Annotated in this window: 104 protein-coding genes (2 of these 104 running past the window's edge); 82 read left to right on the plus strand and 22 right to left on the minus strand. The window is 64.2% G+C overall.

What is annotated here, in order from left to right; all coding sequences use genetic code 11:
* The 5 genes from murB to CAG41_RS05945 all read left to right on the plus strand — a co-directional run.
* Positions 1 to 723, plus strand: partial view of a UDP-N-acetylmuramate dehydrogenase gene (gene murB / locus CAG41_RS05925; RefSeq protein WP_085578133.1) — the 3' portion only. The gene continues 297 nt to the left of window position 1, outside the view; only the last 723 of its 1,020 coding nucleotides appear in the window; the start codon falls outside the window, past its left edge; it ends in the stop codon at positions 721 to 723.
* Positions 724 to 969: 246 nt separating this feature from the next.
* Positions 970 to 1,440 carry a (2Fe-2S)-binding protein gene (locus CAG41_RS05930; protein WP_085578132.1) on the plus strand — a complete coding sequence of 157 codons (471 nt, stop codon included), beginning with the start codon at positions 970 to 972 and terminating at the stop codon, positions 1,438 to 1,440.
* The gene (locus tag CAG41_RS05935) at positions 1,437 to 3,758 is read left to right on the plus strand and encodes a xanthine dehydrogenase family protein molybdopterin-binding subunit (protein WP_085706781.1); all 2,322 of its coding nucleotides are present in this window, start codon (positions 1,437 to 1,439) and stop codon (positions 3,756 to 3,758) included. The genes CAG41_RS05930 and CAG41_RS05935 overlap by 4 nt, the downstream gene beginning before the upstream one ends.
* Entirely contained in the window at positions 3,758 to 4,738 is a 981-nt protein-coding gene (locus tag CAG41_RS05940; RefSeq protein ID WP_085706782.1) for an XdhC family protein, read from the plus strand. Before CAG41_RS05935 ends, CAG41_RS05940 begins: the two co-directional genes overlap by 1 nt.
* Positions 4,735 to 5,334 (plus strand): nucleotidyltransferase family protein, encoded by a 600-nt coding sequence (locus CAG41_RS05945; protein ID WP_085578129.1) that lies wholly within the window; start codon positions 4,735 to 4,737, stop codon positions 5,332 to 5,334. The genes CAG41_RS05940 and CAG41_RS05945 overlap by 4 nt, the downstream gene beginning before the upstream one ends.
* Before the next feature lie 97 nt (positions 5,335 to 5,431).
* Here CAG41_RS05945 and rne read toward each other — a convergent pair whose 3' ends face one another.
* Positions 5,432 to 8,668 (minus strand): ribonuclease E, encoded by a 3,237-nt coding sequence (gene rne / locus CAG41_RS05950; protein ID WP_085706783.1) that lies wholly within the window; start codon positions 8,666 to 8,668, stop codon positions 5,432 to 5,434.
* 698 nt (positions 8,669 to 9,366) lie between these two features.
* Here rne and rluC point away from each other — a divergent pair.
* The 3 genes from rluC to CAG41_RS05970 are packed head-to-tail and all read left to right on the plus strand — an operon-like array spanning position 9,367 to position 11,989.
* Positions 9,367 to 10,326, plus strand: a complete 960-nt coding sequence (gene rluC / locus CAG41_RS05960) for a 23S rRNA pseudouridine(955/2504/2580) synthase RluC (protein WP_085629685.1) — start codon at positions 9,367 to 9,369, stop codon at positions 10,324 to 10,326.
* Positions 10,313 to 10,975 carry an HAD-IA family hydrolase gene (locus CAG41_RS05965; RefSeq protein ID WP_085578126.1) on the plus strand — a complete coding sequence of 221 codons (663 nt, stop codon included), beginning with the start codon at positions 10,313 to 10,315 and terminating at the stop codon, positions 10,973 to 10,975. Before rluC ends, CAG41_RS05965 begins: the two co-directional genes overlap by 14 nt.
* Positions 10,976 to 10,999: 24 nt before the next feature.
* Positions 11,000 to 11,989: a S49 family peptidase gene (locus CAG41_RS05970; RefSeq protein WP_085706784.1), complete on the plus strand. Its 990-nt coding sequence runs from the start codon at positions 11,000 to 11,002 to the stop codon at positions 11,987 to 11,989.
* A gap of 47 nt (positions 11,990 to 12,036) precedes the next feature.
* On the opposite strand, the gene CAG41_RS05975 is transcribed toward CAG41_RS05970, so the two are convergent.
* Entirely contained in the window at positions 12,037 to 12,615 is a 579-nt protein-coding gene (locus CAG41_RS05975) for a nucleoside triphosphate pyrophosphatase (RefSeq protein WP_085629687.1), read from the minus strand.
* Between the two features lie 106 nt (positions 12,616 to 12,721).
* On the opposite strand from CAG41_RS05975, the gene CAG41_RS05980 reads away from it, so the two are divergent.
* The 23 genes from CAG41_RS05980 to araH all read left to right on the plus strand — a co-directional run bounded on the left by CAG41_RS05980 (position 12,722) and on the right by araH (position 32,982).
* Complete coding sequence (locus tag CAG41_RS05980) at positions 12,722 to 13,249, plus strand: YceD family protein (RefSeq protein WP_085578123.1); 528 nt, start codon at positions 12,722 to 12,724, stop codon at positions 13,247 to 13,249.
* Between the two features lie 13 nt (positions 13,250 to 13,262).
* Positions 13,263 to 13,445 carry a 50S ribosomal protein L32 gene (gene rpmF / locus CAG41_RS05985; protein ID WP_009406838.1) on the plus strand — a complete coding sequence of 61 codons (183 nt, stop codon included), beginning with the start codon at positions 13,263 to 13,265 and terminating at the stop codon, positions 13,443 to 13,445.
* 4 nt (positions 13,446 to 13,449) lie between these two features.
* Positions 13,450 to 14,460 (plus strand): phosphate acyltransferase PlsX, encoded by a 1,011-nt coding sequence (gene plsX, locus CAG41_RS05990; RefSeq protein WP_085636725.1) that lies wholly within the window; start codon positions 13,450 to 13,452, stop codon positions 14,458 to 14,460.
* 124 nt (positions 14,461 to 14,584) lie between these two features.
* Positions 14,585 to 15,523, plus strand: a complete 939-nt coding sequence (fabD, locus tag CAG41_RS05995; RefSeq protein ID WP_085578121.1) for an ACP S-malonyltransferase — start codon at positions 14,585 to 14,587, stop codon at positions 15,521 to 15,523.
* 16 nt (positions 15,524 to 15,539) lie between these two features.
* Complete coding sequence (gene fabG, locus CAG41_RS06000) at positions 15,540 to 16,280, plus strand: 3-oxoacyl-ACP reductase FabG (RefSeq protein ID WP_085578120.1); 741 nt, start codon at positions 15,540 to 15,542, stop codon at positions 16,278 to 16,280.
* A gap of 197 nt (positions 16,281 to 16,477) precedes the next feature.
* Complete coding sequence (gene acpP, locus CAG41_RS06005) at positions 16,478 to 16,714, plus strand: acyl carrier protein (protein WP_085578119.1); 237 nt, start codon at positions 16,478 to 16,480, stop codon at positions 16,712 to 16,714.
* A gap of 107 nt (positions 16,715 to 16,821) precedes the next feature.
* Positions 16,822 to 18,066 carry a beta-ketoacyl-ACP synthase II gene (gene fabF, locus CAG41_RS06010; RefSeq protein ID WP_085578118.1) on the plus strand — a complete coding sequence of 415 codons (1,245 nt, stop codon included), beginning with the start codon at positions 16,822 to 16,824 and terminating at the stop codon, positions 18,064 to 18,066.
* Positions 18,066 to 18,881, plus strand: a complete 816-nt coding sequence (gene pabC, locus CAG41_RS06015; RefSeq protein WP_085656042.1) for an aminodeoxychorismate lyase — start codon at positions 18,066 to 18,068, stop codon at positions 18,879 to 18,881. Before fabF ends, pabC begins: the two co-directional genes overlap by 1 nt.
* Before the next feature lie 3 nt (positions 18,882 to 18,884).
* Complete coding sequence (gene mltG / locus CAG41_RS06020) at positions 18,885 to 20,069, plus strand: endolytic transglycosylase MltG (RefSeq protein ID WP_085578116.1); 1,185 nt, start codon at positions 18,885 to 18,887, stop codon at positions 20,067 to 20,069.
* A gap of 19 nt (positions 20,070 to 20,088) precedes the next feature.
* Entirely contained in the window at positions 20,089 to 20,721 is a 633-nt protein-coding gene (gene tmk / locus CAG41_RS06025; protein ID WP_085578115.1) for a dTMP kinase, read from the plus strand.
* Complete coding sequence (locus CAG41_RS06030; protein WP_085578114.1) at positions 20,714 to 21,697, plus strand: DNA polymerase III subunit delta'; 984 nt, start codon at positions 20,714 to 20,716, stop codon at positions 21,695 to 21,697. The genes tmk and CAG41_RS06030 overlap by 8 nt, the downstream gene beginning before the upstream one ends.
* A 68-nt stretch (positions 21,698 to 21,765) precedes the next feature.
* Positions 21,766 to 22,122 carry a PilZ domain-containing protein gene (locus tag CAG41_RS06035; protein WP_085578113.1) on the plus strand — a complete coding sequence of 119 codons (357 nt, stop codon included), beginning with the start codon at positions 21,766 to 21,768 and terminating at the stop codon, positions 22,120 to 22,122.
* 14 nt (positions 22,123 to 22,136) lie between these two features.
* On the plus strand, positions 22,137 to 22,922 hold the full coding sequence (locus tag CAG41_RS06040) for a TatD family hydrolase (protein WP_085656043.1): 786 nt from the start codon (positions 22,137 to 22,139) through the stop codon (positions 22,920 to 22,922).
* 341 nt (positions 22,923 to 23,263) lie between these two features.
* Positions 23,264 to 23,902 carry a TetR/AcrR family transcriptional regulator gene (locus CAG41_RS06045; RefSeq protein WP_085578111.1) on the plus strand — a complete coding sequence of 213 codons (639 nt, stop codon included), beginning with the start codon at positions 23,264 to 23,266 and terminating at the stop codon, positions 23,900 to 23,902.
* A 138-nt stretch (positions 23,903 to 24,040) separates the two neighbouring features.
* The gene (locus tag CAG41_RS06050; RefSeq protein ID WP_085578110.1) at positions 24,041 to 25,009 is read left to right on the plus strand and encodes a GTP 3',8-cyclase MoaA; all 969 of its coding nucleotides are present in this window, start codon (positions 24,041 to 24,043) and stop codon (positions 25,007 to 25,009) included.
* 108 nt (positions 25,010 to 25,117) lie between these two features.
* Positions 25,118 to 25,723 (plus strand): DUF4823 domain-containing protein, encoded by a 606-nt coding sequence (locus CAG41_RS06055; RefSeq protein ID WP_085578109.1) that lies wholly within the window; start codon positions 25,118 to 25,120, stop codon positions 25,721 to 25,723.
* 15 nt (positions 25,724 to 25,738) lie between these two features.
* Positions 25,739 to 26,299, plus strand: coding sequence for a DUF1285 domain-containing protein (locus CAG41_RS06060; protein WP_085706785.1), 561 nt, complete (start codon positions 25,739 to 25,741; stop codon positions 26,297 to 26,299).
* A gap of 134 nt (positions 26,300 to 26,433) precedes the next feature.
* Complete coding sequence (locus tag CAG41_RS06065; RefSeq protein ID WP_085578107.1) at positions 26,434 to 27,150, plus strand: FadR/GntR family transcriptional regulator; 717 nt, start codon at positions 26,434 to 26,436, stop codon at positions 27,148 to 27,150.
* Between the two features lie 115 nt (positions 27,151 to 27,265).
* Entirely contained in the window at positions 27,266 to 28,153 is an 888-nt protein-coding gene (locus CAG41_RS06070) for an SMP-30/gluconolactonase/LRE family protein (protein ID WP_085578106.1), read from the plus strand.
* A gap of 270 nt (positions 28,154 to 28,423) precedes the next feature.
* A complete protein-coding gene (locus CAG41_RS06075) occupies positions 28,424 to 29,242 on the plus strand; it encodes an SDR family oxidoreductase (protein WP_085636735.1) in 819 nt (272 codons plus the stop codon).
* A gap of 171 nt (positions 29,243 to 29,413) precedes the next feature.
* On the plus strand, positions 29,414 to 30,418 hold the full coding sequence (locus CAG41_RS06080) for a substrate-binding domain-containing protein (RefSeq protein ID WP_085578104.1): 1,005 nt from the start codon (positions 29,414 to 29,416) through the stop codon (positions 30,416 to 30,418).
* A 32-nt stretch (positions 30,419 to 30,450) separates the two neighbouring features.
* Entirely contained in the window at positions 30,451 to 32,001 is a 1,551-nt protein-coding gene (gene araG, locus CAG41_RS06085; protein ID WP_085629701.1) for an L-arabinose ABC transporter ATP-binding protein AraG, read from the plus strand.
* Between the two features lie 12 nt (positions 32,002 to 32,013).
* Positions 32,014 to 32,982: an L-arabinose ABC transporter permease AraH gene (gene araH / locus CAG41_RS06090; RefSeq protein ID WP_085578286.1), complete on the plus strand. Its 969-nt coding sequence runs from the start codon at positions 32,014 to 32,016 to the stop codon at positions 32,980 to 32,982.
* 208 nt (positions 32,983 to 33,190) lie between these two features.
* Here araH and CAG41_RS06095 read toward each other — a convergent pair whose 3' ends face one another.
* From CAG41_RS06095 to CAG41_RS06110, 4 genes are all read right to left on the minus strand, one after another.
* Positions 33,191 to 33,571 carry a Rho termination factor N-terminal domain-containing protein gene (locus CAG41_RS06095; protein WP_085656046.1) on the minus strand — a complete coding sequence of 127 codons (381 nt, stop codon included), beginning with the start codon at positions 33,569 to 33,571 and terminating at the stop codon, positions 33,191 to 33,193.
* A 12-nt stretch (positions 33,572 to 33,583) separates the two neighbouring features.
* Positions 33,584 to 33,916 carry a hypothetical protein gene (locus tag CAG41_RS06100; protein WP_085578101.1) on the minus strand — a complete coding sequence of 111 codons (333 nt, stop codon included), beginning with the start codon at positions 33,914 to 33,916 and terminating at the stop codon, positions 33,584 to 33,586.
* Between the two features lie 82 nt (positions 33,917 to 33,998).
* Positions 33,999 to 35,195 (minus strand): MFS transporter, encoded by a 1,197-nt coding sequence (locus CAG41_RS06105; protein ID WP_085706786.1) that lies wholly within the window; start codon positions 35,193 to 35,195, stop codon positions 33,999 to 34,001.
* A gap of 110 nt (positions 35,196 to 35,305) precedes the next feature.
* The gene (locus tag CAG41_RS06110; protein ID WP_085706787.1) at positions 35,306 to 35,959 is read right to left on the minus strand and encodes an HD domain-containing protein; all 654 of its coding nucleotides are present in this window, start codon (positions 35,957 to 35,959) and stop codon (positions 35,306 to 35,308) included.
* 168 nt (positions 35,960 to 36,127) lie between these two features.
* Between CAG41_RS06110 and CAG41_RS06115 the strand changes: the two genes are divergently transcribed.
* The 11 genes from CAG41_RS06115 (at position 36,128) to CAG41_RS06165 (ending at position 45,170) form a co-directional block, all read left to right on the plus strand.
* Positions 36,128 to 36,607, plus strand: a complete 480-nt coding sequence (locus tag CAG41_RS06115; protein ID WP_041475599.1) for a GNAT family N-acetyltransferase — start codon at positions 36,128 to 36,130, stop codon at positions 36,605 to 36,607.
* A 197-nt stretch (positions 36,608 to 36,804) separates the two neighbouring features.
* Positions 36,805 to 37,428 carry a hypothetical protein gene (locus CAG41_RS06120; RefSeq protein WP_256582523.1) on the plus strand — a complete coding sequence of 208 codons (624 nt, stop codon included), beginning with the start codon at positions 36,805 to 36,807 and terminating at the stop codon, positions 37,426 to 37,428.
* Positions 37,425 to 37,919 (plus strand): PAAR domain-containing protein, encoded by a 495-nt coding sequence (locus CAG41_RS06125; RefSeq protein ID WP_085629709.1) that lies wholly within the window; start codon positions 37,425 to 37,427, stop codon positions 37,917 to 37,919. Before CAG41_RS06120 ends, CAG41_RS06125 begins: the two co-directional genes overlap by 4 nt.
* 6 nt (positions 37,920 to 37,925) lie before the next feature.
* Entirely contained in the window at positions 37,926 to 38,666 is a 741-nt protein-coding gene (locus CAG41_RS06130; RefSeq protein WP_085693982.1) for an alpha/beta fold hydrolase, read from the plus strand.
* On the plus strand, positions 38,659 to 39,156 hold the full coding sequence (locus CAG41_RS28185) for a hypothetical protein (protein WP_139832987.1): 498 nt from the start codon (positions 38,659 to 38,661) through the stop codon (positions 39,154 to 39,156). Before CAG41_RS06130 ends, CAG41_RS28185 begins: the two co-directional genes overlap by 8 nt.
* A gap of 11 nt (positions 39,157 to 39,167) precedes the next feature.
* Positions 39,168 to 39,689 (plus strand): hypothetical protein, encoded by a 522-nt coding sequence (locus CAG41_RS06140; RefSeq protein WP_085636737.1) that lies wholly within the window; start codon positions 39,168 to 39,170, stop codon positions 39,687 to 39,689.
* Positions 39,690 to 40,057: 368 nt separating this feature from the next.
* The gene (locus CAG41_RS06145) at positions 40,058 to 41,047 is read left to right on the plus strand and encodes a 2-dehydro-3-deoxygalactonokinase (RefSeq protein ID WP_085636740.1); all 990 of its coding nucleotides are present in this window, start codon (positions 40,058 to 40,060) and stop codon (positions 41,045 to 41,047) included.
* 20 nt (positions 41,048 to 41,067) lie between these two features.
* Entirely contained in the window at positions 41,068 to 41,688 is a 621-nt protein-coding gene (locus CAG41_RS06150; protein WP_085636742.1) for a 2-dehydro-3-deoxy-6-phosphogalactonate aldolase, read from the plus strand.
* A gap of 32 nt (positions 41,689 to 41,720) precedes the next feature.
* The gene (dgoD, locus tag CAG41_RS06155; RefSeq protein ID WP_085578092.1) at positions 41,721 to 42,869 is read left to right on the plus strand and encodes a galactonate dehydratase; all 1,149 of its coding nucleotides are present in this window, start codon (positions 41,721 to 41,723) and stop codon (positions 42,867 to 42,869) included.
* A 125-nt stretch (positions 42,870 to 42,994) separates the two neighbouring features.
* Positions 42,995 to 44,305, plus strand: a complete 1,311-nt coding sequence (locus CAG41_RS06160; protein WP_085578091.1) for an MFS transporter — start codon at positions 42,995 to 42,997, stop codon at positions 44,303 to 44,305.
* 61 nt (positions 44,306 to 44,366) lie between these two features.
* Entirely contained in the window at positions 44,367 to 45,170 is an 804-nt protein-coding gene (locus CAG41_RS06165; RefSeq protein WP_085578090.1) for an IclR family transcriptional regulator, read from the plus strand.
* A 3-nt stretch (positions 45,171 to 45,173) separates the two neighbouring features.
* On the opposite strand, the gene CAG41_RS06170 is transcribed toward CAG41_RS06165, so the two are convergent.
* The gene (locus tag CAG41_RS06170) at positions 45,174 to 46,226 is read right to left on the minus strand and encodes an NAD(P)-dependent alcohol dehydrogenase (protein WP_085578089.1); all 1,053 of its coding nucleotides are present in this window, start codon (positions 46,224 to 46,226) and stop codon (positions 45,174 to 45,176) included.
* Between the two features lie 191 nt (positions 46,227 to 46,417).
* On the opposite strand from CAG41_RS06170, the gene CAG41_RS06175 reads away from it, so the two are divergent.
* Entirely contained in the window at positions 46,418 to 47,308 is an 891-nt protein-coding gene (locus CAG41_RS06175) for an AraC family transcriptional regulator (RefSeq protein ID WP_085578283.1), read from the plus strand.
* 232 nt (positions 47,309 to 47,540) lie between these two features.
* On the opposite strand, the gene CAG41_RS06180 is transcribed toward CAG41_RS06175, so the two are convergent.
* Entirely contained in the window at positions 47,541 to 49,205 is a 1,665-nt protein-coding gene (locus CAG41_RS06180) for an electron transfer flavoprotein-ubiquinone oxidoreductase (protein ID WP_085578088.1), read from the minus strand.
* 537 nt (positions 49,206 to 49,742) lie between these two features.
* Between CAG41_RS06180 and CAG41_RS06185 the strand changes: the two genes are divergently transcribed.
* From CAG41_RS06185 to CAG41_RS06230, 10 genes are all read left to right on the plus strand, one after another.
* Positions 49,743 to 50,492, plus strand: a complete 750-nt coding sequence (locus CAG41_RS06185) for an electron transfer flavoprotein subunit beta/FixA family protein (RefSeq protein WP_085578087.1) — start codon at positions 49,743 to 49,745, stop codon at positions 50,490 to 50,492.
* Positions 50,493 to 51,422: an electron transfer flavoprotein subunit alpha/FixB family protein gene (locus tag CAG41_RS06190; protein WP_085629723.1), complete on the plus strand. Its 930-nt coding sequence runs from the start codon at positions 50,493 to 50,495 to the stop codon at positions 51,420 to 51,422.
* A gap of 81 nt (positions 51,423 to 51,503) precedes the next feature.
* Positions 51,504 to 52,337 (plus strand): ABC transporter substrate-binding protein, encoded by an 834-nt coding sequence (locus tag CAG41_RS06195; RefSeq protein ID WP_085629725.1) that lies wholly within the window; start codon positions 51,504 to 51,506, stop codon positions 52,335 to 52,337.
* Positions 52,338 to 52,346: 9 nt separating this feature from the next.
* The gene (locus tag CAG41_RS06200) at positions 52,347 to 52,703 is read left to right on the plus strand and encodes a DUF4398 domain-containing protein (RefSeq protein WP_085578084.1); all 357 of its coding nucleotides are present in this window, start codon (positions 52,347 to 52,349) and stop codon (positions 52,701 to 52,703) included.
* Positions 52,700 to 53,512 (plus strand): OmpA family protein, encoded by an 813-nt coding sequence (locus CAG41_RS06205; RefSeq protein ID WP_085578083.1) that lies wholly within the window; start codon positions 52,700 to 52,702, stop codon positions 53,510 to 53,512. The genes CAG41_RS06200 and CAG41_RS06205 overlap by 4 nt, the downstream gene beginning before the upstream one ends.
* Before the next feature lie 202 nt (positions 53,513 to 53,714).
* Entirely contained in the window at positions 53,715 to 55,154 is a 1,440-nt protein-coding gene (locus tag CAG41_RS06210; RefSeq protein ID WP_085578082.1) for a PLP-dependent aminotransferase family protein, read from the plus strand.
* 74 nt (positions 55,155 to 55,228) lie between these two features.
* The gene (locus CAG41_RS06215; RefSeq protein WP_085578081.1) at positions 55,229 to 55,708 is read left to right on the plus strand and encodes a translation initiation factor 2; all 480 of its coding nucleotides are present in this window, start codon (positions 55,229 to 55,231) and stop codon (positions 55,706 to 55,708) included.
* 166 nt (positions 55,709 to 55,874) lie between these two features.
* Positions 55,875 to 56,129, plus strand: a complete 255-nt coding sequence (locus CAG41_RS06220; protein ID WP_085578080.1) for a YkgJ family cysteine cluster protein — start codon at positions 55,875 to 55,877, stop codon at positions 56,127 to 56,129.
* Between the two features lie 41 nt (positions 56,130 to 56,170).
* Positions 56,171 to 56,776, plus strand: coding sequence for an START domain-containing protein (locus tag CAG41_RS06225; RefSeq protein WP_085578079.1), 606 nt, complete (start codon positions 56,171 to 56,173; stop codon positions 56,774 to 56,776).
* 314 nt (positions 56,777 to 57,090) lie between these two features.
* Positions 57,091 to 59,190: an LTA synthase family protein gene (locus CAG41_RS06230; RefSeq protein ID WP_085578078.1), complete on the plus strand. Its 2,100-nt coding sequence runs from the start codon at positions 57,091 to 57,093 to the stop codon at positions 59,188 to 59,190.
* Between the two features lie 73 nt (positions 59,191 to 59,263).
* Here CAG41_RS06230 and CAG41_RS06235 read toward each other — a convergent pair whose 3' ends face one another.
* Positions 59,264 to 59,416: a DUF3309 family protein gene (locus CAG41_RS06235; RefSeq protein ID WP_003226960.1), complete on the minus strand. Its 153-nt coding sequence runs from the start codon at positions 59,414 to 59,416 to the stop codon at positions 59,264 to 59,266.
* Positions 59,417 to 59,689: 273 nt separating this feature from the next.
* On the opposite strand from CAG41_RS06235, the gene CAG41_RS06240 reads away from it, so the two are divergent.
* From CAG41_RS06240 to csrA, 3 genes are all read left to right on the plus strand, one after another.
* On the plus strand, positions 59,690 to 60,505 hold the full coding sequence (locus CAG41_RS06240; RefSeq protein ID WP_085629727.1) for an SDR family oxidoreductase: 816 nt from the start codon (positions 59,690 to 59,692) through the stop codon (positions 60,503 to 60,505).
* A gap of 64 nt (positions 60,506 to 60,569) precedes the next feature.
* Positions 60,570 to 60,902: a YnfA family protein gene (locus tag CAG41_RS06245; protein ID WP_085629729.1), complete on the plus strand. Its 333-nt coding sequence runs from the start codon at positions 60,570 to 60,572 to the stop codon at positions 60,900 to 60,902.
* A 150-nt stretch (positions 60,903 to 61,052) separates the two neighbouring features.
* Positions 61,053 to 61,238: a carbon storage regulator CsrA gene (gene csrA / locus CAG41_RS06250; RefSeq protein ID WP_085578075.1), complete on the plus strand. Its 186-nt coding sequence runs from the start codon at positions 61,053 to 61,055 to the stop codon at positions 61,236 to 61,238.
* Between the two features lie 3 nt (positions 61,239 to 61,241).
* Here the strand turns inward: csrA and CAG41_RS06255 are convergent, their stop codons facing one another.
* The 4 genes from CAG41_RS06255 to CAG41_RS06270 all read right to left on the minus strand — a co-directional run bounded on the left by CAG41_RS06255 (position 61,242) and on the right by CAG41_RS06270 (position 66,460).
* Positions 61,242 to 61,469, minus strand: coding sequence for a YheU family protein (locus CAG41_RS06255; RefSeq protein ID WP_085578074.1), 228 nt, complete (start codon positions 61,467 to 61,469; stop codon positions 61,242 to 61,244).
* 157 nt (positions 61,470 to 61,626) lie between these two features.
* Positions 61,627 to 62,817 (minus strand): osmoprotectant NAGGN system M42 family peptidase, encoded by a 1,191-nt coding sequence (locus CAG41_RS06260; RefSeq protein ID WP_085629733.1) that lies wholly within the window; start codon positions 62,815 to 62,817, stop codon positions 61,627 to 61,629.
* A 121-nt stretch (positions 62,818 to 62,938) separates the two neighbouring features.
* On the minus strand, positions 62,939 to 64,684 hold the full coding sequence (ngg, locus tag CAG41_RS06265; RefSeq protein ID WP_085629735.1) for an N-acetylglutaminylglutamine synthetase: 1,746 nt from the start codon (positions 64,682 to 64,684) through the stop codon (positions 62,939 to 62,941).
* A gap of 3 nt (positions 64,685 to 64,687) precedes the next feature.
* The gene (locus tag CAG41_RS06270; RefSeq protein WP_085656057.1) at positions 64,688 to 66,460 is read right to left on the minus strand and encodes an N-acetylglutaminylglutamine amidotransferase; all 1,773 of its coding nucleotides are present in this window, start codon (positions 66,458 to 66,460) and stop codon (positions 64,688 to 64,690) included.
* Positions 66,461 to 66,755: 295 nt separating this feature from the next.
* On the opposite strand from CAG41_RS06270, the gene CAG41_RS06275 reads away from it, so the two are divergent.
* Positions 66,756 to 71,528 (plus strand): NEL-type E3 ubiquitin ligase domain-containing protein, encoded by a 4,773-nt coding sequence (locus CAG41_RS06275; protein ID WP_085706788.1) that lies wholly within the window; start codon positions 66,756 to 66,758, stop codon positions 71,526 to 71,528.
* A gap of 18 nt (positions 71,529 to 71,546) precedes the next feature.
* Here CAG41_RS06275 and mnmC read toward each other — a convergent pair whose 3' ends face one another.
* Complete coding sequence (gene mnmC, locus CAG41_RS06280) at positions 71,547 to 73,526, minus strand: bifunctional tRNA (5-methylaminomethyl-2-thiouridine)(34)-methyltransferase MnmD/FAD-dependent 5-carboxymethylaminomethyl-2-thiouridine(34) oxidoreductase MnmC (RefSeq protein WP_085578069.1); 1,980 nt, start codon at positions 73,524 to 73,526, stop codon at positions 71,547 to 71,549.
* A gap of 172 nt (positions 73,527 to 73,698) precedes the next feature.
* Here mnmC and pap point away from each other — a divergent pair, with 172 nt between their 5' ends.
* A complete protein-coding gene (gene pap / locus CAG41_RS06285; RefSeq protein WP_085629743.1) occupies positions 73,699 to 75,213 on the plus strand; it encodes a polyphosphate:AMP phosphotransferase in 1,515 nt (504 codons plus the stop codon).
* A 103-nt stretch (positions 75,214 to 75,316) separates the two neighbouring features.
* A complete protein-coding gene (locus CAG41_RS06290; protein WP_085706789.1) occupies positions 75,317 to 76,501 on the plus strand; it encodes a thiolase family protein in 1,185 nt (394 codons plus the stop codon).
* A gap of 61 nt (positions 76,502 to 76,562) precedes the next feature.
* Here CAG41_RS06290 and CAG41_RS06295 read toward each other — a convergent pair whose 3' ends face one another.
* On the minus strand, positions 76,563 to 76,757 hold the full coding sequence (locus CAG41_RS06295; protein ID WP_085578066.1) for a DUF6316 family protein: 195 nt from the start codon (positions 76,755 to 76,757) through the stop codon (positions 76,563 to 76,565).
* Between the two features lie 207 nt (positions 76,758 to 76,964).
* Here CAG41_RS06295 and CAG41_RS06300 point away from each other — a divergent pair, with 207 nt between their 5' ends.
* On the plus strand, positions 76,965 to 77,924 hold the full coding sequence (locus CAG41_RS06300) for a DMT family transporter (RefSeq protein ID WP_085693990.1): 960 nt from the start codon (positions 76,965 to 76,967) through the stop codon (positions 77,922 to 77,924).
* A gap of 186 nt (positions 77,925 to 78,110) precedes the next feature.
* Here the strand turns inward: CAG41_RS06300 and CAG41_RS06305 are convergent, their stop codons facing one another.
* A complete protein-coding gene (locus tag CAG41_RS06305) occupies positions 78,111 to 79,505 on the minus strand; it encodes a class II fumarate hydratase (protein ID WP_085578064.1) in 1,395 nt (464 codons plus the stop codon).
* Between the two features lie 193 nt (positions 79,506 to 79,698).
* Here CAG41_RS06305 and CAG41_RS06310 point away from each other — a divergent pair, with 193 nt between their 5' ends.
* The 5 genes from CAG41_RS06310 (at position 79,699) to CAG41_RS06330 (ending at position 84,025) form a co-directional block, all read left to right on the plus strand.
* The gene (locus CAG41_RS06310; RefSeq protein WP_085578063.1) at positions 79,699 to 80,220 is read left to right on the plus strand and encodes a DUF2059 domain-containing protein; all 522 of its coding nucleotides are present in this window, start codon (positions 79,699 to 79,701) and stop codon (positions 80,218 to 80,220) included.
* A 12-nt stretch (positions 80,221 to 80,232) separates the two neighbouring features.
* Complete coding sequence (locus tag CAG41_RS06315; protein WP_085578062.1) at positions 80,233 to 80,532, plus strand: BolA family transcriptional regulator; 300 nt, start codon at positions 80,233 to 80,235, stop codon at positions 80,530 to 80,532.
* A 102-nt stretch (positions 80,533 to 80,634) separates the two neighbouring features.
* Positions 80,635 to 81,576, plus strand: coding sequence for a rhodanese-related sulfurtransferase (locus tag CAG41_RS06320; RefSeq protein WP_085629751.1), 942 nt, complete (start codon positions 80,635 to 80,637; stop codon positions 81,574 to 81,576).
* Positions 81,577 to 81,612: 36 nt separating this feature from the next.
* Entirely contained in the window at positions 81,613 to 82,215 is a 603-nt protein-coding gene (locus CAG41_RS06325; protein WP_170930268.1) for a DsbA family protein, read from the plus strand.
* Positions 82,208 to 84,025, plus strand: a complete 1,818-nt coding sequence (locus CAG41_RS06330; protein ID WP_085706790.1) for an ABC transporter ATP-binding protein — start codon at positions 82,208 to 82,210, stop codon at positions 84,023 to 84,025. The genes CAG41_RS06325 and CAG41_RS06330 overlap by 8 nt, the downstream gene beginning before the upstream one ends.
* A 1-nt stretch (position 84,026) precedes the next feature.
* Here CAG41_RS06330 and CAG41_RS06335 read toward each other — a convergent pair whose 3' ends face one another.
* Positions 84,027 to 88,184: a deaminase domain-containing protein gene (locus CAG41_RS06335; protein ID WP_085706802.1), complete on the minus strand. Its 4,158-nt coding sequence runs from the start codon at positions 88,182 to 88,184 to the stop codon at positions 84,027 to 84,029.
* Positions 88,185 to 88,401: 217 nt separating this feature from the next.
* On the opposite strand from CAG41_RS06335, the gene CAG41_RS06340 reads away from it, so the two are divergent.
* On the plus strand, positions 88,402 to 90,861 hold the full coding sequence (locus CAG41_RS06340) for an EAL domain-containing protein (protein ID WP_085578058.1): 2,460 nt from the start codon (positions 88,402 to 88,404) through the stop codon (positions 90,859 to 90,861).
* 79 nt (positions 90,862 to 90,940) lie between these two features.
* Positions 90,941 to 91,702 (plus strand): TenA family transcriptional regulator, encoded by a 762-nt coding sequence (locus CAG41_RS06345; RefSeq protein ID WP_371856086.1) that lies wholly within the window; start codon positions 90,941 to 90,943, stop codon positions 91,700 to 91,702.
* 107 nt (positions 91,703 to 91,809) lie between these two features.
* On the opposite strand, the gene CAG41_RS06350 is transcribed toward CAG41_RS06345, so the two are convergent.
* The 5 genes from CAG41_RS06350 to CAG41_RS06370 form a co-directional block, all read right to left on the minus strand.
* Positions 91,810 to 92,736, minus strand: a complete 927-nt coding sequence (locus tag CAG41_RS06350; protein WP_085578056.1) for a GGDEF domain-containing protein — start codon at positions 92,734 to 92,736, stop codon at positions 91,810 to 91,812.
* Between the two features lie 359 nt (positions 92,737 to 93,095).
* Positions 93,096 to 93,836: a YciK family oxidoreductase gene (locus tag CAG41_RS06355; RefSeq protein WP_085578055.1), complete on the minus strand. Its 741-nt coding sequence runs from the start codon at positions 93,834 to 93,836 to the stop codon at positions 93,096 to 93,098.
* A gap of 138 nt (positions 93,837 to 93,974) precedes the next feature.
* The gene (gene mupP, locus CAG41_RS06360; RefSeq protein ID WP_085578054.1) at positions 93,975 to 94,646 is read right to left on the minus strand and encodes an N-acetylmuramic acid 6-phosphate phosphatase MupP; all 672 of its coding nucleotides are present in this window, start codon (positions 94,644 to 94,646) and stop codon (positions 93,975 to 93,977) included.
* Positions 94,647 to 94,650: 4 nt separating this feature from the next.
* Positions 94,651 to 95,349 (minus strand): bifunctional 2-polyprenyl-6-hydroxyphenol methylase/3-demethylubiquinol 3-O-methyltransferase UbiG, encoded by a 699-nt coding sequence (gene ubiG / locus CAG41_RS06365; protein WP_085578053.1) that lies wholly within the window; start codon positions 95,347 to 95,349, stop codon positions 94,651 to 94,653.
* A 57-nt stretch (positions 95,350 to 95,406) separates the two neighbouring features.
* On the minus strand, positions 95,407 to 96,741 hold the full coding sequence (locus CAG41_RS06370; protein ID WP_085578052.1) for a TRZ/ATZ family hydrolase: 1,335 nt from the start codon (positions 96,739 to 96,741) through the stop codon (positions 95,407 to 95,409).
* 108 nt (positions 96,742 to 96,849) lie between these two features.
* Between CAG41_RS06370 and mtnA the strand changes: the two genes are divergently transcribed.
* The 15 genes from mtnA to CAG41_RS06445 form a co-directional block, all read left to right on the plus strand.
* Positions 96,850 to 97,926: an S-methyl-5-thioribose-1-phosphate isomerase gene (gene mtnA, locus CAG41_RS06375; protein WP_085578051.1), complete on the plus strand. Its 1,077-nt coding sequence runs from the start codon at positions 96,850 to 96,852 to the stop codon at positions 97,924 to 97,926.
* Positions 97,927 to 98,352: 426 nt separating this feature from the next.
* Positions 98,353 to 101,016, plus strand: a complete 2,664-nt coding sequence (gene gyrA, locus CAG41_RS06380; protein ID WP_085578050.1) for a DNA gyrase subunit A — start codon at positions 98,353 to 98,355, stop codon at positions 101,014 to 101,016.
* A 64-nt stretch (positions 101,017 to 101,080) separates the two neighbouring features.
* Entirely contained in the window at positions 101,081 to 102,166 is a 1,086-nt protein-coding gene (serC, locus tag CAG41_RS06385) for a 3-phosphoserine/phosphohydroxythreonine transaminase (RefSeq protein WP_085578279.1), read from the plus strand.
* Positions 102,166 to 103,260 (plus strand): prephenate dehydratase, encoded by a 1,095-nt coding sequence (pheA, locus tag CAG41_RS06390; protein WP_085578049.1) that lies wholly within the window; start codon positions 102,166 to 102,168, stop codon positions 103,258 to 103,260. The genes serC and pheA overlap by 1 nt, the downstream gene beginning before the upstream one ends.
* 14 nt (positions 103,261 to 103,274) lie before the next feature.
* On the plus strand, positions 103,275 to 104,387 hold the full coding sequence (gene hisC, locus CAG41_RS06395) for a histidinol-phosphate transaminase (protein ID WP_085629759.1): 1,113 nt from the start codon (positions 103,275 to 103,277) through the stop codon (positions 104,385 to 104,387).
* Between the two features lie 28 nt (positions 104,388 to 104,415).
* Positions 104,416 to 106,623 carry a bifunctional prephenate dehydrogenase/3-phosphoshikimate 1-carboxyvinyltransferase gene (locus CAG41_RS06400; protein WP_256576782.1) on the plus strand — a complete coding sequence of 736 codons (2,208 nt, stop codon included), beginning with the start codon at positions 104,416 to 104,418 and terminating at the stop codon, positions 106,621 to 106,623.
* On the plus strand, positions 106,620 to 107,309 hold the full coding sequence (cmk, locus tag CAG41_RS06405; protein WP_085578046.1) for a (d)CMP kinase: 690 nt from the start codon (positions 106,620 to 106,622) through the stop codon (positions 107,307 to 107,309). The genes CAG41_RS06400 and cmk overlap by 4 nt, the downstream gene beginning before the upstream one ends.
* Before the next feature lie 118 nt (positions 107,310 to 107,427).
* On the plus strand, positions 107,428 to 109,113 hold the full coding sequence (gene rpsA, locus CAG41_RS06410; RefSeq protein WP_085578045.1) for a 30S ribosomal protein S1: 1,686 nt from the start codon (positions 107,428 to 107,430) through the stop codon (positions 109,111 to 109,113).
* Between the two features lie 215 nt (positions 109,114 to 109,328).
* Positions 109,329 to 109,607 carry a hypothetical protein gene (locus CAG41_RS06415; RefSeq protein WP_085706791.1) on the plus strand — a complete coding sequence of 93 codons (279 nt, stop codon included), beginning with the start codon at positions 109,329 to 109,331 and terminating at the stop codon, positions 109,605 to 109,607.
* Positions 109,608 to 109,746: 139 nt separating this feature from the next.
* Positions 109,747 to 110,040, plus strand: a complete 294-nt coding sequence (gene ihfB / locus CAG41_RS06420; RefSeq protein WP_077047287.1) for an integration host factor subunit beta — start codon at positions 109,747 to 109,749, stop codon at positions 110,038 to 110,040.
* Positions 110,041 to 110,068: 28 nt separating this feature from the next.
* A complete protein-coding gene (locus tag CAG41_RS06425; RefSeq protein ID WP_085578043.1) occupies positions 110,069 to 110,308 on the plus strand; it encodes a LapA family protein in 240 nt (79 codons plus the stop codon).
* 236 nt (positions 110,309 to 110,544) lie between these two features.
* Complete coding sequence (gene rfbB / locus CAG41_RS06430; RefSeq protein ID WP_085629763.1) at positions 110,545 to 111,621, plus strand: dTDP-glucose 4,6-dehydratase; 1,077 nt, start codon at positions 110,545 to 110,547, stop codon at positions 111,619 to 111,621.
* Positions 111,618 to 112,511: a dTDP-4-dehydrorhamnose reductase gene (gene rfbD / locus CAG41_RS06435; RefSeq protein ID WP_085693996.1), complete on the plus strand. Its 894-nt coding sequence runs from the start codon at positions 111,618 to 111,620 to the stop codon at positions 112,509 to 112,511. The genes rfbB and rfbD overlap by 4 nt, the downstream gene beginning before the upstream one ends.
* A complete protein-coding gene (gene rfbA, locus CAG41_RS06440; RefSeq protein WP_085578040.1) occupies positions 112,508 to 113,398 on the plus strand; it encodes a glucose-1-phosphate thymidylyltransferase RfbA in 891 nt (296 codons plus the stop codon). Before rfbD ends, rfbA begins: the two co-directional genes overlap by 4 nt.
* Before the next feature lie 187 nt (positions 113,399 to 113,585).
* A protein-coding gene (locus CAG41_RS06445; protein ID WP_085578039.1) for a mannose-1-phosphate guanylyltransferase/mannose-6-phosphate isomerase crosses the window boundary here: on the plus strand, positions 113,586 to 113,751 show its beginning. It continues 1,277 nt past the right edge of the window; the window shows 166 of its 1,443 coding nt (coding positions 1–166); it begins with the start codon at positions 113,586 to 113,588; the stop codon falls past the right edge of the window.

Genomic DNA, 113,751 nt, shown 5'->3' on the forward strand with positions numbered 1-113,751 from the left:
GTGCAGCACACGCTGGCGCTGGGCCTGTCGGGCCTTGAGAACCTCAGCCTGATCCCCGGCACCGTCGGGGCGGCGCCGATGCAGAACATCGGCGCCTATGGCGTCGAGATCAAGGACGTGTTCGCCGGCCTGACGGCGCTGGATCGCCAGACCGGAGCGTTGCGCGATTTCACGCTGGCGGAGTGCGGGTTCGCCTACCGCGACAGCGTGTTCAAGCAGCACCCTGGTCGCTGGCTGATCCTGCGGGTGCGCTTCAACCTGAACCGGGCGGCCCATCTGCATCTGGAATACGGGCCGGTGCGTCAGCGCCTGACCGAACAGGGCATCGAGCAGCCGACCCCCAGCGACGTGAGCCGCGCCATCTGCAGCATCCGCAGCGAGAAACTGCCGGATCCGGCGGTGCTCGGCAATGCCGGCAGTTTCTTCAAGAACCCGCTGGTGCCGGCGCACACGGCGGCGCAGATCAAGGCGCAGCACCCGGACCTGGTGGCTTATCCGCAGGCGGACGGTCAGGTGAAGCTGGCCGCCGGTTGGCTGATCGAGCGGGCCGGGTGGAAGGGGTTCCGCGAGGGCGACGCGGGGGTGCACAAGCTCCAGGCCCTGGTGCTGGTCAACTACGGCGCGGCCACCGGGCTGCAACTGTTCGACCTGGCGCAACGCATCCAGAAAGACATTGCGGAACGTTTCAATGTCGAGCTGGAAATGGAGCCCAACCGGTATTGAGGCTACGCTTCCAAGGCCCGGCCCAAAGCCCTGCACCGGACACCGGTGCAGGGCTTTTTTGTTAATGCTGGGTTAACTTAGCGAGCTAACGATACGAGTCATTTGCTTCACCAAAGGCCCGGTGCAGACGTACGCCGTCGGCACAAGAGAGCCGCATTAGCCTGAGTCGATCTGCACGAACCACCGCCGTGCCTGCGGCGGCAGATTGCTCGACCCCATAACCTCCATGAATATGCGGGCGTGCCCATGATTACCCTGAAACTCAACGGTCAAGACCATCAACTCGATGTCGGCGAAGACATGCCGCTGCTGTGGGCGATCCGTGACGTCGCCGGCTACAACGGCACCAAGTTCGGCTGCGGCATGGGCCTGTGCGGTGCATGCACCATCCATATCGACGGTTCGCCGGCCCGCAGTTGCATCACGCCGATCGGTTCGGTGGCCGGGCAGGACGTGACCACCCTCGACAACCTGCATGCCGACCCGGTGGGCCGGATCGTCCAGCAGGCCTGGCTCGACACCGCCGTGGCCCAGTGCGGTTACTGCCAGGGCGGGCAGATCATGTCCGCCACCGCGTTGCTCAAGGTAAACCCGAACCCTAGCGACGAGCAGATCGAAGAGGCGATGGTCGGCAACATTTGCCGTTGCGGCACCTACAACCGGATCAAGACCGCCATCCGCCAGGCGTCCACCCACCTGAAGGAGGCCAAGGCATGAGCCGTCTACCCAACGATTTCGCCCTGAGCAACCTCAGCCGCCGGGGCTTTCTCAAAGGCGTCGGCGCGACCGGCGCCCTGGTGCTGGCGGCGAGCTGGGGCTGGCAGGACGCTTTGGCCGAGGACAAGCCCAAGCAGTTCGGCGCCGACGGCATGCCCAACGGCTGGGTGGACGACCCGAAGGTCTACGTCAGCATCGCCGCCGACGGCACGGTGACGGTGGTGTGCAACCGTTCGGAAATGGGCCAGGGCGTGCGCACCAGCCTGTCCCTGGTGGTCGCCGACGAACTGGAAGCCGACTGGGCCCATGTGAAAGTGCAGCAGGCGCCCGGTGACGAGGTGCGTTTCGGCAACCAGGACACCGACGGTTCGCGCAGCATGCGCCACTGGTACGAGCCGATGCGCCGTTGCGGCGCCGCCGCCCGCACCATGCTCGAACAGGCGGCCGCCGCCCAGTGGAAGGTGCCTGTGAGCGAATGCCATGCGCAACTGCACAAGGTCATTCACAAACCGTCCGGGCGCGAGCTGGGCTATGGCGAACTCGCTGCCGCCGCCAGTGCGTTGGCGGTGCCGGCCCGTGACGGCCTGCGACTCAAGCAGCCGTCGGAGTTCCGCTACATCGGCAAGGAAGGCACCAAGGCCATCGACGGCGCCGACATCGTCAACGGACGTGCCGTGTACGGGGCCGACGTGCATTTCGACGGCATGCTGTTCGCCGTCATCGCCCGGCCGGCAGTGTATGGCGGCACGGTCCGCTCGGTGGACGACAGCGCCGCACTGAAAGTGCCGGGGGTGCTCAAGGTCATCCGGATCGACGGCCGTCCGCTGCCTTCGGAGTTCCAGCCGCTGGGCGGCGTGGCGGTGGTGGCCAGCAACACGTGGGCGGCGCTCAAGGGCCGCGAAGCCCTGAAGATCGAGTGGGACGACGGGCCCAACGCCAGCTACGACTCGGTGGCCTACCGCAAGACGCTGGAAGCCGCTTCGCTGAAGCCGGGCAAAGTGGTGCGCAACACCGGCGACGTCGACAAGGCCATCGCCGCAGCCGCCGGCACCCTGGACGCCTCCTATTACCTGCCGCACCTGGCGCAGGCGCCGATGGAGCCGATGGTCGCCGTCGCCCGCTACGAGGACGGCACCTGCGAAGCCTGGGCGCCAAGCCAGGCGCCCCAGGTCACCCGCGAGCGGATCGCCGAGCGTCTGGGCCTGCCGTTCGACAACGTCACCTTCAACGTCACCCTGCTGGGCGGCGGCTTCGGCCGCAAGTCCAAGCCGGACTTCGTGATCGAAGCCGCGATCCTGGCCAAGGAATTCCCCGGCAAGGCGGTGCGGGTGCAGTGGACGCGGGAAGACGACATCCACCATTCGTATTTCCACACCGTCTCCGCCGAGTACCTCAAGGCCGGCGTGGGCAAGGACGGCCTGCCGTCCGCCTGGCTGCATCGCACGGTGGCGCCGAGCATCAGCGCGCTGTTCGCGCCGGGCATGAACCACGAGGCGGCGTTCGAGCTGGGCATGGGCTTCACCAACATGGCGTACGCGATCCCCAACGTTCGCCTGGAGAACCCCGAAGCCGCCGTGCACACCCGGGTGGGCTGGTACCGCTCGGTGTCCAACATTCCCCATGGCTTCGCGATCCAGAGCTTCGTCGATGAGCTGGCGCACAGGGCCGGTGAGGATCCGCTCAAGTACCAGATCCGGCTGCTCGGCCCGGATCGGCAGATCGACCCGCGCACCCTGAGCGAAGAGTGGAACTACGGCGAATCCCCGGAGCGCTATCCGATCGACACCGGGCGCATGCGCACCGTGCTGGAGACAGCAGCCAAGGCCGCCGGCTGGGGCCGCAAGCTGCCGAAAGGGCGCGGGCTGGGGTTGGCGGTGCATTACAGCTTCGTCACCTACGTGGCGGCGGTGATCGAAGTCGAGGTCAAGGACGACGGCACGCTGATCGTGCACAAGGCCGACATCGCCGTGGACTGCGGGCCGCAGATCAACCCCGAGCGCATCCGTTCGCAGTTCGAGGGCGCCTGTGTGATGGGGCTGGGCAATGCCGTGTGGGGCGAAATCAGCTTCAAGGACGGCAAGGTGCAGCAGGACAACTTCCATATGTATGAAGTGGCGCGCATGTCCCTGGCGCCGAAGGAGGTCGCGGTGCACCTGGTCACGCCGCCGGGCGACGTGCCGCTGGGCGGCGTCGGCGAACCGGGCGTGCCGCCGATTGCGCCGGCGCTGTGCAACGCGATCTTCGCTGCCACCGGCCAGCGGATCCGCAGCCTGCCGGTGCGCTACCAGTTGCAGGGCTGGCAAAAGGCGCAGGCGTGATGGACAGCGTCGATCTCAACGTCCTGCGCAGCGTGCTCCAGTGGCGCCGCGCCGGGCAGCGGGTGGTGCTGTTCAGCGTGGTGCAGACCTGGGGCACCGCGCCCCGGGCGCCTGGCGCGATGCTGGCGCTGCGTGAGGATGGCGTGGTGATCGGTTCGGTGTCCGGCGGTTGTGTCGAGGACGATCTGATCGCCCGTCTGCACGACGGCCGGATCCCTGCCGACGGGCCGCCGGTGCAGTTGATCACCTATGGCGTGACCCAGGAGGAGGCGGCGCGCTTCGGCCTGCCTTGCGGCGGTACCTTGCGCCTGACCGAGGAGCGGGTCGGTGATCCGGCCTGGGTCGCCGAGCTGATCGCCCGTTGCGATGACCACGAAATCGTCGCCCGGACGCTGAATGTCGAGACGGGTGAGGTGACGTTGCAGGCGGCCGGCAAGCAGGATTCGCTGACCTTCGACGGCCGGATCCTGCGCGCCATCTACGGCCCGCGCTGGCGGCTGTTGTTGATCGGCGCCGGGCAACTGTCGCGTTATGTGGCCGAGATGGCACGGCTGCTGGATTTCGAGGTGCTGATCTGCGATCCACGCACGGAGTTCGTGCAGGATTGGGAAGCGCTGCACGGGCGGTTCGTCCCCGGCATGCCGGACGACGCCGTGCTGAGCATCCAGGCCGACGAACGCACGGCGATTGTGGCGCTGACCCACGACCCGCGCCTCGATGATATGGCGTTGCTCACGGCGCTCGACTCCAGGGCGTTTTACGTCGGCGCCCTCGGCTCGCGGGTCAACAGCCGCAAGCGGCGCGACAACCTGGCTGAGCTAGGCTTGTCGGAACAGGCCATCGCCCGCTTGCACGGGCCGATCGGCCTGCCCATCGGCAGCCATTCCCCGGCGGAGATCGCCTTGTCGTTGCTGGCGGAAATCGTGGCGTTGAAAAACGGTGCCGGGCAGAAACAGAAAGAGGCAATGGAGAGCGTATGAGTCGATCCATCGGCGTGATTGTGCTCGCGGCAGGCGAGGGCAGACGGTTTCGCGAAGTGGCGGGGGCCGACAAGGACAAGCTGCTGGCCGATTGCACCGGGCGTGACGGCGCGGTGCGCTCGGTGATCGAACAGGTGCTGGTGAATCTGCCGGCTGAACTCGACAGGCGCGTGCTGGTGACCACCGAAGCGCGCCCGCAGGCCATGCGCATGGCGCAGGCGTATGGTTGTGACATCGTCTCGATCGAGTCCACCGGAATGGGCGACAGTATTGCGGCGGGGGTTGCGGCATGTCCTGATCTGGACGGCTGGCTGATTGTGCTGGGCGACATGCCGTTCATCCTGCCGTCCAGCATTGAGCAGGTGGTGGCTGCCGTCGCTGACGATGGCGTCAGTGTGCCGGTGTTCAACGGCGAGTTCGGGCATCCGGTCGGATTTGGCCACGCGTTCGGGCCGAAGTTGCAGGCGCTGTCCGGCGATCGGGGCGCCAGGCGGCTGTTTGAGCAAGGGCGGATGGTGGTGGAGGTGGCGGTGGATGATCCCGGGGTGTTATGGGACATCGATGTGCCGCAGGCGCTGCTTTTCACGCCATCCTGACGTGCCCCTGTAGGAGCGAGCAGGGGATTCACAGTTCGCGAAGGCAAAAAAAGCCCCGCCTGGATCACCAGGCGGGGCTTTTTAACGGCTGTCGGAATCAGACGAGCGGTTTGCTCTCGTGTTCTTTTTCCTCGGACCGTTCGTGCTGCTCGACCGCTTCCTGTACGGAGCGCGGCGCTTCGTCGATCACGGACTCAACCGGCGCAGTGGCTTCTTCGGCGACCGGGGCAGGGGCTGCCTCGACCACGGCTTCAGCGACCGGCTCCACGACGGCAACGGTTGCGGCAGCGGCGGCTGCAGCAGCGGCTTCCGCTTCACGCTTGCGGCGACGCACTTCACGTGGGTCGTTCGGTGCGCGGCCGCTCGGGCTCAGGGCGCTGGCCGGAGCCGCTTCTGCCGCTGGTGCAGCTTCGGCGACGGCTGGCGCTTCTTCGACGGCTGGAGCCGGCTCGACAGCCGCTTCCTCTACCTTGGCTTCTTCAACCGGCGCTGCCTCAACGGCAGGCGCAGGCGTTTCGGCGACGGCAGGTTCGGCAGCAGGCTCGGCGGCCCAGTTGAATGCGGTCTGCTCTTCGCGGACTTCACGCACGGTTTCGGTCACGGTTTCAGCGACGGTTTCGACAACCGACTCTTCGACAACGACCGGTGCCTCGGCGACGGCTGGTTCGGCGACCGCTTCAGCCTGAGGCTGTTCTTCGCGGGCCGGAGCCACTTCGACTTCCGGTGCGGCAATCGCTTCCACCGGCGAGGTCGCTTCGACGACCGGCGCTTCCGCTGGTGCAGCGTCCTGGACGGCGGCGGTGGCGCGTTCGGCCTGTTCGTTGGCCTCGGCTTCGGCCGGTGCGCTGATCACGGTGCCGGCGACGGCAGCGGTGACCGCCAGGCCGGCGGCCAGGTCGGCAGCGGCTGGCGTCGGTACGTTTTCGCCGGATTCGGACTCGTCCGAACCTTCGATCACGTTGCCGTTGGCATCACGCTGACGCTCGCGACGGTTGCTGCGACGGCGCTGGCCACGGGAACGGCGGCGTGGGCGGTCGCCTTCGGCGCTTTCCGAACCGTCTTCCGGCAGTTGCTCTTCGCCGACGACCGGTTGTGCGTTCAGTTCCTCTTCCGCCACGGCGGCAGCGGCCTGCTCGGCACGCGGTTGACGCTCTTCACGCGGAGGACGCGGCGCACGCTCTTCGCGTGGCTGACGCGCCGGACGCTCTTCAGCGGCGGCGGCCGGTGCGGCATCCAGAGGCTCGCGCAGTTCGCGCACGCGCTCTTCACGCTCGCCGCGTGGCTTGCGGTCTTCGCGCGGTGCGCGTGGCGCACGTTCTTCACGCGGGGCACGCGGTGCGCGCTCTTCGCGGGCAGCCGGCGCATCGTCACGGGCTTCGCGAGGCTCACGCAGTTCACGTGGCTCACGGGCTTCGCGTGGCTGACGCTCTTCACGAGGCTCGCGCGGTGCACGTTCTTCACGCGGCGCACGCTCTTCGCGCGGCTTGCGGTCTTCGTCGCGGCGACCGTTACGGTTGCGGCTCTGTTGCCGGCCGTTGCGGCGTTCTTCGTTGCGGGCCGGGCGTTCGGTGGCCGGTTTTTCGACCGCGACCGGAGCGGCAGGCTCTTCCTTGCTGGCGAACAGGCTGACCAGGGATTTCACCAGGCCCTTGAACAGGCTTGGCTCAGGCGCAGCGACAGGGGCCGGGGCCACAGGGGCCGGGGCGACGGCTTCGGTCGGAACCGGAGCGTTGGCGCGGGCCGGAGCGGTCTTGACGGCCGCTTCCTGACGTACCAGGGTGCGGGTCGCGGCGGTCGGCTGGGCTTCTTCGGCTTCGGCGGCGGCAGCGGCGATCTCGTAGCTGGACTGGTTGTTCGCCGCTTCCGGGTTGTCGTCGCGCAGGCGCTGAACTTCGAAATGCGGGGTTTCGAGGTGGTCGTTCGGCAGGATGACGATGCGGGCGCGGGTGCGCAGTTCGATCTTGGTGATCGAGTTGCGTTTTTCGTTGAGCAGGAACGCGGCCACCGGGATCGGCACCTGGGCGCGGACTTCGGCGGTGCGGTCTTTCAGGGCTTCTTCTTCGATCAGGCGCAGGATCGCCAGGGACAGCGACTCGACGTCACGGATGATGCCGGTGCCGCTGCAGCGCGGGCAGACGATGCCGCTGCTTTCGCCCAGGGACGGACGCAGGCGCTGACGGGACATCTCCAGCAGGCCGAAGCGCGAGATGCGGCCGATCTGCACGCGGGCGCGGTCGGCTTCCAGGCATTCGCGGACTTTCTCTTCCACGGCGCGCTGGTTCTTGGCCGGGGTCATGTCGATGAAGTCGATGACGATCAGGCCGCCGATGTCGCGCAGGCGCAACTGACGGGCGATCTCTTCGGCGGCTTCAAGGTTGGTCTGCAGGGCGGTCTCTTCGATGTCGCTGCCTTTGGTGGCGCGCGCCGAGTTGATGTCGATGGACACCAGGGCTTCGGTCGGGTCGATGACGATGGAGCCGCCGGACGGCAGTTCGACGACGCGCTGGAAGGCGGTCTCGATCTGGCTTTCGATCTGGAAACGGTTGAACAGCGGCACGCTGTCTTCGTACAGCTTGATCTTGCTGGCGTACTGCGGCATCACCTGGCGGATGAAGGTCAGGGCTTCGTCCTGGGCTTCGACGCTGTCGATCAGCACTTCGCCGATGTCCTGGCGCAGGTAGTCGCGGATGGCGCGGATGATGACGTTGCTTTCCTGGTAGATCAGGAACGGCGCGGAACGGTCAAGCGAGGCTTCCTTGATGGCGGTCCACAGCTGCAGCAGGTAGTCGAGGTCCCACTGCATCTCTTCGCTGCTGCGGCCAAGGCCTGCGGTGCGCACGATCAGACCCATGTCGGCCGGAGCCACCAGGCCGTTCAGCGCTTCGCGCAGTTCGTTGCGCTCTTCGCCTTCGATGCGGCGGGAGATGCCGCCGGCACGCGGGTTGTTCGGCATCAGGACGAGGTAACGGCCGGCCAGGCTGATGAAGGTGGTCAGGGCGGCGCCCTTGTTGCCACGCTCTTCTTTCTCGACCTGGACGATGACTTCCTGGCCTTCGCTCAGGACGTCCTTGATGTTGACGCGGCCTTCGGGAGCTTTCTTGAAGTATTCGCGGGAGATTTCTTTAAGGGGCAGGAAGCCGTGGCGCTCGGAGCCGAAATCGACGAAGGCGGCCTCGAGGCTAGGTTCGATGCGAGTGATGCGGCCCTTGTAGATGTTGGCCTTCTTCTGCTCGCGGGCACCGGACTCGATGTCCAGGTCGTAGAGGCGCTGGCCGTCTACCAGGGCAACACGCAACTCTTCGGGTTGAGTTGCGTTAATCAGCATTCTTTTCATGTAGTACCGTCGGTTTCCGGGCTGCCGGAAACGGCGTTCGGCACACACGACTTCTCACGGTCGGTGTCAGGTGCGTCGGGAGTGGCTGGCCATTCCCGTGTCCAGCGATGTCCGGCCTGTGGCGCGGGTATCGCGACGTACGCGTCCTGCTTGCTGTGGCTACTTAAGCACTCAGTCAGGAGGAGGAATCAACCGGCGGCTGCGGACGGGATGAAGCGTCTTGATAAAGCCTGTCGCTACGCAGTCCAGCGGTTGTGCATCTCCACCCTACACGTATCCCTGATAATTCGGGTGCTGCCGCGCGCAGAATCCGCAGCGGGTTGGCATTTACCGTGAGCTCCGGTTTGGGGAGGTCACGCATCATGGCTTTTCAGGCGATGTTTCCGACGCCTTCGCTCGGGGTCATCCGCAGACGACTGCACTTTGTGAACTGGCCGTGAATATGGCGCGCCTGGCGAGTGGAAACTCTGCCTGGCGGCGTGAATCAGGCCTCATGTCACCTGCGCTCGTTGCATCTGCAAACTCCACCGTTACGTAGCGAAAGCCCCGTAGGACGGCCTTGCGTCCTGGTGAATTGCGTTGGTCAGGGCCGGTCTTTGACCGTGGTTCCGCTGTCCAGGCCGCTTTTGGCGGCGTTCGCGACTATAGCAGCAATGATTAAGTGCTTCAATTCCATAAAAATTGTTATCATCCGCGCCATGACGACTACGACCCCTCCGACTTCCGGCGTTCAAATGCTTGAGGTCTCGCCGGAATATGCCGGCCAACGAATCGACAATTTCCTTCTCGCCCGCCTCAAGGGTGTGCCCAAGACATTGATTTACCGCATTTTGCGCAAGGGCGAAGTGCGCGTGAACAAGGGCCGGATCAAGCCTGAGTACAAGCTGCAGGCCGGCGATGTCGTGCGCGTGCCGCCGGTTCGCGTGCCTGAGCGCGACGAGCCGGTGCCGGTCGCCCAGGGCCTGCTGCAGCGCCTGGAAGAGTCGATCGTCTACGAAGACAAGGCCCTGATCGTGATCAACAAGCCTGCCGGCATTGCGGTCCACGGCGGCAGCGGGCTGAACTTCGGCGTGATCGAGGCCTTTCGTCAGTTGCGTCCGGATGCCAAGGAGCTGGAGCTGGTGCACCGCCTCGACCGCGACACCTCCGGCCTGCTGATGATCGCCAAGAAGCGCAGCATGCTGCGCCACTTGCACGAGCAATTGCGCGGCGACGGCGTCGACAAACGGTACATGGCGCTGGTACGCGGCCATTGGGCCACATCGATCAAGCAGGTGCGGGCGCCGTTGCTCAAGAGCAACCTGCGTTCCGGTGAGCGCATGGTCGAGGTCAACGACGAGGGCAAGGAAGCGTTGACCGTGTTCAAGGTGCTGCGTCGCTTCGGCGAGTTCGCGACCATGGTCGAGGCCAAGCCGGTGACCGGGCGTACCCACCAGATCCGCGTGCACACCCTGCATGCCGGGCATTGCATCGCCGGTGACAGCAAGTACGGCGATGACGATTTCACCAAGGAAATCCGCGAGCTGGGCGGCAAGCGTCTGTTTCTGCATGCGTACATGCTGACGGTGCCGCTGCCCGACGGCGGTGAACTGAAATTGCAGGCCCCGGTGGACGACATGTGGGCCAAGACCGTGGAGCGACTCAGTGCGGCACCCTGACTACGAGCTGCTGATCTTCGATTGGGACGGCACGCTGGCCGATTCCATCGGTCGGATCGTCGAGGCGATGCACGTCGCCTCCGAGCGTTCCGGCTTTGAATTGCGCGATGATTCTGCCGTCAAGGGCATCATCGGGCTGGGGTTGCCCGAGGCGATCCGCACGCTGTACCCGGAGATCGGCGATGATGAACTGATCGCCTTCCGCGGGCACTACGCCGATCACTACATCGCTGCCGAAGCCGTGCCTTCGCCGCTGTTCGAGGGCGTGGCGGAATCGCTGGAATCGTTCCGCGCCGACGGCTACCGCCTGGCGGTGGCGACCGGCAAGGCCCGGCGCGGTCTGGATCGGGTGCTGAGGGCGCACGGCTGGGAAGATTATTTCGATATCACCCGCGCCGCCGACGAGACCGCGAGCAAGCCGCACCCGCTGATGCTTGAGCAGATCCTCGCCCATTGCGGCGTGGAGCCTGCGCAGGCGCTGATGGTCGGGGACTCTTCCTTCGACCTGCAGATGGCGCGCAACGCCGGCATGGGGTCGGTGGCGGTCAGTTACGGCGCTCAGCCGATCGAGGCGTTGCAGGTGTTCGAGCCGCGCCTGGCGATCGATCGCTTTTCCCAATTGCATGCCTGGCTGGGGCAGCAGGCCTAATACGTTTTCGCTGGGGTGGATGGCATGACCGACGAATGGAAAGCACCGGCCAAGGCAAGTGCCGACGACGGTGACGCAAAGAGCTGGAAGCTGCTGGAGAAGACCCTCCTGGCCAGCGTGCAGGAACAACGCCGCTCGCGGCGCTGGGGGATCTTCTTCAAGCTGCTGACGTTCGTGTACTTGTTCGTTGCGTTGATCCTGTTCACGCCGCTGATGGACATTGAAAAGAACGCCACCCGCGGCTCGAACTACACGGCGTTGATCGACATCAACGGCATGATCGCCGACAAGGAGCCGGCCAGCGCCGACAACATCGTCGGCAGCCTGAGGGCGGCGTTCGAGGACAAGACGGTCAAGGGCGTGATCCTGCGGATCAACAGTCCTGGCGGCAGTCCGGTGCAGTCCGGGTACGTGTACGACGAGATCAAGCGCCTGCGCGGCCTCAATCCGGACACCAAGCTGTATGCGGTGATTTCCGATCTCGGGGCGTCCGGTGCCTACTACATCGCCAGTGCGGCGGACCAGATCTATGCCGACAAGGCCAGTCTGGTGGGCTCCATCGGCGTGACGGCGGCGGGTTACGGCTTCGTCGGCACCATGGAGAAGCTGGGGGTCGAGCGTCGCACCTACACTTCTGGTGAGCACAAGTCATTCCTGGATCCGTTCCAGCCGCAGAAGCCTGAAGAGACCGCGTTCTGGCAAGGAGTGCTGGACACGACGCATCAGCAGTTCATCAACAGCGTCAAGAAGGGGCGTGGCGACCGGCTCAAGGACAAGGAGCACCCTGAGCTCTTTTCCGGCCTGGTCTGGTCCGGCGAGCAGGCCTTGCCGCTGGGGTTGATCGACGGGCTGGGCAACGCCAGTTCGGTGGCCCGTGACGTGATCGGCGAAAAGGAGTTGGTGGACTTCACGGTGCAGGAATCGCCGTTCGACCGTTTCTCCAAGAAGCTCGGCGCCAGCGTGGCCGAGCAGTTGGCGATGTGGATGGGCTTTCACGGTCCGTCGCTGCGCTGAGCGCTCGCTGACAACGGAAACCGGCCTTGAGGGCCGGTTTTTTGTGGTCAAGGGATTTGCACGCCCTCGGCCAGCAGCATGTCGGTCAGGCGGATCAGCGGCAGGCCGACCAGGCTGGTGGCGTCCGGGCCTTCGGTGCGCTGGAACAGGCTCACGCCCAGGCCTTCGGCCTTGAAGCTGCCGGCGCAGTCGTACGGCTGCTCGGCGCGCAGGTAGCGTTCGATGCGGGCTTCGTCCAGGGTGCGCATGTGCACGGTGAAAGGGATGCAGTCGATCTGGCAGTGGCCTGTGCGGCTGTTGAGCAGGGCCAGGCCGGTGAGGAAGGTGACGCCGGCGCCGCTGGCGGCCAGCAGTTGTTCGCGGGCCTTTTCGAAGGTGTGCGGCTTGCCGATGATGCGCTCGCCGAGCACGGCGACTTGGTCGGAACCGATGATCAGGTGGTCGGGGTGGCTGCCGGCAAGGGCGCGGGCCTTCTGTTCGGCGAGGCGTTTGACCAGCTCGGTGGCGGACTCGCCCGGGCGGTGGCTTTCGTCGATGTCCGGCGAGCGGCAGGTGAACGGCAGGCGCAGGCGGCTGAGCAATTCCCGGCGGTACGTCGAGCTTGAAGCGAGTAATAAAGGCAGCATTCGCGTCTCCTGAGGCAGGGGCGGGATTCTAGCGGAGGCAGGCAACTGACGGACAGGGCGGAATTTCCTTTGACATGGGCGGGGGCATCCCTATAATGCTGCGCCTATGTTGAATGACCCGATTCCACCTCACGTTGACCCGCGCAAATTGGCTGATCGTGGCGCCACCCTTCAAGGTGAGCTGCTGCTGGCCGATTTGGAGAGACTCTGCGACCCGCTTTCCGACGATGTCGGTACGGTGCAGGCCAAATTCGTTTTTGAACGAGATGAACGTAATGCCGTGGTGATCCACAGCGTTATCGACACTGAAGTCAAAATGGTTTGCCAGCGTTGTCTTGAGCTGGTCACCCTGCCGATCCACAGCGAATGCAGTTACGCGGTGGTGAAGGAGGGTGCGAATACCCAGTCGTTACCGAAAGGTTATGACGTGCTGGAACTGGGCGAAGATCCTTTGGATCTGCAGTCACTGATCGAGGAAGAGCTTCTGCTCGCCTTGCCCATTGTGCCTGCTCATCATCCGGAAGAATGCCAGCAGCCGGCGGGCGCAGATGAGCCCGAGCCGAGCGAGGACGAGGTAACGCGGTCCAACCCGTTCAGTGTATTGGCGCAGTTAAAGCGTGACCCAAACGTTTAGGAGTTAATCAATTATGGCTGTTCAGCAGAACAAAAAATCCCGCTCTGCCCGTGACATGCGCCGTTCGCACGACGCTCTCGAGGCGAACGCTCTGTCCGTGGAAAAAACCACCGGTGAAGTACACCTGCGTCACCACGTATCGCCAGAAGGCGTATACCGTGGCCGTAAAGTGATCGACAAGGGCGCCGACGAGTAATCACTTGTCCGCTCAAGTCATCGCGATTGACGCAATGGGCGGGGACTTCGGTCCCCGCAGCATTGTTCAGGCCAGCCTCGCTTGCCTCTCCGCCACACCCTCGCTGCACCTGACCCTCGTCGGTCAACCCTCCCTGCTTGAAGAACTGCTCAGCGGCCAGTCGGCTGCGGATCGCTCGCGCCTGACGATCATGCCGGCGTCCGAAGTCGTCACCATGGACGAAAAACCCGCCCAGGCCCTGCGCGGCAAACCGGACTCGTCGATGCGCGTCGCCCTTGAGCTGCTGCGCGACGGCAAGGCCCAGGCCTGCGTCAGCGCCGGCAACACCGGCGCGCTGATGGCGCTCTCCCGCTTCGTGCTCAAGACCTTGCCCGGCATTGACCGTCCGGCGATGGTCGCGGCCATCCCGACCCAGACAGGCTATTGCCAGCTGCTCGACCTGGGCGCCAACGTCGACTGCAGCGCCGAGCATCTGCTGCAGTTCGCGGTGATGGGCTCGGTGGCGGCGCAGACCCTGGGCATCGCCCGTCCGCGGGTGGCGTTGCTGAACATCGGCACTGAAGACATCAAGGGCAACCAGCAGGTCAAGCTGGCGGCCACGCTGCTGCAGGCGGCCCGGGGCATCCATTACATCGGGTTCGTCGAGGGGGACGGGCTGTACCGGGGCGAGGCGGATGTTGTGGTGTGCGACGGCTTCGTCGGCAACATCCTGCTCAAGTCCAGCGAAGGCCTGGCGGCGATGATCGCGGCGCGGATCGAGGCGCTGTTCAGGAAAAACCTGGCGTCCCGTGCGGTCGGCGCGCTGGCGTTGCCGTTGATGAAGCGTTTGCAGGCCGATCTGGCGCCGGCACGGCACAACGGCGCGAGTTTCCTCGGGTTGCAGGGCATTGTGGTGAAAAGTCACGGTTCGGCAGGGGTGCAGGGCTTTCAGAGCGCCATTCAGCGTGCCCTGATCGAAATTCAGGAGAACCTGCCCGAGCGTCTTCACGGTCGTCTGGGTGATTTGTTGTCTTAGGCGTTTTCGTCGGACAATGCTTAAATGTGACCGCCCGGTTCAAAGGGCCATCCAACTGTCAGTTTCTTGCGTCCCCCGGCGGGGCGCCAATTCTTCGACGACAAGATCATTAGGGGCTTGTTACATGTCTGCTTCCCTCGCATTCGTCTTTCCAGGACAGGGTTCGCAGTCCCTCGGCATGCTGGCCGAGCTGGGCGCGGAACATCCGTTGATCCTCGAAACCTTCAAAGAGGCCTCCGACGCCTTGGGCTACGACCTCTGGGCATTGACCCAGCAGGGCCCGGAAGAGCTGCTCAACCAGACCGACAAAACCCAACCCGCCATCCTGACCGCCTCCATCGCCCTGTGGCGCCTGTGGCTGGCTGAAGGCGGCGCGCGTCCGGCGTTCGTCGCCGGCCACAGCCTGGGCGAGTACAGCGCGCTGGTCGCTGCCGGCAGCCTGAGCCTGGCCGATGCGGTCAAGCTCGTCGAGCGCCGCGGCCAACTGATGCAGGAAGCGGTTCCGGCCGGCCAGGGCGGCATGGCCGCCATCCTCGGCCTGGAAGACGCCGACGTGCGGGCTGCCTGCGCCGAAGCGGCACAGGGCGAAGTGGTCAGCGCAGTCAACTTCAACTCGCCGGGCCAGGTGGTGATCGCCGGCGCCAAGGCAGCCGTCGACCGCGCCATCGAGCTCTGCAAGGCCAAGGGCGCCAAGCGTGCCATGCCGCTGCCGGTCAGCGTGCCGTCGCACTGCGAGCTGATGCGTCCGGCCGCCGAGCGCTTCGCCGAAGCCGTCGCCGCCATCGATTGGCAGGCGCCGCAGATCCCGGTGGTGCAGAACGTCAGCGCGCAGGTGCCGGCGGATCTGGACACCCTCAAGCGCGATCTGCTGGAGCAGTTGTACAAGCCGGTGCGTTGGGTCGAGTCCGTGCAGACCCTGGCCGCTCATGGCGCCACCAGCCTGGTCGAATGCGGTCCGGGCAAAGTCCTGGCCGGTCTGAACAAGCGCTGCGCCGAAGGCGTATCGACCTCCAACCTCAACACCCCAGACGCTTTCGCTGCCGCCCGCGCAGCGCTGGCCTGAATCAGGAGAAGCTTGCATGAGTCTGCAAGGTAAAGTTGCACTGGTCACCGGCGCCAGCCGTGGCATCGGCCAGGCCATCGCCCTGGAACTGGGTCGTCAAGGCGCCATCGTCGTCGGCACCGCGACCTCCGCCTCGGGCGCCGAGCGCATCGCCGCCACCCTGAAGGAACACGGCATCCAGGGCACCGGCCTGGAACTCAACGTCACCAGCGACGAATCGGTCAGCGCGGTGCTGGCAAGCATCCAGGAGCAGTTCGGTGCGCCGGCGATCCTGGTCAACAATGCCGGCATCACCCGTGACAACCTGATGATGCGCATGAAAGACGACGAATGGTACGACGTGATCGATACCAACCTGAACAGTCTGTATCGCCTGTCCAAGGGCGTTCTGCGCGGCATGACCAAGGCGCGTTGGGGGCGGATCATCAGTATCGGCTCGGTGGTGGGTGCCATGGGCAACGCCGGGCAAGTAAACTATGCGGCCGCCAAGGCCGGTCTGGAAGGTTTCAGCCGTGCGATGGCTCGTGAAGTCGGTTCGCGTTCGATTACGGTCAACTCGGTGACCCCAGGGTTCATCGATACCGATATGACCCGCGAGCTGCCGGAAGCGCAGCGTGAAGCCTTGCAGACGCAAATTCCGCTGGGTCGTCTGGGGCAGGCTCAAGAGATCGCATCCGTGGTCGCTTTCCTTGCCTCCGACGGCGCGGCATACGTGACCGGGGCTACAATCCCGGTGAACGGCGGGATGTACATGTAAGACAAATGTGACGGATTGCTTCAAAAAAATGTCATACGAGCTGTCTAAAATCCGTTATAAAGCTGCAATCTATTTTATAGGCAGGGGGCCGCAGGGTTCGAGGAGTGAAGCTTTCAGTTGAAAAGCTGAAAAGCCTTTCTATACACTTACCCACTGGCCAGCTGCCTGAATTTGTCCATTAGGAGTGAAAACAAGGTATGAGCACCATCGAAGAGCGCGTCAAGAAAATCGTTGCCGAGCAACTGGGTGTTAAAGAAGAAGAAGTGAAGAACGAATCTTCCTTCGTTGACGACCTGGGTGCCGACTCCCTTGACACCGTTGAGCTGGTGATGGCTCTGGAAGAGGAATTCGAGACCGAAATCCCTGACGAAGAAGCCGAGAAGATCACTACCGTACAAGCTGCAATCGATTACGTTAACGCTCATCAGGCGTAATAGTTTGTAATCGTTGTTCGCTGTCATGGAAAAACCGCACTGCCATCATGGCGTGCGGTTTTTTCTTTAGGTCTGATGCAAATCGTCATTTGAAAAAGGAGAGTGCTGTGTCGCGTAGACGCGTCGTAGTCACCGGTATGGGTATGTTGTCGCCACTGGGCACGGACGTGCCGAGCAGTTGGCAGGGCATTCTGGCTGGCCGCAGTGGCATTGGTCTGATCGAACACACCGACCTTTCTGCCTATTCCACCCGTTTCGGCGGCTCGGTAAAGGGCTTCAATGTCGAGGAATACCTGTCGGTCAAGGAAGCGCGCAAGCTCGACCTGTTCATTCAGTACGGTCTCGCGGCGGGCTTTCAGGCCGTGCGCAACGCCGGCCTGGAAGTCACCGACGCCAACCGCGAACGCATCGGCGTGGCCATGGGTTCGGGCATCGGCGGACTGACCAACATCGAAGAGACCAGCCGCACGTTGCATGAGACCGGCCCACGCCGGATTTCCCCGTTCTTCGTGCCGGGCTCGATCATCAACATGATTTCCGGTTTCCTGTCGATCCACCTGGGTGCACAGGGCCCCAACTACGCCATCGCGACGGCCTGCACCACCGGCACGCACTGCATCGGCATGGCCGCCCGCAACATCATGTACGGCGAAGCCGACGTGATGATCGCCGGCGGTGCCGAAATGGCCGCCTGCGGCTTGGGCATGGGCGGATTCGGTGCCTCCCGTGCGCTGTCGACCCGCAATGACGAGCCGACCCGCGCCAGCCGTCCATGGGACAAGGGCCGTGACGGTTTCGTGCTGTCCGACGGCGCCGGCGCCCTGGTGCTTGAGGAGCTGGAGCACGCCAAGGCCCGCGGCGCGACCATCTACGCCGAGCTGATCGGCTTCGGCACCAGCGGCGACGCCTACCACATGACGTCGCCGCCCGCCGACGGCGCCGGTGCCGCGCGCTGCATCACCAATGCGCTGCGCGACGCGAAGATCAACGCCGACCAGGTGCAGTACATCAACGCCCACGGCACCTCGACCCCGGCCGGCGACCTCGCCGAAGCCCAGGCGATCAAGACCGTGTTCGGCGACCATGCCTACCGGCTGGCGGTCAGTTCGACCAAGTCCATGACCGGCCACCTGCTGGGTGCGGCGGGCGCGGTCGAGGCGATCTTCAGCGTGCTGGCGATCAACAGCCAGGTGGCGCCGCCGACGATCAACCTGGATGAGCCGGACGATGGCTGCGACCTCGATTTCGTGCCGCACACCGCGCGCAACATGGACATCGACGTCGTGCTGTCCAACTCCTTCGGGTTCGGCGGCACCAACGGCACGTTGGCGTTCCGTCGGTTCGCCGGCTGATGGACTGCTGGGTCGACGGTCAACCGGCTGACGCACTGTCGCTGAAAGATCGCGGCCTGGCCTACGGCGACGGTCTTTTCGAGACCATCGCCGTGCGGGGCGGGCAACCGTTGCTGCTGGACCGGCATCTGGCGCGTCTGGCCGAAGGCTGTTCGCGCCTGGCCATCGCGGCCGATCCCGAGCGGATCCGCGATGAGCTGTCGAGCTATGCGCTTGCGATGGGGGAGGGTGTGCTCAAGCTCATCCTCACCCGGGGCGACGGCCAGCGCGGTTACGCGCCCGACACGACGGCGCCGGGGCGGCGCATTCTGCAGGCCAGCCCTGCGCCGTCCTATCCCGCCGCCCACGGTGAGCAGGGCATCCGCCTGTTTCCGTGCAGCACGCGCCTTTCCCACCAGCCGCTCCTCGCCGGGCTCAAGCACCTCAACCGACTCGAACAGGTCATCGCCCGCAGCGAATGGCAGGACAGCGAGCACGCCGAAGGCTTGATGCTCGACCAGGCCGGCCGGGTGATCGAGGGTGTGTTCAGCAACCTGTTCCTGGTGCGCGACGGCGTCCTGGTCACGGCGGACCTGAAGCGCTGCGGGGTGGCCGGCGTGATGCGCGCCGAGCTGCTGTCACAGGCCCGTGCCCTCGGAATTGCCACCCAAATCACCGACATCGGCCTCGAACAGCTGCAATGGGCCGATGAAGTGTTTGTCTGCAACAGCGTCTATGGCGTCTGGCCGGTACGTGCCTGCGCTGCACTGAGCTGGCCGGTTGGTCCGCTCACCCGTAAACTGCAAACCATTGCCCGCGCGCTACTGGATGCCTGATTCGTGAGACGTAAACTTTTGCTGCTGCTGGAGACCGGACTGGTTCTGGCAGGGCTGCTGATGGGCGCCAGCGCCTGGAAGATCCATTCGGCGCTGGAACAGCCGCTGAACATCACGCAGGAAGAACTGCTGAATGTTCCCAAGGGGTCGACCCCCACCCGCACGTTCCTCGGGCTCGAAGCGGACGGCGTCATCAAGGACGCTTTCTGGCTGCGGGTCTATTGGCGATTCAACCTGGCCGGAACCCCGATTCACAGCGGTGAATACCGCATGCAGCCGGGCATGACCGTCAACGGGCTGATCGAGTTGTGGAAGCGGGGCGATGTGGTTCAGTACAGCCTGACCCTGGTCGAAGGCTGGAACTTCCATCAGGTGCGCGCCGCCTTGGCCAAGGACGAGAAGCTCGAACAGACCCTCAACGGCCTCAGCGACAGCCAGGTGATGGAGAAGATCGGCCATCGCGGCTTGTTCCCGGAAGGCCGTTTCTTCCCGGACACCTACCGTTTCGTGCGTGGCATGAGCGACACCGAACTGCTCAAGAAGGCCTTCGACCGCCTGGACGAAGTGTTGGCCAAGGAGTGGGAGAACCGCTCGGCCGATGCACCTTACACCGAGCCTTACCAGGCGCTGATCATGGCTTCGCTGGTGGAGAAGGAAACCGGCGTGCCTCAGGAGCGCGGCCAGATCGCGGGCGTGTTCGTGCGGCGCATGGCGCTCGGGATGCAGCTGCAGACCGACCCGACCGTGATCTACGGGCTGGGCGACCGCTACACCGGCAAACTGACCCGGGCCCATCTCAAGGAAGCCACGCCGTACAACACCTATGTGATTCCAGGATTGCCGCCGACGCCGATCGCCATGGTCGGACGCGAGGCGATCCATGCCGCCCTCAACCCGGTGGAAGGCAACAGCCTGTATTTTGTCGCCCGGGGCGACGGCAGCCATGTGTTCTCCGACGATCTGGAGGCGCACAACAACGCGGTGCGCGAGTTTCAGCTCAAGCGCCGTGCCGATTACCGCTCCAGCCCTGCGCCGGCCGGCCAGGCACCGACGCAGGAGACCGCACCGGCAGGCGATGACGTGATCCCCGCCGCCGCGCCCGATGCTGCGCCGGAATCGTTGCCGCCGGTTCCGCCGCAGGAGCCGGCGCCGGCCCCTGAGGCGACCGCTCCGCAAACGACGCAATGAATTTGATGAAGGACTGTCCGTGACTGGCTTGTTTATCACCCTGGAAGGCCCGGAAGGCGCCGGCAAAAGCACCAACCGCGAATACCTCGCCGAGCGGCTGCGCGCCGCCGGCATCGAAGTGGTGCTGACCCGCGAGCCCGGCGGTACGCCGCTGGCCGAACGCATCCGCGAGGTGCTGTTGGCCCCGGCCGACGAAGTCATGAACTCCGACGCCGAACTGCTGCTGGTGTTCGCCGCCCGTGCCCAGCACCTGGCCGAAGTGATCCGTCCGGCGCTGGCCCGGGGAGCGGTGGTGCTGTGCGACCGCTTCACCGATTCGACCTATGCGTACCAGGGCGGCGGCCGTGGTTTGTCGCTGGAGCGCATCGCCGCGCTGGAAAGCTTTGTCCAGGGCGATCTGCGTCCGGACTTCACGTTGGTTTTCGATTTGCCGGTGGACGTCGGTCTGGCCCGGGCCGCTGCCCGTGGCCGGTTGGATCGGTTCGAGCTGGAAGGTCAGGCGTTTTTCGAAGCGGTGCGCGGCGCGTTCCTCAAGCGGGCCGAGGCTGACCCAAAGCGCTATGTGCTGATCGATGCCGCGCAGCCCTTGGCGCAGGTTCAGCAATCCCTCGACGCCTTGCTGCCGCGTCTCCTGGAGCGCAGCCGTGGCTGAAGCCTACCCCTGGCAGGACAGCCTTTGGCAGCAACTGGCCGGACGCAGCCAGCACGCCCACGCCTACTTGCTGCACGGGCCTGCCGGCATCGGCAAGCGGGCGTTGGCCGAACGGCTGATGGCCAGCCTGTTGTGCCAGCGCCCGACACCGGACGCCTGCGGCGAATGCAAATCCTGCCTGCTGCTCAAGGCCGGCAGCCATCCGGACAACTACATCCTGGAGCCGGAGGAGGCCGACAAGGCGATCAAGGTCGACCAGGTGCGCGATCTGGTGAGCTTTGTGGTGCAGACCGCGCAACTGGGCGGGCGCAAGGTGGTGCTGATCGAGCCGGTGGAGTCGATGAACATCAACGCCGCCAACGCCTTGCTCAAGAGCCTTGAAGAGCCTTCCGGCGATACCGTACTGCTGTTGGTCAGCCATCAGCCGAGCCGCCTGCTGCCGACGATCAAGAGCCGCTGCGTGCAGCAGGCCTGTCCGCTGCCGGGCGAGGCGATGAGCCTGAATTGGCTGGCCGGCGCCTTGCCGGAATGTTCCGAAGACGAGCGTGTCGAACTGTTGACCCTGGCCGCCGGTTCGCCGCTGGCAGCGGTCACCCTGCACAATCAGGGCGTGCGCGAGCAGCGGGCGCAGGTGGTCGACGGGGTGAAGAAGCTGCTCAAGCAACAGCAATCGCCGATGCAGCTGGCCGAGGAATGGAAGAATATTCCGATGCTGCGCCTGTTCGACTGGTTTTGCGATTGGTCGAACCTGATCCTGCGCTATCAGTTGACCCAGGATGAAACCGGCCTGGGTCTGAGCGACATGCAGAAGGTCGTGCAGTACCTGGCGCAGAAAAGCGCCCAGGGCAAAGTGCTCGACATTCAGGACTGGATCCTGGCCCAGCGCCAGAAGGTGCTGAGCAAGGCCAACCTCAATCCGGCGCTGTTGCTGGAGTCGCTGCTGGTGCAGTGGGCGGGCTTGCCTGCCCAGCGCTGACGCTTGCGAGAGCGCCGCAAAAGCGGCGGTGTGTGCCTAGACTCTGAAGATCAGCAGTGGAGGTCAACATGAATGAACCTGTCAGCCCCGGGCCGCGCAACGGCATCCTTTCCCTGACCATCAAGGACAAGTCGGTGCTGTATGCCGCCTACATGCCGTTCATCAAGAACGGCGGCCTGTTCATCCCGACCAACAAAAGCTATCGGTTGGGCGATGAGGTGTTCATGCTGCTGCACCTGATGGACGAGGCGGAAAAGATACCGGTCGCCGGCAAAGTGGCCTGGATCACCCCCAAAGGGGCGCAAGGCAACCGCGCGGCGGGCGTCGGCGTGCAGTTCAACGATGGCGACAACACCGCCCGCAGTCGCATCGAAACCCATCTGGCCGGAGCCCTGAAGTCCGACCGTCCCACTCATACGATGTAAGTTGCAGTCCTTTTATGCTTGTAGATTCCCATTGCCACCTCGATCGCCTTGACCTCGCCGCCCACGACGGCTCCCTGGATGCCGCACTGGACGCCGCCCGGCAGCGGGGTGTCGGGCACTTCCTGTGCATCGGCATCAGTGCCGACAACGCCGCCGACGTGAAAGCGCTGGCCGAACGCTACGACGACGTCGACTGTTCGGTGGGCGTGCATCCGTTGGACGTCCAGCCGGGCGCGGCGCCGGCGCTGGATTGGCTGTTGCGTGAAGTCGATCACCCCAAGGTGGTGGCCATCGGCGAGACCGGGCTGGACTACCACTACGAACCGGAAGCCGCCGAACTGCAGCAGGAATCCTTCCGCCTGCACCTGCAGGCCGCGAAGCAGACCGGCAAGCCGGTGATCATCCATACCCGCGGAGCGCGCGAGGACACCCTGGCGCTGCTGCGCGAGGCGGCGCTGCCCCAGGCCGGCGTGCTGCATTGCTTCACCGAGGATTGGGACATGGCCAAGGCCGCCCTGGACATGGGCTACTACATTTCCCTGTCGGGCATCGTCACGTTCCGCAACGCCGATGCGCTGCGCGATGTGGCCAGCCGGGTGCCGGCGGACCGCCTGCTGGTGGAGACCGACTCGCCGTATCTCGCGCCGATCCCGTACCGGGGCAAGCCGAACCTGCCGCAGTACGTGCGGGAAGTGGCAGAGTTCCTGGCGATGCTGCGGGGCGAGGACTACGAGCGTTTCGCCGCCCAGACCACCGCGAACTTCAGGCGGCTGTTCCCGCTGGCTCACGTAAGCGCCTGAATCGCGGGCAAAAAAAACCCGGGTTCTGGGGGGTGAATCCGGGTTAAGACCATTAGGAGTAAAACAAAGGCACGCGGTCCTTTGGTACCTTTACCGGCGCGGCACTTGGGGGAGATGCCGCCCGACAGTTCAAGTATTGATCAGTCTGGCGTTCAGTCCAGTGGGTCGGCCGGGGTTTTTAAACAAATTTGGAATACGATCGCTTCGGTTGAGTTCTCATTCCCGGGCAAACGTTCGTGAAACGAACGGGAAACACAGATATGGTCGGATGATCCGTGCATTTTTGCGCAAGTTAGGCATAATACGCGGCTTCGTATTTTGACCCCTACAGACCTTTTCTTATGCACAAAGAACCTCGTAAGGTCCGTGAGTTTCGTCGCCGCGAGCAAGAAATTCTCGATACCGCGCTCAAGCTGTTCCTCGAACAAGGTGAAGACAGTGTCACCGTCGAGATGATTGCTGATGCCGTGGGGATCGGCAAAGGCACGATCTACAAGCACTTCAAGTCCAAGGCGGAGATCTACCTGCGCCTGATGCTCGATTACGAGCGGGACCTGAACGCGCTGTTGCATTCGGCCGATGTCGACAAGGACAAGGAAGCCCTGTCCCGTGCCTACTTTGAATTCCGCATGCGCGATCCGCAGCGTTACCGCCTGTTCGACCGGCTGGAAGAAAAAGTGGTCAAGGGCAATCAGGTGCCGGAAATGGTCGAGGAGCTGCACAAGATCCGCGCCTCGAACTTCGAACGTCTGACCCTGCTCATCAAAGGCCGCATCAGCGAAGGCAAGCTGGAGGACGTGCCGCCGTACTTCCACTATTGCGCGTCCTGGGCGCTGGTGCACGGTGCCGTGGCGCTGTATCACTCGCCGTTCTGGAGCAACGTGCTGGAGGACCAGGAAGGTTTCTTCCAGTTCCTGATGGACATCGGCGTGCGCATGGGCAACAAGCGCAAGCGTGACCCTGAAGCGCCGACCAACTGAAGCCATTCAGTTGCCTTATCGCGCCATGTTTTCGCTGCATGGCGCAGTACCACAGGAATATACTCAGGCATAGGGGTTGCTAAAACTTGATTTGTGAGTCAAGTTTTAGCCGCCCGATTTACTGTTGCCGGAGTGATCATGATCGTTGACCGTCAAGGCAGGCGTTTTCGCAATCTGCGGATCAGCCTGACCTCTGCCTGCAATTACGCCTGTACCTACTGCGTGCCGAACGGCAAGCGGCTGGTGGCTGCGCAGGATGAGCTGTCGGCCGAGGCCATGGCGCGCGGCGTGGCCTATCTGATCGAGGCGGCGGGCATCGAGCGTCTGCGCATCACCGGTGGCGAGCCGCTGGTCAGCCCCAAGCTCGAATCCTTCATGGGCGCCGTCGGCCAGATGGGGCTGGAGGACATCAGCCTCACCACCAACGGTCAGTTGCTGGCGAAAAAACTGCCGTTGCTGGTCGACGCCGGCCTGCGACGGATCAACGTTTCCCTCGATACCCTGGACGCCGGCGCGTTCCGCAGCATCGCCCGTGGCGGCGACCTGGCCACGGTGCTCGACGGCATGGAGCAGGCTGCGGCGGCAGGCCTGAAGATCAAGGTCAACATGGTGCCGTTGCGCGGGCAGAACCTCGATCAGGTGATGCCGCTGCTCGACTACTGCCTGGCGCGGGGTTACGAGCTGCGCTTCATCGAGCTGATGCGCATGGGCCACCTGGCCAACGACACCAATGCCTTCCTGCAGCAGTTCGTCAGCCTGCAGCAGTTGCTCAGCCTGATCGGCGAGCATTACGAGTTCGCCCAGGCCGATGCGCCCATCGATGCCACCGCCGTGCGCTACGGGATTCCCGGCGTCGGTCATTTCGGCGTGATCGCCAATGAAAGCGTGCCGTTCTGCCGGACGTGCTCGCGGTTGCGCCTGTCTTCCACCGGTTGGCTGCATGGCTGCCTGTCGTCGAGCAACCGCCACTATGTCGGCGACCTGCTCGACAAGCCTCGCCATCAGGCGTTGCCGGCGTTGCAACGGTTGCTGGTCAAGGCGCTGGGGGACAAGCAGGAGGTGGCGTTCTCCGGCGGCGCGACGGTGATGAAGATCATCGGTGGCTGAGCCGGCCTCTTTGCGAGCTGTGAGACGCACCGGATGACCGAGCTGGCGCAAAAGCTGCATCCTACGGCCATTCGCCGGTTTTCCGTCACCGGCTTCTGGAGGATGAGGATGCGTAGCCTGGTTTTGCTGCTGGCCGTTCTGGCACTTGGTGGCTGTATGACTGTCAGCGATATGGCGGAGGGCACCCGCTATCAGATGAGCGACGCGGGCCTGCTGGATCACAGTGACAGCCGGCGCGTGAACAACCTGCGCATTCAGCCGGACTCGTTCATCTACATCGCCCAAGGGGCGTTCGCGCCGCCGGGCGGTTCTTACCCGCGCCCGAACGTGGTCGCCGAGGAAGCCTTCAAGGGCTTCGTCGAGTATTTCCCGATGGTGCGCCGCGCCCGTGCGCCGGAAGGCCTGGATCAGGCGATGGGCGAGGCCCGTGAGGCCGGCGCCCACTACCTGCTGTACACCCGTTTCGCCAAGGCCGACAACCGCATCGGCAACTCCGATGAATGGCTCGACGAGGAGGCGGTCGATCGCCTGGGCATCGACAGCGGCGTGATTCAGATCATGTTGATCGAGACCAGCACCCAGTATCTGATCGATACTGCACGGATCAAGAGCCGTGGCGGGTTGCTGACGTTCCACGACAACAAGCCGGAAGACCTGATCGGCCCGCCGCTTGCCCAATATGCGCGCAGCCTGCTGGGCGTGGCCGACCAATAACCAGAGGAATGCGCCATGAGCGGACCGCAAAAGGCCAATGACTTGCTGGGGCAAATCCCCAAGACCCAAGGCTTGCCCCCGGTGGACTTGTGGAATCCGGATTTCTGCGGCGATATCGACATGCGCATCGCCCGGGACGGCACCTGGTTCTACCTGGGCACGCCGATCGGGCGCAAGCCGATGGTCAAACTGTTCTCCACCATCATCCGCCGCGACGGCGATGACTATTTCCTGATCACCCCGGTCGAGAAGGTCGGGATCAAGGTCGACGATGCGCCGTTCGTGGCGATTGCCGTCGAGGCGCAAGGCGAGGGCGAGGCGCAGGTCCTGCGTTTCACCACCAACGTCGACGAGACCGCCGAGGCCGGCGCGGAGCACCCGATCCGTGTGCAGACCGATCCGCTCACGCAAGAGCCCGCGCCGTATGTGCATGTGCGCAGCAACCTGGAAGCGCTGATTCACCGCAACGTGTTCTACCAACTGGTGGAGCTGGCGGTCAGCCGCGAAATCGACGGCCAGCGCTGGCTCGGCGTGTGGAGCGGGGGCGAGTTCTTCCCCATCGGCCTGGAACCCTGATGTTCATGCATCATCTGCAGGAGCCAGTAGGCTGGCTCCTGCAGGTTTTTTGCGTGGGATCGAATAATCCGATTTGACTCCCAATCGTATGATGATTAGCGTGGGCACCCATCGCAAATGGCGTTGAGGTGTCCATGTCCAGCAGCTTTCATGCGTCAACGGTCGATTGGCTCGGCGGATGGATCGCGGCCGGCCATGTGCAGCCGGGGCAGGCCATCAAGGTCGAGGCCGATCTGGGCGAGCAGCTCGGCGTCAGCCGCACCGTCATCCGCGAAGCCATCAAGACCCTAGTCGCCAAAGGCATGCTTGAGGTCGGGCCGAAAGTCGGCACCCGGGTGTTGCCGGTGCGGCGCTGGAACCTGTTCGATCCGCAGGTGGTGGGCTGGCTGTCGCGCAACGGGCTGCCGGAGAATTTCGTCGACGACCTTCTGGACCTGCGCCGCACCATCGAGCCGATGGCGGTGCGCTGGGCCTGCGAGCGGGCCACGGCCGAACAGCTGCACGCCGTGCAACTGGCCTACAACGCGCTGGAACGGGCGGTGGACGGCGGCCTCGATTACAACCGCGCCGACCAGGCCTTTCACGAATGCATCCTCGCCGCGAGCCACAACCAGTTCATCGAACAGATGGTGCCGGCCCTCGGCGCGTTGCTGGCGGTGTCCTTCGAGGTGTCCGCCGCCGACCCCAATGAGCTGCGCCGCACGTTGCCGATCCACAAAGACATGGCCGACGCCATCGCCGCCCGTGACGCCGCGCGGGGCGTCTGGGCCTGCATGACGTTGATCGACGACGCGGATCTGGCGATCAAGCGTCATTACCCGCAGGTGATGGCCGACAGACAACAGGGCTGACCGCAGCGCAGCCCTTGTGGAAGCGAGCCCGCTTGCGACGGCGGATTCTCGGCCGACACAGAAGCGACTGACACACCGCCATCCCCAGCCAACACAGACGATCGAAGGAGGTTGCATGACGTGGACCGCAGTGACCCAGCACCGGGCGCACCTGGGCGAAGGCCCGTTCTGGGATGCGCCGACCCAGGCGCTGTACTGGGTGGACATCGCCGGCCGCCAGGCCTTGCGGCTGATCGGCCACAACGTGCAGATCTGGCAGATGCCGGAGCACGTGTCGGCGTTCATTCCCTGCGCCAGCGGCGATGCGCTGGTGACCCTGAGCAGCGGCGTGTACCGCCTGGATCTCGACTCGCCGGGCCTTGAGCCCAGGCTGACGCTGTTCTGCGTCGCCGACCCGCAGCCCGGCAACCGGCCCAACGAGGCCCGCTGCGATGCCTTGGGCCGGCTGTGGCTGGGCACCATGCAGAACAACATCGGCGAACAGGGCGAGGACTTGCCCATCGTGCGGCGCTCCGGCGGGCTGTTCCGCATCGATCCGGACAGGCGCGTCACGCCTCTGCTGCGCGGCCTGGGGATCCCCAATACGCTGCTGTGGCGCGACGGCGGCACCACGCTGCTGTTCGGCGACAGCCTCGACGGCACGCTTTACCGCTACTTCGTCCATACCGACGGCAACCTCGACACCGCCTACATCTGGTACGGCCCCGGCCAGCACCAGGGCAAGCACGGCGGGCCGGACGGCTCGGCGATGGACGTCGACGGCTACGTGTGGAACGCCCGCTGGGACGGCGGTTGCCTGCTGCGCCTGACCCCGGACGGCCAAGTGGACCGCCGGATCGAACTGCCGGTCAGCCGGCCGACCAGTTGCGTGTTCGGCGGCGAAGACATGAAAACCCTGTACATCACCAGTGCCAAGAGCCCGCGCAACCACCCGCTGGACGGCGCGGTGCTGTCGATGGGGGTGGATATCGCCGGCGTGGCTTGCACCCGCTTTGCTGGGTGATTCCCACAATATGGGATGCAAAATTATATATTGAGATTATTTGGCGGTCGGGTTTATAGTCGGCCCCAGCAGTGACACGCACTCACACTCAAAAAGAACAAAACAGGTGAAGTGATGCAGCCAATCTCCCTCGCACTCCCCAGTGGAGCCGGCGCTTCGGGCCGTTTCGGTGCCGTCGCGTCCATGCGCCTGTTTGTTCCAGAAGCCTTCCGTACCGGACATCGTCAGATGTCCGGTTTTTTTTGCGCTTTGAAACAGGAGTCCTGATCCATGGCTGAACCCCTTTCCCTGCCGCCGGTGCCTGAACCGCCGAAAGGCGAGCGCCTGAAGAACAAGGTCGTGCTGCTCACCGGTGCCGCCCAGGGCATCGGCGAGGCGATCGTCGCCGCGTTCGCTTCGCAGCAGGCCCGGCTGGTGATCAGCGATATCCAGGCCGAGAAAGTCGAGAAGGTCGCCGCCCATTGGCGCGGGCAGGGCGCCGACGTTCAGGCGGTCAGGGCTGACGTGTCCTCCCAGCAGGACCTGCACGCCATGGCCGAACTGGCCGTGGGCCTGCACGGGCGCATCGACGTATTGGTCAACTGCGCCGGCGTCAACGTGTTCCGCGACCCGCTGCAGATGACCGAAGAGGACTGGAAACGCTGCTTCGCCATCGACCTGGACGGCGCCTGGTACGGCTGCAAGGCTGTGCTGCCGCAGATGATCGAGCAGGGCGTCGGCAGCATCATCAACATCGCCTCGACCCATTCGACGAACATCATTCCCGGCTGCTTTCCGTACCCCGTGGCCAAGCACGGCCTGCTTGGACTGACCCGCGCCCTGGGCATCGAGTACGCGCCCAAGGGCATCCGGGTCAACGCCATCGCGCCGGGCTACATCGAAACCCAGCTCAACGTCGACTACTGGAACGGCTTCGACGACCCCCATGCCGAACGCCAGCGCGCCTTCGACCTGCACCCGCCGCGCCGCATCGGCCAGCCCATCGAGGTGGCGATGACGGCGGTGTTCCTGGCCAGCGACGAAGCGCCGTTCATCAACGCCTCGTGCATCACCATCGATGGCGGCCGTTCGGTGCTGTACCACGACTGACGCAATGGCGTTTGGGGCGGATCAGTCCGTCTGAAATTCAATCATCATACGATATGACTATTGTCGGTACGGAGGGAGGGCGGCTTCGCCGCTTGGCAGGCGCAAGCGCCCTCGCCGCCAAGACTTAACGCTTTCGAACAACGCTCAAGAAAAACAACAAGGAGTCTGCTCATGAAACGTCGTTACGGAATCCGCAATTTGTGCAGTGCCGCGCTGGCGACCGCTGCGTTCAGCCTCAGCGGCTCGCTGCTGGCCGCCGACCCGGTGAAGATCGGCTTTCTGGTCAAGCAGGCGGAAGAGCCCTGGTTCCAGACCGAATGGGCCTTCGCCGAAAAGGCCGCCAAGGACAAAGGCTTCGAGCTCATCAAGATCGCTGTGCCGGACGGCGAGAAAACCCTCTCGGCCATCGACAGCCTGGCCGCCAACGGCGCCCAAGGCTTTGTGATCTGCCCGCCGGATGTGTCCCTGGGCCCGGCGATCATGGCCAAGGCCAAGCTCAACGACCTGAAGGTGATCGCCGTGGACGACCGCTTCGTCGACGCCAGCGGCAAGTTCATGGAGGACGTGCCGTACCTGGGCATGGCCGCGTTCGAGGTGGGCCAGAAGCAGGGCGCCGCCATGGCCGCCGAAGCCAAGAAGCGCAACTGGGACTGGAAAGACACCTACGCGGTGATCAACACCTACAACGAGCTCGACACCGGCAAGAAGCGCACCGACGGTTCGGTCAAGGCGCTGGAGGATGCCGGCATGCCGAAGGCCAACATTCTGTTCTCGGCGCTCAAGACCCTCGACGTGCCGGGCAGCATGGACGCCACCAACTCGGCCCTGGTGAAGCTGCCGGGCGCGGCGAAGAACCTGATCATCGGCGGCATGAACGACAACACCGTGCTGGGCGGCGTGCGCGCCACCGAAGCGGCCGGGTTCGCGGCCGGCAATGTGATCGGCATCGGCATCAACGGCACCGACGCCATCGGTGAGCTGAAAAAGCCCGCCAGCGGCTTCCACGGTTCCATGCTGCCCAGCCCGCACATCGAGGGCTACAACACCGCGAGCATGATGTACGAGTGGGTCACCACCGGCAAAGAGCCGCCCAAGTACACCGCGATGGACGACGTCACCCTGATCACCCGCGACAACTTCAAGCAAGAGCTGGAAAAGATCGGCCTGTGGAACTGAAGACTGTCCGGACGGTGTGAAGAGGTGGCTTTATGCACGCGCAAGAACAGACACACGAACACGAACCGCCTTCTACCGGCGGCAGCCTGCGCTTCAACGGGATCGGCAAGACCTTTCCCGGCGTGAAGGCGCTGGACGGCATCAGCTTCGTCGCCCGGCCGGGGCAGGTGCACGCCCTGATGGGCGAGAACGGTGCCGGCAAATCGACGTTGCTGAAGATCCTCGGCGGCGCCTACCTGCCCAGCAGCGGCGAACTGCAGATCGGCGAGCGGACGATGGCGTTCCGCTCCACCGCCGACAGCATCGCCAGCGGCGTGGCGGTGATCCACCAGGAGCTGCATCTGGTGCCGGAGATGACCGTGGCCGAGAACCTGTTTCTCGGTCACCTGCCGGCGCGCTTCGGCCTGGTGGACCGCGGCGCGTTGCGCCGTCAGGCCTTGGCCTGCCTCAAGGGCCTGGCCGATGAGATCGACCCGCAGACCAAGGTCGGACGCCTGTCCCTGGGCCAGCGGCAATTGGTGGAGATCGCCAAGGCGCTGTCCCGGGGCGCCCACGTGATTGCCTTCGACGAACCGACCAGCAGCCTCTCGGCCCGGGAAATCGAGCGTCTGATGGCGATCATCGGCCGCCTGCGCGACGAAGGCAAAGTGGTGCTGTACGTCTCCCACCGCATGGAGGAGGTGTTCCGCCTCTGCGACGCAGTGACGGTGTTCAAGGACGGCCGCTACGTGTGCACGTTCGAGGACATGAGCCAACTGACCCATGACCGCCTGGTGACCTGCATGGTCGGGCGCGACATCCAGGACATCTACGACTACCGTAGCCGGCCCCGGGGTGCGGTGGCGCTCAAGGTCGACGGCCTGCTCGGGCCGGGCCTGCGCGAACCGGTCAGCTTCGAGGCGCACAAGGGCGAAGTCCTCGGCCTGTTCGGGCTGGTCGGCGCGGGGCGCACGGAGCTGCTGCGCCTGCTCAGCGGCCTGTCGCGCAACAGTGCCGGACGCCTGCTGCTGCGCGGCCATGAACTGAAGCTGCGCTCGCCCCGCGACGCCATCGCCGCCGGGATCCTGCTGTGCCCGGAGGACCGCAAGAAGGAAGGCATCATCCCGCTGGCCAGCGTCGCCGAGAACATCAACATCAGCGCCCGCGGCGCCCACTCCGGCCTCGGCTGCCTGCTGCGCGGGGTCTGGGAGCGGGGCAACGCCGACCAGCAGATCAAGGCGCTGAAGGTAAAGACGCCCCACGCCGGGCAGCCGATCAAGTTCCTCTCCGGCGGCAACCAGCAGAAGGCGATCCTCGGCCGCTGGCTGTCGATGCCGATGAAGGTGCTGCTGCTCGACGAGCCCACCCGCGGCATTGACATCGGCGCCAAGGCCGAGATCTACCAAATCATCCACGACCTGGCCGCCGGCGGCATTTCGGTGATTGTGGTGTCCAGCGACCTGATGGAAGTGATGGGCATTTCCGACCGCATCCTGGTGCTGTGCGAAGGCGCCGTGCGCGGCGAGGTCAGCCGCGACCAGGCCAACGAATCCAACCTGCTGCAACTGGCTCTGCCGCGCCAACGCGCCGGCGCGGCGAACTGAGAGGTGAACATGATGACGACTCAAAACGAAACCTTGCCGACGCCGCGCAAGCCTATGGACCTGCGGCGCTTTCTCGACGACTGGGTGATGCTGCTGGCGGCCGTCGGCATTTTCGTCGCCTGCACGCTGCTGATCGACAACTTCCTGTCGCCGCTGAACATGCGCGGGCTGGGGCTGGCGATCTCCACCACCGGGATCGCCGCCTGCACCATGCTGTATTGCCTGGCGTCGGGGCACTTCGACCTGTCGGTGGGCTCGGTGATCGCCTGTGCCGGCGTGGTGGCGGCGGTGGTGATGCGCGACACCGACAGCGTGCTGCTCGGCGTCGGCGCGGCGCTGGCGATGGGGCTGATCGTCGGGCTGATCAACGGGATCGTGATCGCCAAGCTGCGGGTCAATGCGCTGATCACCACGCTGGCGACCATGCAGATCGTCCGGGGCCTGGCCTACATCTTCGCCAACGGCAAAGCGGTGGGCGTGTCCCGGGAATCGTTCTTCGTGTTCGGCAACGGGCAGATGTTCGGCGTGCCGGTGCCCATCGTGATCACCGTGCTGTGCTTCCTGTTCTTCGGCTGGCTGCTCAACTGCACCACCTACGGACGCAACACCATGGCCATCGGCGGCAACCAGGAAGCGGCGCTGCTGGCGGGGGTGAACGTCGACCGCACCAAGATCATCATCTTCGCCGTGCACGGGGTGATCGGCGCGCTGGCCGGGGTCATCCTCGCCTCGCGCATGACCTCCGGCCAGCCGATGATCGGCCAGGGTTTCGAGCTGACGGTGATTTCCGCCTGCGTGCTGGGCGGGGTCTCGCTGAGCGGCGGGATCGGCATGATCCGACACGTGATCGCCGGGGTGCTGATCCTGGCGATCATCGAGAACGCGATGAACCTGAAGAACATCGACACGTTCTACCAGTACGTGATCCGCGGCTCGATCCTGCTGCTGGCGGTGGTCATCGACCGGCTCAAGCAGCGCTGACCGGCAGCGCCTGAACCGACGCCATCGCCAGCAGGCTGGCTCCCACCTCGTTTTGCGGTGAACGCAAACCCTGCATTCAGCCGAGAACCCTGTGGGAGCGGGCTTGCCCGCGATGGCATCAGCCCAGGCACCGCGCAGTCGCAAAGGGTGGGAGCCAGCCTGCTGGCGATGGCGTAGGCCCAGGCACCTCAAGGTCCGCAGAAGAAACTCATCCCGCCTTGCGCAAGGCCTCGATCAGTTCCTGCTTGCGCATCGTGGAGCGGCCCGGAATGGCCTTTGCCCGCGCTTCTTTCCTCAGGCTCTCGACCGTTTGGGTGTTGCGCGAAGCCCGGCTGTCGCGCGGGTGGCCTTCACGGCTGGCGGCCGCCCGCCGCGCTGATTCCTCACGGTCCCTGGCCTTGGCCTGCGCCGGTTTCTTGCGGCCCGAGCCGCCGGCCTTCTCGCCGCCGCCGGACTGCTTGTTCACCGTCGCCCAGGCGCGGGCTTCGGCTTCGTCCTTCGGCACGCCTTTGTGTTCGTAGCTCTCTTCGATGTGCTGCGCCTTGCGCTTTTGCTCGGCGGTGTATTTGGCTTTGCTTCCACGGGGCATGGGGTGTTCCTCCTACGGGTTGCCGCTGCCGGAGCCCGGCAGGGCGTCGGGCGTCTTGCCGCTGCCAGGGGCGGGGTCGGCAGGCGGGACGGGATTGCCGGGTGTGCCACCCTGGCGCCCCGGATCGTTGCCCTGGGTGCGGGGGTCGATGCCGGTGGCCGGCGGCAGGGCGTTTTCCACGCCCGAACCATCGGTGTTCATGCCGGGGGCACTTTGGATGGCGGGCGCCTTGGGCCGCTCGACCGGATCGGTGGGGCCGGTGCCGGCGGCGGTGACCGTGGCGGCGAAGGCCGCCGGGCAGAGCGCGGCGGTGAGCAATAGGGCAGTCAGCCTTGACGCAATCATGGCGAGTCTCCAGTGATGGATGTCCTTACCTGTCGTTGGTCTGCTGCTGCCGCGCCGAGGTGCCCGGCCGATGACGAACGGTCTAGGCCGTTTGTGCCCAGCGCGCCCGTGACCGTCGCCACAGCAGGCGGGCGACGGTGATCAGCCAGTTCAGCGCCGCCACCGCCAGAACCGTCAGCAGCAGGGCCGGCATGCCCCGCTCGACGATAATCTTGCCCGCCAGCAGCGGAAAGCCGAACACGCCGATGAAGTACGCCAGGCTGAACAGCAGCAACGCCTGCGGCATGGTGCCCGGCGGCGCTTCGTTGGCCGCCAGGCCGTTGATCACCGAATAGGTGAGGCCGTAGCCGACGCCCAGCATCAGCGCCGCCAGCAGGTAAGCGGCGCCGCTGTGCACACCGAAGGCGAACAGCACGATCGAGCCCAGCATCAGCCCCGACAACAGGCACGACGCCCGCAGCGGATCGCGCTTGACCACCCACCCCGCGATCAGCAAGCGGCTGCTGATGGCCGCGCTCATGAAGCCGATGAAGAACAGCGAGTAATCCAGCGAGCGGCCGGCGGCGTAGCTGGTCTGGAAGCTCGACAGGCCGCCGAACACCGCGCCGCCCAGCCCGACCATGATGATCGGCAGCACCGCCCGGGAACCCAGCACCTGTGCCGTCGCGCGCCAGGAAATGCGCGCGGCCGATGTCGCCTGGCTGCCGTTGAGCCGTGCGCCGAGGCGCCAGAACAGCCCTGCGCCGATCAGGCTCGCCGCCGCCGCGAGGACGAACGCCGACGTCACCGGCCAATCCAGCGCGGTGGCCGCACGGCCGAGCAGCGGGCCGCTGCCGATCCCGGTCATCATGCTGCCGGACAGCAGGGCGAAATACTTCGCCCGTTGCGTCGGGCTCACCAGGCTGGCGACGATGATCGGCCCCAGCGTGTAGAACACCCCCCAGCCCAGCCCCAGCAGCAGGCCGAAAAACAGCAGCAGCGAACCGAACCCCGGCGTCAGCGCAAACCCCAGGCTCGCCGCCGCCAGCAGCAGGCCGAACAGCGCAATGGAGCGCGCCGCGCCCAGCCAGTCGGACAGGTGCCCGGACACCAGAACCGCCGCAAAGGTGCTGAGCATCGCCGCACTGATCACGCTTCCGGCGTCGTGTTCGTTGCCGCCGCGGGAGCCGATCAGCAGCGACAGCAGAAACGTCGCGCCGTAGGACAGCGACAGCAGATAGCTGGCCAGGCAAAACAGGCCGAACAGCCTGTCCGGAACCTTGGGTGTTGCGTGAGGCATGACGCGTTTCCTTCAGCCGACAGAAATGAGCGTCCCCTATCTACCATGCCGGGCGGGCGGGTTAGGTCAAAGGTTGGTGGAGTCAGGATCGGCGCCGGGCGGAGTAACCGTCAGGCGATGCCGATCTCTTCCTTGAACTGCTCCATGAATTGCTTCAGGCGCTGATGGCGCAGTTGCGCGTGGCGCTGGCCGGCCACGGTGCGGAAACCGGCGGCCAGGTGCAGCAGCTTGGTCTGGAAGTGGTCGAGGCAGAAGCGGCGGTCGTCGTACTCCCGGTCTTTGGCTTCGGGGTCGAGCGGATCGTACAGCGCGCTGCCCATGCGCCCGGCGGTGTAGAACGTGCGGGCGACGCCGAGCATGCCCAGCGAATCGAGCCGGTCGGCGTCCTGCAGGATCCTGGCCTCCAGCGTCAGCGGCTCGATGCCGGCGGAAAAGCTGTGGGCCTCGATGGCGTGACGCACGGCGTCGATCTCGGCTTGGGGCCACTCCAGCGTCGTCAAGACCGTTGCGGCCTTCGCCGCCGCCAGGCGCGATGCCTGCGAACGCAGCGGCGAATTCTTCTCTACCGCCACGCAGTCGTGCAGCAGCACCGCCGCCAGCAGCACCGGCAGATCCCCGCCTTCCTCTGCCTGCAGGGCCCGCACGTTGTGCCATACCCGCTGCAGGTGCGACAGGTCGTGGGCGCCGTCTTCCGAGGGTTCCAGGGCGTGGGGCAGCAGTTGGGCGGCGAGCGGGGCCAATGGGGAAAAGGCGAGGTTGTTCATGGGCGTTGTGTCCGGCATGCGAAGATCCTGTGGGAGCCAGCCTGCTGGCGATGGCGTCAGTCCAGGCGGCGCCTGGCTGGCCGGATAGGGTAGTGCGTGCATCGCCATGTGACGAGCGCTGCGCGCCGCCGTAGTATGGCGCTTTTCCATTTCCGACAAGGCCCGTCCATGACGATCGAGATCCGCCCGGCGACCCCCAGCGATGCACCGCAAATCCTCGCGTTCATCACGGAACTCGCCGATTTCGAAAAGGCCCGCCACGAAGTCATCGCCAGCGTCGCCGACATCGAGCGCAGCCTGTTCAGCGAAGGCGCCACCGCCCACGGCCTGATCTGCCTGCGCGACGGCCTGCCCATCGGGTTCGCGGTGTTCTTCTTCAGCTATTCGACCTGGCTCGGCAGCAACTGCCTGTACCTCGAAGACCTCTACATCACCCCGGAGCAGCGCGGCGGCGGCGCCGGCAAGACCCTGCTGCGCCACCTCGCCAAGATCGCCTGCGCCAACGACTGCGGCCGCTTCGAGTGGAGCGTGCTGGACTGGAACACCCCGGCCATCGAATTCTACAAATCCCTCGGCGCCCAGCCGCAGGAAGAGTGGGTGCGCTACCGCATGGACGGCAAGGTGTTGCGGGAGTTTGCCGAGGGCTGAAAAAAGTGGGCGGTTCAGGGTTCGCCTGATTGTCCGCACGCTTCCCGTCCGGCATCCTGTGCGCCTTTTTTTGCGCGCTCACGGACGACACCTGCAATGCCTTCGGCACTCTTTCTCCACGCCCGTGGAGCCTTCGCTGCGTCAATGAGTGACCGGCGATGAGCGGACTACGGGCGTTCATGCGTCTGTAGGGCCTGGTGAAAAACCTCGGCTCTACCGACAACCCCCATCGGCAGGCGGTGGACATTCTCTGCACCGTCAACCGCACGGGCGGCAACGCCATCCGCGCCTTCGTGTCGCGCCTCGACGCCGAACTGATGGCGCGCAGCGCGGGGCTGGAGGGCTACCGCGTGATACCGCTGCGCACCTTCGACCCGAATGCGTTCATCGGCGCCCATTGCGGCTGGCTGATCCTTCACGTGTGCTGCGGCTTCACCGCCCCGGCCGGGCAAGCGATGCTGCATGAAGGCACGCTGTCGCCGATGGGCTGGTATGTCTACCTCGAAGCCGGGCGCTGGACGGCCGGGCACTACCTGGAGCTCGGCCCGCAAATGGCCGGACTGCTGCAAGACACTTACCGGTCGCACGGTTTGCGCCACTACAACGATTGGCTCAACGAACTCGACGACGCCACGCCAGCGGAGTTGGCCTGGCAGGCCGACCAAGCCTGGCAGCGCGCGCAGACCGTCATCGCCCACGACGGCCGAGGGCATCGCCACGGCTTGTTCGACCCCACCGACAACCGCTGGCGCTTCGCCGCGACCGACATTGATATCCATCAGCCTCACCCGGAACCCTTGAAGCAAGGAGCTTTGAATTGAGTGGAAAACCCGCCGCCCGCGTCTCAGACCCGACCGCGTGCCCTTTGCCTGGTCATGGCAACAACCCGATCGTCTCCGGCTCCCCTAACGTGTTCTTCGACGGCCTCCCGGCCGCGCGCATGACCGACAAATCCGCTTGCGGCAGCCCGATCACCGGCGGCGTCTCCGCCACCGTATTCATCAACGGCCTGAACGCCGCGACGCTCGACAGCACCGGAGGCCACGGCAATGTCGTGGTGGGCGGTTCCGGGACGGTGATCATCGGGCAGAGCGGGGGAGGGGCGGCGTTCAGTGGGTTGTTGCCGATGCCGGTGCATTTCAATGACCGGATGCAGGTGGTCAATGAAATCACCGGCGAACCAATGCCAAATCACCCTTATGCGATTCAGCGTGGTGATGGGAGCGTAGAGCACGGCGTAACGAATGAGGCGGGCTTCACCCATATGGTGAGTTCGCATCTGCGTGAAACCATCAAGTTGTTTGTGGAGTAGTAAACTATGGCAGCTGAAAATCCTGCGCTTAAAGGGTGTCAAAGGCTGGTCGTGGCCCATGACTTGACTTGCAAAACTGATGGGACTGTAAAGCAGGCGACGGTTGCTCCCAAGAAAATTGTCCTCTTTTTCGTGGGCGGTGCTGGAGATAAAGAAAGCTATTATGGTACAGGGCCGAATAATAACGTTGCCGATGTGCAAAAAATATTTGTGAAGAATATGGATGCTGAGGGGCTTTGCGCAGATAACTATGATGCGCATCATATTGGCTATAACTATTTTTTTAATGATGAAGACCTGAAAAGTAATGTGCTAGATAAGATTGCTGATATGACGACTCCCGTATACATAGTTGGGCATAGCCTTGGGGGCTGGAATGGTGCACATTTGTCCGCTGTTTTGACGGATAGGGGGTATCGAGTTTCGTTTTTAGCCACACTTGATCCAGTAGGTGAAGGAAAGATTGTGTGGGGGATATCCAATATCTATCGTCAGGAGCCGAAGCCGAAGGCCGAGTACTGGGTAAATGTCAGGGCCGACGCGAAAAACTGGAACTTTTCTGATCTGGTGGCTGATTTCGGGGAGCAATGGGATATGAAAAGCGGGCCCAATATGAACGGAAGGGTAGATGTAAATCACGCCGATGCTGGGTATATATATACAAGGGCACTGCCGAGTGGGAAATCGGCTAGAGATGTTTTGATGCAGTCTGTTGTCAAACATTTTAAAGGAAGACAGTGTGCGTAATTTTATATTGTTTGTTGCTCTGTTGCTTAGCTCGTCCTGTGCCATGAATCATGGGAAGCCTATTGCTAACCTAAAATATCTCGGGGTGGATCGCTATCTGGATAGGAATATATATCAGGTAAGATTCGCTTCTGATGTTGATGTTGTTGATTTATTCAAATCGAAAATAAGTCAGGCTTTAATCTGTTCGTTTGGAGATGATTTGGACTTTTCGGTTTCTCATGCCATGGATAGTTATGGGGAAGGATCTATAGAGTCGATAGTTTCAAGTAAAAGTCCGGAGTTTAGGGCTGATGTATTGTTTTTCGAGAGGAAGGATGCTACCAGCGAGAAAGTCCTAGATAGTGAAGGGTTGAAATCACGTTTGCTGGGGAGAGAGTTTCTTGTTTGTAAGGTAAGGATAAACTCCTACTCCTATAAGGTGTACTTGTCAGAGGAAATGAGATTGCCGGTGGCCGACCTTCTGAGAGAGGTCGAGAAGTTCAAATAGGTAATCCTGATGTGAAGATCAAATTTTCAATACTTTTCTTGATGCTTTGTGCATCTTGTGTAAAAAAAATCAAGCTCCCTGAGCCGCGCATAGAGTTTATTTCCGTGGCGGAGATTAAAGGCAGTCCTTTTCTTGATCTTCACTTCAGTTCGAAGACCGACCTGTTGATGTTCTTTAAGTCAAATACCGGCGAGGATCAATTGGGAGAAGCGCTGATCTGCTCTTTGGATCAGAATGTTCCCTTTGAGAGGAGGCAGGATTTGCCGCGTTACCTTGAGGGTGAAATGGTTGAGGTCGGTGGCACTGCGCCAGGGCCGGATGGGAAGCATATTTACTCCGCTCGCCTCTTTGCCATGCAAACACCGGATGGCGGAATATCGAGCACTTTCATTCCCAAGGCTCAACTGCTGGAAGTATTGAGGGGGCAGGATTTATTGGCTTGCAGGGTTTTTACTTCCTCTTACTCATATGGCGGTTATTACTCGAATTCAATGAATGTTCCGGCAGTTGAGGTTGTGCGCGCCATTGAGTGAAGGAATGGTCGGTAAAGAGATTGTTTTTGGGTGACGTGCAGCCATGAACTCACCCTAAGGATGAAACCCGCCTGATTCTTCCCAACTACCCTGCACCCACCCATCCAGCGCTTGTCGCCCCGCCCCGGCCTTCCCCTTGCTGAAGCCAGGGCAGCGCAGAGCAGCAGCGTTTTCAGCGGATGTCCCATTTCTTTCTTCCTTGATCCGTCGGCAGTCGTGCCGCAGGTGCGCATTTCAGAGCGTTGGCGAAGGTATGCGCGTCAAACTCACGTCCCATAATATGGGATTGATATTTATATATTGAGATTCTGCAGCGCCCAGGTTTATAGTCCAGCCCACTCACTGCCAAAAACAAAACAGGTGAAGCGATGCTGGCGCAATTGATCGCCCTCGATTGGGGGACGACCTCCCTACGTGCTTACAAACTCGGGCCGGACGGCCAAGTGCTGGAGCAGCGGTCGCTGTCGTTCGGGATTATGCAGTTGCCGAAGACGGCGCGGGTCATCCATGGCCGCGAATGCGTCGACGGTTTTGAACTGGCGTTCGACGAGGCCTGCGGCGACTGGCTCGATGCGCAGCCCGGCCTGCCGGTGATCGCCTGCGGCATGGTCGGCAGCGCCCAGGGCTGGCGCGAGGCGGCCTACCGCGAGACGCCGGCCGACGTCGCCGACCTCGGCCATTCCCTGCAGGTGGTGCGCAGCCAGCGCGGTGTCGATGTGCACATCGTGCCGGGCGTGATCCAGCGTTCGCGCCTGCCGAACGTGATGCGCGGCGAGGAGACCCAAGTCCTCGGCGCGCTGCAGAACCTGGCGCCGGGGGCGGGCGGCGATCTGTTGATCGGCCTGCCGGGCAGCCATTCGAAATGGGTGGAGGTGGCCGAAGGCTGCATCACCCGGTTCGACACTTTCATGACCGGCGAAGTGTTCGCCGTGCTCAGCGAGCACAGCATCCTCGGGCGGACCCAGCAGCTCGGCGCGGCCTTCGACGGCCAGGCGTTCGACCGGGGCGTGCAGGTGGCGTTGTCGGCGGAGGGTGAGATCGGCGTGTTGTCCACCCTGTTCAGTGCCCGCAGCCTGGGCCTCACCGGCGAACTCAGCGCCACCGCGCAACCTGACTATCTGTCCGGCCTGCTGATCGGCCATGAGCTGGCGGCCCTCGCCCAGGTGCAGCGGCAGCGGCGCCACAGCGTGCACCTTCCTGCGATCGTCCTCATCGGCAATGGCGCCTTGTGCGCCCGCTACGGTCGAGCCCTCGACGCCTGCGGCTTCGCCCGCGTGACGCTGGCCGAGCAGGCCACCGAGCGCGGCTTGTGGCAACTGGCGCTGGCCGCCGGACTGATCGTTTCCCCATCCCGTTAACCCCCGACTGGAGGCCAGACATGCTCAAGCAAGCATTGGCGCAAAACGGTCTGATCGCGATCCTGCGCGGCCTGCACCCGCAGGAAGCGGCCGCGATCGGACACGTCCTGTATGCGGCCGGATTTCGCGTCATCGAAGTGCCGCTCAATTCCCCTGCGCCGTACGAAAGCATCCGTATCTTGCGTCAGGCGTTGCCCGCCGACTGCCTGATCGGCGCCGGCACGGTGCTGACCCCGGAGCAGGTGGAGCAGGTCAAGGAGGCCGGCGGCCAGGTGATCGTCATGCCCCACAGCGACGCCAAAGTCCTGCGGGCGGCGAAGGCGGCAGGGCTGTACCTGTCGCCGGGCGTGGCCACGCCGACCGAAGCCTTCGCGGCGCTGGAGGAGGGCGCGGACATTCTCAAGCTGTTCCCGGCCGAACAGATGGGACCTGCGGTGGTGAAAGCCTGGCTGGCGGTGCTGCCGGTCGGGACGGTGCTGGCGCCGGTCGGCGGCGTCACCCCGGACAACATGCAAGCGTTCATCGACGCCGGCGCCAAAGGCTTCGGCCTCGGTTCCGGCCTGTTCAAGCCCGGCATGACCCCGGAGCAGGTGGCGGCCAGCGCCAAGGCCTACGTCGCTGCCTGGAACGCCCTGCGCTAAGCATTCGGCTCATCTACAAGAGAGACAAACAGATGAAAATCACCAAACTCACCACCTTCATCGTCCCGCCGCGCTGGTGCTTCCTCAAGGTCGAGACCGACGAGGGCGTCACCGGTTGGGGCGAGCCCGTGGTCGAAGGCCGCGCCCACACCGTCGCCGCCGCCGTCGAGGAATTGTCCGACTACCTGATCGGCAAGGACCCACGCAACATCGAGGACATCTGGACGGTGCTCTACCGCGGCGGCTTCTACCGCGGCGGCGCCGTGCACATGAGCGCCCTGGCCGGCATCGACCAGGCGCTGTGGGACATCAAGGGCAAGGCCCTCGGGGTGTCGGTGAGCGACCTGCTCGGTGGTCAGGTGCGGGACAAGATCCGCGTGTACTCGTGGATCGGCGGCGACCGTCCGGCGGACACCGCGCGGGCGGCGAAAGAGGCGGTGGGCCGCGGCTTCACGGCGGTGAAGATGAACGGCACCGAAGAGCTGCAGTTTCTCGACACTTTCGACAAGGTCGACCAGGCCCTGGCCAACGTGGCGGCCGTGCGCGATGCGGTGGGGCCCAACGTCGGCATCGGCGTGGACTTCCATGGCCGGGTGCACAAGCCCATGGCCAAGGTGCTGATGAAGGAGCTCGATCCGTTCAAGCTGATGTTCATCGAAGAGCCGGTACTCAGCGAGAACTATGAAGCCTTGAAGGAACTGGCGCCGCTGACCAGCACCCCGATCGCCCTCGGCGAGCGGCTGTTTTCCCGCTGGGACTTCAAGCGCGTGCTGAGCGAAGGCTACGTCGACATCATCCAGCCGGATGCGTCCCACGCCGGCGGCATCACCGAAACCCGCAAGATCGCCAACATGGCCGAAGCCTACGACGTGGCGCTGGCCCTGCACTGCCCGCTGGGGCCGATTGCGCTGGCGGCGTGCCTGCAACTGGACGCGGCCTGCTACAACGCGTTCATCCAGGAGCAAAGCCTGGGCATCCACTACAACGAGAGCAACGACCTGCTCGACTACGTGAAGGATGCGCGGGTGTTCGACTACGACCAGGGCTTCGTCAGGATCCCGAACGGGCCGGGGCTGGGGATCGAGATCAATGAGGAATACGTGACCGAGCGCGCCGCCGTCGGCCACCGCTGGCGCAACCCGGTGTGGCGCCATGCCGACGGCAGCTTCGCCGAGTGGTGAGTCCTGCCTGACCCGCCGCCAATCCCCTGCGGGAGCCAGCCCTGCCGGCTCCCGCAGCGTGATCTCCAGGGACAGGGGATCGGCCTTCATCCCAGACCTCAATAAACACAAGAAAGAGGCTCCCCATGCAACCGCAAACCCTCACCGGGCAGGCGTCCTTGGTCACGCCCAGCCGCAAGCGGTTTTTCATCATGGTGCTGTTGTTCATCACCGTGGTCATCAACTACCTGGACCGCAGCAACTTGTCGATCGCCGCTCCGGCGCTGACCAGCGACCTGGGCATCGACCCGATCCATGTCGGGCTGATTTTCTCCGCGTTCGGCTGGACCTACGCCGCCATGCAGATCCCCGGCGGCTGGCTGGTGGACCGGGTGCCGCCGCGCATCCTCTACAGCGCCGCGTTGCTGCTGTGGTCGCTGGCCACGGTGATGCTCGGTTTCGCCGCCAGCTTCATCGCGCTGTTCGTGCTGCGCATGGCGGTCGGCGCGCTGGAGGCGCCGGCCTACCCGATCAACAGCCGGGTGGTCACCACCTGGTTTCCCGAGCGCGAACGGGCCACGGCCATCGGCTTCTACACGTCCGGGCAGTTCGTCGGGCTGGCGTTCCTGACGCCGGTGCTGGCCTGGCTCCAGCATGCGTTCGGCTGGCACATGGTGTTCGTCGCCACCGGCGCGGTGGGCATCGTCTGGGCCGCGATCTGGTACGCGGTGTATCGCGAGCCCCGGGATTTCAAGGGGGCCAACGACGCGGAAATCGACCTGATCCGCGAGGGCGGCGGGCTGGTGGACATCCAGGCCGATGCGGCGAAGGTGAAGGCGGCGTTCAACTGGCGCGATCTGGGCATCGTCCTGAGCAAGCGCAAGCTGTGGGGGATTTACCTGGGCCAGTTCTGCCTGAACTCGACGCTGTGGTTCTTTCTGACCTGGTTCCCGACCTACCTGGTGAAATACCGCGGCATGGATTTCATCAAGTCCGGCCTGCTGGCCTCGCTGCCGTTTCTGGCGGCGTTCGTCGGCGTGCTGTGTTCCGGGTTCTTTTCCGACTTCCTGATCCGGCGCGGCTGCACGGTGGGCTTCGCGCGCAAGTTGCCGATCATCGGCGGGCTGCTGATCTCCACCTCGATCATCGGCGCCAACTTCGTCGAGTCGACGCCGCTGGTGATCGCCTTCCTGGCGCTGGCGTTCTTCGGCAACGGGCTGGCCTCGATCACCTGGTCGCTGGTCTCGACGCTGGCCCCGGCGCGGCTGCTGGGCCTGACCGGCGGGGTGTTCAACTTCATCGGCAACCTGTCGGCGATCGCCACGCCGATCGTCATCGGTTTCCTGGCCAGCGGCGATTCGTTCGCCCCGGCGATCACCTACATTGCGCTGCTGGCGCTGATCGGTGCGCTGTCCTACGTGCTGCTGGTGGGCAAGGTGGAGCGCATCGAGTTGTAGTCGCCGGCGCCGGGCGACCATAATGCCGCCCGTTCCCTCGCTCAACGGTAAAAGGCTGGATATGCAGGAAGACGCTCCGAAACCCGCCAAGGACGCCGCGCCCACCGGCACCCAGACCCTGCTTCGCGGGTTGGGTGTGGTGCAGGCCGTCGCCAGCGGCGCCCGCGACCTCAAGGAGATCGCCCGCCTGATCGGCACCACGCGCAGCACCACCCACCGTCTGGCCAGTTGCCTGGTGGACGAGCGCTACCTGCGGGTGGTGCCGCAGGTCGGCTATCTGTTGGGGCCGAAGCTGATCGAGCTGGGCTTCCAGGCCCGCGAAGACCTGCCGCTGGTGACGTTGGCAGGGCCTTATCTGGACGAGTTGTCGGCGCTGACCGGCGACACCGTCCACCTGGGCATCCGCGAGGGCGACGAAGTGCTGTACCTGCTGAAAAATCCGGGGCGCAACGGCCCGGAGATGCGTTCGCGGGTCGGTCACCGCATGCCGCTGGCGCGCACCGGGATCGGCAAGGCGCTGATGCTCGACGACGCCCCGCAAGAGTGGCAGCGGCTGTACGACATCAGCCTGCCGGCGGGTGGGAAAAGCCAGTTCTGGCCGCAGCATCCGCAGCAGTCCTGGGAACAGCTCGAACAGCGCATGAGCGAGTATGTGGCAGGCGGCTACGCGTTCGACCTGGAAGACAACGAACCGTCGATCCGCTGCGTGGCGGCGCCGGTGCGCGATGCCAGCAAGCGCATCGTCGCGGCCATCAGCATCGCCAGCACCGTGCCGTACATGCCGCTGGAGAAGATGGCCGAGCTGATTCCCCTGATCAAAGGGGTCACGGCCCGGCTGTCGGCGGAGCTTGGCCTTAAGGTCTGAACCTCAGCGCTTGAGCGTCGCCATGTCGATCACGAAACGGTACTTCACGTCCCCGGCGATCATCCGCGCGTAGGCTTCGTTGATCTGGCGGATGTCGAGCATTTCGATGTCGCAGGTGATGTTGTGCTCGGCGCAGAAATCCAGCACTTCCTGGGTTTCGGCGATGCCGCCGATCAGCGAACCGGCCAGCACCCGGCGGCCCAGCACCAGTTTGGCGGCGTGCACCGGCGGATCGATCGGTTCGATCAGGCCCACCAGGATGTGCACGCCGTCGAAGCGCAGGGTGTCGAGGTAGGGGTTGAGGTCGTGCTGCACCGGGATGGTGTCGAGCAGGAAGTCGAACCGGCCGGCCGCGGCGGCCATCTGTTCGGCGTCGGTGGACACGATCACATGGTCGGCGCCCTGGCGGCGGCCTTCCTCGGCCTTGCTGGCGGAGCGGGTGAACAGCGTCACTTCGGCGCCCATGGCCTTGGCGAACTTGATACCCATGTGGCCGAGGCCGCCCATGCCCAGGATCCCGACCTTGTCGCCGGCCTTCACGCCGTAGTGCTTGAGCGGCGAGTAGGTGGTGATGCCGGCGCAGAGGATCGGCGCGGCGTTGGCCGGGTCCAGCGTCGCGGGGATGCGCACCACGAAATGCTCGCTGACCACGATGCTGTCGGAGTAGCCGCCCATGGTGTTGCTGCCGTCGACCCGGTCCGGGGTGGCGTAGGTCATGGTCGGGCCTTCGAGGCAGTACTGCTCCAGGTCGGCCTTGCAGGCTTCGCAGGTGCGGCAGGAGTCGACCATGCAGCCGACGCCGACCAGGTCGCCTACCTTGTGCTGGGTGACGTTCGCACCGGTTGCGGTGACTTTTCCGACGATCTCATGGCCCGGCATCAGCGGGTAGACCGCGATGCCCCATTCGTTGCGGGCCTGATGGATGTCGGAGTGGCAGACGCCACAGAACAGGATCTCGATGGCGACGTCGTCGGCCCGCAGGCTGCGGCGTTCGAACGTCATCGGGGCGAGGGGAGTGGTGGCCGTCTGGGCGGCGTAGCCGATGGCGGTGTACATGGGGAACCTCGCAAAAGCGCTGACAAATGAGGCGGCGCATTCTGGGCGCAGGCCGGGTGTCCGGCCATGACGATTCCTCCGGGTATCATGCCTATTCCTCCGGCATGCGGGGCTGGCGCGCCGCATGGGCCAAAGGATCTGCGATGATGGTTTCGTGCCTTTTTCCGTCACTTTTCCGTGAAGAGTTTTCCATGCAGTTGACCCGCCACCTCGATGCCAATGCCACGCTGGTTTCGCTGATCGAGCCGCTGGCCCGGCGCGACGGTTTCAGCCAGACCGGGTTGCCGGGCGTGCAGGTGCTGCGCGCCAGTTGCGATGTCGCCCGGGGCCCGCACATCTATGAGCCGAGCCTGATGATCATCGCCCAGGGCAGCAAACTGGCGTACCTGGGCCCGCGCACAATGGAGTACGGCGCCGGGCACTACCTGATCCAGGCATTGCCGGTGCCGTTCGAGTGCGAGACCTATGCCGAGCCGGATGCGCCGCTGCTGGGGGTGTCGGTGTCGATCGACCGGGTGCTGCTCGGCGAGCTGGTGCTGGCCATGGGGCTGGCGCCGGGGCGGCACATTGCGGCGCAGACGCCGGAGTCGATGACCTCGGTGGTGCTCGACGACGACATGCGCGGCTGCGTCGAACGCTTGCTCGGCTGCCTGCACGATCCGCTGGCCTGCCGGATACTCGGCCCGGCGCGCATCCGCGAGCTGCTGTTCACTGCGTTGCGCGGGCCCCAGGCCGATGTGCTGCGGGCGCTGGTGGAGCAGCAGGGGCAGTTTGCCCGGATCGCCGCGTCGATCAGCCATCTGCACACCCACTACACCGAACCGCTGAACGTCGAGACCCTGGCCGGTTGCGCCAACATGAGCGTGTCGACCTTCCACGAGCACTTCAAGCGCAGCACCTTGCTGTCGCCGGTGCAGTACCTCAAGCGCCTGCGCCTGCTCAAGGCCCAGACGCTGCTGATCGCCGAAGGGCTGGGCGTGGCGCAGGCGGCGCACCGGGTGGGCTACCAGAGCACGTCGCAGTTCAGCCGCGAGTACAAGCGCTACTTCGAACGCAGCCCGGGCGAGGAGCGCGCGGCCTGAACCGTTGCTGCCTTGCGGGTGGGGCAGCTTGCATTGATGTTGCCAGTACGGGCGCTTTCGCGGGCAAGCCCGCTCCCACAGGTTTGCGGTCATCGCCGATTCTGTGGGCACCTGGGCCCACTGTGGGAGCCAGCCTGCTGGCGATGAAGGCCTTGCCGTTTTCCCGCTGCCCTGTAGATGCCGGGCAACAAAAAGGCCCCCATTCGGGAGCCTCGTTGTTCTGCGGTGTGGCTTACATGTTCGGGTAAGTCGGGCCGCCGGCGCCTTCCGGCGCCACCCAGGTGATGTTCTGCGCAGGATCCTTGATGTCGCAGGTCTTGCAGTGCACGCAGTTCTGGGCGTTGATCTGGAAGCGCTTCTCGCCGTCCTCCTTGGTGATCACTTCATACACGCCGGCCGGGCAGTAGCGCTGGGCCGGTTCGTCGTAGATCGGCAGGTTCTTGGTCAGCGGGATGCTCGGGTCGGTCAGCCGCAGGTGGCACGGCTGCTCTTCCTCATGGTTGGTGCCGGAGATGAACACCGAGCTGAGCTTGTCGAAGCTGATCTTGCCGTCGGGTTTCGGGTAGTCGATCTTCTTGCACTCGGCCGCTGGCTTGAGGCAGGCGTAGTCCGGCTTGGTGTCGTGCAGGGTGAACGGCAGCTTGCCGCCGAAGATGTTCTGGTCGAGCCAGTTGAAGCCGCCGCCGACGATGGCGCCGAACTTGTGGATCGCCGGGCCGAAGTTGCGGCTGGCGAACAGCTCTTCGTGCAGCCAGCTGTTCTTGAAGGCGTCGACGTAGGCGGTCAGCTCTTCGGTGCCGTCCTTGTCGGCGAACAGCGCGTCGGCCACGGACTCGGCCGCGAGCATGCCGGACTTCATCGCGGTGTGGCTGCCCTTGATCTTGGCGAAGTTCAGGGTGCCGAGGTCGCAGCCGATCAGCGCGCCTCCCTTGAACACCATCTTCGGCAGCGAGTTCAGGCCGCCCTTGCAGATCGCGCGGGCGCCGTAGCTGATGCGCTTGCCGCCTTCCAGGTACTGCTTGAGCACCGGGTGATGCTTGAGGCGCTGGAACTCGTCGAAAGGCGACAGGTAGGTGTTGCTGTAGGACAGGTCGACGATCAGTCCGACCACCACCTGGTTGTTCTCCAGGTGATAGAGGAAGGAGCCGCCGGTGTTCTCGGTGCCCATGATGTCCATCGGCCAACCGGCGGTGTGCACCACCAGGCCCGGCTGATGCTTGGCCGGGTCGATTTCCCAGATTTCCTTCAGGCCGATGCCGTAGTGCTGGGCGTCGGCGTCGCTGTCGAGGTTGAAGCGCTTGATCAGCTGCTTGCCGATGTGGCCGCGGCAGCCTTCGGCGAACAGCGTGTACTTGCCGCGCAGTTCCATGCCGGGGGTGTACAGGCCGTCCTTCGGATGGCCTTCGCGGTCGACGCCCAGGTCACCGGTGATGATCCCGCGCACCACGCCGTTCTCGTCGAACAGCGCTTCCTGGGCGGCGAAGCCTGGGTAGATCTCTACGCCCAGGTTCTCGGCCTGCTGGGCCAGCCAGCGGCACAGGTTGCCGAGGGAAATAATGTAGTTGCCTTCGTTGTGCATGGTCTTGGGCACAAAGAAGTCAGGAATTTTCTGCGCGCTTTCGGCGTTTTTCAGCACGAAGATATCGTCGCGGGTGACGGGGGTGTTCAGCGGAGCGCCGAGTTCCTTCCAGTCAGGGAACAGCTCGTTCAGGGCCCGTGGTTCGAATACCGCGCCGGACAGGATGTGAGCGCCGACCTCGGAGCCTTTTTCGACCACGCAGACGCTGATTTCCTTACCGGCTTCGGCGGCCTTCTGCTTCAGGCGGCAGGCGGCGGAAAGGCCAGCGGGGCCGGCACCGACGATGACCACGTCGAATTCCATGTATTCGCGTTCCACAGGCTATCTCCTACTCAAGGCTCAACAGTTTTTTTTCTAATTTGGAGGTTTGATGTCGCATTCGTTATTGCCTTTACGTTAACGTCAAAGGAAATAATGGATAAGCCACCCGTCTCTCTAGGGGGCGCATTATATCTACACCACTCCCAGCGTCCAATACAAACGTTTGTTTGAATCGGCCGCAGGCCAGAGAAATCAAAGAAGCGCGGCTTATGGACGACCATTTTGCCGTATTGACCGGAATAGGCGTTCCGGTCAAGATACGGGCGGTTTTGCGCTCGCCGTAGGCTGAATGGTGGTTTCAAGAGCACCTCTAAAGACAGGGCGTGGGCGGTACGGCGGTGAGGCGCAGCGCGCAGTCTGCACACCGGGAAGATGAATGACCTGCGGGTCGCTCCTGACGAACGGTCAGTCGTTCGCTGGAGAAGTCAGCCGTACTGAAGCCGGCGTTTTTAGAGGTGCCCTTGTGCCCGATGAGCACCAACCGCCAGGTTCGCCTAGGCGATTTCCTTTTCACCGGAGAGTAACGAGGAATCCATGAAGGTTCTTGTAGCTGTCAAACGCGTTGTGGATTACAACGTCAAGGTTCGCGTGAAGGCGGACAATTCCGGCGTAGACCTCGCCAACGTCAAGATGTCGATGAACCCGTTCTGCGAAATCGCAGTGGAAGAAGCCGTGCGCCTGAAAGAGAAGGGCGTGGCGAGCGAAATCGTCGTCGTCTCCATCGGCCCGTCCACCGCTCAGGAGCAACTGCGTACCGCACTGGCCCTGGGTGCCGACCGCGCCATCCTCGTCGAATCCGCTGAAGACCTGACCTCCCTGGCCGTGGCCAAGCTGCTCAAGGCGGTGGTCGACAAGGAACAGCCTCAGCTGGTGATCCTGGGCAAACAGGCCATCGACAGCGACAACAACCAGACCGGCCAGATGCTCGCCGCGCTGAGCGGCTACGGCCAGGGCACGTTCGCCTCGAAAGTCGAAGTCTCCGGCGACAGCGTTGCCGTGACCCGCGAAATCGACGGCGGCGCGCAGACCGTTTCCCTGAAGCTGCCGGCCATCGTCACCACCGACCTGCGTTTGAACGAGCCGCGCTACGCGTCCCTGCCGAACATCATGAAAGCCAAGAAGAAGCCTCTGGAGACTCTGACTCCGGACGCCTTGGGCGTTTCCACCGCCTCCACCAACAAGACCCTGAAGGTCGAAGCGCCGGCTGCACGCAGCGCGGGCATCAAGGTCAAGTCGGTGGCTGAACTGGTCGAGAAACTGAAAAACGAAGCGAAGGTAATCTAAATGACTATCTTGGTTATTGCTGAACACGACAACAAAGTGCTGGCCCCGGCCACGCTGAACACCGTTGCTGCCGCTGCCAAGATCGGCGGCGACATCCACGTCCTGGTCGCAGGCCAGGGCGCTGGCGCCGTGGCTGAGGCCGCCGCGAAGATCGCTGGCGTGAGCAAGGTCCTGAACGCCGACAACGCCGCCTACGCCCACCAACTGCCGGAAAACGTCGCGCCGCTGGTGGCCGAACTGGGCAAGGGCTACAGCCACATCCTGGCCGCCGCCACCTCCAACGGCAAGAACATCCTGCCGCGCGTCGCCGCCCAGCTGGACGTCGACCAGATCTCCGAGATCATCTCGGTTGAGAGCGCCGACACCTTCAAGCGTCCGATCTACGCCGGCAACGCCATCGCCACCGTGCAGTCGACCGCCGCGATCAAGGTGATCACCGTGCGCGCCACCGGTTTCGATCCGGTTGCCGCCGAAGGTGGTTCGGCTGCCGTTGAATCGGTTGCCGCTGCCCACAACCCGGCCATCTCCAGCTTCGTCAGCGAAGAGCTGGCCAAGTCCGACCGTCCGGAACTGACCGCTGCCAAGATCGTCGTTTCCGGCGGCCGCGGCATGCAGAACGGCGACAACTTCAAGCACCTGTACGCCCTGGCCGACAAGCTGGGCGCCGCCGTCGGCGCTTCCCGCGCTGCCGTCGACGCAGGCTTCGTGCCGAACGACATGCAGGTCGGCCAGACCGGCAAGATCGTCGCGCCGCAGCTGTACATCGCCGTCGGCATCTCCGGCGCGATCCAGCACTTGGCCGGCATGAAAGACTCCAAGGTGATCGTCGCGATCAACAAGGACGAAGAAGCGCCGATCTTCCAGGTGGCCGACTACGGCCTGGTGGCGGATCTGTTCGAAGCGGTGCCTGAGCTGGAGAAGCTGGTCTAATCCGGCGGCTTCACTTATAAAGAGCCCGGCCTGTTGGTCGGGCTTTTTTTTTGTTCCGGATTTGAGTGGGAGCGTTTCGCCATGGATCTGCGTCGCCGGTTGGGCCTTATGTCGCTGCTGGGTCTTTTGTCGTTGCCGGGCCTGTCGATGGCCGCGGGCAAGTGCGAGCGCCTGGTGGTCACCGGCAGTCCGGATGCGCCGCCGTACCTGTGGCAGGACCCGCAGAACCCCAAGCAACTGATCGGCGCCAGTGCCGACCTGCTTCAGCAGGCGGCCAAGGAGCTGGGCATCAAGGTCGAGCTGCTGTACGCCGGCAAACGTTCCCAGGCGCTGGACGAAGTGCGCAGCGGGCGCATGGACATGCTGGCCGACGCGCCGCTGGCCTTCAACGAGCTGGAGCATCTGGACTACATTCACCCGCCGCTGCTGGAGAACGATTACCTGGTATGGACGAAGAAGGGCTCGGCGTTGGTCTACGGCGAAGCGAAGGACCTTAACGGACATTCGGGCGCTCTGTCGGAAAAGTCTCGTTTGACCCAGGCATTCAGCCTCTATGCCGAGCAGCATTTGACCCTCACCCGTACGGCAAACCTCGCCCAGGCCTTGCAGAAATTGCTGCTGGGCGAAGTGGAATATGTACTCGCCGGACGCTACTCGGGCATGGCGGCCGCGCAGGCGCTGGGGATGGCCGATGACTTGCTGGCCTTCGAGCAGCCTGTCGACCGGCCGGGGCTGTACCTGGCGGTTTCGCACAACTCGGCCTGCAACGATCCGTGGTTGCGCGGACAGTTGGCCAAAAAGATGACAGAATTGCCCGCGTCCGGACTGACGGAAGCCGCGCTGCAGCGCAACATCGAGCGCTGGAAGGCGCAGCAGCAACAGCCGCAGCAACCTGTCAGTGCCCCAAAACAGTAGGGATTCTTAGTGAGCAATCGACTTCTTTTCGCAGCGGTGGCCGTTCTGGCGTTGGCCGGCTGCGCCAACGATCCTGCGCCCAATGAGCAGATGCGCCTGACCGGGCAGGCCTTGGAACAGGCCAAGGCCGTGGGCGCCAGTGCCGACGATGTGCCGGAAATGAAACTGGCCGAAGACAAGTACAACCGCGCCAAGGGCAGCATGGCCGGTGAGTCCTACAAGAACGCGCGGATGCGGGCCGAGCAGGCCGAATTGGACGCGCGGCTGGCGGAGGCCAAGGTGCTGACCCACAAGAGCGAAGAGCAGGTGAATGCGCTCAACACCCGCATCGCCCGTCTGCGCAAGCAACTGGGGGATGCCCAATGAGCCTTACGTCCAGACTCCTTGGTGGCCTGGTCGTGGCCGGCTGCGTCGGTCTCTACGGCTGCGCCGGCCAGCAGAGCGAATCGGCGCTGCAGCAGGCGGGTGCCGACTTCCAGAAGGTCAAGGAAGACTCCAACGTGCTGCGCATCGCGCCGAAGGACGTGATCCGCGCCGGCGAATCCCTGGCCCGTGCCGACCGTCTCTCCACGTACTGGGGCAGCGGCGGCGACGTGCAGCATTACGCCTATCTGAGCCAGCGCTACAGCGCGATCGCCCGCGAACACACCAATCAGGTGCTCAACGAAGAGCACGCCGCGAAACTGGAGCTTGAGCGCCAGCGCCTGCAACTGGCCCTGCGCGAATCCAAGTTGTCGAGCGTGCAGCAGCAAGGCAAATGGCTGGAAGAGCAGATCGTTGCCCTGGCCACCACCCAGACCGACCGCGGCCTGGTGATGACCCTCGGCGACGTGCTCTTCGACACCGGCGAAGCGGAGCTCAACAACTCGGCGAACCGCGTGGTGCTCAAGCTGGTGCAGTTCCTGCAGCTCAACCCCAAGCGGGTGGTGCGCATCGAGGGCTACACCGACAGCACCGGCGGCAAGCAGGAAAACCTCAAGCTGTCCCGCGACCGCGCCCAGTCGGTGGCCGATGTGCTGATGGATCTGGGCATCGACGACAAGCGCATTCAGGTCGAAGGCTACGGTGACGAGTACCCGGTAGACGCCAACGCTTCCGAGCGCGGGCGTGCGCAGAACCGTCGGGTGGAAATCGTGTTCTCCGACGAAAAAGGCCAGCTCGGCGCCGCCCGCTGAGGCCGGCGTCACTGGAAAGCCCGGGCTGTCAGGCAGCGCCGGGCTTTTTTACGTCTGTCGAATAGCGCTCAAATATTCAGGCCGACGGCTGACACTGCACTGTACGGTCGAGTAATGTGGCAACTGTCCCAGTACACTTCTAAACTGTTCCGGTATTGTTTCGAACAAGAATAAAACGCCCCGTGAAATCGAGTGCTGCGTCATGACCAATCTCTTGCTCTACCAGCGTATTGCTCAACAACTGGCTGAAGACATCCGTCGCGGCGTGTATCAGCCGGGGGAACGCGTGCCGTCGGTGCGCAAGATGAGTTCGCAGCTCAACGTCAGCCATGCCACGGTGCTGCAGGCCTACGCCAACCTTGAGGATCAGGGGCTGATCCGGGCGCGGCCGCAGTCCGGCTACTACGTGCACCAGACACCCGCCCTGACGGCGCCGACGCCGGACATCGCGCGGGTCGAACGGCCGGGCCTGGTCACCCGCAGCAGCATCATTCAGCAAGTGTTGGTCGAGTCCCGCCGCGAAGGCGTGTTCCCGTTGGGCGCTGCGGTGCCCAGCGTCGATTACCTGCCGGTGCGGGCGCTGCACCAGCAGTTGGCCAAGGTCACGCGGTTCCACAGCCCGCGGGCGTTCAGCTATATGTTCAGCCCCGGTTTCGAACCGCTGCGCCGGCAAGTGGCGATCCGCATGCGCGACGCGGGCGTGGTGGTCGACCCATCCGAAGTGGTGATCACCCACGGCTGCGTCGATGCCCTGCAGATGTCGCTGCGGGTGCTGACCCGGCCCGGCGACCTGATCGCCGCCGAATCCCCGACCTACTATGGCCTGCTGCAGCTGGCCGACTTGCTGGGCCTGAAAGTCATCGAGATCCCCAGCGACCCGGCCACCGGCATGAGCCTGGAGGCCCTGCAGCTGGCGGCCAACCAATGGTCGATCAAAGCCCTGGTGCTGACCACGCGCCTGAGCAACCCCTTGGGCGGCACCATGCCCGAAGAGCGGCAGAAACAGCTGCTGCGCCTGGCTTCGGATTTCGACATCCAGATCGTCGAAGACGACATCTATGGCGAGCTGATGTTCGAGCAGGGCCGCACCAAGGCGCTCAAGGCCTACGACCGGCTCGACCGGGTGATCTACTGTTCGAGCTTTTCCAAGACCTTGTCGCCCGGCGTGCGCATCGGCTGGATGATCGCCGGCAAGTATCAGCAGGAGATCCAGCGGCTGCAGACCTTCAGCACCCATTCGGCGTGCAGCGTCACGCAAATGGCGATCGCCGCGTACCTGGAGAACGGCGGCTATGACCGGCATTTACGGTACATCCGTCAGGAATACCGGAAAAACCTCAGCGCCTTCCAGTTGGCGGTCCAGCAGTATTTCCCTGAAGGCACCCAGATGACCCGGCCCACCGGCGGCTTCATTCTGTGGGTGAGCCTGCCGGGACGGGTCAACACCCAGGAGCTGCACGTGCGGGCCCTGCAACAGGGCATCAGCATTGCGCCGGGCCTGATCTTCAGCAACACCGAGCAGTTCAACCACTGCATCCGGCTCAACTGCGGCATTTCCTGGAACCGCGAGGCGGAGCGGACGCTGATGACCCTCGGCCTGCTGGCGACCCAACTCTGCCAAGAGACTGCCGGCGGCTTCTGAGTCGATGGCAGAGCTTGTCACAGGCTCTGCGACAGGCGAGCATATGGCCCTCTGCCGTTAGCCCCGTTGGATTCATGAAAGCGATTCTTCCTGCCGTCCGGGTTTTGCTTTGCCTGTTTGCGTTCGCACAGGTGCCTGGCGTCCTGGCGGCTGCTGCCCAGGACAAGGCACCCGCTGCCGCCGCCGCGAAAAAGCCGGCCGCTGCCGCCAAGGCGACGCCGGCAAAGAAGGCGCTGCAAAAGAAGGCCGCGCCGGTCAAGAAGCGTGCGCCGGTCGCTTCCAAGTCGAAGTCGGCCAGTGAAGTGGCCAAGACGCCGTTGCCGCCCGCCAGGCTCGACCTGAGCCTGCCCAAGGAGATGGTGCAGCAACTGAAGCCGGCCGGCGCCGTGCCGCTGCCCAAGCATGAGGCGATCCTGCCGCAGATGTTCGGCGAGAAGAACAGCGGTTTCCAGCTCAACGGCCGTCTGCTGAGCAACGAAATGCAGTTGCAGCTGCGCAACGAGGAGCGGCGGGATGTCGAAGGGGCCGCGCTGGATTTCGAATTCAAGCAGTGAAACCCGCTCATCGGTGACCCGCCGGCCAGACACTTTGTCGGAGACTGGTCGGTCATTTCCGTTTACGCACAAAAACTCCGTTTCAGGGAATTTAAAACAGGCGTTTTAGCCGTTACTCTGTTCCCTGTCCTTTTCATGCATTGCCCGCCGCGAGGAATCTGTTGCCATGAACTGCCGTGAAGGTTGTGGCGCCTGCTGCATTGCCCCATCCATCAGTTCACCGATTCCCGGCATGCCAGACGGCAAGCCCGCTGGGGAACGCTGCGTGCAGCTCTCGGTCGAAAACCTGTGCAGCATTTTCGGCCGTCCGGAGCGTCCGGCGGTCTGTTCGGGGTTCAAGGCCGATCCTGAAGTCTGCGGCGACAGCCGCGAAGAGGCGGTCAGGCTGATCGGCTGGTGGGAGCAGATGACGGCGGCGTGATGCGTCAAACGAACGGAACTTCAACAATAAGGAACAAGACTATGGGTTCGCTGCACCGTATCGCTGTGTTGTGCGGTCTGACCGCCGTGCTGGCCACCTCGGCCGCCCAGGCCGAAGACTGGAAAGTCGCCAAGAACGAGGACGGGATCAAGGTGTCCCTGAGCGAAGTGCCCGGTTCGGACTACAAGTCCTATCAGGGCGTGACGCTGATGAAGACCACCGTCGCCAAGCTGCGCGCCCTCCAGGAAGACGTTGCCGGCGCCTGCAAATGGATCCACGAGTGCGAGTCCCAGAAGCTGCTCAAGCACGAAGGCGACCAGAGCTGGACCTACACCCGCTTCAACACGCCATGGCCGGTCACCCCCCGTGACTCGGTGCTGCACATCACCACCGTCGAAGGCGCCGACGGCAGCCTGACCCGCAACCTGGAAGGCGTGCCGAAGTACGTTCCGGAAGAGAAAGGCTATGTGCGGGTTGCCCAGGTCAAGGGTTTCTGGAAGTTCGTGCCCAAGGGCGACCAGGTCGAAGTGACCTACCAGGTGCACACCGAGCCGGGCGGCAGCGTGCCGGCGATGGTCGCCAACAAGTTCGTGGTGGATGCGCCGTTCAACACGCTCAAGGCCCTCAAGGCCCGCGCCGAGAAGTAAGCGCCGGCGCAATGGAGAAAACGCCCTGATCCCTCGGGGCGTTTTGTTTTGTGGTGGTTTTGTACTTATTTTGTGTTTCCGGATATGCGTTGAACGAAATTTTCACAATTGCTTCCCGACAATTCGCCCGCATCCTTGCACCCTGCCGGCCCGACATGAAAGTGTCCGGCGCCGGGGCAGTAATCAATGGCAATGCCGCCGTCTATCGTGCAACATTTGCGCACCGCGCGAGCCCCGGGGCCTGGGAATGGCCAACAGAGGGCAGGGCGCAGCTGTTTCTTGCAATTTCAACTTCCAATGGGTCCTAAAACGACATGGCAAACCCGGACGCCCTGAACCGGCAGCGATCTTCCAGTCGCCTGCTGCAACCGACCGTCAAATCGCATCTGGCCTACACGCTGCTGTGCGCGCTGGTCATGATGGTGATGTTGTCCGTGCTGCGCCTCGCGCTGCTGGTCTACAACCGCGAGATGATCCTCGACACCCCGGCTTCCACCTTCCTCGAAGCCTTCGCCAACGGCCTGCGTTTCGACCTGCGCCTGGTGGTCTACCTGTGCATTCCGCTGCTGCTGGCGCTGTTCAGCGTCCGGGCGATGGCCGCCCGCGGGTTCTTCCGCCTGTGGCTGACCGTGGTCTCCAGCATCGCGCTGTTCCTCGGCCTGATGGAGATGGACTTCTACCGCGAGTTCCACCAGCGCCTCAACGGCCTGGTGTTCCAGTACGTGAAGGAAGACCCGAAAACCGTCATGAGCATGCTCTGGTACGGTTTCCCGGTGGTGCGCTACCTGCTGGCCTGGGCCGTGGGCACGCTGATCCTGACCCTGGCGTTCAAGGGCGCCGACCGCGCCACCCGCCCGCGCGGGCCGTTCAGCGGCGGTAACGTCGGCACCCGTCAGGTGGCGCCGTGGTATGCGCGCCTTGCGGTGTTCGTGGTCTGCCTGGTGGTCTGCGTGGTCGCCGCCCGCGGCACCCTGCGTCAAGGCCCGCCGCTGCGTTGGGGCGACGTGTACACCACCGAGTCGAACTTCGCCAACCAATTGGGCCTCAACGGCACGCTGTCGCTGATCGCGGCGGCCAAGGACCGGATGGGCGAAGACCGCAACAACATCTGGAAGGCCACGCTGCCGCAGCCTGAGGCGCAGAAGGTGGTGCGCGAGATGCTGCTGATGCCGGACGACAAGCTGGTCGATGCCGACATCGCCGCCGTGCGTCGCGAGTACACGCCACCGGCCGACAAGACCCTGCCGATCAAGAACGTCGTCGTGATCCTGATGGAAAGCATGGCCGGCCATTCGGTGGGCGCGCTGGGCGGCCCGGGCAACATCACGCCGTACCTGGACAAGCTGTCGAAGGAAGGCTTGCTGTTCGACCGGTTCTTCTCCAACGGCACCCACACCCACCAGGGCATGTTCGCCACCATGGCGTGCTTCCCGAACCTGCCGGGCTTCGAATACCTGATGCAGACGCCGGAAGGCAGCCACAAGCTGTCCGGCCTGCCGCAACTGCTCAGTGCCCGCGCCTTTGACGATGTCTATGTCTACAACGGCGATTTCGCCTGGGACAACCAGTCGGGCTTCTTCAGCAACCAGGGCATGACCAACTTCGTCGGCCGCAACGACTTCGTCAATCCGGTGTTCTCCGACCCGACGTGGGGCGTGTCCGACCAGGACATGTTCGACCGTGGCCTGGAAGAACTGAAGGCCCGCGACGGCAAGGACAAGAAACCGTTCTATGCCTTGCTGCAGACCCTGTCCAACCACACCCCGTATGCGCTGCCGACGCCGTTGCCGGTGGAGCGCGTGACCGACCGCGGCACCCTGAACGAGCACCTGACCGCCATGCGTTACGCGGACTGGGCGCTGGGCCAGTTCTTCGAGAAGGCCCGCAAGGAGCCGTACTTCAAGGAGACCCTGTTCGTCATCGTCGGTGACCACGGCTTCGGCAACGAACGCCAGATCACCGAAATGGACCTGGGCCGCTTCAACGTGCCGATGCTGATGATCGCGCCGGGCATCCAGGAGAAGTTCGGCCAGCGTGACCACACCGTGGGCACCCAGATCGACATCGTGCCGACCATCATGGGCCGCCTGGGCGGCGAAGTGCGCCATCAGTGCTGGGGCCGCGACCTGCTCAACCTGCCGCAGGGCGACACCGGTTTCGGCGTGATCAAGCCGTCCGGCAGCGAGCAGACCACCGCCATCGTGACCGCCGACCAGATCCTGGTGCTGCCGAAGGACAAGGACATGGCGCCGAAGATCTACGCCTACGAGCTGGGCGCCAATCCTCACGCCGAGGTCATTCCCGATGCGCCGCGCACCGCCGAGCTCAAGCACAAGCTCGAAGCGTTCCTGCAGACGGCCACCAAGAGCCTGATCGACAACACCGCCGGTGTGGTCAACGGCAAGCCGGACTGACTGTCAGGCACGCCAGGTTCCGCCCCATGAAAAGAGGCCCTTGAAGGGCCTCTTTTTTTGCCTGCGAAAAACGCTATATCCGGCCGAGCAACAACAGCACCAGCAGCACGACCAGCACGACGCCGATGATGCCGGAAGGGCCGTAGCCCCAACTTCTGGAGTGCGGAAAGACCGGCAGACCACCGATCAGCAACAGGATCAGGATAATGATGAGGATTGTGCCCATGTCTGTTTCCTTGTCGAGAAGGTTTCGGAAAGTCTTGCAGTCCAAGGCCGGCTGGAAACCATGCGGATCCAGGCGTCTTACCAGTTCCGACCGGCGCGCCCGACAGAAAATTCAATGTTTTTTGGCGCTGTCCGCAACGCGTTCCGCCCAGGCCCGAGCCACGCATCGCGTGGCGGTTTGCCCTCGCCATTCAGCACTCTGATGGAGCGTGGGTGGCCGCGGTTCCTTCGCTACACTCCGCGCATCTTCCAAAGAACAACAAGGCTGTCTGCTATGCAAAATCGCATGATGATCACTGGTGCAGGCTCCGGCCTGGGTCGCGAAATCGCGTTGCGCTGGGCGCGTGAGGGGTGGCGGCTGGCCTTGTCGGACGTCAGCGAGGCGGGCCTGCAGGAAACCCTCAAACTCGTGCGCGAGGCCGGCGGCGACGGCTTCGTCCAGCGTTGCGACGTGCGCGACTACAGCCAGCTCACCGCCTTCGCCCAGGCCTGCGAGGTGAAGTTCGGCGGCATCGACATCATCGTCAACAACGCCGGGGTGGCGTCGGGCGGCTTCTTCAGCGAGCTGTCGCTGGAAGACTGGGACTGGCAGATCGCGATCAACCTGATGGGCGTGGTCAAGGGCTGCAAGGCGTTCCTGCCGCTGCTGGAGCAGAGCAAGGGCAAGATCATCAACATCGCCTCCATGGCGGCGCTGATGCAGGGCCCGGCCATGAGCAACTACAACGTGGCCAAGGCCGGCGTGGTGGCGCTGTCGGAGAGCCTGCTGGTGGAACTGGCCCAGCAGGAGGTCGGTGTCCACGTGGTGTGCCCATCATTCTTCCAGACCAACCTGCTGGACTCGTTCCGTGGCCCGACGCCGGCCATGAAGGCCCAGGTCGGCAAGTTGCTGGAGAGTTCGCCGATCACCGCCGCCGATATCGCCGACTACATCTTCAACCGGGTCGCCGCCGGCGAGTTCATGATCCTGCCCCACGAGCAAGGGCGCATGGCCTGGGCGCTCAAGCAGAAGAATCCGCAATTGCTGTACGACGAAATGACCGCCATGGCCGACAAAATGCGCGCCAAGGCCCGGCAGGGCAACAGCTGAACTTGCTCCCGCAGGGCCTCATCGCTAGGGTGGCCGCAACTGTCACCCTGACGAGACGTCTTGCATGCTCAATTACCTGTGGTTCCTTCTGGCCGCGCTGTTCGAAATCGCCGGCTGCTTCGCCTTCTGGATGTGGCTGCGCCAGGGCAAGAGCGCCTTGTGGGTGATCCCGGCGCTGCTGAGCCTCACCCTGTTCGCGCTGCTGCTGACGCGCATCGAGGCGACCTACGCCGGCCGCGCCTACGCCGCGTACGGCGGCATCTACATCGTCGCGTCGATCGGCTGGCTGGCGGTGGTCGAGCGCATCCGGCCCTTGGGTTCGGACTGGATCGGCGTCGCGCTGTGCGTGATCGGCGCCACGGTGATCCTGTTCGGCCCGCGCTTTTCCGCTGCCTGAAACGGTGTAGGCCATCGCCGCTTTGCGGGAAACGTCCGAAGGGCGATGTACCCACCGCGTGTAGGGCATGACTGATTTGTCCGGCATGCATTGTGGGGCGCGGGCAAGCCGCGCATCTTCAAGGCCCGTTTACCTTGAAGGATCAACCCCATGCTTGTACTCAGCCGTGTCGTCGGAGAACAGATTTCCATCGGCCACAACATTTCCCTGCGCGTGCTGTCGGTCAACGGCTCCAGTGTCCGGTTCGGCGTCGAGGCGCCGCAGCAGGTCGAGGTGCACCGCGCCGAGGTCTACGAGCGCATCCAGCGCAAGCAGGCCGCAGGCAAGGGGCGCTGAGGGTCAGTCGAACAGGTGCTTGGGCACGTCGTGTTTGAGCATCAGTTGGCATTGCTCGCTTTCCGGGTCGAACACGATCAGCGCCTGGCCTTTGGTCAGGGCCTGGCGAACCCGCAGCACGCGGGTCTCCAGCGGGGTGTCGTCGCCGTTGTCGGTGCCGTCGCGGGTGACGAAGTCCTCGATCAGACGGGTGAGGGTGTCGACTTCAAGCATGTCGTGGGGAATCAGCATGGGGGCCTCGGCTCGATCAATGCCGTGATGCTACGGCGATTGGCGGTCGGCGGCCAGCGCGGGAGGAACCAGTGGCCTGTTCGCCCCCTTCGCCGGCAAGCCCGATCTCTGTGGGAGCCGGCTTGCCGGCGAAGGCGCCGGCCCAGACACCGCCGACCTAACTGTCGGACCGCTGACCCACCAGGCTGTCCACCGACGGCACCCGCGTGTCGCTCTCCATCTGCGTGTCATGTTCGATCTGGTGGCTGAAGCGCTCCAGGGACGCATCGGCCGGCTGCGCGTCGCTGGCGAACACCGGCGCGCTGAGCATGTACGCCCCCAGCAGGCGACTGAGCGCCGCCAGGCTGTCGAGGTGGGTGCGTTCGTAGCCGTGGGTCGCGTCGCAGCCGAAGGCGAGCAGGGCGGTGCGGATGTCGTGGCCGGCGGTCACCGCCGAATGGGCGTCGCTGAAGTAGTAGCGGAACAGGTCGCGGCGCACCGGCAGTTCATGTTCGTCGGCCAGGCGCAGCAGGTGCCGCGACAGGTGATAGTCGTACGGCCCGCCGGAGTCCTGCATCGCGACGCTGACCGCGTGTTCGCTGGAGTGCTGGCCGGGCGCGACCGGCGCGATGTCGATGCCGACGAACTCGCTGACGTCCCACGGCAGGGCCGCCGCCGCGCCGCTGCCGGTCTCCTCGGTGATGGTGAACAGCGGGTGGCAATCGATCAGCGGTTCCCGGCCGCTGTCGACGATGGCCTTGAGCGCCGCCAGCAGGGCGGCCACGCCGGCCTTGTCGTCGAGGTGGCGGGCGCTGATGTGGCCGCTTTCGGTGAACTCCGGCAACGGGTCGAAGGCCACCACATCGCCGATGCCGATGCCCAGCGAGTCGCAGTCGGCCCGTGTCGCGCAGTAGGCGTCCAGGCGCAGCTCGACGTGATCCCAGCTGACCGGCAGTTCATCCACCGCCGTGTTGAACGCATGCCCGGAAGCCATCAGCGGCAGGACGCTGCCGCGGATCACACCGCTGTCGGTGAACAGGCTGACGCGGCTGCCTTCGGCGAAGCGGCTCGACCAGCAGCCGACCGGCGCGAGCGTCAGGCGGCCGTTGTCCTTGATCGCGCGCACGGCGGCGCCGATGGTGTCCAGGTGCGCCGACACCGCCCGGTCGGGGCTGTTCTTCTTGCCCTTGAGCGTGGCGCGGATCGTGCCGCGGCGCGTCATCTCGAAAGGGATGCCGAGTTCCTCCAGGCGTTCGGCGACATAGCGCACGATGGTGTCGGTGAACCCGGTGGGGCTGGGGATGGCGAGCATTTCCAGCAGGACTTTCTGCAGGTAGTTCAGGTCCGGTTCGGGAAGTTGAGGGGACATGGAATCTCCTGTTGGGTGAGAGGCATGCGCTGATCGTCAGGGCACCTCCGCGGGCAGCTCGCTGCACGCCTGTGGGAGCGAGCCTGCTCGCGAAAGCGGTGGCCCATTCAACGCATCCGGGTCAGACCGCCGGCCGGCTGTGGGGAAACAACAGATCCACAAACCGCTCCGCCGTCGGCTGCGGCTCGTGGTTGGCCAGGCCGGCCCGTTCGTTGGCTTCGATGAACACATGCTCCGGCCGGTCGGCGGCGGTCACCATCAGGTCGAGGCCGACCACCGGAATGTCCAGCGCCCGTGCGGCGCGCACGGCCGCATCGGCCAGCGTCGGGTGCAGGATGGCCGTGACGTCTTCCAGGGTGCCGCCGGTGTGCAGGTTGGCGGTGCGCCGCACGGACAGGTGCTCGCCCGCCGGCAGGACGCTGTCCCAGTCGTAGCCGGCCATGTGCAGGGTGCGCCGGGTCTCCTCATCCATGGGGATCTTGCTTTCACCGTCGGTGGCCGCCTGCCGGCGCCGGCTCTGGGCGTCGATCAAGGCGTCGAGCGGGTGGAGGCCGTCGCCCACCACATGCGCCGGTCGCCGGATCGCCGCCGCCACGACCTCGAAGCCGATGACCAGGATCCGCAGGTCGAGCCCTTCGTGGAAACTCTCCAGCAGCACCCGGCTGTCGAACGCCTTCGCCGCTTCGACGGCTTGCTGCACCTCTTCGATGCTCTGCAGATCCACCGCCACGCCCTGGCCCTGTTCGCCGTCCAGCGGCTTGACCACGACGCGCAGGTGCTCGTCGAGGAACGCCAGATTGTCATCCGCGTTGCCCGCCAGGCGCTGCGTCGGCACGTTCAGCCCGGCGCCCTTCAGCACTTTGTGCGTCAGGCTCTTGTCCTGGCACAGGGTCATGCTGACGGCGCTGGTCAGGTCGCTCAGGGATTCGCGGCAACGCACCCGGCGTCCGCCGTGGCTGAGGGTGAACAGCCCGGCTTCGGTGTCGTCCACCTGCACATCGATGCCGCGCCGGTGCGCCTCTTCGACGATGATCCGCGCATAGGGATTGAACGGAGCTTCGGGCCCCGGCCCCAGGAACAGCGACTGATTGATGCCGTTCTTGCGCTTGACGGCGAAGGTCGGGAGGCTGCGCATGCCCAGTTTGGCGTAGAGGGTCTTCGCCTGCCGGTTGTCGTGCAGCACCGACAGGTCGAGGTGGTTCAGGCCGCGGCTCATGAAGTGTTCGATCAGGTGGCGCACGAGTACTTCGCCGACCCCCGGGCGCGGGCACTGCGGATCCACCGCCAGGCACCACAGGCTGCTGCCGTTTTCCGGATCGTGGTACGCCTTGCGGTGATTGAGGCCCATGACGCTGCCGATCACCGCGCCGCTGTCCTCGTCCTCGGCCAGCCAGTACACAGGCCCGCCCCGGTGGTGCGGGGTGAGCCGGGCGGGATCCACCGGCAGCATGCCGCGGGCGTGATACAGCCGGTTGATGGCTTGCCAGTCCGTGTCGCTTTGGGCGCGGCGGATGCGGAAGCCGCGAAACACCCGGGTCGCCGGGCGGTAGTCGCTGAACCACAGGCGCAGGGTGTCGGAGGGATCGAGAAACAGCTGCGCGGGTTCGAGGCCGAGCACCTGCTGCGGCGCGGCGACGTAGAGGGCGATGTCACGTTCGCCCGGCTGCTCCTTGAGCAGTTCTGCGGCCAGGCTCGAAGGATCCGGGAACGTATGGCCGATCAGCAGGCGGCCCCAGCCGCAATGCACCGCGATCGGGGCGCCGGCCGGCGCGCTGCCGTCTTCGGCCAGGCGCGCCTGCAAGCGTTCGTAGGAGGGCGACTGACCGCGCAGCAGGCGCTGGCCAAAGGCCGTGGCATGAGGTTTCATCGGTCAGATTCCTTGTTCGCTGAGCCACAGGTTCAGGGCCGCCAGTTGCCACAGGCGCGAGCCGCGCAGCGGGGTGATGTGGCTTTGCGGGTCGGTCAGCAGGCGGTCGAGCATCACCGGGTCGAACAGGCCGCGGTCCTGGCTTGGGTCGAGCAGCAGTTCGCGGACCCAGTCGAGGGTGTCGCCCTGCAAGTGCTTGAGGCCGGGCACCGGGAAGTAGCCCTTCTTGCGGTCGATCACTTGCGCAGGAATCACCTGCCGCGCCGCTTCCTTGAGCACTTGCTTGCCGCCGTCGGGCAGCTTGAAGCGGGCGGGGATCCGCGCCGACAGTTCGACCAGGCGATAGTCCAGGAACGGTGTCCGCGCCTCCAGGCCCCAGGCCATGGTCATGTTGTCGACCCGTTTGACCGGGTCGTCCACCAGCATCACCGTGCTGTCCAGGCGCAAGGCCTTGTCCACCGCCGCGTCGGCGCCGGGCTGCGCGAAATGTTCCTTCACGAAGTCGCCGGCCGCGTCATCGGCCGTCAGCCATTTCGGCTGCACGGTGGCCTTGTAGCCGTCGTGGGTGCAGTCGAAGAACGCCTGCCGGTAGGCCGCATACGGATCGGCCGCGCCGTCCACCTGGGGATACCAGTGATAACCGGCGAACAGTTCGTCGGCGCCCTGGCCGCTCTGCACCACCTTGCAGTGCTTGGCCACCTCGCGGGAGAGCAAGTAGAAGGCGATGCAGTCGTGGCTGACCATCGGCTCGCTCATGGCGCGGAACGCGGCGGGCAACTGTTCGATGATCTCTTTTTCGTCGATGCGCAGTTGATGGTGGCGGGTGCCGTAATGCCTGGCGATCAGGTCCGAATACTGGAACTCGTCGCCACGTTCGCCGCCGGCGTCCTGGAAGCCGATGGAGAAGGTCGACAGGTCGTCCACGCCGGCTTCACGCAGGAGCCCGACCAGCAGGCTCGAATCGACGCCGCCGGACAGCAGCACGCCGACATCCACCGCCGCACGCTGGCGGATGGCGACCGCCTCGCGGGTGCTGTCGAGCACGCGGTCGCGCCAGTCCTCAAGCGTCAGGCCTTTCTCGTCTTCGTGCGGGCCGTAGGGCAGCGTCCACCAGGTCTTGCGTTCGGTGCGCCCGTCCGCGCCGATGCGCATCCAGGTGGCCGGGGGCAGTTTCTCGATGCCGGCCAGCAAGGTGCGCGGCGCCGGGACGACGGCATGAAAGTTCAGGTAATGGTTGAGGGCCACCGGATCCAGGACCGGACTGATGTCGCCGCCCTTGAGCAGCGCCGGCAGGCTTGAGGCAATGCGCAGGCGCTCGCCGGTGCGCGACAGGTACAGGGGCTTCACGCCCAGCCGGTCGCGGGCGATGAACAGCCGCTGGGCGTCACGTTCCCAGATGGCCAGGGCAAACATGCCGTTGAGTTTGGGCAGCAGCGCTTCGCCCCAGGCGTGATAGCCCCGAAGCAGCACTTCGGTATCGCCGCCGGAATGGAAGACATGGCCGAGGCCTTCGAGCTCGGCGCGCAGTTCCGGGAAGTTGTAGATGGCGCCGTTGAAGGCCAGGGCCAGGCCCAGCCTGCTGTCGATCATCGGCTGCGCCGAGCCGTCCGACAGATCCATGACTTTCAGGCGTCGATGGCCAAGGGCGACCGGCCCCTGGGCGTGGAAGCCCCAGGCGTCGGGGCCGCGGGGGGCCAAGTGATGGGTGATTCGTTCGAGGGCTGCAAGGTCTGCAGGGCGTTGGTCAAAACGTAACTCGCCAGCTAATCCGCACATAAGTTCCTTACCGGTTTTTTCCGTTGGGGAGGTCAAGACGCACCGCGCCGGAATGGCCGGTACTGAAAAACTGACCTGCGCAGGAACCGGTAGTTTTAGAACGATCGGTTATAAAGCGTCGTCGTCGGCCAGAACCCATAACAGCTTCGCCACGATTCTGTGCGGTACAGGGTTATGCAAAACATGGGAATTCTTGCTGATCCGCAACGGCAAACGCGCAGGATTTCGCGTTATCAATCGCTCGGCGGGATCGATAAGTTAAAGGCCTGAACCCCGCAATTAAGGACGATTGCCGATGCCGAGCCCGGATACTCCCCTGACACCTGTCACGCTCACGAACGAACAGGTGCTCGCCATCCTGCTGGACGCCACCGGGGACCTGGACACCGCCGAGGTGCTGCAGGAACGAATCCCTTCATGGCTGCTCAAGGCCTCCGCTGCAAGGATCACCGCATTGATGCAGGCTGCCTCGGAGCTTCGGGCCAGTCAGGTAAAGGTCGAAGTCGGACTGAGCCACCTGCGGCCGTTGGAGGCCTTTTGCGCCTCCGCCTTGAGCCACGCGTTGCGCCTGCGCTGGCCGGTGACGTTCGAGGTCGAGCACGATGGCCTGGTGCTCAAGGGCGACCACCCGGGCACGCGCACCTTGCTGGACGCGGCCATGCAGAACTTCACCGTGGAAGAGGCGGGCTCCGACGGCTTGCCCAAGGGCAGCGAGATCCAGCTCAAGAACCACCCGCAAGGCGTTGCCGGATTGACGCCGTCGGCCTTTGCCGGCCTGTGCCGCGACCTGAATCTGGGGCAGCGCTATCAGGAGCACTTCGCGCAGATGTTCGGCCTGCAGGAGCGGGCCGGGCGAACGGAGGTGACGAGCGCCCTGGGCCCGGACATCGTCCGCTTGAAAAAGCGCTTGCTGGCGTTCGACATGCATCTGGCCTCTATGAAAGGGGACATCACCCAGGAGGGGCATCAGATGCTGCAGCGGCTGATCGATGCCGAGGGTGCCGGCGACGCGAAGGCACTGCATTACGCGGGGCGTCCCTTGCTTATGCAGGGCCTCGGGGGGCAGGACATCTGCTTCTGGGGTGTGGTGGTGTTTTCGCGACGCCCGGTGGAGGAACATCCGGATGAGTGGTGTCTTGTCTACATGCCCGGCGAACCCTACCGTCCGCTGTTCGAATACCCCGCCTTCAGCACGTTCAAGCTATACCTGACGCTGAAGCTGGGTCTGCGCAGCTATGCGGCGCCTTTCGCCCGCTATCTGGATGAAGACAGCAAGGCGGACTTTTTCCAGACCTTCGCCCGCACACGGCAGTTGGGGACGCTCCAGGCCCGGCCGATTGCACGGTCGTTGTTCGATTTCATGCTGCACAGCCACGTCGGCAAGCTTCAGATCGATGCGCGGGTACTTGCGGTGCCCACCGCCGACGTGGACGCCGAGGCATCGCGTGAACGCTGGCTCGGCTATTTGGACACCGGCGTGACCATCGCCGGGCTGGCAGGGTTTTTCTTGCCGGTGGTGGGCGAGCTGATGATGGGCGTGGCGGTCGGCCAACTGTTGGCGGAAGTCTACGAGGGCATCGAAGACTGGGGCAGCGGCGACCGCCACGATGCCCTGGCGCACATGCTCGGGGTGGCGGAAAACGTTGCCCTCATGGCCGCGACGGCAGGCGTGGCCAAATCGTTGGGGGGCGTGGTGAGTCGCTCGCTTGCACGGCACCCGGAATTCTTCGGGCGTTTCGCTGCGGTGTTCGATCGGGCGGGCAGATCGCGATTGTGGATGCAGTCGTTGCAGGGGTATGAGCAGCCTGCGGCAACGGAGGCGCCGACGCAGGTCGATTATTCAGGGTTGTATCAGGCCCGCGACCGGACGTTCCTGCAGATCGAGGACAAGCACTATGCCGTGACGCTCGATCCCGATTCGAAGACCTGGCGGATCCTGCATCCGACGCGCAAGACGGCCTTTGCGCCTGAGCCCCTGCCCAATGGCGAAGGGGGCTGGCTGCGTCCCGGTGAGCAGGTCGAGCGATGGCGTGATTCTGCCTATGTGCTCAAGCGCATGAACCCGCGTCTGTCCGGTATCGATGACAGGCAGTTGGGGATGATCTGCAGGCTGACCGATACACCGCTCGATGAACTGCATCGGTTGGCGCAGGACAGTACGCCCCTGCCGCTGCGTCTGCAGGACATGGCCAAGCGCTTCGAGCTCGACGGCAAGTTGCGCCGTTTCATCGCCGACATGGAGCAAGGCAATGCGGGTGCCCCGCTGCATGCCCAGGAGCAGTTGCAAGCGTTGCCCATGCTCAAGGGTTGGCCCCATGGGCGCTACATCGAAGTGCTGGATGACGAGGCGAACGTCATGGCGACATACCCGCCCACTGCGGTGAGCGACCCTGACCTTTGCGTCCACGTGACCCAGACTCAATTGGCCGCCGGGCAATTGCTGCAGACGGTTGTCGGGGGACTCTACCCCGAAGAGGCGCAAACGCTGATCGGCGCCCCCGCCATCGGCGCAGGGCAGGACACGCAACTGGCGAAGCGACTGGGCGCCGAGCTCAAGGCCGGGCGGCGGCCGCTGTTCGAGCAGCTTTACCGGCTCTACGACTCAGGCGGGGCTAGCGATGTGAAAAAGGCCTGTGAAGCGTTTCCTGGCCTGCCTGAGCGCTGTGCCCGGCAGCTCATCGATCTGGCCCCCAGCGTCGAGCGCCAGCACTTGCAGGCTACCGGACGGCTGCCGATGGGATTGGCGCAAAGGATGCGCCAGATCCGCGACGCGGTGCGGATGGACAGGGCGCTGGCGGGATTCCACCTGCCCGAACTGGCCGATGACGATACGCAGAGGCTGGGCATTCGGTTGTTGGCGCATCTGGACGGCTGGCAGGCGGACTGGCGGCTGGAACTGCGCGAACGGACGTTCCCCGGCCCGTTGCTGGAAGGCATCGGCCATCCGGTTGCCGCGCTTGCCGAGACCTGCACGATCGTCAAATCGTCGGCCGGGTTTGAGGTGTTCAAGGGGAACCGGTCCCTGGGCCGGCTGCTGCCAGGGCCAGAAAGCCTGTATGCCGCTGTACTGAAAGGCATGCCGGCGTCGTGGCGCTCCACCACAGGGTTTGCCGAACAACGGCCGGGTGATGCCGCACGCCTGCGTGCTCGGCTGTTGGAGACCGCACTGGACGGCCGATTCGATGCCGAACGGGCACTGATCAACGATCTGCCGTTGCCGGTGCGCAAGGGGGTGGCGTGCGTGCAGGGCGACAGTCCCGTCGGTTCGCCGAAACACGCCGATGCCCTGCGACGCAAGGTCAAGCGGCTCTATCCGTTGTTTTCCGATGCGCAGGCCAACGCGCTTCTCGACGGACTGGGCCCGGATCGCCTGACCCGCGCCCGGGCGGTCAGGCAATTGGAACAGGCGCTGAAGGACCTGACCACCCGCCTTGAACGCTGGAGCGAGGACGGTGAGGCGCTGCAAGCCATGGGCGGCGAACTGCGTGAGGCCCGCCAGAGCCGGCGACAGGCGGCTCGACTGATCATTGAGGCCTGGCGGCGCAAGACCAGGATGGCCGACGGGCATTGCAGCCTCAGGCTCGACGACATGCGCATCGGAAAACTGCCGCACCTGCCCGCGAATGCTTCGTTCGATCATGTGAGGCACGTGTCCTTGAAGAACATGCAACTGACGGATGACGGGGTCTATTTTCTCAAGGCTTTCCAGAACGCCGAGTCCCTTGACCTGGACGGCAACCAGCTGACCCGGCTGCCGGAGGTGATTTCGCACATGCCTGCGCTCACGCGCCTGAGCCTTTCGGACAATCGCGTGCAACTGACCGAGCAGACACTGGCGAAACTGTCCGGGCTGCGCTCGTTGCACTCGCTGAACCTGAGCGGCAACGCGCTGGGGGCGACCCCGGATGTCGGCAAGATGTTCGATCTGCGCTTCCTGTCCCTGCGAAACACCCGGGCGACCGAGCTGCCCAAAGGCGTGTCCCGTTTGCCGAACCTCGACCGGGTCGATCTGCGCGACAACGATATCCGGCAACTGCCGAACTGGTTGTTCCAGGCGCCGAGGCGCATGAGCGAGACGGTCAACCTGCGGCACAATCCGCTGCAGGATCCCAGCCGCGGTTTGTTGTTGGCATACCGGGACCGTGTCGGGGTAGGGATGGGGTTCTTCGAAGACGACATCACCCGTCTCAGCGAGCGACAGGCCAAGGAACTGTGGTTCACGGACCGGGCCGGGCAGATGTTCGAGCAACGAAACAGGGTCTGGACGGCCTTCAAGGAAGATTCACGGGCCGGCGGTCTGTTTCATCTGCTCTCGGAGTTGGGGAACACCGCTGACTCCGAATTCGTTCATCAGGACATGGCGCGCCGGGTCTGGCGTGTGCTGCAGGCTGCCGAGGGCGATGCGGTGCTTTGCGAACAGGTTCTGGACCTGGCGGCCAACCCGATCCGCTGCACGGACTCGGCCGCGCTGAACTTCAGTCATCTGGAAGTGGCCGTGGAGGTGCATCAGATCCTCCACCGTCAGACGAATGCCGAGGCGAGCGCCGCGGACCTGCTGAGGCTGGGACAGAGGCTGTTTCGTCTGGAGCAGGTGGATCAGATCGTCCAAGCCCACATCGACAGCCATCCGAGGGTCGATGCGCTGGAGGTTGGCCTGGCTTATCGCACGGGCCTGGCCGAGGCCCTGGATCTGCCCGGCCAGCCCAGGCACATGCGTTTCGAGTTCTTGAGCGGCGTCACCGATGATGACCTCAAGGGCGCGTTGCTCAAGGTCAAGAATGCCGAGCTGTCGACACGGTTTCCGACGTATCTGGCGCAGCAGCCGTTCTGGTGCGACCTCATGAGGCAGCATCATCCCCGTCAGTTCAGCTCGACGGAAGCAATCTACCCACCCAGGCTGCAAGCCCTGTTCGAGAAGGCCGATACCCTGACGGATTCTGACTACCTCGAACAGGTCAGTGCGATTTCGCTTGAAAGGCAAACCGCCGAAACGAACCTGATGAAGCGTTTGACCGACGACGTCATCAAGCGCATCGAACTGGGCGTATGCGCCTTGTCCGATTTCTGAACGGTTGCGGATCCGGTCTCATTTGCCGCGGATCAGCCGGCGCAGGGCGAAGCGGTTGGGATGGCAGGCTTGGGCAACGGCTTTGGGCAAGGGCAGCGGCTCGTCGTCCAGCCATGCCGCCAGCAGCTCGCCGCACAGCGGTGCGGTGATCAGGCCACGCGAACCGTGCCCGCTGTTGATGTACAGGCCATCGAGCCATGGGCAGGGCACTTGCGGCACTTGCCGGGCATCCCTGGCCAGTGCGGCAAAGGCGTGGGCGAAGGCTTCGCGGTCGGCGAGGGGGCCGACGATGGGCAAGTAGTCGGGGCTGGTGCAGCGAAAGGCCGCGCGGCCCTGCAGATGGCTCACGTCCTGCCCGGGGATGTTCAGGCGTGCCGTCAGGTCGGCGGAGATCTCGTCGAGCATCGCCAGGTTGCCCAGGTGTTCTGCGGCGGTCGGCGTCAGGTCGTCGCTGTTGAAATCGAAGCTGGCGCCCAGCGTGTGTTCGCCCAAGCGGGCAGGGGCGACATAGCCTTCGGCGCACACCACGGTCTTCAGCGCCTGGCTCTGTGGCGTTTGCGCCAGGCGAGTGATCTGGCCGCGAATGCGCTTGAGCGGCAGTTCGGCGCTTTGCGCAAAGCGTCGGACATCGGCGGCGCCGGCGAGCACGACAACCGGCGCGCTGGCGATCAAGCGATCACCGTCGAAGGCCTGCCACTGGCCATCGACCTTGCGCAGCTCCAGCACTTCGTGATGGCGCAGCAGTTCGATGTTCGGTTGCGCGGCCTGCGCCTGGCACAGCGCCGGCGGGTGAACCCAGCCGCCCTCAGGGTAGAACAGGCCGCCGTGGGCCAGGCCGATCCCGGCACGGTCTTGCGCCTCGGGTTGGTCGAGCCATTGCAGCAGGTCCGGCGGGAACGCGGCGGCCAGTTGCGCGTGACGCTCGGCTTCCTTGTCGTTGAACGCCAGTTGCAGCACGCCGCAGCCGTCCCAGTCGGTGCCGCGCTGCAGGCTTTCCAGCAGACGGCGGGTGTAGCCGAAGCCGCTGACGATCAACTGCGACAAGGCCGTGCCGTGGGCCGACAGTTTCAGGTACAGCACGCCTTGGGGGTTGCCCGAGGCTTCCTGCGCCACCGCACCGTGGCGCTCCAGCAGGCTGACCTGCCAGCCCCGGGCCGCGAGGCTGGCGGCGCTGGCGCAACCGGCCAGCCCGGCGCCGATCACCAGCGCTCGGCGCTCACCGGTCAACGGTGCCGGGCGGGCGAACCAGGGCTTGTCCGGCGCGGGGGCGGGCACTTGCGCCGGCCAGCCGAGGAATTCGCCGCGCAGGATCTCCCACTTGTGGCCGATGCCCGGTGTGCGCTTCATCTTGAAGCCCGCCGCATTGAGCAGGCGCCGCACCCAGCCGGTGCTGGTGAAGGTGCTGAGGGTCGCGCCGGGCGCCGCCAGCCGGGCCAGTTCGGCGAACAGTTCGGCGGTCCACATGTCCGGGTTCTTCGCCGGCGCGAAACCGTCGAGAAACCAGGCGTCGATCCGGGCGTCCAACTGCGGCAGTTGCTCCAGCGCATCGCCGATCAGCAGGGTGAGGGTGACCCGGCCGTTGTCCAGCACGATGCGCTGGAACCCTTGATGGATCGCTACATAGCGCTTGAGCAATTGATCGGCGAACGTGGTCAGTTCCGGCCACAGCGAAAGCGCTCGCTCAAGGTCCGCAGGGCTCAGCGGGTACTTTTCGACGCTGACGAAATGCAGCCGTGCACCGGCCGGGGCAGACTGTTCGAACAGTTGCCAGGCACAGAGGAAGTTCAGCCCGGTGCCGAAGCCTGTCTCGCCGATCACAAACCTGCCGTTTGCCGGCAAAGCGGCGAAGCGCTCGGCCAGGCGGTTCTGTTCGAGGAACACGTAGCGGGTCTCTTCCAGCCCGGACTGGTCGGAAAAGTACACATCGTCAAAGGCCCGCGAACGCGGGCGTCCCAGGTCGTCCCAGTCGAGCTGGGCGTGGGGCAGTTCAGGTTTCATGGCAGGCTCGGCAACGGCAAGGCCGCCATTCTAGCCGATTGCGCAGGGGCGGCTTGATCCATGGCAAAGCTTGCGGCCGCAGGTTTACGGACAATCCGCCGCCCGCCGGAATTTCTGTGCCGCGCCGGTGCCTGATCCGCTAGTCTTGCTGAACCCTGGAAGGAGCCGCCCCATGTTCGAATCCGCTGAAATCGGTCACGCCATCGACAAAGACACTTACGAAGCCGCGGTGCCGGCCCTGCGCGAAGCGCTGCTCGAAGCCCAGTTCGAGCTGCAGCAGCAACGGCGTTTTCCGGTGATCGTCCTGATCAACGGGATCGAGGGGGCCGGCAAGGGCGAAACGGTCAAGTTGCTCAACGAATGGATGGATCCGCGCCTGATCGAGGTGCGCACCTTCGATCAGCAGACCGACGAAGAACTGGCCCGGCCGCCGGCCTGGCGCTACTGGCGGATGCTGCCGGCCAAGGGGCGGATGGGTATCTTCTTCGGCAACTGGTACAGTCAGATGCTGCAGGGGCGGGTGCACGGGCTGTTCAAGGATCCGCGGCTGGATCAGGCGATCAACGCCGCCGAGCGCCTGGAAAAGATGCTCTGCGACGAAGGCGCGTTGATCTTCAAGTTCTGGTTCCACCTGTCCAAGAAACAGATGAAGGCGCGGCTCAAGGCCCTGGCCGACGACCCGCTGCACAGTTGGCGGATCAGCCCGCTGGACTGGCAGCAATCGCAGACCTACGACAAGTTCGTCAAATACGGCGAGCGTGTGCTGCGCCGCACCAGCCGCGACTACGCGCCCTGGCATGTGATCGAGGGGATGGACGCCCATTACCGCAGCCTGGCGGTGGGCAAGATCCTGCTGGAGGGGCTGCAGAACGCGCTCAAGCGTCAGGACGTGCACGCGCAAGAGGTCAACGCCGCGCCGCTGGGCACGCCGGTCGATCAGATGAACCTGCTCGACAGCCTCGACCTGACCCAGTCCCTGGACAAGAAAGACTACGAAGAGCAACTGATCACCGAACAGGCCAGGCTGTCCGGGCTGATGCGCGACAAGCGCATGCGCCGCCATGCGCTGGTGGCGGTGTTCGAAGGCAACGACGCGGCCGGCAAGGGCGGGGCGATCCGCCGGGTGGCGGCGGCGCTCGATCCGCGTCAGTACAGCATCGTGCCGATTGCCGCACCGACCGAAGAGGAACGTGCGCAACCGTACCTGTGGCGCTTCTGGCGGCACATTCCGGCGCGGGGCAAGTTCACCGTGTTCGACCGCTCCTGGTACGGCCGGGTGCTGGTGGAACGGGTCGAAGGCTTCTGCAGCAAGGCCGACTGGCTGCGGGCCTACGGCGAGATCAATGACTTCGAGGAGCAGGTCGCCGACGCCGGGGTGATCGTGGTCAAGTTCTGGCTGGCCATCGACAAGGACACCCAGATGGAACGCTTCCAGGCCCGGGAAGAGATCCCCTTCAAGCGCTTCAAGATCACCGAGGACGACTGGCGCAACCGCGACAAGTGGGATGCCTACCGCGCGGCGGTGGGCGACATGGTCGACCGCACCAGCACCGAGGTCTCGCCGTGGACGCTGGTCGAGGCCAACGACAAGCGCTGGGCCCGGGTCAAGGTGCTGCGCACGATCAACCGGGCGCTGGAGGAGGCCTTCGAAAAGTCCGACCGCCGGGAGAAAAAGCACAAGAGCTGAACCGATGGACACGCATACGCCGGGTGAATGATCGTCGCGGCAGGTCCAGGGGTGGACTTATGCTCGGAGCCACTCCCAACCGACTACTGCAATGAGGTGTGCGATGCGTGAAGTGGTGATCGTCGACAGCGTCCGGACCGGCCTGGCCAAATCCTTTCGCGGCAAGTTCAACATGACCCGTCCCGATGACATGGCGGCCCATTGCGTCAATGCCTTGCTCACCCGCAACGACATCGACCCGGCCAGCGTCGAGGACTGCATCGTCGGCGCCGGCTCCAACGAAGGCGCCCAGGGCTACAACATCGGCCGCAACGTGGCGGTGCTGTCGCACCTGGGCACCGGCACCGCCGGCATGACCCTCAACCGCTTCTGCTCGTCGGGCCTGCAGGCGATCGCGATCGCGGCCAACCAGATCGCGTCCGGCTGCAGCGACATCATCGTGGCCGGCGGCGTCGAGTCGATCAGCCTGACCCTCAAGAGCGTCAACACCGACCACCTGATCAACCCGCTGCTCAAGCAACGGGTGCCGGGCATCTACCACACCATGGGCCAGACCGCCGAAACGGTGGCGCGGCGCTATGGCGTCACCCGCGAAGCGCAGGACCGCTATGCGCTGCAAAGCCAGCTGCGCACTGCCCAGGCCCAGGCGGCGGGGCTGTTCGACGACGAAATCGTGTCGATGGCGGTGAAGTACCGGGTCGAGGACAAGACCACCGGCGCCGAACAGATCCTCGACGCCATCGTCGACCGCGACGACTGCAACCGCCCCGACACCACCTACGAAAGCCTGGCCGGGCTCAAGCCGGTGTTCGCCGAAGACGGTTCGGTGACCGCCGGCAACTCGTCGCAATTGTCCGACGGCGCGTCGATGACCCTGGTGATGAGTCTTGAGAAAGCGCTGCAGCTGGGGCTCAAGCCCAAGGCGTTTTTCCGCGGTTTCACCGTGGCCGGCTGCGAGCCGGACGAAATGGGCATCGGCCCGGTGTTCTCGGTGCCGAAACTGCTCAAGGCCAAGGGCCTGCAAGTGGCGGACATCGATCTGTGGGAGCTCAACGAGGCGTTCGCCTCACAGTGCCTGTACAGCCGCGACCGGCTGGAGATCGACAACGAACGGTACAACGTCAACGGCGGTTCGATCTCCATCGGCCACCCGTTCGGCATGACAGGATCGCGGCAGGTCGGGCATCTGGTGCGCGAACTGCAGCGGCGCAACCTGCGTTACGGGATCGTCACCATGTGCGTGGGGGGCGGAATGGGCGCGACGGGGTTGTTCGAGGCGGTGCGTTGAGCCCTGAGACAGCAAGGTCGCCTGATTGACCGCCATCGCGAGCAGGGAACAGGTTCTTGCTCTATCTGCCAGCATCCAGCAGTTGCATCCGCGCAATGTAGGCGCGGATCTCCTGCTCGGCTTTCTCCAGGCTGTCGAACGGCCCTTCGAGGGTGTTCTCCCGCGTGCTGAAGAACAGTTCGCCGTTGACCCGGCACAGCCGGTCGCTGCGAAAGTGCATGGCGGGTTCCGGATCCTGGGCGCGCATGCCGTACATGGTGGGTCTCCTGGAGGGGCGCTGGAAGGATCCAATGAGCTTATGCCTGAAGCACTTGGCGCGCCTGCCGAGCCGATCAACGGGCGTACGTCAACATTCCGCTGCGACCCGCACCGTTCCGTTTGCGGCCTGACCCCAACTGTCCCTGTGTCGCGCCGGTCGCCGCGCCTAGAATGAGCGCACTCGTCAGTCGTTTTCGGGGTACTCATGCACATTTCATCGGGCCGTTGGGTGTACGGCATGTTCCTGGCCTTGCTGACCGCGTTCCTGTGGGGAATCCTGCCGATCAAGCTCAAGCAGGTGCTGGTGGCGATGGATCCGGTCACGGTGACCTGGTTCCGCCTGCTGGTCTCCGGCGGTTGCCTGTTCGTCTATCTGGCGGCCACCCGGCGCCTGCCCAGCCGCAAGGCGCTCGGGCCCAAGGGCGGGTGGCTGGTGCTGATGGCGGTGCTCGGGCTGGTGGGCAACTATGTGCTGTACCTGATGGGCCTGAACCTGCTCAGTCCCGGTACGGCGCAGCTGGTGGTGCAGATGGGGCCGATCATGCTCTTGATCGCCAGCCTGTTCGTGTTCAAGGAGCGCTTCAGCATCGGCCAGGGCATCGGCCTGGCGGTGCTGCTGATCGGCTTCGCGCTGTTTTTCAACCAGCGCCTGGCGGAGCTGCTGACGTCGTTGTCCGACTACACCGCCGGCGTCCTGCTGGTGCTGCTGGCCTCGACCGTGTGGACGTTCTACGCGTTGGGCCAGAAGCAGTTGCTGACCGTGTGGAATTCGCTGCAGGTGATGATGGTGATCTACCTGTTCTGCGCCTTGCTGCTCACGCCCTGGGTGCATCCGCAGGAGGCGCTCGGCCTCAGCCCGTTGCAGGGCTGGCTGCTGCTGGCGTGCTGCATGAACACCCTGATCGCCTACGGCGCGTTCGCCGAGGCGCTGGCGCATTGGGAGGCGTCGCGGGTCAGCGCGACGTTGGCGATCACGCCGCTGGTGACGTTCGGGGCGGTGGCGGTGGCGGCCTGGTGCTGGCCTGACTACGTGCACGCCGAGCAGATCAACCTGCTGGCGTACGGCGGGGCGGTGCTGGTGGTGCTGGGTTCGGCGCTGGTGGCCCTGGGGCCTTCGCTGATCGCCGGGCTCAAGGCGCGGCGGGCCAAGGTCGTGCCGGGCTGAGCGGGGCCCTCGCTGACGCCATCGCGGGCAAACCGAGCTCCCACAATCTAGGCGGCGCTCTGCCGACCCCATCGCCAGCAGGCTGGCTCCCACAGGGTTCTGCGGTGAACACAGGGGCTGCATTCACCCGAGCCTTTTGTGGGAGCCAGCCTGCTGGCGATGGCGCCCGCGAAGGCGCCGCAAGGATCAGCCCTTGGCCCCGGCCTCCAGCATGTTCTCCGGCCGCACCCAGGCGTCGAACTGCTCATCGGTCAGGTAACCCAGCTGCAATGCCGCCTCCCGCAGGGTCAGCCCTTCGCTGTAGGCCTTCTTGGCGATTTCCGCCGATTTGTCGTAGCCGATGTGCGGGTTCAGCGCCGTCACCAGCATCAGGCCGCGTTCCAGGTGTTCCGCCATTTTCTCCGCATCCGGCTCCAGCCCGGCGATGCAGTGCTGCTGGAAGTTGCTGCAGCCGTCCCCCAGCAGACGGATCGATTGCAGCAGGTTGTGGATGATCACCGGCTTGAACACGTTCAGTTGCAGGTGGCCTTGGCTGGCGGCGAAACCGATCGCCACGTCGTTGCCCAGCACCTGGCAGGCCAGCATCGACAGCGCTTCGCATTGGGTAGGGTTGACCTTGCCGGGCATGATCGAGCTGCCCGGCTCGTTGGCCGGCAGCTTCACTTCGGCGAAGCCTGCGCGGGGACCTGAGCCGAGCAGGCGCAGGTCGTTGGCGATCTTCATCAGGGCCACGGCGAGGGTCTTCAGGGCGCCGGACAAGGTGGTCAGCGGCTCGTGGCCGGCGAGGGCGGCGAACTTGTTCGGCGCGGTGACGAACGGCAGCCCGGACAGCGCCGCCAGTTCAGCCGCGATGGCTTCGGCGAAGCCGTGGGGCGAGTTCAGGCCGGTGCCGACGGCCGTGCCGCCCTGGGCCAGTTCGCACACCGCCGGCAGGGCGGCGCGGATCGCCCGCTCGGCGTAGTCCAGTTGGGCGATGAAGCCGGAGACTTCCTGGCCGAAGGTGATCGGCGTGGCGTCCATCATGTGGGTGCGGCCGGTCTTGACCAGCTTCAGGTGCCGCGCCGACAGCTCCGCGAGGCCGCCGGACAGCTCGGCGATGGCCGGCAGCAACTGGCTCTGCACCGCCTGGGCCGTGGCGATGTGCATGGCGGTGGGGAAGCAGTCGTTGGAGCTCTGGGAGCGGTTGACGTGATCGTTCGGGTGCACCGGCAGCTTGCCGCCGCGCGGGTTGCCGGCCAGTTCGTTGGCGCGCCCGGCGATCACTTCGTTGACGTTCATGTTGCTCTGGGTGCCGCTGCCGGTCTGCCAGACCACCAGCGGGAACTGGTCGTCGTGCTGGCCGTCGAGCACTTCGTCGGCGGCCTGTTCGATCAGGCGGGCGATGTCGGCGGGCAGGTCGCCGTTGCGGTCGTTGACCCGGGCGGCGGCCTTCTTGATCAACGCCAGGGCGTGCAGCACCGGCAACGGCATGCGCTCCTGGCCGATGGCGAAGTTGATCAGCGAGCGTTGCGTCTGAGCGCCCCAGTAAGCGTCGTCCGGGACCTCGATCTGGCCCAGGCTGTCGGTTTCGATACGGCTCATCGTGCACACTCCTGTCGGTCTGATTTGCGCTGTTTAGGCCGGCTTCGGCCAAGGTGGTTCCATCGAACCGATTGTTGACCGCTCACGCCCGCCAGGCAAGCGCGGCAAGGCCCGGGGGTTGAGCCCCGATGTTAATCAGGCGCAGAATGGTCGCCCTTGGGGTTTTACCTCGCCTGCTAGAAAAGGAAACTCGATGACTCGTCTTCGTGCCATCTGCACCGCGGTTGCCCTGGTCTGCGCCAGCGGCCAGGTGCTTGCCGATACCGCCAGCCACAACGCCAGTGCCGAAGCTTTCCTGACCCTGGCGCACGCCGACAAGCTGGGCACTCCGGTGTACATGCAGGTTCAGCAGATGTTCGCCCAACGCTTTGAACAGACCAAGGCGCCCGAATCCAAGAAAGCCGTGCTGGAGACCTACCAGGCCAAGGCCAACGCCGCCCTGGACCAGGCCATCGGCTGGAACAAGCTGAAGCCGGACATGGTCAAGCTCTACACCAGCAACTTCAGCGAATCGGAGCTCAAGGACCTGGTGGCGTTCTACCAGTCGCCGCTGGGCAAGAAAGTCCTGGAGAAAATGCCGCAGCTGACCCAGCAATCGGCCCAGATGACCCAGGCCAAGCTGGAAAGCGCCGTGCCGGTGGTCAACAAGCTGCTGGACGACATGACCAACGAGCTGGCCCCGAAAGGCGCGGCACCGGCCAAGAAAAAGCCGTAAGCGGAGTCCGTGATGACCATGCAACAACGCATCGAATCGACGCTGGCCCTGCTTCAGCCTGAACACCTGCAGGTGCTGGACGAAAGCCACATGCACAGCCGCGGCCTGCAGACCCACTTCAAGGCCGTGGTGGTCAGCGCCCAGTTCGAGGGCCTGAACCGGGTCAAGCGCCACCAGAAGGTCTACGGCACGCTCGGCGAGCTGATGGGCGAGTTCCATGCGTTGGCGCTGCACACCTACACCCCGCAGGAATGGGCGCAGGTCGGGGCCGCCCCGGCGTCGCCGACCTGCGCTGGCGGCAGCAAGCATTGACCCTTGGTTTTTTGCTAGAATCCGCAACGCGCCGCTGACCCGGCGCGTTTTTTTTCGCATCCGGTTCACCCTTTGCGAGGGTAGCCACCTGGAGAGACACCCATGACACAACCGATTGTCGTGGCGGCACTGTATAAGTTCGTCACCCTCGAAAATTACGTCGACCTGCGCGAGCCGCTGCTCAAGGCCATGCTCGACAACGGCATCAAAGGCACCCTGCTGATCGCCGAGGAAGGCATCAACGGCACCGTGTCCGGCACCCGCGAAGGCATCGACGGGCTGCTGGCCTGGCTGCGCGACGACCCGCGCATGGTCGACATCGACCACAAAGAATCGTACTGCGACGAGCAGCCGTTCTACCGCACCAAGGTCAAGCTCAAGAAAGAGATCGTGACCCTGGGCGTCCCGGGCGTCGACCCGAACAAGAAGGTCGGCACCTACGTCGAACCGCAGGACTGGAACGCGCTGATCAGCGATCCCGAGGTGCTGCTGATCGATACGCGCAACGACTACGAAGTGTCGATCGGCACCTTCGAAGGCGCCATCGATCCGAAGACCACGACCTTTCGCGAGTTCCCGGACTACATCAAGGCGCATTTCGACCCGGCCGTGCACAAGAAGGTCGCGATGTTCTGCACCGGCGGCATCCGCTGCGAGAAGGCCTCCAGCTACATGCTGGGCGAAGGCTTCGAAGAGGTCTACCACCTCAAGGGCGGGATCCTGAAGTACCTCGAAGAAGTGCCGCAGGAAGAGACCAAGTGGCAGGGCGACTGCTTCGTGTTCGACAACCGCGTCACCGTGCGCCATGACCTGAGCGAAGGCGACTACGACCAATGCCACGCCTGCCGCAACCCGGTGAGCGTCGAGGATCGCGCCTCCGAACACTACGTGGCCGGGATCAGTTGCCCGCACTGCTGGGACACCCTCAGCGAGAAGACCCGCCGCAGCGCCATCGACCGGCAAAAGCAGATCGAACTGGCCAAGGCGCGCAACATGCCGCACCCGATCGGCTACAACTATAAGCAAGCATCCACCGAGGCCTGAACCATGTCTGCGCGCCTGCTCTATGTGATGGATCCGATGTGTTCCTGGTGCTGGGGGTTCGCCCCGGTGGCCAAGGCCCTGGTCGAGCAAGCGCAGGCGGCGGGAGTGGAGCTGCACCTGGTGGTCGGCGGATTGCGCACCGGCAGCGGTGCGGCACTGGAGCCGACCACCCGGCGCTACATCCTTGAGCACTGGCACGCGGTCGCCGAGGCCACGGGCCAGCCGTTCCGGTTCGAAGGCGCGTTGCCCGACGGTTTCGTCTACGACACCGAGCCTGCCTGCCGCGCCATCGTCACCGCACGCAGCCTGGCGCCGGACTGCGCCTGGAAACTGCTGGGCCTGATCCAGCATGCGTTCTACGCCGAAGGCCGCGACGTCACCCACGCCAGCGTACTGGTGGAGCTGGCGGAGCGGGCCGGCGTGCCGCGCATCGAGTTCGCCGAAGCCTTCGACCGCGCCGAGCAGCACGCGGCCACCGCCGCCGATTTCAGTTGGGTGCAGGACCTGGGCATCGCCGGGTTCCCGACCCTGCTGGCCGAGCGCAACGGCCAGTTGGCGCTGCTGACCAACGGCTATCAGCCGTTGGGCGAGCTCTCGCCGTTGCTCGGCCGATGGCTGGAGCGCGCCGCCTGTGTCTGACCCGGCCGATGACACGCCAGCCGTCAAGCGTGTCGACCGGCTGAGCTGGGCTGAAGTCCGGCGACTGGCGCTGCATCACAAGAAAGCCCTGTGGATCGCCAACGGCGTGGCCGTGCTGGCGACGCTGTGCAGCGTGCCGATCCCGCTGCTGTTGCCGCTGTTGGTGGACGAAGTCCTGCTGGGCCACGGCGACGCCGCGCTCAAGGTCATGAACCACGTGCTGCCGTCGATGTGGCAGCAGGCGGCCGGCTACATCGGCCTCATGCTGCTGGTGACCTTGACCCTGCGCTGCAGCGCCCTGTGCTTCGGCGTGCTGCAGGCGCGGTTGTTCGCCCGGCTGGCCAAGGACATCGTCTACCGCATCCGGATCCGGCTGATCGAGCGCCTCAAGCGCATCTCCCTCGGCGAATACGAAAGCCTGGGCAGCGGCACGGTGACCACGCACCTGGTCACCGACCTGGACACCCTGGACAAGTTCGTCGGCGAAACCCTCAGCCGTTTCCTGGTGGCGATGCTCACCCTGGTGGGCACCGCGAGCATTCTGGTGTGGATGCACTGGAAGCTCGCGCTGCTGATCCTGCTGTTCAACCCGCTGGTGATCTACGCCACGGTGCAGTTGGGCAAACGGGTCAAGCACCTGAAGAAACTGGAGAACGACAGCACGTCGCGCTTCACCCAGGCGCTGAGCGAAACCCTCGACGCGATCCAGGAAGTGCGCGCCGGCAACCGCCAGGGCTTCTTCCTCGGTCGCCTCGGCCTGCGCGCCCAGGAGGTGCGCAACTACGCGGTCAACTCGCAGTGGAAGACCGACGCCTCCAATCGGGCCAGCGGCCTGCTGTTCCAGTTCGGCATCGACATCTTCCGCGCGGCGGCGATGCTCACGGTGCTGTTCTCGGACCTGTCCATCGGCCAGATGCTCGCGGTGTTCAGCTACCTGTGGTTCATGATCGGCCCGGTCGAGCAGTTGCTGAACCTGCAATATGCCTACTACGCGGCGGGCGGCGCGCTGTCGCGGATCAACGAACTGCTGGCCCGCGCCGACGAGCCGCAGTACCCCGGCGGCATCGATCCGTTCAAGGGCCGCGAGACGGTCGGCATCCAGGTGCAGGGCCTGAGCTTCGGCTACGGCGACGAGCTGGTGCTGGACCGGATGGACCTGTCCATCGCCCCCGGCGAGAAGGTGGCCATCGTCGGCGCCAGCGGCGGCGGCAAGAGCACCCTGGTGCAACTGCTGCTGGGGCTGTACACGCCGCTGGCCGGCACCATCCGCTTCGGCGGCTGCACCCAGCAGGACATCGGCCTGGAGACGGTACGGGAAAACGTGGCGGTGGTGCTGCAGCATCCGGCGCTGTTCAACGACACGGTGCGGGCCAACCTGACCATGGGCCGCACCCGCAGCGACGAGGCCTGCTGGCAGGCGTTGCAGATCGCTCAGCTCGAACCCGCCATCCGTGCGCTGCCCGATGGCCTGGACAGCATCGTCGGCCGCTCCGGCGTACGCCTGTCCGGCGGGCAGCGCCAGCGCCTGGCGATCGCGCGGATGATCCTGGCCGAGCCGAAAGTGGTGATCCTCGACGAAGCCACCTCGGCCCTCGACGCCGCCACCGAGTACAACCTGCACCAGGCCCTGGCGCGGTTCCTCGACGGCCGTACCACCCTGATCATCGCCCATCGCCTGTCGGCGGTGAAACAGGCCGACCGGGTGCTGGTGTTCGACGGCGGGCAGGTGGCCGAAGACGGCGACCACCAGCAACTGATCGCCGACGGCGGGCTGTACGCCAAGCTCTACGGGCACCTGCAGCGGCTGTAGGTCAGCCCCACAGGATGTTCAGCGCCTCTGCCGAACCGTCGTACCCGAACTCCTTGATGACGACCGAACAACTGGTGCAGGGCGGCATGGTCGTGGCCACGTCCACCGATCGGAGCCTGTTTTTGTCCGGATACCGTTCCCTGAGGAGGGCGATCAGCTTGGCCTCGCTGTCCAGCGAGGTCGGTCGGCCGGTCCTTGCCGGCGTGTAGGTTTCCACGTCGAGGATCGTAAGGGGAATCGCGTACACCTTTCCTTCGCCGGAGACGCCCAACGACGTTCTGGCAACGTCCTGACCGAAGTCAGCGTTGATGTAGGTGGTGCCGTCGACGACAACCTTCTCTTGGGCCGACGCCGACTTGAACAGCGGCAGTTCCCCCGTCAATCCTTGTCCGCCGGAAACGCTTACGTAGACTTCGCGAGCTCCGGTTGCCGTCTCGACGTCGGCATACGCGATGTTGCGCGCATTCGTCGTTCTCTGTTGCTCAGGCAACAGGTTCTGAAACTTGTCCATCGCCTTGTTGATTTTCAGGTCGCTGTTCGGTTTGACGGCAATGGTCTTTTCCCCGAACAAGGTATCGAATATCTCGGCGGCCCGGCGGCGGAAGGATTCGTCGGCGGTCTTGCTGCGCGACCATGAGGCGGTTCCGGCCGGGAGGCGGCTGACCATCATGCGTGTGGCGTGGTCAAAAAGCAGGGCTTCCCCCGGGCTGGTGTCGACCTTGAGCCGCTTCAGCGTTTGCGGAGGATTGGCATGTCCGCCGATCGGAATGGCGATCTCCTCCATGGTTTTCAGCGCGCGCTCCACCAGCGCCTTTCCGTGGATCCTGACCATGTTGTTGGCGTTGAGCGAGCCTGTGTAGACCGTCTTCAGTTCTTCGGCCAGGTCTGCGGGCAAGGTATCTGCCTTGCGCAAGGACAGCGGCGGAAAGATGTTCTGGCCCGGCGCCAGTTCGGCGACATAGAAATCGCCTGCATAGAGCCGAGTGAACAGGTAGCGCGTTGATTCGTCCTTCGACGGGACAAGGATGGCGCCGACCTTGAACTCGTCGAACAGATTGCGTCGCCCATAGGGAATCCTTGCCTTGATCCGTGCGTAGATCCCTTTCTGGAAATTGACGTAGGCCTTGAGCCCTCTGATGCCTTTGAGGGCCTTCAACGCTGTCGGCTGTCTTGCGACGGCGGGTTGGTAGAGGAAATCGCCGAACCACGGCGCCCAGCCCTTGCTTTCGTCCTGGCTGCCGATGGGGGGCGTCGGGGCCGGTTCCCGGGTGACATAGATCGTGCGGCAGACTTCATCTCCCGGCGAACGCTTTGCCCGGCAAGGCAAGGGTTTGTGCATCACCCGATCGTCGATCAGGTCGGCGCGGCGCAGTTGATCGCCGTCCAGCCGATAGGGAATGTCATCGATCAGCAGCGTGGTGCGGCCGTCGACTTCGAGCAGTTCCCGGACATGCGCCTTTTCGGGAATCAAGGCCAGCGCATGGGTGTCGGTCGGCGGCAGCATCGGGAAGGATGACTGTCCCTGCACGAAATCCTTGGGGTAAAGGGACAGGCGGGGGCCGTAGGGCAACGCTGTCGACGGATCGACCCGATGGTGCCGCGCCGGATTCGATGGGTGGGTGTTGCGCACCCACACGTCATCCGTTCCGTTGACCGTTGCCAGTCGGTCGCGCTCGGTCATGGGCTTCCAGCGCGCAGGGTCGATTGCGTAGGAACCGTCATGGAGCGGGGGAAAGGATTTTTTTCCCGTGCTCAGGTTCTTGAGCGCGTGCAGGCCGGTCTGACCTGCCAGGCGTACGCCGCTGACCAGGGACTTTAACAGCGTCGGCAGGCCGTCGAGCGGATTCAGGTTGTTCAGTGAGCTGACAAAAAGTTTGCGCGACAGCGTGGAGAATGTAGGCAGACTGGCCTTTACCGCCATTTGTGAGGCTTTGGCGCCGACCCTGGCGAGGCGCACCGAGCCCGATATGAACTTGCCGACAGGAAAAAGAAAGGACGCCAGATCCAGGAAGAGCGCAATGCCGCCCATGATCCTGTCGGTGGTCTTCTCGGACTGAAGGTCTTCAGTGCTGCCCCAGAAAGGCACCAGTCCCTTGATGATCGCCAGCAGCGTTTCCCAGCGCTCTGCCTCCCTGGCCCTTTGCTCGTCGAAGACGGTCAAGCCACGGGCCTGGGTGCGCAAGCGGTGTTCGTCGACAAACAGAAACTCGGAAGCGACGCATTGCGCCAGTGCCATGAGTCTTGGGGAATGCCAGCTCGTGGGGCCTTCGTCGCGGTTGGCCGGGGCGGTTGACGTGGCGGCGGACAAATGGGCGACTTCGTCAATGTAGGCAATGCAATAGGCTGCATTCTTGGGCGGCGTGCCGTTCAAGTGTGCGTTCCAGTCGAGCAACAGGTCATGGTGGGCCGCCGGGTCAAACGGTTTCCCCGAGATCGGGGCGCGCAAGGGGTATTCGGTGCCCTCCGCGCTGGAGAGGACGAACTTCAGGGCGGTGTGTCGGCGAACGATCCCGGCGCTCGGAATGAGCTCGTAGTAATGGGCGTCATCGTCGATGAGCACCTCCAGAAGAAATCCCTTTCTTGCCTGAACCGTCTCAAGCCCTCGGCCTGCGCCCAGCACCTTGCGCAGGCACAGCACACGGATCTCGCCCGTTTCCAGCAAACGGCGGTCGCTGAGCGGCAAAGAGGCCAGCAGGCCGGTGATCAGGGTTCGGTAGGCGGCCCTGGCGGTCGAAAGGTAAAGGCTGAAACTGTCCTCGAACAAAGCATTGATGTCAGGCAGTGTCTTGCCGTTTGGATTGGGTCTTCCCAGGAAGATGACCGGCAGCGTTCCATTGCCCCGGGCTTCCTCTGCCTCGTGGTGGACGATCCTCTGGCCGTCGATCCTGATCCAGTGGCCGTTGTGTGTCCTGCCGTCAGTCTTGGTGACAAACCACTTCCTGGCGTTTTCGAATTGTCCGTCGGCATAGACATCGACAAACGTATTGCCTCGATGCGTGTGGGTCGGTACGCGCCCGTGTCCGTACTTGTTCGAGGGGCTGTTCGGCAGAAGTGTGCGGCCGTCGGACTCGAACGCGTCGGCGCCGAACAGGCGGTCCTTGATCTGCTTGGCCATCTTCATTCTTTCCGGAGGCGGCGAGTCCAGTGCCAGCACAGCGTTGGTCAGGCTGGTTTCGTGAGCCTCCAGGGCTCTGAACACCTGTTCGATATCGGCCTTTTCGTAATCGCCGGCGGGACGGGAGCGAATCACCCCGTTGCACACCGCCCACTCCAGTGCGGGCGTCAGCCGCAACCGTGTGATCATCGCCAGTTCCTGCGCGGAGGCATCGACGCTGCGCTCCAGAGGCAGGTCGACGAGCTGCTGGAACGACAGCGGCTGTGCATCATCCAGGCTCAGTTCCTCGGACAACAGCACACCGTGCATGAAGTTCACCCACACCACCGAGCTCTTGTAGCGAAGGTCGCAGGGGATGTCTCGCACGGCGAAGTCCTTTGACAGCCGGGTCTGCAGCACATGGGCCAGCAAAATCGCTTCCTTGGCGGTTCGAGCCGCTCCCGTCTGCCGCAAGTGCTGTTCGAAGCGCTCGCGCAGGGTCTGATAGCCATGGCCCCAGAGGGCAGGATCCCCCCAGCGGAAGCCGGCCAGGGTTTGCGGATCGTCCGTCGTCGGCCCGGACGAGTAGACGGTGATGGCCCGGCACAGCAACTGATGGCGCAATGAGTCCGGGGTCTGCTCGCCGGGGGCGGCGCCATGCCACCTCAGCGTCTGGAGCAGGCGGCCGGTCAGCTCCTGCGCCGGCGGCGATTCCAGCACTTTTGACAGGAGTGCCCAAGGTGTTGCGCGCAATTCCTTTTCGCTGACGGAGCGCAGTACATCGGCGCCCAGCCTCCTGATCAGCGACGGCCGGCCGGCCATGAAGTGCTTCACCGTGGTGACGATCAGCGCGTCGCGACGCTTTGCCGCGAAGTCTTCGAGCGTCAGCGCTTGGAGGGTGGCGCTATGGTGGCTCTGTAGCCATCGGAACAGTTTTCGGTCCTTGGCACCGGGCTGACGGATCAGCCGTTCCACGCTCGGGACGTCATCGAGACCGAGCGCCTGCCGCGCGCGATGTTCATCGGTGACGGTCGTGTCGGTTGCCGTTTCGGTTGTCTGGGTCATGTCGCAGTCCTTGGCGATGGTCCCGACAGGCATGTCGGGAATCCGGAGTGCCCAGTAAATCGGCGTCCGCGTCCCGGTTGGCGGTACATATGCAGGGCGCACGATTCTGCCGCAGGGTGGCCGATCAGCCGCTTGCCGTAACCCGCAAGGCCTCCTAGTCTTGGGGAGATGGTCTGATAGAGACGGACGATCAGGCAGTGACCATGCAAGGAACCACATGACTCGAACGCGTACTCTCGGAACGCCGCGGTTGCTGGGCATCGTCTGGCCATTCATCGCCGTCGTGCTGTTTCAGGCTTTGTTGGGGGGCGTGAGCCTTTACGTCCTGTCGGCGGTACGTGGCTATGTGGCTGGCGAAAGCCTCTGGTCCAAAGGCCAGAAGGACGCCATCTATTACCTCAACCTCTACGCCGACAGCCGTGACGAGGCGATCTACCTCAAGTACCAGAACGCGATCGCCGTGCCTCAGGGCGGGCATCAGCTGCGCCTGGCCCTGGATCGGCGTCCGCCCGACCTGCAGGCGGCGCGGGAGGGCATCCTCAAGGGCGGCAACCATCCCGACGATGTCTCCAGCCTGATCTGGCTGTACCTCAATTTCCGGCACTTCAGCTATCTGGAGACCGCCATCGACCGCTGGACCCTGGGCGACGCCTATCTGGTGGAGCTCGACGGCGTGGCCCGGGAGATGCACGAGAAAATCAGCGCAAACGCCGCCGGCGATGAAGACATTCGACGCTGGAAGGGGCGCATCTTTGCGATCAACGATGGCGTGACGCCTGCGGCGAAGGCGTTCAGCGACGCGTTGGGTGAAGGATCGCGGGTGATCCTGCGCTTGTTGCTGTTCACCAACCTGGCCACGGCGCTGGGCCTGATCGTGCTGGCCCTGTGGCGCACCCGCAAGCTGCTCAAGCAGCGGCACGCGTTCGCCGAGGCGCTGCAACTGGAAAAGGACCGCGCCCACATCACCTTGCACTCGATCGGCGACGGCGTGATCACCACCGACGTCAACGGTGCGATCGACTACATGAACCCCGCCGCCGAAGCCCTGAGCCACTGGAAGGCGGAGCAGGCCGCCGGCCTGCCGCTGGCGGCGCTGTTCAACCTGCTGGACGACAATGCCCAGGCCGAAGGCCCGACGCTGATCGAACGCATCCTGAGCGGCCAGCTCACCGGCGGCAGCGAGCATTCAAGGCTCATCCAGCGCCTGGACGGCAGCACGGTGTCGGTGACCCTGGTGGGGGCGCCGATCCGCAACGCCGGCAAAGTCAGCGGCTCGGTGCTGGTGCTGCACGACATGACCCAGGAGCGTCAATACATCGCCAATCTGTCGTGGCAGGCCACCCACGATGCGCTGACCGGGCTGGCCAACCGCCGGGAGTTCGAATACCGCCTGGAGCAGGCCCTGCATAACCTGTCCCGCCAGGCCGGGCGGCATGCGTTGATGTTTCTCGACCTGGACCAGTTCAAGCTGGTCAACGACACCTGCGGCCACGCGGCGGGGGACGAGTTGCTGCGGCACATCTGCGCGCTGCTGCAGTCCGGTCTGCGCGAGGGCGATACGTTGGCGCGGCTGGGCGGTGACGAGTTCGGCGTCTTGCTGGAGAACTGCGCGCCGGAGGCCGCGGAAAAGATCGCCGAGGGCCTGCGCCAGACCGTGCAGAACCTGCATTTCGTCTGGAAGGGCAGGCCCTTCCTGACCACCGTGAGCGTCGGCTTGGTGCACATCGCCCAGACCCCTACCACCCTTGAAGCGTCCCTGCGCGCTGCTGACATGGCCTGCTACATGGCCAAGGAGAAGGGCCGCAACCGGGTGCAGGTCTATCACGCCGACGATTCGGAGCTGTCGCTGCGCTTCGGCGAAATGGCCTGGGTGCAGCGCCTGCATATGGCGCTGGAGGAAAACCGCTTTTGCCTGTACGCCCAGGAGATCGCGCCGCTGGGCCCCGCCGACGGCGCGCGCGGGCACATCGAGATCCTGTTGCGCCTGCATGACGAGGCCGGGCGCATGATCCTCCCGGACAGTTTCATTCCGGCGGCCGAGCGCTACGGCCTGATGACGTCGCTGGACCGTTGGGTGGTGCAGAACGTATTCAAGGTCATTGGCCAATGCATTGAAGAGGAGTGTCCTGGGCCGTTGGCGATGTGTGCGATTAATCTTTCAGGCATAACTATCGGAGATGACGCGTTCTTGCACTTCTTGCGTGAACAGTTTGTTAATTACAATGTTCCGCCTGAAATGATTTGTTTTGAAATCACCGAAACCAGTGCAATCGCCAATCTCGGCAGCGCCATTCGATTTATCAATGAGCTCAAAGGTTTAGGTTGTTTCTTTTCGCTCGATGACTTTTGCGCCGGAATGTCTTCGTTCGCGTATCTCAAACATTTGCCTGTAGACTTCCTGAAGATCGACGGGAGTTTCGTAAAGGACATGCTGGACGACCCGATTAACCGCGCAATGGTCGAAGTGATCAATCACATCGGGCATGTCATGGGCAAGCGGACGATTGCCGAGTTTGCCGAAACGCCGCAGATCGAGCAGGCATTGCTTGAAATCGGCGTGGATTACGCTCAGGGTTATGTCATCGACCGCCCGCAGTTGTTCACCTGTGACAGTTTGCAAAGTCGGCCCGCCAGGCCGCAGCCGCTGTTGTTCAAAGCGCCTGGCACGTTCCGTTGAAGACTCTCGCCGATCCTTACAATCACAAATCAAAAGGAGCCGAACAGTGATCGACACATTCAACCGAACCGGTCCACTCATGGAAGCCGCTAGTTACCCAGCCTGGGCGCAACAGTTGATCCAGGATTGCAGCGAGAGCAAACGCCGGGTTGTCGAACATGAACTGTATCTGCGCATGCGGGACAACAAACTGAGTGCCAAGACCATGCGTCAGTACCTGATCGGGGGCTGGCCGGTGGTCGAGCAATTTGCGTTGTACATGGCGCAGAACCTCACCAAGACCAAGTTCGCCCGCCATCCTGGCGAAGACATGGCGCGGCGCTGGCTGATGCGCAACATTCGCGTCGAGCTCAACCACGCCGACTATTGGCTGAACTGGAGCCGGGCCCATGGGGTGAGCCTGGAAGACCTGCAGGCCCAGCAAGTGCCGCCGGAGCTGCATGCCTTGAGCCACTGGTGCTGGCACACCAGCTCGGCGGACTCGCTCATCGTGGCCATCGCCGCCACCAACTACGCCATCGAAGGCGCGACCGGGGAGTGGTCGGCGCTGGTCTGCTCCACCGGCGTCTATGCCGCCGCCTTCCCTGAGGAAGACCGCAAGCGGGCCATGAAATGGCTGAAGATGCACGCCCAGTACGACGATGCGCACCCCTGGGAAGCGCTGGAGATCATCTGCACGCTGGCGGGCCTGAACCCGAGCAAGGCGCTGCAGGTCGAGCTGCGTCAGGCCATCTGCAAGAGCTACGACTACATGTACCTGTTCCTTGAGCGGTGCATGCAGCTGGAGCCGGCGGAGCGGGTGATGGCCGGGCGCGAGCGGCGGGAACTGGTCGAAAGCTGATCAGGTTGCTCCCGCAGGAAGTTCGGTTGCGTCACGGAACCTGCGGGAGCCGGCCTGCTGGCGATGGCGCCAGCGGGCGCGCCGCCTGACGGAACGAAGACGGGCCGTCAGCCCGCCATGGTGAGGCGGTTGCGTCCCTCGCGCTTGGCCACGTACAGCGCGCTGTCGGCCCGGCGCAGCAGGCTGTCGACCGATTCGCCCGGCAACAGGGTCGAGCAACCCAGGCTCACGGTCAGTTCGATCAACTGGTTGCTGGCGTAATAGTCCTGGGCCTGGGTAGCCTGGCGCAGGCGTTCTCCGACCATCGCCGCCGCCTCGCGGCCGGTGTTCGACAGCAGAACCAGAAACTCTTCCCCGCCGTAGCGGAACACCATGTCGACGTTGCGCAGTTGGCTCTTGATCGAGGCCGCCACGGCCTTCAGCACATCGTCGCCGGCGGTGTGCCCGTGGATGTCGTTGACCCGCTTGAAGTGATCGATGTCCAGCATCAGCAGCGACAGCGGCTGTTGGTGCCGGCGCGCCATCTCGATTTCCCTCTGCAGGGTCTGCTCCATGGCGATGCGGTTGCCGGTGCCGGTCAGTGGATCGCGCAGCGCGCTTTGGGTCGCCGCCCGATAGAGCAGGGCGTTGCGCATCGGATACAGCAGCGCCGACAGCAGCGATTCGAGATGGCCCTGGTCCTGTTCGCTGAAGCGCTCGTTGCGGCGGAACACCAGTTCGCCCATGTGCTCGCCTTCATGGCTGAGGCTGTAGCTGACCGAGTGACGGCCGCGGGTGCCGAATTCCAGGCGCAGGTCGCTGCTCTGGTGCTGATAGCTCAGGGCGTCGAGGGGCACCAGGCGCTGAACTTCGCGAAAAAACAGGCCGAGGATGCGTTGCGGCTCAAGACTGGTTTGCAGCTGCAGGCCCAGTTGCTGGCGCAATTGCGCGACAGTGACCGGCCGTTCCAGAAGCGGAGGCTGTTGACCGAAGCCCAGGCGTTGCAATTTTGCGCTGTCAAAATCAATTGCAGTGGTCTGGGAGGGTGATTTCATATGGCGTGAGCCCCTAAGCAGTAAGTCTGTCTTACAGGCTGGGTGAAGCGGCTATGGGCTGCGCGTCATACTGATCCATCAGTCCCGTAGGACATTTGGCGCAAGTTTAGTCTGCTTGATGTCGATTAGTCAGCTATCGAATCAAGCCCCGCCCGACTGCCTTCACACGGCGTGCTTTGAGGAAATTTAGAGCGAAAGTCGTGCCATTCAGTTCGCAATCTTTTAAATCGTTACGAATCAATGGGTTGTGACTGAAGGGAGGAGCGAGGCGCTGGTTTATTGACTGATGCGGTCACGGATGAGCGGTAAAAACCTGCCGCGACGGGAAACCGCCGCGGCAACAAAAGCGACGTATGGCATCACTGGGCGTTGAACGCCTGCCCGTTGATGCCTGCGCTGTCCGGGCCCATGAGGTACAGATAGACCGGCATGATCTCCTCGGGCGTCGGGTTGTTCAGCGGGTTTTCCCCCGGGTACGCCTGCGCGCGCATGCTGGTGCGGGTCGCTCCCGGGTTGATGCTGTTGGCGCGCACCGGAGCCACGGTGTCGACTTCGTCGGCCAGGGTCTGCATCAGGCCCTCGGTGGCGAACTTGGAGACGCCGTAGGCGCCCCAGTAGGCGCGGCCCTTGCGTCCGACGCTGCTGGAGGTGAACACCACCGAGGCGTCCTGCGACAGCTTGAGCAGCGGCAGCAGGGTGCTGGTCAGCATGAACATGGCGTTGACGTTGACCTGCATGACACGCATGAAGTTTTCGCCCGAGAGCTGTTCGATCGGGGTGCGCGGGCCGATGATCGAGGCGTTGTGCAGCAAGCCGTCGAGGTGGCCGAATTCGGTCTCGATCATCGCCGCCAGCTCATCGTACTGGTGGGGCAGGGCGGTCTCGAGGTTGAACGGGATCACCGCCGGCTGCGGATGGCCGGCCGCTTCGATCTCGTCGTAGACCTGGGTCAGGTTGGCTTCGGTCTTGCCCAGCAGCAGCACGGTCGCGCCGTGGGCGGCGTAGGCTTTCGCGGCGGCGGCGCCGATGCCGCGGCCGGCGCCGGTGACCAGGATGACGCGGTCCTTGAGCAGTTCGGGGCGGGCGGAGTAGTCAAACATAAAAACCTCAACAAAACGGTAAGTGCTTCCAAGCGACCGCTGCGCGGTCATCGCGGGCAAGCCCGCTCCCACAGGTATTTCGCAGGGCCTGGGGGAGTGGGCCTGCCCGCGAAGGCGTCAGGTGAGCGGCTCCTGCATTCAGCAGCTGCACAGCGCGCTGTCGATGACCTTGCGCAGCTCCAGCGGGTGATCCACCACCACGTCCGCGCCCCAGTGGCGCGGGTTGTCGTCCGGGTGAATGTAGCCGTAGGTCACGGCGGCGGTCTTGGTGCCGGCGTCGCGCCCGGACTCGATGTCGCGCAGGTCATCGCCGACGAACAGCACGCTGGCCGGATCCAGGTCGAGCATCTTGCAGGCCAGGATCAGCGGCTCCGGATCCGGTTTGCTGTTCTTCACGTGATCCGGGCAGATCAGCAGCGCCGAGCGCTCGGCCAGCCCCAGCTGCTGCATGATCGGTTCGGCGAAGCGCACCGGCTTGTTGGTGACAACGCCCCAGGTCAGGTTGGCCTTTTCGATGTCCGCCAGCAGCTCGCCCATGCCGTCGAACAGCTTGCTGTGCACGGCGCAGCCGGCCATGTAGCGCTCCAGAAACTCCTGGCGCAGTTCCTCGAAGCCCGGCGATTCCGGATCCATGGAGAACGTCACCGCCACCATGGCCCGGGCGCCGCCGGAGATCTCGTCGCGGATGTGCTTGTCGTTCATCGGCGCCAGGCCGCGCTCCGCGCGCATCGCCTGGCAGATGGCGATGAAGTCCGGCGCGGTGTCGAGCAGGGTGCCGTCCATGTCGAAAAGGACTGCTCTGATGGTCATCGGCTCACTCCTCGCGCAGGGTCTGGATCATGTAGTTGACGTCGACGTCCGCCGCCAGCTTGTAGTGCTTGGTCAGCGGGTTGTAGGTCAGGCCGATGATGTCCTTGACGGTGAGGCCGGCGGCGCGGCTCCAGGCGCCCAGCTCGGACGGGCGGATGAACTTCTTGAAGTCGTGGGTGCCGCGCGGCAGCAGCTTCATGATGTATTCGGCGCCGATGATGGCGAACAGGTAAGCCTTGGGGTTGCGGTTGATGGTGGAGAAGAACACCTGGCCGCCGGGCTTGACCATGCGCATGCAGGCGCGGATCACCGAAGACGGGTCCGGCACGTGCTCGAGCATCTCAAGGCAGGTGACCACGTCGAACTGCTCGGGCATTTCCTCGGCCAGGGCCTCGGCGGTGATCTGCCGGTATTCGACGTTCACGCCCGACTCCAGTTGATGCAGCTGCGCCACCGCCAGCGGCGCTTCGCCCATGTCGATGCCCATGACCGTGGCGCCGCGCTGGGCCATGGCCTCGCTGAGGATGCCGCCGCCGCAGCCGACGTCGAGGACTTTCTTGCCGGCCAGGCTTGCCCGTTCGTCGATCCAGTTGACCCGCAGCGGGTTGATGTCGTGCAGCGGTTTGAACTCGCTTTCGCGGTCCCACCAGCGATGGGCCAGGGCCTCGAACTTGGCGATTTCGGCGTGGTCGACGTTGCTCATCATTGAATCCTCGAAAAACTGAAAAGGTCTGTAGCCCCGGAGCCTGCCCCGGGGTGTTTACGATTCGGTGCGGCCGCTGATGCGCAGGCCCCAGGCCCGGGCGGTCTCGCCCAGCTGCTGTTCGTCCATGCGCGTCAGGCGCCGGTCGTCGAGCAGTGGCTTGCCGGCGACCCAAAGGTGTTTCACGCAGTCGCGTCCGGTGGCATAAATCAGTTGCGAAACCGGGTCGTAGACCGGTTGCTGCGCAAGCCCCGAGAGGTCGAAGGCGACGATGTCCGCCGCCTTGCCGAGCTCCAGCGAGCCGGTCTGCGCGTCGATGCCCAGCGCCCGGGCGCCGTTGAGGGTGGCCATGCGCAGCGCCCGGTGGGCGTCCAGCGCGGTGGCCGAGCCGGCGACGGCCTTGGCCAGCAGCGCGGCGGTGCGGGTCTCGCCCAGCAGGTCCAGGTCATTGTTGCTGGCCGCGCCGTCGGTGCCGACCGCCACGTTGACGCCGGCCTGCCACAGCCGCTCCACCGGGCAGAAGCCGCTGGCCAGCTTCAGGTTCGATTCCGGACAGTGGATCACGCTGGTGTTGCTTTCTACCAGCAACGCCAGGTCGTCATCGCTGATCTGGGTCATGTGCACGGCCTGGAAGCGCGGGCCGAGCAGGCCGAGGCGGCCGAGGCGGGCCAGCGGGCGCTCGCCGCGCTGTTCGGTGGCCTGCTGCACCTCGAACGCGGTCTCATGGACGTGCATGTGGATGGAGGCGTCGAGCTCTTCGGCGATCACCCGGATCTTTTCCAGGTTCTCGTCGCCCACGGTGTAGGGTGCGTGGGGGCCGAAGGTGACCTTGATGCGCTCGTGGTGCTTGAGGTCGCCGAACAGCTCGACGCCCTGACGGATGGCTTCGTCGGCGTCGGCGGCGCCCGGAATCGGGAAATCCAGGATCGGGATGGCGATCTGCGCGCGGATTCCGCTGTTGTGCACGCGCTCGCAGGCAACCTTCGGGAAGAAATACATGTCCGAGAAACAGGTGATGCCGCCTTTTATCTGCTCGGCGATGGCCAGGTCCGTGCCGTCGCGCACGAACGCCTCGTCGACCCACTTGGCTTCGGCGGGCCAGATGTGGTTCTCAAGCCAGGTCATCAGCGGCAGGTCGTCGGCCAGGCCACGGAACAGGGTCATCGCGGCGTGGCCGTGGGCGTTGATCAGGCCTGGGCTGAGCAGCGTGTCCGGCAACTCGCGAACCTGAGCGGCGTCGCACTTGAGCGCTTCGGCGCGCGGGCCGATGAACGCGATGCGACCGTCGCGGATGCCCAGGCCGTGGTCTTTGAGCACCACGCCTGCGGGTTCGACGGGTACCAGCCAGGTCGGCAGCAAGAGTAAGTCGAGCGCAATGGCAGGTTTCGGCATCGAGGATCGGTTCCAGGGCTTTTGTGAAGGATGGCGAAGTATACCCGAGCGTCTTCGCGGGGGGATCGCTATAATCGGCCGCTTTTGTTCATGAGTGCGGGGTGAGGGATGCGCGATCGTCTGTTGGCTGCAGAGAAAGTGAAGGCCATCGATTGGCGTGATGGCGCGCTTTACCTGCTGGATCAGCGTATTTTGCCGTTCGAGGAAACCTGGATCGCCTACACCGGCGCCGCCGGCGTGGCCGAAGCGATACGCTCGATGGTGGTGCGCGGTGCGCCGGCCATCGGCATCGCGGCGGCGTATGGCGTGGTGCTGGCCGCCCGTGCCCGGTTCGCGGCCGGCGGCGACTGGCAGGCGGCGCTGGAGGAAGACTTCGCGCTGCTGGCGCAATCCCGCCCGACGGCCGTCAACCTGTTCTGGGCGCTGGGCCGCATGCGCGAACGCCTGGAGCGCCTCAAGGAGCACGCCGATCCGCTGGCGGCGCTGGAGGCCGAAGCCGTCGCCATCCATGAAAGCGACCGCGAAGCCAACCTGACCATGGCCCAGCTGGGCGTCGACCTGATCCGCAAGCACCAGGGCAACGCCCAGGCGCTGCTCACCCACTGCAACACCGGCGCCCTGGCCACCGGCGGCTTCGGCACCGCGCTGGGCGTGATCCGCGCCGCGTTCATCGAGGGCATGGTCGAGCATGTGTACGCCGACGAAACCCGGCCCTGGCTGCAGGGCTCGCGCCTGACGGCGTGGGAGCTGGCCAACGAAGGCGTTCCTGTCACGCTCAATGCCGACTCCGCCGCCGCGCACATCATGAAGACCAAGGGCGTCACCTGGGTGATCGTCGGCGCCGACCGGATCACCGCCAACGGCGACGTGGCGAACAAGATCGGCACCTATCAGCTGGCGGTCAACGCCATGCACCACGGCGTGCGCTTCATGGTGGTGGCGCCGAGCTCGACCATCGACATGAACCTGGCCAGCGGCGACGACATCCCGATCGAGGAGCGTGACGGCGCCGAACTGCTGGAGGTCGGCGGCAAGCGCGTCGGGGCGGATGTCCAGGCCTTCAATCCGGTGTTCGACGTGACGCCGGCGGACCTGATCGATGCGATCGTGACCGAGAAGGGCGTGGTCGAGCGTCCGGACGCCGCGAAAATGGCCCAGCTGATGTGCCGCAAACGCCTGCATTGAGACCGGTGGGCGGCCTGCGCATTGCCGTCGCGCGCAGGCTTGCTTTCGCATCAATGGCGCCGGCCGCCCCACCTGTGGGATCCAACCGGCTGGCGATCGGGGCCTTAAGGTCAACAAACATCTGCAATTCGGGCCCGATTTTTGCGCCCGATGAGCCTCTGAGCCCCTCACGTCCCCTTTAAGGCTGTCATCGGTCATCTAACTATGCTCCATGCGCATCTGGGGGATAGGTGCGTGGCGGCTGTTGTGATAACATCCGGCGTTTTCCGAGACAGCTCCGCGGAGTTGTCTTCACTGCGCAAATCCGCGCCGCAGCGCGCCGATTTGTCGTAAGTCGTGGCATGGCATCCGGCCTGCAGCGACGAGCTTCGTTGGTCCCATATGGATATGACGAAGTTTCACCAGAAAAAAGGAATCAGGCTTCTCATGGGCGAACTGGCCAAAGAAATCCTCCCGGTCAATATCGAAGACGAGCTGAAACAGTCCTATCTCGACTACGCGATGAGCGTGATCGTCGGCCGTGCACTGCCGGATGCGCGCGATGGCTTGAAGCCCGTGCACCGTCGCGTGCTGTTCGCGATGAGCGAACTAGGCAACGACTACAACAAGCCGTACAAGAAATCCGCCCGTGTGGTCGGTGACGTGATCGGTAAGTACCACCCGCACGGTGACACCGCGGTGTACGACACCATCGTGCGCATGGCCCAGCCTTTCTCCCTGCGCTACCTGCTGGTCGACGGCCAGGGCAACTTCGGTTCGGTGGACGGCGACAACGCCGCGGCCATGCGATACACCGAAGTGCGCATGACCAAGCTGGCGCATGAGCTGCTGGCCGACCTGCACAAGGAAACCGTGGACTGGGTGCCGAACTACGACGGCACCGAACTGATCCCGGCGGTCATGCCGACCAAGATCCCCAACCTGCTGGTCAACGGCTCCAGCGGCATCGCCGTGGGCATGGCGACCAACATCCCGCCGCACAACCTCGGCGAGGTCATCGACGGTTGCCTGGCCCTCATCGACAACCCCGAGCTGACCGTCGATGAGCTGATGCAGCACATCCCCGGCCCCGACTTCCCGACCGCCGCCGTGATCAACGGCCGTGCCGGCATCATCGAGGCCTACCGCACCGGCCGCGGCCGCATCTACATGCGCGCCCGCTCGATCATCGAAGACATCGACAAGGTCGGCGGCCGTCAGCAGATCGTTGTCACCGAGCTGCCGTACCAGCTGAACAAGGCGCGTCTGATCGAGAAGATCGCCGAGCTGGTCAAAGAGAAGAAACTCGAAGGCATCACCGAGCTGCGCGACGAATCCGACAAGGACGGCATGCGCATCGTGATCGAGCTGCGCCGCGGCGAAGTGCCGGAGGTGGTGCTCAACAACCTCTACGCCCAGACCCAGCTGCAGAGCGTGTTCGGCATCAACATCGTGGCCCTGATCGACGGCCGTCCGCGGATCCTCAACCTCAAGGACCTGCTGGAAGCCTTCGTGCGCCACCGTCGCGAAGTCGTCACCCGCCGCACCGTGTTCGAACTGCGCAAGGCCCGCGAGCGCGGCCATATCCTCGAAGGCCAGGCCGTCGCCCTGTCGAACATCGACCCGGTGATCGCCCTGATCAAGGCGTCGCCGACGCCGTCCGAGGCCAAGGAAGCGCTGGTCAGCACCCCGTGGGAATCCACCGCCGTGATGGCGATGGTCGAGCGCGCCGGCGCCGATTCGTGCCGTCCGGAGAACCTCGATCCGCAGTACGGCCTGCGCGAAGGCAAGTACTTCCTGTCGCCGGAGCAGGCCCAGGCGATCCTCGAACTGCGCCTGCACCGCCTGACCGGCCTGGAGCACGAGAAGCTGCTGGCCGAGTATCAGGAGATCCTCAACCAGATCGGCGAGCTGATCCGCATCCTCAACAGCTCCGCGCGCCTGATGGAAGTGATCCGCGAAGAGCTGGAAGTGATCCGCGCCGAATACGGCGACGTGCGCCGCACTGAAATCCTCGATGCGCGCCTGGACCTGACCTTGGGCGACATGATCCCGGAAGAGGATCGCGTCGTGACCATTTCCCACGGCGGCTACGCCAAGACCCAGCCGCTGGCCGCTTACCAGGCCCAGCGTCGCGGCGGCAAAGGCAAGTCGGCCACCGGCGTCAAGGACGAGGACTACATCGCTCACCTGCTGGTCGCCAACAGCCACACCACGCTGCTGCTGTTCTCCAGCAAGGGCAAGGTGTACTGGCTCAAGACCTACGAGATCCCGGAGGCGTCCCGCGCCGCCCGCGGCCGTCCGCTGGTCAACCTGCTGCCGCTGGATGACGGTGAGTACATCACCACCATGCTGCCGGTCGAGGAATACACCGAAGGCCACTACATCTTCATGGCCACCGCCAACGGCACCGTGAAGAAGACCCCGCTGGAATCCTTCAGCCGTCAGCGCAGCGTCGGCCTGATCGCGCTGGAGCTGGACGAAGGCGACGTGCTGATCTCCGCGGCCATCACCGACGGCGAACGCGAAGTGATGCTGTTCTCCGACGGCGGCAAGGTCACCCGCTTCAAGGAATCCGACGTTCGTGCCATGGGCCGTACCGCCCGCGGCGTGCGCGGCATGCGCCTGCCGGAAGGCCAGAAGCTGATTTCCATGCTGATCCCGGAAGAGGGCAGCCAGATCCTCACCGCTTCCGAGCGCGGCTACGGCAAGCGCACCGCGATCTCCGAGTTCCCTGAGTACAAGCGTGGCGGCCAGGGCGTGATCGCCATGGTCAGCAACGAGCGCAACGGCCGTCTGGTCGGGGCGGTGCAGGTGCTCGACGGCGAGGAGATCATGCTGATCTCCGACCAGGGCACGCTGGTGCGTACCCGTGTCGACGAAGTCTCCAGCCTGGGCCGTAACACCCAGGGCGTGACCCTGATCAAGCTGGCCAAGGACGAGACCCTGGTGGGCCTTGAGCGGGTGCAGGAACCGTCGGAAATCGAGGGTGACGAGCTTGAAGGTGAAGAGGGTGTCGAGCTGGACGACGGCGTGATCGGCGCCGAGCCGGACGACGCAGGCGACAACCTGCAGGCGGACGCCGCAGACGAAGAAGAGTCGCAAGACTAACCCAATCGTAGCAGGGCAGAGTGTTTGCTCTGTCCGCTACCGTGATTGCATAGCGAGAGTGGATGTGAGCAAACGAGCCTATAACTTCTGCGCAGGTCCCGCTGCGCTGCCTGAAGCTGTCCTGTTGCGTGCCCAGTCCGAGCTGCTCGACTGGCACGGCAAGGGTCTTTCGGTCATGGAGATGAGCCATCGCAGCGATGAGTTCGTCTCCATCGCCACCCAGGCCGAGCAGGATCTGCGTGACCTGCTGAATATCCCCTCGAACTATAAAGTGCTGTTCCTGCAGGGCGGCGCGAGCCAACAGTTCGCGCAGATCCCGCTGAACCTGCTGCCCGAAGGCGGCAGCGCCGACTACATCGACACCGGCATCTGGTCGCACAAGGCCATCGAAGAGGCGTCCCGCTACGGCCGCGTCAACGTCGCCGCCAGCGCCAAGCCCTATGACTACTTCGCCATTCCCGGCCAGGACGAGTGGACGCTGTCGAAAGACGCGGCCTACGTTCACTACGCGCCGAACGAAACCATCGGCGGCCTGGAGTTCCAGTGGATCCCGGAAACCGGCGACGTCCCGCTGGTGGCCGACATGTCGTCCGACATCCTCTCGCGCCCGGTGGACATCTCTCGCTTCGGCATGATCTACGCCGGAGCCCAGAAGAACATCGGCCCGAGCGGCATCGTCGTCAACATCGTCCGCGAAGACCTGCTGGGCAAGGCCCGCGCACTGTGCCCGACCATGCTCGACTACAAGGTCGCGGCCGACAACGGCTCGATGTACAACACCCCGCCGACCCTGGCCTGGTACCTGTCCGGCCTGGTGTTCCAGTGGCTGAAGGAGCAGGGCGGCGTAGAGGCCATCGCCAAGCTCAATGACGCCAAGCAGCGCACGCTGTATGACTTCATCGACGCCAGCGGCCTCTACAACAATCCGATCAAGAAATCGGACCGTTCCTGGATGAACGTGCCGTTCCGCCTGGCCGACGACCGTCTGGACAAGCCGTTCCTGGCCGGCGCCGAAGAACATGGCCTGCTGAACCTCAAGGGGCACCGCTCCGTGGGCGGCATGCGCGCCTCCATCTACAACGCTGTCGACATCAACGCGGTCAACGCGCTGGTGGCGTACATGGCGGAGTTCGAGAAGGAACACGGCTGATGTCCGAACAAGAACTCAAGGCGCTGCGCCTGCGCATCGATGCCCTGGACGAAAAGGTCCTGGACCTGATCAGCGAGCGTGCGCGCTGCGCCCAGGAAGTCGCCCGGGTGAAGATGGCGTCGCTGGCCGAAGGCGAGGTGCCGGTGTTCTACCGGCCCGAGCGAGAGGCCCAGGTGCTCAAGCGGGTGATGGAGCGCAACCAGGGGCCGCTGGGCAACGAAGAGATGGCGCGGCTGTTCCGCGAGATCATGTCCTCGTGCCTGGCGCTGGAGCAGCCGCTGAAAGTGGCCTACCTCGGCCCGGAAGGCACCTTCACCCAGGCGGCGGCCATGAAGCACTTCGGCCATGCCGTGATCAGCAAGCCGATGGCGGCCATCGACGAGGTGTTCCGCGAAGTGGCCGCCGGTGCGGTGAACTTCGGCGTGGTGCCGGTGGAGAACTCCACCGAGGGTGCGGTCAACCACACCCTCGACAGCTTCCTCGAGCACGACATGGTGATCTGCGGCGAAGTCGAGCTGCGCATTCACCATCACTTGCTGGTGGGTGAGAACACCAAGACCGACAGCATCACCCGCATCTATTCCCACGCCCAGTCGCTGGCCCAGTGCCGCAAGTGGCTGGACGCCCATTACCCGAACGTCGAGCGCGTGGCGGTGCCGAGCAACGCCGAGGCGGCCAAGCGGGTCAAGGGCGAGTGGAACTCGGCGGCGATCGCCGGCGACATGGCGGCCGGGCTGTACGGCCTGACCCGTCTGGCCGAGAAGATCGAAGACCGTCCGGACAACTCCACGCGGTTCCTGATGATCGGCAACCAGGAAGTGCCGCCGACTGGGGACGACAAGACCTCGATCATCGTGTCCATGAGCAACAAGCCCGGCGCGCTCCATGAGCTGCTGGTGCCGTTCCATGACAACGGCATCGACCTGACCCGCATCGAGACCCGTCCGTCGCGCAGCGGCAAGTGGACCTACGTGTTCTTCATCGACTTCGTCGGCCATCACCGCGACCCGCTGGTCAAGGGTGTGCTGGAGAAGATCAGTCAGGAAGCGGTGGCACTCAAGGTGCTGGGTTCCTACCCGAAAGCAGTTCTCTAAGGGGTATCAGCCTAATGAGCGGTAACTTCCTCGACCTGGCGCAGCCGGGCGTGCAGCAACTTTCGCCCTACGTTCCGGGCAAGCCTGTGGACGAACTGGCCCGCGAGCTGGACCTGGATCCGGCCAGCATCGTCAAACTGGCCAGCAACGAGAACCCGTTGGGCGCAAGTCCGAAGGCCCTGGCGGCCATCCGCGACGAGCTGGCCGAACTGACCCGCTATCCGGACGGCAACGGTTTTGCGCTCAAGTCGTTGCTTGCCGAGCAATGCCGCGTCGAGCTGAACCAGGTGACCCTGGGCAACGGCTCCAACGACATTCTGGAACTGGTGGCGCGGGCCTACCTGGCCCCGGGCCTGAATGCCGTGTTCAGCGAGCACGCCTTCGCGGTGTACCCGATCGCGACCCAGGCCGTCGGCGCGCAGGCCAAGGTCGTGCCGGCCAAGGACTGGGGGCATGACCTGCCGGCCATGCTGGCGGCCATCGACGCCAACACCCGTGTCGTGTTCATCGCCAACCCGAACAACCCGACCGGCACCTGGTTCGGTGCCGAAGCGCTGGACGAATTCCTGCAAGACGTGCCGGAGCATGTGCTGGTGGTGCTGGATGAGGCGTACATCGAGTACGCCGAAGGCTCCGACCTGCCGGACGGCCTGGACTTCCTGGCGGCCTACCCGAACCTGCTGGTGTCGCGCACCTTTTCCAAGGCCTATGGCCTGGCGGCCCTGCGCGTGGGCTACGGTCTCTCCACGCCGGTGGTGGCGGACGTGCTGAACCGCGTACGACAGCCGTTCAACGTCAATAGCCTGGCCTTGGCGGCGGCTTGCGCTGCGCTGAAGGATGAGGACTACCTGGCGCAGAGCCGTCAGCTCAACGAGTCCGGCATGCAGCAGCTCGAGGCGGGTTTCCGCGATCTGGGGCTGGGCTGGATCCCGTCCAAGGGCAACTTCATCTGCGTCGACCTCGGCCGGGAGGCGGCGCCGGTGTTCCAGGGGCTGCTGCGCGAGGGCGTGATCGTGCGTCCGGTGGCCAACTACGGCATGCCGAACCATCTGCGGGTGACCATCGGTCTGCCGGCGGAAAACCGTCGCTTCCTCGAAGCGTTGAGCAAGGTTTTGGCCCGTGGTTGATGTCACTGCGCTGCAACCTGCTGCACCTATGATCGGTCGCTTGGTGGTGGTCGGTCTGGGGTTGATCGGTGGTTCTTTTGCCAAGGGCTTGCGGGAAAGCGGCCTGTGCCGCGAAGTGGTCGGGGTGGATCTCGACCCGCAGTCGCGCAAGCTTGCGGTCGAGCTGGGCGTGGTGGATCGCTGCGAGGAGGATCTGCTCGCCGCCTGTCAGGGCGCTGACGTGATCCAGCTGGCCGTGCCGATCCTGGCCATGGAAAAAGTGCTGGGCCGTCTGGCCGGCATGGAGCTGGGGCAGGCGATCCTGACCGACGTCGGCAGCGCCAAGGGCAATGTGGTGCGCGCGGCCACGCAAGCGTTCGGCGGCATGCCGTCGCGTTTCGTGCCGGGGCATCCGATCGCCGGTTCCGAGCAGAGCGGCGTGGAAGCCTCCAATGCCGAGCTGTTCCGCCGTCACAAAGTGATCCTGACGCCGCTGGAGCAGACCGATCCGCAAGCGCTGGCGGTCGTCGATCGCTTGTGGCGCGAACTGGGTGCCGACGTCGAGCACATGCAGGTCGACCGTCACGACGAGGTGCTGGCCGCGACCAGTCACCTTCCGCACCTGCTGGCCTTCGGTCTCGTCGATTCGCTGGCCAAGCGCAATGAAAACCTGGAGATCTTCCGTTACGCTGCGGGCGGTTTCCGCGATTTCACAAGAATCGCCGGAAGCGACCCGGTCATGTGGCACGACATCTTCCTCGCCAACCGCGAGGCGGTCCTGCGCACACTCGATACATTTCGCAGCGATCTCGACGCCTTGCGCGACGCGGTCGATGCAGGGGATGGGCACCAACTGTTGGGCGTCTTCACGCGCGCCCGGGTTGCCCGCGAGCATTTCAGTAAAATCCTGGCCCGCAGGGCCTATGTGGACGCTATGAACTCCAACGATCTGATCTTCCTGGCTCAACCTGGTGGCCGCCTGTCCGGTCGGATTCGCGTACCGGGCGACAAATCGATTTCCCACCGTTCGATCATGCTCGGCTCCCTGGCTGAAGGCGTCACCGAAGTCGAAGGTTTCCTTGAGGGCGAAGACGCTCTGGCGACCTTGCAGGCGTTCCGCGACATGGGCGTGGTCATCGAAGGCCCGCACCACGGTCGTGTGACCATTCACGGCGTCGGCCTGCACGGCCTCAAGCCGGCGCCGGGCCCGATCTACCTGGGCAACTCCGGCACCTCGATGCGCCTGCTGTCCGGCCTGCTGGCGGCGCAGGACTTCGACAGCACCCTGACCGGCGACGCCTCGCTGTCCAAGCGTCCGATGAACCGCGTGGCCAATCCGCTGCGCGAGATGGGCGCCGTGATCGAAACCGCCGCCGAGGGTCGTCCGCCGATGACCATTCGCGGCGGCAACAAGCTCAAGGGCCTGACCTACACCATGCCGATGGCCAGTGCCCAGGTGAAGTCCTGCCTGCTGCTGGCCGGCCTGTACGCGGACGGCAAGACCACCGTCACAGAGCCTGCGCCGACCCGCGACCATACCGAGCGCATGCTGCGCGGCTTCGGCTATTCGGTGGATGTCGACGGCGCGACCGCCTCGGTCGAGTCGGGCGGCAAGCTGACCGCAACCCACATCGAAGTGCCGGGCGACATTTCCTCGTCGGCGTTCTTCCTGGTGGCGGCCTCGATCGCCGAGGGCTCCGAGCTTGTGCTCGAGCACGTCGGCATCAACCCGACCCGCACCGGCGTGATCGACATCCTGCGCCTGATGGGCGCGGACATCACCCTGGAGAACCAGCGTGAAGTCGGCGGCGAGCCGGTGGCCGACCTGCGGGTGCGGGCAGCTAAACTCAAAGGTATCGAGATTCCCGAGGCGCTGGTTCCGCTGGCCATCGACGAGTTCCCGGTGCTGTTCGTGGCCGCTGCCTGCGCCGAGGGCCGCACGGTCCTGACCGGCGCCGAAGAGCTGCGGGTCAAGGAATCGGATCGGATCCAGGTGATGGCGGACGGGTTGCTGGCGCTGGGCGTCAAGTGCGAACCGACCCCGGACGGCATCATCATCGACGGCGGCCGCATCGGCGGCGGCGAAGTGCACGGTCACGGCGACCATCGCATCGCGATGGCCTTCAGCGTGGCCTCGCTGCGCGCCGATGCGCCGATCCGCATCCATGACTGCGCCAACGTCGCGACCTCGTTCCCGAACTTCCTGGCGCTGTGCGCGCAGGTGGGCATCCGTGTGGCAAAAGAGGCACAGTCGTGAACAGCATCGCACCGGTCATCACCATCGATGGGCCAAGCGGCTCGGGCAAGGGCACGGTAGCCGGCATTCTGGCCGAGCGCCTGGGCTGGAACCTGCTGGACTCCGGCGCGCTGTATCGCCTGTTGGCGTTCGCGGCGCGCAACCATGGTGTCGACCTGACCAATGAAGAGCTGCTGAAGAAACTCGCCGCTCATCTGGATGTTCAGTTCATCCCGGCGACGAACGGTCAGCTGCAGCGCATCATCCTGGAAGGCGACGAAGTCAGCGATGTCATCCGCACCGAGAGCGTCGGCGCCGGCGCCTCCCAGGTGGCGGCGTTGCCGGCGGTGCGCGAGGCGCTGCTGCAGCGCCAGCGCGATTTCCAGGAAATGCCGGGCCTGGTGGCCGACGGCCGCGACATGGGCACGGTGGTCTTTCCCGGCGCCCCCCTGAAGATTTTCCTGACGGCCAGTGCCGAGGAGCGGGCGCGCCGCCGATATTTGCAGTTGAAGGGCAAAGTCGAGGGTGTTAGTCTGTCGAGTCTGCTAGATGAGATCCGTGCGCGCGACGAGCGTGACACCCAGCGAAGCGTAGCCCCGCTCAAGCCGGCGGCCGACGCGATACAGCTGGATTCCACGGAGTTGTCCATCGACCAGGTGCTTGAACGCATCATGAGCGAGATCGCCCTCCGCGATATCGCCGGGTGACCAGAAGGCGGCAGGGGACCAGTCATAGTCCTGCGGCGCTTCTTTTAAATGAAACTGATCCATACCGTCTGGGGTGTGGCTATGGGCGTATCCTTCGCCCTAATCTACAGGAATTAAAATGAGCGAAAGCTTTGCGGAACTCTTTGAAGAAAGCCTAAAGTCCCTGAACCTTCAGGCAGGCTCCATCATCACCGGCGTTATCGTTGATATCGACTACCAGATGGGCTGGGTAACCGTCCACGCTGGCCTGAAGTCGGAAGCACTCATCCCTCTGGAGCAATTCAAGAGCGATTCGGGTGACCTGAACATCAACATCGGTGACGAAGTTCACGTTGCTCTGGACTCGGTTGAAGACGGTTTCGGTGAAACCAAACTGTCCCGTGAAAAAGCCAAGCGCGCTGAATGCTGGATCGTTCTGGAAGCAGCCTTCGCAGCCGAGGAAGTGGTCAAGGGCGTTATCAACGGTAAGGTTAAGGGCGGCTTCACTGTCGACGTTAACGGCATCCGTGCGTTCCTGCCAGGTTCCCTGGTTGACGTCCGTCCAGTGCGCGACACCACGCACCTGGAAGGCAAAGAGCTGGAATTCAAGGTCATCAAGCTGGACCAGAAGCGCAACAACGTTGTCGTTTCCCGTCGCAGCGTCCTGGAAGCCGAGAACTCCGCCGAGCGTGAAGCTCTGCTGGAATCCCTGCAGGAAGGCCAGCAAGTCAAAGGTATCGTCAAGAACCTCACCGATTACGGCGCATTCGTCGATCTGGGTGGCGTGGACGGCCTGCTGCACATCACCGACATGGCCTGGAAGCGCATCAAGCATCCTTCCGAGATCGTCAATGTCGGCGACGAGATCGACGTCAAGGTTCTGAAGTACGATCGCGAGCGTAACCGTGTTTCCCTGGGCCTGAAGCAACTGGGTGAAGACCCGTGGGTTGCCATCAAAGCCCGTTACCCGGAAAGCACCCGCGTCATGGCGCGCGTGACCAACCTGACCGACTACGGCTGCTTCGCTGAGCTGGAAGAAGGCGTTGAAGGTCTGGTGCACGTTTCCGAAATGGACTGGACCAACAAGAACATCCACCCTTCGAAAGTCGTACAAGTCGGCGACGAAGTGGAAGTCATGGTTCTGGACATCGACGAAGAGCGTCGTCGTATCTCCCTGGGCATCAAGCAGTGCAAGTCGAACCCATGGGAAGACTTCTCTGGCCAGTTCAACAAGGGCGACAAGATCTCCGGCACCATCAAGTCGATCACCGACTTCGGTATCTTCATCGGCCTGGACGGCGGCATCGACGGTCTGGTTCACCTGTCCGACATCTCCTGGAACGAAACCGGCGAAGAAGCCGTGCGTCGTTACAAGAAGGGCGACGAGCTGGACACCGTTATCCTGTCGGTTGACCCAGAGCGCGAGCGCATCTCCCTGGGCATCAAGCAACTGGAAAGCGATCCGTTCTCCGAGTACGTCCAAGAGAACGACAAGGGCGCTATCGTCAAGGGCACCGTGAAAGAAGTTGACGCCAAAGGCGCCATCATCGTTCTGGCCGACGACATCGAAGCGACCCTGAAAGCCTCCGAAATCAGCCGTGACCGCGTTGAAGACGCGCGTAACGTCCTGAAAGAAGGCCAGGAAGTCGAAGCCAAGATCATCAGCGTTGACCGTAAGAGCCGCGTAATCCAGCTCTCGATCAAGTCGAAAGACGACGCTGAAGAGAAAGAAGCCATCCAGAGCCTGAAAGCAGCTCCGGAAGGCGAAGCAGTCGACACCACCATGGCGGCACTGCTGAAGCAAGCAATGGCCAAACAGAACTAAGTTCTGATAGGTCATGAAAAAGGGCGACTTCGGTCGCCCTTTTTTGTGCCTGCGATTTGACGTTCGCGGTCTTGATGAAGCGGTTTCGGCAACTGAATGAAACCGGATCGTTTTTTTTGCGGTCTGTTTCTCTGGGCGGATCAATTGCCCAATCGCAGCTAGGCTTGAATTGAAGAGTGCAGTGGTCGGGCTGTTTGCCTGGCATAAGGATCGGAATGAGCAAGCTGATTGTTTTGTTTGCAATGTTGGCGTTGGCGGGGTGCACGACTGGCGCAAAGACGCATGCGGTGCACGGCGTCAGCGGCATAGAGGTTGACTGTTCGGGGTTGGGGGCCGGATGGGACAGGTGTCTCAAGCGGGCCGCCAAGGAGTGCAAGGGGGCTGGCTACAAGGTGTTGGCGAGATCCGACGACGCGAAGGAGGAGGACGTCTTTCCTTTCGGGTTCAACCCGGCAGGCTACGTGACGCGCACCATGCTGGTGATCTGTCGGTGACTCCGCAGCCGTCGCAGGGCCGAAAGCGGGTGTTTCCGGGGCGTTGAAGATATGTCAATCCCTGGGCTGTTCAAATTCTTCAGGGCGTGCTAAAACCTTTGAAGCGCTGATCTAGCTGCTTGAAAAAGAAGGGAAAAACATGACGAAGTCGGAGTTGATCGAACGAATTGTCACCCATCAAGGGCTGCTCTCATCCAAGGATGTGGAGTTGGCCATCAAGACCATGCTTGAGCAAATGTCCCAATGCCTGGCGACCGGGGATCGCATCGAGATCCGTGGCTTCGGCAGCTTTTCCCTGCACTACCGTGCGCCGCGCGTCGGCCGCAACCCAAAGACCGGCCAATCCGTCAGCCTCGACGGGAAGTTCGTTCCGCACTTCAAGCCAGGCAAGGAATTGCGTGACCGTGTGAACGAAGAGGAGGAGGGGCTTTGATCGTCATGCTGCTTTCCGGGGAGTCGGCATGAGCCCTCTCAAACGTATCGTGGCAGGCGTCTTCCTGCTGGTGCCGGTGCTGGCCACCCTTGCGTTCATGCTGGAAAACCAGCAACCGCTTTCGCTGCGCTTCATGGGTTGGGTCGGCCCCGAGCTGCCTGTGTCGTTGATCATGGTGCTGGCGTTGCTGTTCGGCATGTTGATCGGCCCGCTGATCGGTTGGCTTTTCGGGCGGTCGTCCAGGGCGTCCCGCAAACGTCTCGCCTGACACATGCGGCGACAAAGCCGAATGTCGGTGCTGTTCCGTTTGGTTCGCAGCCTATCCAGATCCATTAGTAAATCGTTCATTAAGCTGTAAAATGCCGCCCTGACCGACTGGAGGCATCTTTGCGCTTCCGTCAGGACCGATTTCGATAGAGGCCTCTTCGTTCAGGGGCTTTTGTATTCGTGGATTTGACATCGCCCGGTCGGCGATCCGTCAGCAGCTCAAGGGTATGACTTCGCGTGAAAATTCTCGTAACCGGCGGTGCCGGATTCATCGGCTCGGCCGTTATCCGTCACATCATTTCCAACACGCCCGATTCCGTGGTGAACGTCGATAAGCTGACCTACGCCGGTAATCTCGAATCGTTGGCGCAAGTGAGCCAGGACGAGCGTTACGTTTTCGAGCGGGTCGACATCTGCGACCGCGGGCAGATCGACCGCGTCCTCAATGAGCATCAGCCGGATGCGATCATGCACCTGGCCGCGGAGTCCCACGTCGACCGCTCGATCTCCGGGCCGTCCGAATTCATCCAGACCAACATCATCGGCACGTACACCCTGCTTGAGGCCGCGCGCCAGTACTGGGGCGCGATGGACGAGGCGCGCAAGGCGCGCTTCCGCTTCCATCACATCTCGACCGACGAGGTGTACGGCGACCTGGAAGGGCCGGAAGACCTCTTCACCGAGACCACGCCCTACCAGCCGAGCTCCCCGTATTCGGCGAGCAAGGCCAGTTCGGACCATCTGGTTCGCGCCTGGGCCCGTACCTATGGCCTGCCGACCCTGGTCACCAATTGCTCCAACAACTACGGCCCCTGCCATTTCCCCGAGAAGCTGATCCCGCTGATCATTCTCAACGCGCTGGAAGGCAAGCCGTTGCCTGTGTACGGCAAAGGCAACCAAGTGCGCGACTGGCTGTATGTAGAAGATCACGCGCGGGCGCTCTACAAGGTCGTGACCGAGGGCGTCGTCGGCGAGACCTACAACATCGGCGGACACAACGAAAAGCAGAACATCGAAGTGGTGCATGCGCTTTGCGCCTTGCTCGATGAGCTGCGTCCGGAATCCGCCCATCGCCCGCATGCGGACCTGATCACGTATGTCCAGGACCGCCCCGGCCACGACCAGCGGTATGCCATCGATGCCAGCAAGATCCAGCGTGAGCTGGGCTGGGCGCCCGAGGAAACCTTCGAGACCGGCATCCGCAAGACCGTCGAGTGGTACCTGAACAACGCGGAGTGGGTGGCCCACGTCAAGAGCGGCAGCTACCAGCAGTGGATCGAGCAGAACTACGCGGGCCGTTCGGGCAAGCCATGAAGATTCTACTGCTGGGCAAAAGCGGGCAGGTGGGCTGGGAGCTGCAACGCTCGCTCGCGCCCCTCGGCGAGCTGATCTGCTTGGATCGTCATGGGGCGCCGGGGCTGTGCGGAGATCTTGCCGACCTGGACGGTCTGCGCGCGACCCTGCAAACGGTGCGGCCGGACGTCATCGTCAATGCCGCGGCCTACACCGCCGTCGACAAGGCCGAGGCCGAGCGGGAGTTGGCCGAACGGGTGAATGCCCAGGCGAGCCGGGTCATGGCCGAGGAAGCGGCGCGCCTGGGGGCGTGGCTGATCCACTATTCCACCGATTACGTCTTCAGCGGCGAGGGGGCCGCGCCTTGGCTGGAGACCGATGCGGTGGCCCCGCTGAACCACTACGGCGCCAGCAAGGCGGCGGGTGAGCAGGCGATCATCGCCAGCGGCTGCAAGCACCTGATTTTCCGCACCAGTTGGTGCTATGGCTCCCGCGGCGGCAATTTCGCCAAGACCATGCTGAGGCTGGCCCGTGAGCGCGCAAGCCTCGACGTCGTCGCCGACCAGGTCGGCGCGCCGACCGGTGCGGACCTGATCGCGGACGTCACGGCCCACGCCATCCAGCAGGTCCAACAGCGTCCCGAACTGGCAGGCGTGTATCACCTCGTGGCCGGCGGTGAGGTGTCCTGGCACGGCTACGCCGCTTTCGTCATCGGCCTTGCCCGGGACCTCGGCGAGGAGCTGGCGGTCACGCAGATCAATCCGATCGATTCCGCCGCCTATCCGACCCCGGCCCGCCGCCCCCTGAACTCGCGGCTGAGCAACCAGAAACTGCGCGACAACTTTTCTTTGCACTTGCCGGATTGGCAAAGTGGCGTCACACGAATGCTTAGGGAAATTCTCAACAAATGATCAAGACAAACCGTAAAGGCATCATTCTGGCCGGCGGCTCGGGCACCCGTCTGCATCCGGTCACGCTGGGTGTGTCCAAGCAGTTGCTGCCGATCTACGACAAGCCGATGATTTTCTATCCGCTGTCGGTGCTCATGCTGGCTGGCATGCGTGAAATCCTGATCATTTCCACCCCTGAAGACTTGCCCAATTTCCGCAAGCTGCTGGGCGACGGCAGCCTCTACGGCATCGAGCTGAGCTACGCCGAGCAGCCAAGCCCCGACGGCCTGGCGCAGGCGTTCATCATCGGCGAGTCGTTCATCGGCGACGATCCGTGCTGCCTGATCCTGGGCGACAACATCTTCTACGGGCAGTACTTCACCGAAAACCTGCGTTCGGCCAATGCCCAGCCTTCCGGGGCGACGGTGTTCGGCTATCACGTCAGTGACCCGGAGCGCTTCGGCGTGGTCGAATTCGACGCATCGGGCAGCGCCCTGAGCATCGAAGAGAAACCGCTGAAGCCCAAATCCAACTATGCGGTCACCGGGCTGTACTTCTACGACAACAAAGTGGTCGAGATCGCGAAAGGCATCAAGCCATCGGCGCGCGGCGAGCTGGAAATCACCGACATCAACCGCGCGTACCTGGAGCAGAAGACCCTCAACGTCGAAATGCTGGGCCGCGGGTTCGCCTGGCTGGACACCGGTACGCACGATTCGCTGCTGGAGGCCGGGCACTTCGTCCACACCATCGAGCACCGTCAGGGGCTGAAGGTCGCGTGCCTGGAAGAGATCGCCTACAACAACGGCTGGATCGACGCAGAGCAACTGAAGGTTCAGGCCGAGCGTCTGAAGAAGACCGGTTACGGTCAGTATCTTCAGAAGCTGCTGGACCACCCGACGATGTGAGGCCGGCCGTTCTGTCGGTTGCTGTGGCCCGTATGCACGTGCCGAGTGATCTATGGGGGGCTGGCGCTGTAGAATGGCCGCCAGCGGCGAGGGTTTTGCACTGAATCCGGTGCACGAACGACCAGAAACATAACTGAACCCGCTTGCCCGCCGGTCATCCGCGGGAAGGGGCTTAAGGATTTAGAGCATGGAACTGATTCCCGTAATTTTGTCTGGCGGAGTGGGCAGCCGGTTGTGGCCGGTTTCCCGTGAGGCCCATCCAAAGCCGTTCATGGAGCTGCCGGATGGCCAGAATCTGATCCAGAAGACGTTCCTGCGCGCTTCGCGCCTGGAAGGGGTTGTCGAAGTCCTGA

Origin of the sequence: Pseudomonas sp. B35(2017), assembly GCF_002113645.1 — a bacterium.
GTDB classification, from domain to species: Bacteria; Pseudomonadota; Gammaproteobacteria; order Pseudomonadales; family Pseudomonadaceae; genus Aquipseudomonas; species Aquipseudomonas ekonensis.

Excerpts from the sequence above, each read along its gene's own strand:
- CAG41_RS05930 (WP_085578132.1), top strand. The coding sequence starts at position 970 with ATGATTACCCTGAAACTCAACGGTCAAGACCATCAACTCGATGTCGGC.
- CAG41_RS05935 (WP_085706781.1), top strand. The coding sequence starts at position 1,437 with ATGAGCCGTCTACCCAACGATTTCGCCCTGAGCAACCTCAGCCGCCGG.
- CAG41_RS05940 (WP_085706782.1), top strand. The coding sequence starts at position 3,758 with ATGGACAGCGTCGATCTCAACGTCCTGCGCAGCGTGCTCCAGTGGCGC.
- CAG41_RS05945 (WP_085578129.1), top strand. The coding sequence starts at position 4,735 with ATGAGTCGATCCATCGGCGTGATTGTGCTCGCGGCAGGCGAGGGCAGA.
- rne (WP_085706783.1), bottom strand. The coding sequence starts at position 8,668 with ATGAAAAGAATGCTGATTAACGCAACTCAACCCGAAGAGTTGCGTGTT.
- rluC (WP_085629685.1), top strand. The coding sequence starts at position 9,367 with ATGACGACTACGACCCCTCCGACTTCCGGCGTTCAAATGCTTGAGGTC.
- CAG41_RS05970 (WP_085706784.1), top strand. The coding sequence starts at position 11,000 with ATGACCGACGAATGGAAAGCACCGGCCAAGGCAAGTGCCGACGACGGT.
- CAG41_RS05975 (WP_085629687.1), bottom strand. The coding sequence starts at position 12,615 with ATGCTGCCTTTATTACTCGCTTCAAGCTCGACGTACCGCCGGGAATTG.
- CAG41_RS05980 (WP_085578123.1), top strand. The coding sequence starts at position 12,722 with ATGTTGAATGACCCGATTCCACCTCACGTTGACCCGCGCAAATTGGCT.
- rpmF (WP_009406838.1), top strand. The coding sequence starts at position 13,263 with ATGGCTGTTCAGCAGAACAAAAAATCCCGCTCTGCCCGTGACATGCGC.
- fabD (WP_085578121.1), top strand. The coding sequence starts at position 14,585 with ATGTCTGCTTCCCTCGCATTCGTCTTTCCAGGACAGGGTTCGCAGTCC.
- fabG (WP_085578120.1), top strand. The coding sequence starts at position 15,540 with ATGAGTCTGCAAGGTAAAGTTGCACTGGTCACCGGCGCCAGCCGTGGC.
- acpP (WP_085578119.1), top strand. The coding sequence starts at position 16,478 with ATGAGCACCATCGAAGAGCGCGTCAAGAAAATCGTTGCCGAGCAACTG.
- pabC (WP_085656042.1), top strand. The coding sequence starts at position 18,066 with ATGGACTGCTGGGTCGACGGTCAACCGGCTGACGCACTGTCGCTGAAA.
- CAG41_RS06035 (WP_085578113.1), top strand. The coding sequence starts at position 21,766 with ATGAATGAACCTGTCAGCCCCGGGCCGCGCAACGGCATCCTTTCCCTG.
- CAG41_RS06040 (WP_085656043.1), top strand. The coding sequence starts at position 22,137 with ATGCTTGTAGATTCCCATTGCCACCTCGATCGCCTTGACCTCGCCGCC.
- CAG41_RS06045 (WP_085578111.1), top strand. The coding sequence starts at position 23,264 with ATGCACAAAGAACCTCGTAAGGTCCGTGAGTTTCGTCGCCGCGAGCAA.
- CAG41_RS06050 (WP_085578110.1), top strand. The coding sequence starts at position 24,041 with ATGATCGTTGACCGTCAAGGCAGGCGTTTTCGCAATCTGCGGATCAGC.
- CAG41_RS06055 (WP_085578109.1), top strand. The coding sequence starts at position 25,118 with ATGCGTAGCCTGGTTTTGCTGCTGGCCGTTCTGGCACTTGGTGGCTGT.
- CAG41_RS06060 (WP_085706785.1), top strand. The coding sequence starts at position 25,739 with ATGAGCGGACCGCAAAAGGCCAATGACTTGCTGGGGCAAATCCCCAAG.
- CAG41_RS06065 (WP_085578107.1), top strand. The coding sequence starts at position 26,434 with ATGTCCAGCAGCTTTCATGCGTCAACGGTCGATTGGCTCGGCGGATGG.
- CAG41_RS06070 (WP_085578106.1), top strand. The coding sequence starts at position 27,266 with ATGACGTGGACCGCAGTGACCCAGCACCGGGCGCACCTGGGCGAAGGC.
- CAG41_RS06075 (WP_085636735.1), top strand. The coding sequence starts at position 28,424 with ATGGCTGAACCCCTTTCCCTGCCGCCGGTGCCTGAACCGCCGAAAGGC.
- CAG41_RS06080 (WP_085578104.1), top strand. The coding sequence starts at position 29,414 with ATGAAACGTCGTTACGGAATCCGCAATTTGTGCAGTGCCGCGCTGGCG.
- araG (WP_085629701.1), top strand. The coding sequence starts at position 30,451 with ATGCACGCGCAAGAACAGACACACGAACACGAACCGCCTTCTACCGGC.
- araH (WP_085578286.1), top strand. The coding sequence starts at position 32,014 with ATGACGACTCAAAACGAAACCTTGCCGACGCCGCGCAAGCCTATGGAC.
- CAG41_RS06095 (WP_085656046.1), bottom strand. The coding sequence starts at position 33,571 with ATGCCCCGTGGAAGCAAAGCCAAATACACCGCCGAGCAAAAGCGCAAG.
- CAG41_RS06100 (WP_085578101.1), bottom strand. The coding sequence starts at position 33,916 with ATGATTGCGTCAAGGCTGACTGCCCTATTGCTCACCGCCGCGCTCTGC.
- CAG41_RS06105 (WP_085706786.1), bottom strand. The coding sequence starts at position 35,195 with ATGCCTCACGCAACACCCAAGGTTCCGGACAGGCTGTTCGGCCTGTTT.
- CAG41_RS06110 (WP_085706787.1), bottom strand. The coding sequence starts at position 35,959 with ATGAACAACCTCGCCTTTTCCCCATTGGCCCCGCTCGCCGCCCAACTG.
- CAG41_RS06115 (WP_041475599.1), top strand. The coding sequence starts at position 36,128 with ATGACGATCGAGATCCGCCCGGCGACCCCCAGCGATGCACCGCAAATC.
- CAG41_RS06130 (WP_085693982.1), top strand. The coding sequence starts at position 37,926 with ATGGCAGCTGAAAATCCTGCGCTTAAAGGGTGTCAAAGGCTGGTCGTG.
- CAG41_RS06145 (WP_085636740.1), top strand. The coding sequence starts at position 40,058 with ATGCTGGCGCAATTGATCGCCCTCGATTGGGGGACGACCTCCCTACGT.
- CAG41_RS06150 (WP_085636742.1), top strand. The coding sequence starts at position 41,068 with ATGCTCAAGCAAGCATTGGCGCAAAACGGTCTGATCGCGATCCTGCGC.
- dgoD (WP_085578092.1), top strand. The coding sequence starts at position 41,721 with ATGAAAATCACCAAACTCACCACCTTCATCGTCCCGCCGCGCTGGTGC.
- CAG41_RS06160 (WP_085578091.1), top strand. The coding sequence starts at position 42,995 with ATGCAACCGCAAACCCTCACCGGGCAGGCGTCCTTGGTCACGCCCAGC.
- CAG41_RS06165 (WP_085578090.1), top strand. The coding sequence starts at position 44,367 with ATGCAGGAAGACGCTCCGAAACCCGCCAAGGACGCCGCGCCCACCGGC.
- CAG41_RS06170 (WP_085578089.1), bottom strand. The coding sequence starts at position 46,226 with ATGTACACCGCCATCGGCTACGCCGCCCAGACGGCCACCACTCCCCTC.
- CAG41_RS06175 (WP_085578283.1), top strand. The coding sequence starts at position 46,418 with ATGCAGTTGACCCGCCACCTCGATGCCAATGCCACGCTGGTTTCGCTG.
- CAG41_RS06185 (WP_085578087.1), top strand. The coding sequence starts at position 49,743 with ATGAAGGTTCTTGTAGCTGTCAAACGCGTTGTGGATTACAACGTCAAG.
- CAG41_RS06190 (WP_085629723.1), top strand. The coding sequence starts at position 50,493 with ATGACTATCTTGGTTATTGCTGAACACGACAACAAAGTGCTGGCCCCG.
- CAG41_RS06195 (WP_085629725.1), top strand. The coding sequence starts at position 51,504 with ATGGATCTGCGTCGCCGGTTGGGCCTTATGTCGCTGCTGGGTCTTTTG.
- CAG41_RS06205 (WP_085578083.1), top strand. The coding sequence starts at position 52,700 with ATGAGCCTTACGTCCAGACTCCTTGGTGGCCTGGTCGTGGCCGGCTGC.
- CAG41_RS06210 (WP_085578082.1), top strand. The coding sequence starts at position 53,715 with ATGACCAATCTCTTGCTCTACCAGCGTATTGCTCAACAACTGGCTGAA.
- CAG41_RS06215 (WP_085578081.1), top strand. The coding sequence starts at position 55,229 with ATGAAAGCGATTCTTCCTGCCGTCCGGGTTTTGCTTTGCCTGTTTGCG.
- CAG41_RS06220 (WP_085578080.1), top strand. The coding sequence starts at position 55,875 with ATGAACTGCCGTGAAGGTTGTGGCGCCTGCTGCATTGCCCCATCCATC.
- CAG41_RS06225 (WP_085578079.1), top strand. The coding sequence starts at position 56,171 with ATGGGTTCGCTGCACCGTATCGCTGTGTTGTGCGGTCTGACCGCCGTG.
- CAG41_RS06230 (WP_085578078.1), top strand. The coding sequence starts at position 57,091 with ATGGCAAACCCGGACGCCCTGAACCGGCAGCGATCTTCCAGTCGCCTG.
- CAG41_RS06235 (WP_003226960.1), bottom strand. The coding sequence starts at position 59,416 with ATGGGCACAATCCTCATCATTATCCTGATCCTGTTGCTGATCGGTGGT.
- CAG41_RS06240 (WP_085629727.1), top strand. The coding sequence starts at position 59,690 with ATGCAAAATCGCATGATGATCACTGGTGCAGGCTCCGGCCTGGGTCGC.
- CAG41_RS06245 (WP_085629729.1), top strand. The coding sequence starts at position 60,570 with ATGCTCAATTACCTGTGGTTCCTTCTGGCCGCGCTGTTCGAAATCGCC.
- csrA (WP_085578075.1), top strand. The coding sequence starts at position 61,053 with ATGCTTGTACTCAGCCGTGTCGTCGGAGAACAGATTTCCATCGGCCAC.
- CAG41_RS06255 (WP_085578074.1), bottom strand. The coding sequence starts at position 61,469 with ATGCTGATTCCCCACGACATGCTTGAAGTCGACACCCTCACCCGTCTG.
- CAG41_RS06260 (WP_085629733.1), bottom strand. The coding sequence starts at position 62,817 with ATGTCCCCTCAACTTCCCGAACCGGACCTGAACTACCTGCAGAAAGTC.
- ngg (WP_085629735.1), bottom strand. The coding sequence starts at position 64,684 with ATGAAACCTCATGCCACGGCCTTTGGCCAGCGCCTGCTGCGCGGTCAG.
- CAG41_RS06270 (WP_085656057.1), bottom strand. The coding sequence starts at position 66,460 with ATGTGCGGATTAGCTGGCGAGTTACGTTTTGACCAACGCCCTGCAGAC.
- CAG41_RS06275 (WP_085706788.1), top strand. The coding sequence starts at position 66,756 with ATGCCGAGCCCGGATACTCCCCTGACACCTGTCACGCTCACGAACGAA.
- mnmC (WP_085578069.1), bottom strand. The coding sequence starts at position 73,526 with ATGAAACCTGAACTGCCCCACGCCCAGCTCGACTGGGACGACCTGGGA.
- pap (WP_085629743.1), top strand. The coding sequence starts at position 73,699 with ATGTTCGAATCCGCTGAAATCGGTCACGCCATCGACAAAGACACTTAC.
- CAG41_RS06290 (WP_085706789.1), top strand. The coding sequence starts at position 75,317 with ATGCGTGAAGTGGTGATCGTCGACAGCGTCCGGACCGGCCTGGCCAAA.
- CAG41_RS06295 (WP_085578066.1), bottom strand. The coding sequence starts at position 76,757 with ATGTACGGCATGCGCGCCCAGGATCCGGAACCCGCCATGCACTTTCGC.
- CAG41_RS06300 (WP_085693990.1), top strand. The coding sequence starts at position 76,965 with ATGCACATTTCATCGGGCCGTTGGGTGTACGGCATGTTCCTGGCCTTG.
- CAG41_RS06305 (WP_085578064.1), bottom strand. The coding sequence starts at position 79,505 with ATGAGCCGTATCGAAACCGACAGCCTGGGCCAGATCGAGGTCCCGGAC.
- CAG41_RS06310 (WP_085578063.1), top strand. The coding sequence starts at position 79,699 with ATGACTCGTCTTCGTGCCATCTGCACCGCGGTTGCCCTGGTCTGCGCC.
- CAG41_RS06315 (WP_085578062.1), top strand. The coding sequence starts at position 80,233 with ATGACCATGCAACAACGCATCGAATCGACGCTGGCCCTGCTTCAGCCT.
- CAG41_RS06320 (WP_085629751.1), top strand. The coding sequence starts at position 80,635 with ATGACACAACCGATTGTCGTGGCGGCACTGTATAAGTTCGTCACCCTC.
- CAG41_RS06325 (WP_170930268.1), top strand. The coding sequence starts at position 81,613 with ATGTGTTCCTGGTGCTGGGGGTTCGCCCCGGTGGCCAAGGCCCTGGTC.
- CAG41_RS06335 (WP_085706802.1), bottom strand. The coding sequence starts at position 88,184 with ATGACCCAGACAACCGAAACGGCAACCGACACGACCGTCACCGATGAA.
- CAG41_RS06340 (WP_085578058.1), top strand. The coding sequence starts at position 88,402 with ATGACTCGAACGCGTACTCTCGGAACGCCGCGGTTGCTGGGCATCGTC.
- CAG41_RS06345 (WP_371856086.1), top strand. The coding sequence starts at position 90,941 with ATGGAAGCCGCTAGTTACCCAGCCTGGGCGCAACAGTTGATCCAGGAT.
- CAG41_RS06350 (WP_085578056.1), bottom strand. The coding sequence starts at position 92,736 with ATGAAATCACCCTCCCAGACCACTGCAATTGATTTTGACAGCGCAAAA.
- CAG41_RS06355 (WP_085578055.1), bottom strand. The coding sequence starts at position 93,836 with ATGTTTGACTACTCCGCCCGCCCCGAACTGCTCAAGGACCGCGTCATC.
- mupP (WP_085578054.1), bottom strand. The coding sequence starts at position 94,646 with ATGACCATCAGAGCAGTCCTTTTCGACATGGACGGCACCCTGCTCGAC.
- ubiG (WP_085578053.1), bottom strand. The coding sequence starts at position 95,349 with ATGAGCAACGTCGACCACGCCGAAATCGCCAAGTTCGAGGCCCTGGCC.
- CAG41_RS06370 (WP_085578052.1), bottom strand. The coding sequence starts at position 96,741 with ATGCCGAAACCTGCCATTGCGCTCGACTTACTCTTGCTGCCGACCTGG.
- mtnA (WP_085578051.1), top strand. The coding sequence starts at position 96,850 with ATGCGCGATCGTCTGTTGGCTGCAGAGAAAGTGAAGGCCATCGATTGG.
- gyrA (WP_085578050.1), top strand. The coding sequence starts at position 98,353 with ATGGGCGAACTGGCCAAAGAAATCCTCCCGGTCAATATCGAAGACGAG.
- pheA (WP_085578049.1), top strand. The coding sequence starts at position 102,166 with ATGTCCGAACAAGAACTCAAGGCGCTGCGCCTGCGCATCGATGCCCTG.
- hisC (WP_085629759.1), top strand. The coding sequence starts at position 103,275 with ATGAGCGGTAACTTCCTCGACCTGGCGCAGCCGGGCGTGCAGCAACTT.
- CAG41_RS06400 (WP_256576782.1), top strand. The coding sequence starts at position 104,416 with ATGATCGGTCGCTTGGTGGTGGTCGGTCTGGGGTTGATCGGTGGTTCT.
- rpsA (WP_085578045.1), top strand. The coding sequence starts at position 107,428 with ATGAGCGAAAGCTTTGCGGAACTCTTTGAAGAAAGCCTAAAGTCCCTG.
- CAG41_RS06415 (WP_085706791.1), top strand. The coding sequence starts at position 109,329 with ATGAGCAAGCTGATTGTTTTGTTTGCAATGTTGGCGTTGGCGGGGTGC.
- ihfB (WP_077047287.1), top strand. The coding sequence starts at position 109,747 with ATGACGAAGTCGGAGTTGATCGAACGAATTGTCACCCATCAAGGGCTG.
- CAG41_RS06425 (WP_085578043.1), top strand. The coding sequence starts at position 110,069 with ATGAGCCCTCTCAAACGTATCGTGGCAGGCGTCTTCCTGCTGGTGCCG.
- rfbD (WP_085693996.1), top strand. The coding sequence starts at position 111,618 with ATGAAGATTCTACTGCTGGGCAAAAGCGGGCAGGTGGGCTGGGAGCTG.
- rfbA (WP_085578040.1), top strand. The coding sequence starts at position 112,508 with ATGATCAAGACAAACCGTAAAGGCATCATTCTGGCCGGCGGCTCGGGC.